This is a genomic window from Paraburkholderia eburnea (assembly GCF_002917095.1).
Taxonomy (GTDB): Bacteria; Pseudomonadota; Gammaproteobacteria; order Burkholderiales; family Burkholderiaceae; genus Paraburkholderia; species Paraburkholderia eburnea.
The window spans coordinates 1-111,026 of record NZ_PQGA01000014.1 but is presented as its reverse complement, the minus strand read 5'-3'; the positions used below and the strand labels follow the sequence as shown (position 1 = coordinate 111,026).

Here is a 111,026-nt window from a genome sequence, read left to right as displayed (position 1 = left end):
GGCAGGCGTTTTTCGTTTCAGGAGCCCAGATGATGACCGTATCGAACTCTGTTTCAACGCCATGCACGCAGGCCGGCGTCAGACCGCGCGCGTTTTCCACTCGCGCCGCATCGCTCATGCGATCGTGGCGGGCCATACTGCGCTGGGCCTCGCCCGGTTTCACGCTCATCGAACTGATGATCGTGCTCGCCATCGTCGGCGTGATTGCGGCGTATGCCATTCCCGCGTACCAGGACTATCTGGCGCGCAGCCGGGTGGGCGAGGGGCTGTCGCTGGCGTCGGCGGCGCGGCTTTCCGTCGCCGAAAACGCCGCGAGCGGCACGGCCTTCGGCGCGGGCTACACCACGCCGCCCGCCACGCGCAATGTGTCATCGGTGCAGATCGACGACGCGACCGGACAGATCACCGTGGCCTTCACCACGCGCATCGCGCCGGAAGGGAGTAACACGCTCGTGCTTGTGCCATCGGTGCCGGACAACGCCGATGCGCCCACGGCGCGCGTCGCGCTCGCGCCGGGTTCGGTGCAGGGCGGCACGCTTACCTGGGAGTGCTTCGCGGGCGGCAAGACGGCTTCGTCGCTCGGCGCGCCAGGCGCGGGACCGGCTCCGGCCGATGCGGCCACGCTCCCGGCCAATCTGGCGCCGCCGGAATGCCGCGCGTAAGGGTGTGCTGATAGAACGCCAGCGTCTCCTGGCCGGGGCGCCCGGTGCCCGCAGAGGGTTGCGCAAGCACCGCCCGCGCGGCCAGGAGCGGCTTGATAAGGTGAGCGAGGAGTGAGGGCGTGACCGGTGCGCGCGGATTTCGTCTGAAAGCCGCCGCACAGGGAGGGAAAAGTTTTGTATAGTGCGCCGGTTGCCGACGCCCCCACTACTCATGCCTTCTCCTTTTGCGCGTTACCTTACGTTCGTCCTGCTGGCTCTTGCGTTGATCCTGCCGTATGCGGTCGTCAACCATACCTATCCGATTCCGACGTTCTATGCCGAATTCACGGCGCTCGCGCTCTACCTGATGGTGGGAGCGGGCGTCTGGCTGCTGGTGCGCTCCGCGCGCCCGGCGGTGGAGTTCGCCTCGCCCGTAGTCGCGCTCGTGCCGCTCGCCTTCGGGCTGTTGCTCGTCGTGCAGACCATTGCGCTGCCGGTCGCGCAGCCATCGATGAACTGGCTCGGCGCGGGTTATCTGCTGGCCGCTTTCATGGCCGTTCATGCGGGCTACGGCATCGCGCGCGCCAGACTCGTGCGCACGGCGATGGTGTGGGGCGCGTGGGCGCTCGTGATCGGCGGCCTGTTCGCCGTGTTCTGCCAGATCGTGCAGTTGCTGCATCTCGAAGTGAAGGTCTCGCCGCTCGTCGTCGCCTATAACGTGCAGTTCGACCGCCGGCCGTTCGGCAACATGGCGCAGGCCAACCACCTCGCGACCTACATCGCGTTTGCGACCGCGGCTGCACTGTACCTCGTGCAAACGCGCCGCCTGAACCTGCTGTTGTGGGTCGTGCTGTCGGCGATCTACTCGGGTGGCCTCGCGCTGACGGTGTCGCGCGGTCCGTGGCTGCAGATGGGCGTGATCGTGGTGGCGGGCCTGTGGATGGCGCTTTCGGCGGCGCGCGGCGTGCGCGGCGAGCGCGACGTCCACGTCGGCGATGTAGCGGTGAAGGCGGGCGTGCGCGACTGGCTCGTGCCGCTCGTGCTGTTTGCGATCTTCGTCGCCGTGAACGCGTTCGTGCGCTGGGCCAACGTGCACTACCAGTTGCAGCTCGACCAGTCGGCGGCTGACCGCTTCAAGGACGCCGGCCAGATTGCGCCGCGCATCGCGCTGTGGCGCTACGGCTGGACGATGTTCAAGGAGCATCCGCTGCTGGGCGTCGGCTGGGGCGATTTCCCGATCCACCAGTTCGAACTCGCGCGCACGCTGGGCGGCGTCGAGATCGCCAACAACTCGCACGACATCTTCCTCGACCTGCTCGCCAAGACCGGCGTGGTGGGCTGCGGCATCGTCCTGCTGGGGCTGCTTGCGTGGTTCGTGCGTCAGTTGCGCGCGTCGCACACGGCCGAGCGCATTTTTGGTTTCGCGCTGATCGGCGCGCTGGCCATGCACGCGCTCGTCGAGTATCCGCAGCAGTACATGTTCTTCCTGCTGCCCGCGATGTTCGTGTTCGGCCTGCTGGAGACGAAGCCGCTGCGCTTCGTGCCGTCACGCGCGGCCTTCGCGGCTTATACGGTGATCGTGTTCGGCGGCATTGTTTCGCTGTGGCCGGTGCTGCGCGACTACAACCGGGCCGAAGTCCTCTACTATGGCTCGCACCCTGCGCAGCAATACGCCGAGGCGCCGTCGTTCCTGTTCCGTGCATGGGGCGACTACGGCATGGCGACGCTTATGCCAATGAACGCCGCGAACCTGCCGAGCAAGCTGGCGGCGCACGAGCGCGCGATAGCGCTGCTGCCGGGCGAGACGGTGCTGCGCCGCTATGCGGTGCTGCAGGCGCTGGCGGGGAATACGGATGGCGCGGCCGACACGGTCGCGCGTCTGAAGATCTTCGCGCAGGAACTGCACGACTGGCCGACGCAACTGGCGGCGCTTTACGGCCTGCTCGACGCCGAGCCGACGCTCGCGGGCTTCAAGGCCGATCTGGTGAAGCAGTACGGCAATCCGCCGGCTTCGGCCAGCGACGATGACGATGATGATGATTCGGATGATTGATTCGAGCGATTGACCTTTGCGGTCATCGTCGAGACGGGCGGCGTAGCGCGTGAGCGCACGCCGCTTTTTCATGGCCGGTCAAGACCGCTCAAGCCGCCACCCAATCCCCCGACTTCCCGCCGTGCTTCTCCAGCACGCGCACATCGGTGATGGTCATGCCGCGATCGACCGCCTTGCACATGTCGTAGACCGTCAGCAGGCCGACCTGCACGGCGGTCAGCGCTTCCATTTCCACACCCGTGCGCCCGAGCGTCTCGACCTGCGCCGAGCAATGCACGCCAGGCAGCGCCTCGTCGAGCACGAAGTCCACCTTCACGCGCGTGATGGCGAGCGGATGGCACAGCGGGATCAGGTCCGAGGTGCGCTTCGCGCCCTGGATCGCGGCGATGCGGGCGACGCCGATCACGTCGCCTTTTTTCGCGTTGCCGTCGCGGATCAGCGCGAAGGTCTCGGGCAGCATGCGGATCGTGCCGCTCGCCACGGCGATGCGTTTGGTCTCGGCTTTATCGCCGACGTCGACCATATGCGCGTCGCCTGCGGCGTCGAAATGAGTGAGTTCGGGCATGGGTTTTCTCCGCGGCTTCATGGGGGCGCTTATCTTAACAGCGCCGCGCGAGGGCGCCCGGCCGCCACGGCCGCATTCCAGGGCGCGATTGCAGGCCTGGAACTACAATCGGCCGATGGCGGCCGCCGCGCCGGCGCGTTCGCTCCGTCCACTGTCCATTCGTTTTCTGCTCGCTCCCGCGATCCGATATCGATGCTTCCGAAACGGCTGCTTGTTGCCTGGTTGTGCACCGCGCTTGCCGTTCCTCCGCAAGCCTGGGCGCAGTCACCCGGCGGCGGGACGGGGACGCCGCATGGTGCTGGGTCCACCTCTAACGCCCCCGCGCTAATCGACAGCGCACTCGACGATGCCGCCGAGCCCGTCATTCCCGCCTCGATCGCGCAGGGCGTGTTCGGCACTTATGGTGGCGCGCAAAGCCGCTTCGGCCAGTCGTGGTCGAGCGAGGCGGGCGCGACGCACGGCAACCCCAGTGTGCGCGCTCCCGCCTGGGTGCCGCAACTGCCCGATCTGGGCGATGGTTCGGGCGGCGCGCTCACGCCGCAGGCCGAGCGCCGCATCGGCGAGCGCGTGATGCGCGAGATCCGGCGCGATCCCGACTACATCGGCGACTGGCTCGTGCTCGATTATCTGAATTCGGTGGCGGCGCGCCTGTCGGCCTCGGCGGCGGCGCAGTTCATCGGCGGCTATCGGCCCGATTTCGATCTCTTCGCGATGCGCGACGGCCAGATCAATGCGTTCTCGCTGCCGGGCGGTTTCATCGGCGTGAATACCGGCTTGATCGTGACGACGCAGACCGAGTCGGAACTGGCGTCCGTGCTGGGTCACGAGATGGGGCACGTCCTGCAGCGCCATATCGCGCGCATGCTCTCGCAGAGCGAGCGCACGGGCTATACGGCGCTCGCGGGCATTTTGCTCGGCATTCTCGCGGGCGTGCTGGCGCGCAGCGGCGATCTGGGCAGCGCGATCGCGATGGGCAGCCAGGCCTACGCCGTCGATAGCCAGTTGCGCTTTTCGCGCGCCGCCGAACACGAGGCGGACCGCGTCGGCTTCCAGTTGCTCTCGGGCGCGGGTTACGACCCGTGGGGCATGGTGGCGTTCTTCGAGCGGCTCGAACGCGCGTCGATGGGCGATGCGGGCGCGCCGGCCTATGCGCGCACGCACCCGCTCACGGGCGAGCGCATCGCCGACATGCAGGACCGCGCGCGCCGCGCGCCGTACCGGCAGCCGCGCCAGGCGTCGGAATACGGCTTCGTGCGGGCGCGCGTGCGGGTGCTGCAGGATCGTACGCGCGGCGAATATATCGATGAGATCGCGCGGCTGCGTGCGGAAATCGACGACCGCATCGCGCTCAATGTGGCCGCGAACTGGTACGGCATCGCGTTCGCGCAGTTGCAACTGGAGCGTTACGACGATGCGCGGGCGTCGCTCGCGACCGCGCGCGCGGCGTTTGCGCAATTCGAGTCCGAGGATGGCAGCAGGCAGCGCAGTTCGCCGAGCCTCGACGTGCTCGCCGCCGACATCGCCCGTGCCGCCGGGCGCGGCGACGATGCCGTGCGGCTCGCGCAGGCCGCCCATGCGGCATGGCCGGCCTCCCACGCGGCCACTGACAGTCTGCTGCAGGCCTTGATCGCCGCGCGCCGTTTCAAGGAGGCGCAGACGCTCGCGCGCCGCGAGACCGAATCCGAGCCGCAGCAAGGTGCGTGGTGGCAGTACCTCGCGCAGGCGAGCGTGGGGCTGGGCGATCAGCTCACGCAGCGTCGCGCGCTCGCGGAGAAGTTCGCGATCGACGGCGCGTGGCCTTCGGCGATTCGCCAGTTGAAGGAGGCGCGCGACATGAAATCGGTCGGCTTCTACGATCTGTCGACAATCGACGCGCGCCTGCACGACTTCGAGGCGCGTTACAAGGAAGAGCGCGCGGACGAAAAGGATCGGGGTTGAGCGCGGCCTAAGGCGCGGCCTTTTCGGCCTTTTCCTGTTGTTCGGGACTCTGAATGAAGCCGAAGCGCGCGGGGACGTCGGCCCGCGCGATGGCTTGCAAAGGCAGATCGGCGCCCGCGCGCCAATGGAAAATGCCGCTCTCGCCATCGTCGTCGAGCGTGGCGTGTTCGGCGAAACCGTCGAGATCGTGGTCGTGCAGCAGCGCCACGCGCGCCGTGTCCGCATCGCTGGAATCCGCGAATAGCACGCTGCCTTGCTCGTCCACATAGACGGCCGCCGGATCGAACGCGTGGCCCGTGTGGTCGGTGAGCGTGAGCGCGCCGCCTGCCGCTTTGGGCAAACTCGCGAGCCGCACGACCCATGGCGTGTACTCCAGTTCGACATAGACGCGTTGCGGTCCGTTCTGGAAAAACCACTGGCCGCCGGCGTCGCGCTCGTAGTTGCGGTTGATGAAGGCGTTCAGCGCTTCGTGGCGAATCGGCGTGCCGGGCGTGCCTTGGGCTTGATCGGCTTCGTCACGCAGACGCCAGTGGCCGCGCGCGTCCAGGCGCAGCCAGCCGGTGCAATGGGGAACGTTGGGCCAGCGCGCGAGCGCCTGCTTGACGATGTCATCCATGAGAAGAAGGTGAGGAAGCGTACGAAGAGGCGAACGAAGAGGCGGGCAGGTGCGGCGAAAGATAGTGGATCACGCGCTGCGCGAGCCAGACGCTGCGACCCGGAAACGGTCCGGTCATGAAGCCGACGTGGCCGCCGTCCTCGGGTTGATCGAGTTCCACGGCGGCGCTCACCTCATGGCGCGCGGGCAGCACCTCGCCGGGCAGGAACGGGTCGTTGCGGGCGTTGAGCAGCAGCGTCGGCACGGCGATTTCGCCGAGCTTCGGGCGCACCGTCGCCTGCGTCCAGTAGTCGTGCGCGCTCTGAAAACCGTGCAGCGGCGCGGTCACGACGTTGTCGAACTCATACATGTTGCGCGTGGCCAGCACGGCGTCGGCGTCGAACAGGCCCGGGAACTGGTCGAGCTTTTGTAGCGCCTTGACCTTGAGCGTCTTGAGGAAGCTGCGCGTATAGATCATGCCGAAGCCGCTCGCGAGCATCCTGCCGCCCGCATGCACGTCGAGCGGCGCCGAAATCGCGGCGGCCGCCGAAACGATGCGCGCATCTTCGCGCTGCTGTGCCAGCCAATGCAGCAGCACGTTGCCGCCCAGCGAAACGCCCGCCGCGACGAGCGGTCCCGCGTGACGCGCGGCGAGGCGGCGCAGCACCCAGTCGACTTCGGCGGCATCGGCGAGATGGTAGAAGCGCGGCAGCAGGTTCATCGGCCCGCTGCAACTGCGAAAGTGCGGAATCACGGCATGCCAGCCGCGCGCGGTCGCGGCTGCGGCCAGCGCCCGGGCGTAGTGCGAGCCGGAACTGCCTTCGAGGCCGTGGAACAGCACGAAGAGCGGGGCGTTTGCCGATACCGGCGAAGTTGACGAAGTTGACGAGGCAGGGGCATCGACCCAGTCGAGTTCGATGAAGTCGCCGTCGGGCGTGTCCCAGCGCTCGCGCCGGTAGACGGGCAGCGGCAGGCGCGAGAACAGGGCGGGGATGATGGTCTGGATGTGGGCGCCCGGCAGCCAGAACGGCGCTCGGTAGGCGGAATCGGGCAGGCCGGGAAAGGGCTGGGCAGGATGTCCTGCCGCGTCGAATTTAGCTGCTTCGTCGCCTGTCGTGCTCATGGCCGTCCCCTTCTTGCTTCCGCGTAACTACCGCGTAACTGCCGCGTAACTTCTTGTTCGTGCCTTTCGGCGACACGCGGATTTGCCCGGAAGCGGCCCGCGTGCCTTGAATCAGTGCAGTGCGCCCTGGCCGTGGCGCAGCTTCGCCGAGAACTGGCTGGCCGCATCGTCGGGCATCTTGCTCGCGTGGATGTGCGCGATGCGCCATTCGCCGCGTTCGTGAACCATCACGTAGGTCGTGAAAACCATCGCCGGGATCGCGTTCGGATCGACCGGGCGGTGGGCTTCGACGATCGCATAAACCACGGTGCCGAGGCTGTCGTACACGCGAATGTCGAGCGGCTCGATCGACACCGGCGCCGCCGTGAACTGCGAGGCGAGTCCCGCGCGGATATCGGACAGGCCGTGCAGGTGCGCGCCTTCGGCGCTGATGCAGCTCACGAACTCCTCGTCGATCCACAGTCCCATCAGCGCGTCGATATTGACCTCCGCGACGGCCTGATAGTACGCGTTGAGGGTGTCCGCGGCGGCTTCGAAGATGTGGGCAAAACGTGGCATGGCTCGTTGATCTGATGCGCTTCGCGCGCGGGTTGGCGTTGGCTTCGGTTTGCGATGCCGCGTTAGACCTCGCGCTATACCTGATTACCTGATTGGGCGCGCGAGCCACGCGCGGCGTCGGTGGCGTGCCGCACATCCACGTTGCTCATGCAGCCAAAGCGTGGCCGGCGCGCAACGTGGGGTGCTTCAGCGCTGGGCGACCAGCATGCCGCGCAAATCGTCGAAAACCTGTTCTGCGCTGAGTTCGCGCAGGCAGTTCTGATGCCCGAGCGGACACTCGCGCGCAAAGCAAGGGCTACAGTCGAGATGCAGCCATTGTACCTTTGCAAGCTCAGACAAGGGCGGCGTGTGGCGCGGATCCGTCGATCCGTAAAGCGCCACCAGCGGGCGGCGCAGCGCGGCTGCCACGTGCATCAGGCCCGAGTCGTTGGTGACCACGGCGCTGGCGCGCGAGATCAGCGCGCAGGCCTCGCCGAGCGCCGTCTGGCCGCACAGATTGCGCACGTTGGGCGCCTGATCGGCGATCGCCTGGGCGAGCGGCGCGTCCTTGGGCGAGCCGAGCGCGATGATCTGCGTGTACGGGAACGACTGGCCGACCATGCGCGCGAGCGCCGCGAAATGCTCGGGCGGCCAGCGCTTGGCCGGGCCGTACTCGGCGCCGGGGCAGAACACCAGCAGCGGCACGCGCGTGTCCAGATTGAAGCGCGCCGAGACGCGCGACGCTTCGTTCGGGTCCGATTCGAGACGCGGCAGCGGCAGATCGTCGGGCACCTTGGCGCCGGGCGCCCAGGCGAGCGCGGCGTAGTGCCTGACCATCGGCGGGCGCTCGTCCTTGGGCGGATTCGCGTGGCGCACGTTGAGCAGGCCGTAGCGGCTGTCGCCCGTATAGCCGATGCGCAGCGGAACGCTCGCGAGCCATGGGATCAGCGCGGACTTGAGCGAATTCGGCAGCACATAGGCGGCGTCGTAGTGTTCGGCGCGCAGATCGGCGGCCAGTTGCCAGCGGCGCAAAAACTGCAGCTTGCCGTGGGCGAGGTCGGTGGCGTAGACGTCGCGTATCTCGGGCATGCGCTCAAGGACGGGCGCGACCCAGGTGGGCGCAATCGCGTCGATTTCGATACGCGGATGCAGTTTTACGAGCCGCGAAAGAAGCGGCTGCGCCATCAGTGCGTCACCGATCCAGTTCGGTGCAATTACCAGCGCGCGGCGCATCGGGATTCAAAGTCCGGAAAAAGGCATAGGTTTCGGGCACGGGCGGCCCATAGGGGCATGGGGCCAGCGACGGCGCGCGAAACGCGGTTGGAAAAAGACGCGCCGGAGCGCGTCGGGAGCAGCGGGGTCTGGGCGCACAGCACGGCGCGTGCCGCACAGCCCGCAGCGGCAACACCCGCGGTAACTTCGGGAAGGCCGGATTCTGGTCGTGGCCGACGCATCGAAACGCCGGCCGCTAACGACTAGAAACGCGTCAAAGCCGCCTCAGTGGCCGTGTACGACCTCGCCTTCCTTCAGCTTGTAGCGGGTGCTGCAGTACGGGCACTTCGCTTCGCCGTGCGTCACGTCGATAAAGACGCGCGGATGGTTGCTCCAGCGCGGCATCGACGGGTTCGGGCAGTACGCCGGCAGATCCTTGGCCTTCAACTCGACCAGCGGCATTTCCTTGATTTCGCTCATGGGGATGATTCTCTGTGTAGCAGTGGGGCGCAGTGTGCCTGGAGCGCGGGTCGTCAGACCTTCGCGAGCCAGTGCGCGTATTTCTCGTTTTTACCCGACACGACATCGAAGAAGGCCGATTGCAGCTTCTCCGTGATCGGGCCGCGCGAACCGGTGCCGATGGTGCGGTTGTCCAGTTCGCGGATCGGCGTGACTTCGGCGGCGGTGCCGGTGAAGAACGCTTCGTCGCAGGTGTAGACCTCGTCGCGCGTGATGCGCTTCTCGATCACGGGGATGTTCATGTCGCGCGCGAGCGTGATGACCGTGTCGCGCGTGATGCCGTCGAGGCACGATGCGAGATCCGGCGTGTAGATCTTGCCGTTGTTGACGAGGAAGAAGTTCTCGCCCGAGCCTTCCGACACGTAGCCGTCCACGTCGAGCAGCAGCGCTTCGTCGTAGCCGTCGGCGGTGGCTTCCTGGTTGGCGAGGATCGAGTTCACGTACCAGCCCGAGGCCTTGGCGCGCACCATCGACACATTCACGTGATGGCGCGTGAACGACGAGGTCTTGACGCGGATGCCCTTGGCGAGGCCGTCTTCGCCCAGATAGGCGCCCCACGGCCACGCGGCGATCGCCACGTGAATCGTGTTGCCCTTGGCCGAAACCCCGAGCTTTTCCGAGCCGACCCAGATGATCGGGCGGATGTAGCAGGATTCGAGCTTGTTCTGGCGCACGACTTCGAGCTGGGCGTCGGAGAGCGTTTTCGCGTCGAACGGCACGTCCATCTGGAAGATCTTGGCCGAATTGAGCAGACGTTTCGTGTGCTCGGCGAGGCGGAAGATGGCGGTCCCGGTGGTGGTCTTGTAGGCGCGTACGCCTTCGAAGACGCCCATGCCGTAGTGCAGCGTGTGGGTCAGCACGTGGATGTTGGCGTCGCGCCAGTCCACCAGCTTGCCGTCCATCCAGATCTTGCCGTCGCGGTCGGCCATTGACATACGATTCTCCAGGCGAGTGCAGTGAAAACGGTGATTAAACGTACAAAACGCGAACAAAACGCGAATAAAGCGCGAGCAAAAAACGGTGCAAAAAGCCGGTAGCCAGGCACGCTGCGCGCGCCGCCATGCCGACCTTCGGCAAAGAGGATCATTCTAACGTCATTTACGTGGCCTTAGCGCGCTCGCGGGCGCGCGCGGCGGGCCTCGCAGCGAGATTCCGGGCAGAGTCGCGGCCGATTGGAGGATGCCCGAGACCGATCCGGCCTCTTGCCATCCGCGGCCAATCCACGCCCAATCCACGCCCGAGCGTCAATTGTCATGCTGCGTTGCACAATCGTAAGCTTTGCACTCAGCGTTCTCCCAAATACGGGACATTCGCCGAAGCACGCCTCAGTTCATCCTGGCTATCGGCTAAAATACCGATCTCGCAATTCGATGCCGGCTCGTGCCGAGCGCCGAGCAAGCGACCCGCGCCAGCGCCTGGAGACGGCTGCTGCGTGGATCCCGCGCCGCGCCCGTCGCGCCTTCGCCGCCCTGGCTGCCTGAGGAAACGCTTCTGCGACCTCAAAGCCCGCGGACCTGCATCGTCTTGTCACCGCCTTCCCACCATCAAGATGACATGCCCATGAACAAGGTTCTGCGTCTTTCCGATCTGATCTCCGAAGGCAAGCTCAACGGCAAGCGGGTGTTCATCCGCGCCGACCTGAACGTGCCGCAGGACGACCACGGCAACATCACCGAAGACACCCGCGTGCGCGCTTCCGTGCCGGCCATCAAGGCCGCGCTGGAGGCGGGCGCGGCCGTCATGGTCACGTCCCACCTGGGCCGCCCGACCGAAGGCGAATTCAAACCCGAAGACTCGCTCGCGCCGGTGGCAAAGCGTCTGGCCGAACTGCTCGGCCGCGACGTGCCGCTGGTCGCGAACTGGGTGGAAAACGGCGTGAACGTCGAGCCGGGCAACGTCGTCCTGCTCGAAAACTGCCGCGTCAACAAGGGCGAAAAGAAGAATTCCGACGAGCTGGCGCAGAAGATGGCCCAGCTCTGCGACATCTACGTCAACGACGCATTCGGCACCGCGCATCGCGCCGAAGCCACCACCTACGGCATCGCGAAGTACGCGGGCATCGCCTGCGCGGGCCCGCTGCTGGCGGCTGAACTGGACGCGCTCGGCAAGGCGCTGGGCGCACCCAAGCGCCCGCTGGTGGCGATCGTCGCCGGTTCCAAGGTCTCGACCAAGCTCACCATCCTCAAGTCGCTGGCCGAAAAGGTCGACCAACTGATCGTCGGCGGCGGCATCGCCAACACGTTCATGCTGGCCGCGGGCCTGAAGATCGGCAAATCGCTCGCCGAAGCCGATCTCGTCGACGACGCCAAGGCGATCATCGACGCAGCGCGCGCCCGTGGCGCCTCGGTGCCGATCCCGACCGACGTGGTCACGGCCAAGGAATTCTCGCCGACGGCCAGGGCCGAAACCAAGAACGTCGCCGATGTGGCCGACGACGACATGATCCTCGACATCGGCCCGGTCACGGCCAACGCGCTCGCCGCGCAACTCGCGCAAGCCGGCACGGTCGTGTGGAACGGCCCGGTCGGCGTGTTCGAGTTCGACCAGTTCGGCAACGGCACGAAGACGCTGGCGGACGCCATCGCGAATTCGGGCGCGTTCTCGATCGCGGGCGGCGGCGACACGCTCGCGGCCATCGCGAAGTACAACATTGCTGACAAGGTGAGCTACATCTCGACCGGCGGCGGCGCTTTCCTCGAGTTCCTCGAAGGCAAGAAGCTGCCGGCAGTCGAAGTGCTCGAAACCCGGGCGGCCGGTTAAGTGGCGCCGCGCGCCCCGGCCGGGAAGGCCACCAACAAGCTTCCTCGTGCGAGCGCGCAAAAGCGCGCCGCAGCCGGGGCCGCCGCGCAACAGAAGGGGCGCGCAGCGCCCCGGCCAGCCGCTTCAGGCACGGCGCGGGCGGGCGCGACGCCCGCTGCCGTGGCAGAAGCGCTGCCAGCAGCCGACCTAACCGGATTGACGCCGTCTGGCGCCGCGACCGCTGAATCGCTCGCGACAACGGCGACGCCGCAAGCCATTGCTGAAGGGCGCACAGCCACGCCCGCAGCCGCAGCTTCGTCGGCAGAAACGAATCAAAGTAACGCCGCTCCGGTTGTCACGACCGCCGCGGCGCCGTCCAAGAAAGCGACGCCGGGTTTGACCGGTGCGCGTCACGGCCACGTTGCCTCCGCAGCGCAGCCGGCCAGCACTTCTCGCAGTAACGGTTTTCCCAGCGATCCTATCCAGACGAGGAGACTCATGCATCGCGCCACCAAGATTGTCGCCACCATCGGTCCGGCTTCCAGCACGCCGGACGTCCTGCTGAAAATGATCCGCGCAGGATTGGACGTGGTGCGCCTCAACTTCTCGCACGGCACCGCCGACGATCACCGTCAGCGTGCCGAAATTGTGCGGGAGTGCGCCCGTCAGGCCGGCCGCGAAGTCGCGATCATGGCCGATCTGCAAGGCCCGAAGATCCGCGTCGGCAAGTTCGAGAACGGCAAGACGCTGCTCGAACCGGGCCAGCCCTTCATCCTCGACGCCGAATGCGAACTCGGCAACGACGAGCGCGTCGGCCTCGACTACAAGGACCTGCCGCGCGACCTCAGGCCCGGCGACGTGCTGCTGCTCAACGACGGCCTGATCGTGCTCGACGTCTCGCGCGTGATCGGCAGCGAGATTCACACGGTCGTGAAGGTCGGCGGCGAACTGTCCAACAACAAGGGCATCAACCGCCAGGGCGGCGGCCTCACCGCGCCGGCGCTGACCGCGAAGGACATGGAGGACATCCGCACGGCCATGTCCATCGGCGTGGACTTCGTGGCCGTGTCGTTCCCGAAGAACGCCACCGACATGGAAATGGCGCGCCAGCTCGCCAACATCGCGGGCGCGCCCTACGGCATCAAGCCGAAGATGATCGCCAAGATCGAGCGCGCCGAGGCCATCCCGGCGCTGCAGGAAATTCTCGATTCGTCGGACGGCATCATGGTCGCGCGCGGCGACCTGGCCGTCGAAGTGGGCAACGCGGCGGTGCCCGCGCTGCAAAAGCGCATGATCCGCATGGCGCGCGAGTCGAACAAGCTCGTCATCACGGCCACGCAGATGATGGAGTCGATGATCCACGCGCCGGTGCCCACGCGCGCCGAAGTGTCGGACGTCGCCAACGCGGTGCTCGACGGCACCGACGCCGTGATGCTGTCGGCCGAATCGGCGGCGGGCAAGTATCCGGTGCAAACCATCGAGGCGATGGCCGCGATCTGCCTGGAAGCCGAAAAGTCGGAACAATCCGAGCTGGATAAGGACTTCCTCGACCGCACCTTCACGCGCATCGACCAGTCGATCGCCATGGGCGCGCTGTTCACGGCCTACCATCTGGGCGCCAAGGCCATCGTCGCGCTGACGGAATCGGGCTCGACCGCGCTGTGGATGTCGCGTCACTGGACCCATGTGCCGATCTTCGCGCTCACGCCGCGCGAAGCCAGCGAGCGCGCGATGTCGCTGTACCGCAATGTCACGCCGCTGCATCTGGACACCAGCAGCGACCGCGACACGGCGCTCCAGCAAGCGATCGAAGTGGTGGTGAGCAAGGGCTACGCGGCGCGCGGCGATATGGTCGTGCTGACCGTCGGCGAGCCGATGGGCCAGCCCGGCGGCACCAACACGCTGAAGATCGTGCGTGTTGGCGATGTGCTGTAACCGGGTGCGGTAACTCCGCAGTAAAACACCACGGGCGCCGACTGGTATCACATTGGTATCAGATCGGCGCCAGATCGGTGCTAGATGTCTGCATAATCGCAGTGAAATCGAGGCAAATCCCCGCAGTTCCGGCATCTGCGCAGGTCAATTCACGCGCAGGCTGTCAATCCTTTTTGCATCTTCTCGCGGAACTGACGTTCCGATACGCCAATTTCATGCCAGTTACGCGTTTCGGCGCGGGAATTGCAGTCGCTTCGCGATAAAATCACGCCATTGAGCCCGCGACGAGCACGCGGGAGGCGGCTGCCAGGCCGCCCTCGACCGGCTGCGCAAGACGGCCGGCGGCACGAAGCAATTCGTTTCAAATCAAAGGAGTAGCAACAATGCCTCTCGTTTCAATGCGTCAACTGCTCGACCACGCGGCCGAAAACGGCTACGGTCTGCCCGCGTTCAACGTGAACAACCTCGAACAGGTTCAGGCGATCATGGAAGCGGCCAGCCAGGTCGGCTCGCCCGTGATCATGCAGGCCTCGGCCGGCGCGCGTAAGTACGCGGGCGAGCCGTTCCTGCGCCACCTGATCGAAGCGGCGGTCGAGTCGTACCCGCACATTCCGGTCGTGATGCACCAGGATCACGGCCAGTCGCCGGCAGTCTGCATGGCCGCGATCCGCAGCGGTTTCACCAGCGTGATGATGGACGGCTCGCTTGAAGCCGACGGCAAGACGGTCGCATCGTACGAGTACAACGTCGACGTATCGCGCAAGGTCGTGGAAATGGCGCACTCGATCGGCGTCACGGTCGAAGCGGAACTGGGCGTGCTCGGTTCGCTGGAAACCATGAAGGGCGACAAGGAAGACGGTCACGGCGCGGAAGGCACCATGACGCGCGAACAGCTCCTGACGGACCCGGAGCAGGCCGCCGATTTCGTGAAGCTGACCCAGTGCGACGCGCTGGCGATCGCGATCGGCACTTCGCACGGCGCCTACAAGTTTTCCAAGAAGCCCACGGGCGACATCCTGTCGATCCAGCGCATCAAGGAAATCCACGCGCGCATTCCGAACACGCACCTGGTCATGCACGGTTCGTCGTCGGTGCCGCAGGAACTGCTGGCCGAAATCCGCGAATTCGGCGGCGATATGAAGGAAACGTACGGCGTGCCGGTGGAGGAGATCCAGGAAGGCATTCGTCATGGCGTGCGCAAGATCAATATCGACACCGACCTGCGTTTGGCGATCACGGGCGCGATCCGTCGCTATATGTACGAAAACCCGTCGAAGTTCGACCCGCGCGACTACCTGAAGCCCGCTCGCGAAGCCGCGAAGAAGGTTTGCGTGGACCGCTTCCTCGCGTTCGGTTGCGAAGGCCAGGCTGGCAAGATCAAGCCGGTTTCGCTCGACAAGATCGCCGAAAAGTACAAGTCGGGCGAACTCGCGCAGATCGTGCGCTAAGTTCGGTTTAAACTGGCTTGATCCGCGGGAGCATGGGAAGTTGGACGTGCGCCGCGGCGAGACAAAAACGTCGCCGTTTCCGCCAGTTTCGGGGGACGGCGATGTGCTTTTGGGCTGCTTTTGGGCCGCTTTTTGGTTTACCCTCGCAATACCTTCAGAATTCCGCCTTCGGCTTTGATCGAAGGCCGGGGTTCCGCCTTCTGTTTCGATAGTCCTCGAACTGTCTTTTTAGCGAATCACGACGATGTCTACCCTCTACGAATCCACGCTCCGCTCGCTGCCGCTTCTCGGCCGCGGCAAGGTCCGCGACAACTATGCCGTGGGCACCGACAAGCTGCTGATCGTCACGACCGACCGCCTCTCGGCGTTCGACGTGATCATGGGCGAGCCGATTCCGCGCAAGGGCGAGGTGCTCAACCAGATGGCCGATTTCTGGTTCGAAAAGCTCAAGCATGTCGTGCCGAACCACCTGACGGGCGTGGCGCCGGAAAGCGTCGTGGCCACCGACGAAGTCGAGCAGGTCAAGGGCCGCGCCGTCGTGGTGAAGCGCCTTGAGCCGATCCTCGTCGAAGCCGTGGTGCGCGGTTATCTGGCCGGCAGCGGCTGGAAGGACTATCAGGCGACGGGCGCGGTGTGCGGCGTCGAGCTGCCCGAAGGCCTGCAGAACGCGCAGAAGCTGCCCGAGCCGATCTTCACCCCCGCAGCGAAGGCCGAAATGGGCCACCACGACGAGAACATCACGTACGACGAGATGGAGCGCCGCATCGGCACCGAACTCTCGCGCACGATCAAGGAAATCTCGATCAAGCTGTACAAGGAAGCGGCCGACTACGCGGCCACGCGCGGCATCATCATCGCCGACACCAAGTTCGAATTCGGTCTGGACAACCACGGCCAGCTTTATCTGATGGACGAGGCGCTGACCGCCGACTCGTCGCGTTTCTGGCCGGCAGACCAGTACCAGGTGGGCTCGAATCCGCCGTCGTTCGACAAGCAGTTCGTGCGCGACTGGCTCGAAACCCAGGACTGGAAGAAAGAGCCGCCGGCGCCGAAGCTGCCCGACGAAGTGATCGAGAAGACCTCGGCCAAGTATCAGGAAGCGCTCGAGCGCCTGACCGGCCAGAAGCTCGCGTAAAGCGGCTTGCGTAAAGTCATTAGAGGGAAGAAGGAAGCACAATGAGCGAAGTTCAGACCGCCCAACAGCAGGCTCACCAGCACGCCGCGCCGCTCGTCGGCGTGTTGATGGGCTCCAGCTCCGACTGGGACACGATGAAGCACGCGGTCGCGATCCTGCAGGAGTTCGGCGTGGCGTACGAGGCCAAGGTCGTATCGGCGCACCGCATGCCCGACGAAATGTTCGAGTACGCGGAAAAAGCGCGCGAGCGCGGCCTGCGCGCGATCATCGCGGGCGCGGGCGGCGCGGCGCACCTGCCGGGCATGCTGGCGGCCAAGACCACGGTGCCGGTGCTCGGCGTGCCGGTCGCCAGCAAGTATCTGAAGGGCGTGGACTCGCTGCATTCGATCGTGCAGATGCCCAAGGGCGTGCCGGTCGCGACCTTCGCCATCGGCGAGGCGGGCGCGGCCAATGCGGCGCTCTTCGCCGTCTCGATCCTGAGCGTGACCGACTCCGGCTACGCGAACAAGCTCGCGGCCTTCCGCGTGCGCCAGAACGAAGCGGCGCATGCGATGGTGTTGCCGGCGCTGTAAGCGCCCCCGTCGGTGCGGGCGCCGCGCAACTGCGCGTAGCGTAATGCGCGCGCCCCGTCGACGTTAAACCCCGGTCTGGTCCGCGCGACGTACCCCCACGCGCCGCGGCCAGCCGCGACCGACCACGAAGATGACTCCTGACAATTCTCCGGTTTCACCGATCCTGCCCGGCGCCTGGCTTGGCATGGTGGGTGGCGGCCAGCTCGGCCGCATGTTCTGCTTTGCCGCTCAGGCGATGGGCTATCGCGTCGCCGTGCTCGATCCCGACGCGACCAGCCCTGCGGGCGCCGTGGCCGACCGCCACATTTGCGCCGCCTACGACGACGAAGCCGGGCTCACCGAACTCGCGCGCCTGTGCGCGGCCATCTCGACGGAATTCGAGAACGTGCCTGCCGCGAGCCTCGACGCGCTCGCCAAATCCACTTTCGTGAGTCCCGCCGGCCGATGCGTGGCCGTCGCGCAGGACCGCATCGCCGAAAAGCGCTTTATCGCGGCGGCGGGCGTGCCGGTCGCGCCGCATGTGGTGATCGAATCGTCGCAGGCGCTGGCCGCCATCGACGACAAGACGCTCGTGGAGGTGCTGCCCGGCATTCTCAAGACCGCGCGCATGGGCTACGACGGCAAAGGCCAGATCCGCGTGACCAACGCCGAAGAAGTGCGCGAGGCGCATGCGTCGCTCGGCGGCGTGCCCTGCGTGCTCGAAAAGCGCCTGCCGCTCAAGTTCGAAGTGAGCGCGCTGATCGCGCGCGGCGCGAACGGCGCGGCGGTGGTGTACCCGCTCGCGCAGAACACGCACCGCAACGGCGTGCTCTCGCACACCATCGTGCCCGCGCCCGACGCGAGCGCGGCGCTCGTGCAGCAGGCCCAGCAGGCCGCGCTGCAGATCGCCGCGAAGCTCGGCTACGTGGGCGTGCTGTGCGTGGAGTTCTTCATCCTCGAAGACGGTTCGATGGTCGCCAATGAAATGGCGCCGCGTCCGCACAACTCGGGTCATTACACGACCGATGCGTGCGCCACGAGCCAGTTCGAGCAACAGGTGCGCGCGATGACGGGCATGCCGCTGGGCGACACGCGCCAGCACTCGCCGGCCGTGATGCTCAACATCCTCGGCGACGTGTGGTTCCCGGCAGGCGCGGGCGAAGCGAAGGCCCACAAGGGCGCCGCGCCGATCACGCCGCCGTGGGATCAGGTCGCGGCGATGCCGGCTGCACGCCTGCATCTGTACGGCAAGGAAGACGCGCGCCCTGGCCGCAAGATGGGCCACGTGAACTTCACGGCGCCCACGCTCGACGAAGCGCGCACGGCCGCACGCGATTGCGCGCGCCTGCTGCACATCGTCCCGAACTGAGCCTGGATCGCACCATGTCTGATCAGCAGAGCGCGCTCGCGGGCGAACCTCCGACCGACGCCGACATCGAGCAGGCCGCCGCCTTGCTCGACGCGGGCGAACTGGTCGCGTTTCCCACCGAGACCGTCTACGGCCTCGGCGGCGATGCGGCGTCGCCCGACGCCGTCGCGCGCATCTATGCCGCCAAGGGCCGGCCGGCCAACCATCCGGTGATCGTGCATCTGCCGCCGGGTGGCGACCCGACGTACTGGGCCGCCGAATGGCCGCAAGCGGCGCAAAAACTCGTCGATGCCTTCTGGCCCGGCCCGCTCACGCTGATCGTCAAGCGCCACGCGCGTATTCCCGATGCGGTGAGCGGCGGTCAGGATTCGGTCGGCCTGCGCTGCCCGTCGCATCCGGTCGCGCAGCGGCTGCTCGCGGCGTTTTCGCAGCGGCGCGGCGGTCATGGCGGCGTCGCGGCGCCGTCGGCGAACCGCTTCGGCCATGTCAGCCCGACCACGGCGCAGCACGTTCGCGATGAGTTCGGCGCCGCCGTGCATGTGCTCGACGGCGGCGCGTGCGACGTCGGCATCGAATCGACGATTCTCGATCTCTCGCGCGGCTTCCCGGCGCTGCTGCGTCCCGGCCACGTGAGTCCGCACGACATCGCGCGCGTGCTGGGCGAGGCGCCGCGTCTGCCCGACGGCTCGGACGCCACGGCGCCGCGCGCCTCGGGCACGCTCAAGGCGCACTATGCGCCGCGCACGCCGCTCGCGCTGCTGCCGTTCGAGTCGCTGGAGCCGCTGCTTGGCGCCGCGCGCGACGCGGGGGAAACCGTCGCGCTGGTGGCGCGGGTCTCGCGCGCGCAGGCGTGGGCGAGTGCGCCGAACGTGCATTTCGTGGCCGCGCCGGAAGAGCCGCAGGTCTATGCGCGCGAGCTTTACAGCCTGCTGCGCGCGCTCGATCGCGCGAATGTTTCGCGCATCCTCATCGAGAAACTGCCCGAAACCATCGAGTGGATCGCCGTGAACGACCGGCTCGGTCGCGCGGCGGCGGCGTTCGAGCAACAGCAGGACTGACGCGCGGTTTTGCGCCGCACTTCTGACACGCGGTTCTGCCGATTCTTCGGCCTGAAATAAAAAACACCCCACGGCCGCGAGGCGCGTGGGGTGTTTTGCTTTGCGCAGGGTTATTGCGGTGCCTTGCCGATACCCGCTGCGGCCAGTTGCGTCTCGACGTACGAGGCGAACTGCGCATGCAGTTCCGTGGTCGGGTGAACCAGATCCGCGAACATGTAGGTCGTGGGCGCATTGGCGGCCACCAGCGTCTGCGGCGAGCAGAACAGCGACGATGCGAACTGCGAGCCATACACGGCTGCGGCGGCATTGATGACCGTCTGGGGGGTGCCGGACGGCAGGCCCAGCACGGACGGATTGGCCAGCGCGTAGTTGGTCGCGTTTTGCTGCATCTGCGTCAGGTTGCAGGCCGTCGCCGTGTTCGTCACGCTGAAGCCGAGGCTCGCTGCGTTCGCGATCGACTGGTCGAGCCACGAGAACGTATCGACGAGCACCACCTTCTTCGCGGCGATCGAGGTCGAGAGGCCCTGGATCAGCGTCAGGTTGTACGCCGCCGTGATGAGCGACAGCGCCTGGTCGGGCGCGCCCGTGGAACCCGGCGTGGCCTTCGCGGCTGCATCGACGGCGAGCGCGGCCGGCGTCTGGCCGATGTCGGGCACGGTCACGACGGCCACCTTCGGCGAGCCCGCGATCTGCGTGTTGACGAGGTTGGCCAGTTCGCCTGCCGCGGTGAGGATCGGCATGATCGAGGCGAAGTCGGTGCTCGCGTTGGTATCCGACTGGATCACCTGGAGCAGCAGGGCCGCCGGGAACAGCGCCTGGGCTTGTGCCGCCGTGAAGCCTTGCTGGACCAGCCCCGTCACGATGGTCTGCTGCACCGTGGTGTTGGTGGAGAGCGACGCGAAGCTGCTGGCCGCGAGCGCCGTGCCGAAGGCCGTCAGACCCGCCGCATTGTTGTCCACGAGGCCGAGGATTTCGTTCGCGCCGCCTTCGACGAGCACGAGCTGGTTCGCGTTGAAGCTGCCGTGCTGCGCCAGGTACTGCTGAAGCTGCCAGGTGACCGGCTGCTGGCTGGCCGCCGGAATCGCGGCGCTGGTGTTGCTCACGCCGCCGGTCGCGACGAGCGCGCCGCCCTGGGCGTAGTCGAGACCGCCGGTGGCCGTCAGCGGCAGGCCGAAGCCGCCTTCGAAGGCGGGGCTGAGCGTATTGCCGAAGTATTCGGAGACCTTCTGCGCCCAGACTTCGCCCGGGTTGGTCGTGAAGCGGCCGCCGCCGAAGCCCGGCGTGATCTGCTCGGAATAGGTGCCCGCGTCCGACAGGCTCGTGCCGAATGCCACCACTTGCAGTTTGGTGCCCGACGGCGGCGGGGTGCTCGCATTGTTGTCGCCGCTACCGCCGCCGCCGCATGCGGCGAGGAGCGCGAAAGCCGCGCTCGCGAGGGCGATCTGGGTGATGCGCAGCATCGTACGGTGTCTCGGTGCCTGGTGCTTCATATTCACTTCATCTCCTCTGTGTGTGGCGGGTCTTGCCACTGTTGCCACTGCCTTGTTGCCATGCCTGGCCGATGCAGACTGCTTCGCGACGCCGGCCTTGTGTCGCTGTTGTTTCGCGCCGTTGTTTCGTGTCGCTATTGTTGTTTCTATCGTTGTTTGCGTGGATCCCCGGGCTGTGGCCAACAGCCTACGCAATCTCTCAGGTCTTGCGCGACCCGAGGTCTCCCTCGGTGTTGTTTTCCGTCACCGCAGAATCGGTGGCTCGCTGCATGGCCAGCGCATCGTGGCGCGCGCACCAGTCGGGCGGCGCGAACAGTGCCGCGAGCCGCGTGCGCGAGTCGGTCATGCGCGCGCAGTCGCGCGCCATCGCGATCCATTCGTGAAAGCTCGCCTTGAGCGGGTTGTAGCTGTCTAGCGGCTTGACGATGCCGTACACCGGCGGCTCGTGCGCATCTTCCTCGACATAACTGCCGAACAGGCGATCCCAGATCGCCAGCACGCCCGCGTAGTTGCGGTCGATGTAGCGCTCGTTGCGCGCGTGGTGGACGCGATGCATCGAAGGCGTATTGATCACGTATTCGAGCCAGCCGAGCTTGCCGATTGCCTGCGTGTGCACGAAAAACTGGAAAGCGAGATTGACGAGCACGATGCCGACGATCTGCATCGGCGTAAAGCCAAGGACGGCAAGCGGAATCCAGAAGACCCACATGCCGGCGACGGGATACATGAGGCTCTGGCGAAACGCCGTGGAAAGATTCAGGCGTCCCGACGAATGATGGACGACGTGCGCGGCCCACAGCCAGCGCACGCGATGGCTCGCGCGGTGAAACACGTAGTAGAGCAGGTCCTGGGCGACGAAAAGCGTGAGCCACGCGGCCCAGCCCGGCTGCCAGTTGACGATGCGCCAGTGGTGGTAGACCCACGCATAAACGGGAATCGCGACGAGCCATGCGAGCTTGTCGGCGCCTTGATGCATGAGCGCGAGGGCGGCGTTGCAGAGCGTGTCGGGCCAGCTATAGAGCGCGGCGCCGGGACGGGTGCGGGCGAGATGCCAGACCTCCCAGCCGATGCAGGCGAGAAACACGGGCGCGAGCGCGAGCAGCAGCCATTCAGCGTCGAACTGCACGAACGTCGTCCTCCTGTCCCGTGGGCGGCGCTGGTCGGCCAGCGCGGCGGTGTTGTCTCCTGTCCGTCTGATGCGGACGCCGGCGCGCGTAGGTGTTGTATGTCGCGCTGCTCGGACTGTGCCCGTCAGGGTACACGCCTCGCGCACGTGACGCCTGGGGCTTTGCTAGAGGAAAACTTCGAAGGAGGACGTCGCGAACCGATCCGTCGCGACGGTTTTGCGCGGCATTTGAGCGCCTTGAAGACGTTTTCCAGGCGTCCTCAAAGCGTCAAAAGCCGGCGCACTGAAATACGCGGCGAGCGCGTACTCACCGGGCGCATTAGCGTAAGTGTCGATGCCTCAATGCGCGGCGTGTTTCTTCTTTTTCGCCGTCGCCTTGTATTCGACGCGTTCGACGTGCGTGGCCCGTTCCACCGGCTTCGAGGCGTGTCCCGCGCGCGACGCTTTGGTCGAGCGCTTCGGATGCGGATCGACATAGACCGGCGCTTCTTCCGGCATGCCCTGGTAGACCCATTCGAGCAGCGAGTCGTGCGCGGCGCGCGCGGCTTCGGCGTGCGGATCGTTGATGAGGCTCACGACGATCCAGCTCGTGCCGTTCTCGGCGGCCACGTAGCCCGCGATCGCGCGCACGTCGCGCAGCGTGCCGGTCTTGATGTGCGCGTTGCCGCCCACGCCCGCGTTGGTGAGACGGTTACGCATGGTGCCGTCCACGCCCACGATCGGCAGCGAATCGATGAACACCTGCGCGACCGGGCTTGCGTTGGCCGTCTGCAGCAGGTTCGCGAGCGACAGCGCGCTGATGTGTTCTTCGCGCGAGAGGCCGCAGCCGTTGTCGAGCACGAGCTCGGGCATGGCGAGGCCGTTGCGGCGCAGGAACGTGGTGACGGCCGTGGCCGCCTTCGCCGTGGTCGCGGGCGGCTTGCCCTCGACGGCGCCCAGCGTCAGGAACAGATTGCGCGCCATCACGTTGTTGCTGAACTTGTTGATGTCGTGCACGACATCGCCCAGCGGCGGACTCTGATGCACGCCCAGCAGACGCGCGCGCGGCGGCACGACGCCTTCGTGCGTGGTGCCCGCGAAGGTGCCGCCGGCCTGTTGCCAGAGCGCGAGGAAACCGTCCGCGAAGAAGGTCGAGTGATCGACGGGCGCGGCCATGTTGAGCGTGCGCTCGCCGCAGCGCATCGCGTAGTTGCCCGCGAAGCTGGCGGTCACGAGACCGTTGGCGCCCGGCGTGACCTGCGGGCTGGGCAGCATGCCGCCGCACGAGCCTGCGCGCTCATGGATCTGGTTGTCGATCTGCCATTGCGCGACGGGCGGCACGACGTCGATCGACACGCCATCGCGCGACGGCGAGAACGTGAACGACAGCGCCTTGAATGCGTACATCAGCGGATCGGGGCCGACGTTATAAGGCGCGCTTTCGTCGCCGTCGAACGAGGGCAGATCGCGCGTGGAGGGATCGAATTCGCTCTTGTCGAGCACGAGCGCGCCTTCGATGCGCGTCACGCCCGCCTGACGGATCTTCTGCACGAGGTCGATCAGCTCTTCGGGCACGAGCTTGGGGTCGCCCGTGCCCTTGATGTAGAGGTTGCCGTGCAGCGTGCCGCTCGCGTCGACTTCGCCGTCGGTATAGGCGCTCGTCTTCCAGCGATAGTCGGCGCCGAGCATCGCGAGGCCGCTCCAGGTGGTGACGAGCTTCATCGTCGAGGCAGGCATCATCGGCTGGCCCGCGTTGACGGCGAGGCTCGGCTGACGGTCGCCGACCTTCTCGATCACCACGCTCACCGCCGACAGCGGCACGTGCGCGCGCGCGAGGCCCGCCATCACGCTCGGCGGCAGGTCGGTGCTGACGTTGACGGCCGGCAGGCGCGGCGCGCCTTCGGGCTGGGCCTGGGCGGCGGGCACGCCGGCGAAGGCCGTGGCGAGCGCGGCGCAGGCGAGGGTGAGGGCGAGCGCGAGGGGACGCGGTGCGCGCGTCGGACGGAGGAAAGTGCGTAGTCGGGACAGCGAAACGGGCGGCATGAAAAGCGTTGAATTTGGGCGGCCGGAAGGCCGCGTAGCGGTCACGCAGGGGCCGCGCGGGAACCTGCATGGACCATGCAGGGCCGCGCGCGGACGCGGAAAATAGCGGTAAAAAACAGCAAAAAACTCACGGTCGCGTCGCATTCGCGATGCGTGCGCCGACGCCAACGAACACCCACGAACGAAAGGGCATGAAGGGGCGCAATCGACATCGCGGCATCGCGCGCCGCAAAAGCGCCCATTGTAAAGACCTCGCGTGGCGTGCGTGCGTCGTTGGCGAGAAATCGGCGCGATATCCGTGCGATATCGGCAAAAAGGTGGACGAAGGTTACGCCAGCACAGGTTGGCTGCAAGGTTCGCGTTTCCAGCCCGATTGCGCTTTGAAAGGGAACGCCATGGCGAGGCGCTAGAATGCAGCCATCGTCATCCACCTCATTCACCTCATCCACGAATCGCGGCGCTCCGGCGCCGCTCTGCCAGTTCACTACGATGCGAATACTGCTAGTCGAAGATGACCGCATGATCGCCGAGGGCGTGCGCAAGGCGCTGCGCGGCGAAGGCTTTGCGGTCGATTGGGTCGAGGACGGTGAAGCCGCGCTGTCTGCCGCAAGCGGCGAAAACTACGACCTCATGCTGCTCGATCTCGGGCTGCCCCGGCGCGACGGCCTCGACGTGCTGCGCACGCTGCGCGCGCGCGGCAATGCGCTGCCCGTGCTGATCCTCACCGCGCGCGACGCCATCGCGGATCGGGTGAAGGGACTCGATGCGGGCGCCGACGATTACCTCATCAAACCGTTCGATCTCGACGAACTGGGCGCACGCATGCGCGCGCTGATCCGCCGTCAATCGGGCCGCAGCGATTCCACGATCCGGCACGGCTCGATCACGCTCGATCCGGCCTCGCACCAGGTCACCCAGGACGGCGCGCCCGTGGCGCTGTCCGCGCGCGAATTCGCGCTGCTCGAAGCGTTGCTCGCGCGCCCGGGCGCCGTGCTCTCCAAGACCCAGCTCGAAGAAAAAATGTACGGCTGGGGCGAGGAGATCGGCAGCAATACCGTCGAGGTCTATATCCATGCGCTGCGCAAGAAGCTCGGCGCCGATCTGATCCGCAACGTGCGCGGCCTCGGTTACATGGTCGCGAAGGATGCTTGATGACGCAGGCGCGCTGACGGGTTCTGGATGAGTTCAATACGAAGACAACTGCTGTTCTGGCTGCTCGCGATCGTGGTCGCGGGCGTGTGCCTCGCGGGCTGGCTGATTTATCGCCAGGCGCTCGCGGAAGCCAACGAGCTGTTCGATTACCAGTTGCAGGAGATCGCCGAGGCGCTGCCCTCCGAGCCGTTCAACGAGATCCTCAGTTCGCGCGACACCGGCGACGAGGGCATCGTGCTGCAGATCTGGAATCGCAACGGTGTCCTGATGTATTACTCGCATCCGCGCGCGCCGCTCGCGCCGCGCGCGGAACTCGGCTTCTCGACCGAGAAGACCGATCGCGGCGACTGGCGCGTGTATGGGGCGATCGTCGGCGACAACGTCGTGCAGCTTGCGCAGCCGGTGTCGGTGCGTAACCGTCTGGCCGCCAATGTCGCGTTGCGCACGCTCTGGCCGTTGATCGTGCTGATGCCGTTTCTGGGGCTCGCCGTGTGGATGGTGGTGGGGCGCGGTCTCAAGCCGCTTTCGCGGGTGGCGCGCGCGCTCGATACGCGTCATCCCGAGGCGCTCGATCCGCTGCCCGAAGAGCGTTTGCCGCGCGAGGTGATGCCGCTCGTGCATGCGTTGAACGCGCTGCTCGAAAGACTCGCGCAGGCACTCGACACGCAAAAGGCCTTTGTCGCCGATGCCGCGCACGAATTGCGCACGCCGCTCGCGGCCGTGCAGATCCAGGCGCAACTGGTTGCGCGCGCAAAGGATGACGAGACGCGCCGCGAAGCGCTCGGCGATCTGCAAACGGGCGTCACGCGCGCCACGCGCCTGGCCGAACAACTGCTCGCGCTGGCCCGCTCCGAACCCGATGGCCACGCCCGCGCGCAAAGCGTCGATCTGCATGCGCTTCTCGATGATTGCGTGCTCAACTATGCGCCGCTCGCGCAGCAGCGCGGCGTGGATCTCGGCATCGAAGAAAGCGTTGCGGCCCAGGTGGACGGCGATGCCCATGCCTTGCGCGTGATGTTCAACAATCTGCTCGACAACGCGACCAAGTACACGCCCGCGGGCGGCCGTGTGGACGTGAGCCTGCTGGTGCAGGACGGACATCCGCTTGTGCGTATCGCGGATAGCGGGCCGGGCATTCCGGTGGAGGAGCGCGCGCGCGTGTTCGATCGTTTTTATCGCGTGGGCGCGGGCGTGAATCGCGCGCGTACCGATGTGGCCGGGACCGGCCTCGGACTCGCGATCGTGCGGCGCATTGCCGATCAGCATGGCGCCGCCATCACGCTCGACGATTCGCCTGCGGGTGGGTTGCAGGTGGAGGTGCGGTTTTGAAGCTTCCGTTTCGCTTTCAATCCGGCGCTTCAATATCGATGCGCCCGCATCGATCCCCGAATTGATCCCTGCCTCGCGCCGCCTCGCGCAAAGGCCCGCCACACGGGCCTTTGCGGATTAGTTCCCGAATTAAGACTCCTTTAAGTGACGCGGCTTAACCTTCGTTACGTCGTGATCGTATCCCGCGCAAGGAGTCCACTATGAATACCAAAGTCGTCACCCGTAGTGCCGTGGCCATCGCCGTTGCCGTCGCATTGTCGGCGGGTTATGTGGCCGGGCGCCGCGATGTGCCGCCGCCGCAGGTCATTACGCCGGCCCAGGCCGCGATGATGCCCGCCGAAGCCGCGGCGAAGACCGGCATTCCCGACTTCTCGGGCCTCGTGGAAACCTACGGCCCGGCGGTCGTCAACATCAGTGCCAAGCATGTGGTGAAGCAGACCGCCATGCGTGGCGGCGGCGGTAGTGGTAGCGGCGGCGGTTCGCAGCAATTGCCGATCGATCCGAGCGATCCGTTCTATCAGTTCTTCAAGCACTTCTACGGCGGTATGCCGGGCATGGGCGGCGACGGCAGCGGCGGCGCCCAGCCGGATACGCCGAGCGCGAGCCTCGGCTCGGGCTTCATCATCAGCCCCGATGGCTACATCCTCACCAACGCGCACGTCGTCGACGGCGCGAACGTCGTGACGGTCAAGCTCACCGACAAGCGCGAATTCAAGGCCAAGGTCGTCGGCGCGGACAAGCAGTCGGACGTCGCGGTGCTCAAGATCGACGCCAAGGATTTGCCGACGGTGAAGATCGGCGATCCGCGCCAGAGCAAGGTCGGGCAGTGGGTGGTGGCGATTGGCTCGCCGTACGGCTTCGACAACACCGTGACCTCGGGCATCATCAGCGCGAAGTCGCGCTCGCTGCCTGACGAGAACTACACGCCGTTCATCCAGACCGACGTGCCGGTGAATCCGGGCAACTCGGGCGGCCCGCTGTTCAATCTGCAGGGCGAAGTGATCGGCATCAACTCGATGATCTACTCGCAGACGGGCGGCTTCCAGGGGCTGTCGTTCGCGATCCCGATCACCGAGGCCATGAAGGTCAAGGACGATCTCGTCAAGACCGGCCACGTAAGCCGCGGACGCCTGGGCGTCGCGGTGCAGTCGATGAACCAGACGCTCGCGGATTCGTTCGGCATGGACAAGCCGCACGGCGCGCTCGTGAGTTCGGTGGACGCCAGCGGTCCGGCCGCCAAGGCGGGTCTGAAGCCCGGCGACGTGATCGTGGCCGTGAACGGCGAGCAGGTGGGCGATTCGTCCGATCTGCCCGCGCTGATCGCGGGCATGAAGCCGGGCACCAAGGCCGACATCCAGATCTGGCGCGACAAGGGCACCAGGGATCTGACCGCGACCATCGGTTCGCTTTCGGATAGCAAGGTGGCTTCGAACGACACGCAGCAGTCGCAGATGCAGGGTCGCCTGGGTGTCGCGGTGCGCCCGCTCACGCCGGAAGAGAAGAGCAACAGCTCGCTCGATCACGGTCTGCTCGTCGAGCAGGCGGGCGGCGCGGCGGAAAGCGCCGGCATCCAGCAGGGCGACGTGATTCTCGCCGTGAACGGCCGTCCGGTCAGCAGCGCCGACCAGCTCAAGCAGATGATCGCGCAGGCCGGCAACAGCATCGCCCTCCTGATCCAGCGCGACGACGCGCAGATCTTCGTGCCGGTCGATCTCGGCTGAACGCGCCAACTGCACTAACGGTTCGCTCCAGCGGTCTGCCGCGCTTCATCGACCGGCTTTATCGACCGGCTTTATCGACCGATTTTGTTAGACCGCTTTTCACTGCCGTCCGGGCTTCGCGCCCCGACGGCAGTTTTCTTTTGTGCCTCTGGAGCCGCTCGCCTATACCTCTAACCAGGCCACGGGCATGGGTTTTGCGCATCCCACTGGACCGGCAACCTGTAAGAGGAGCAGCCACAATGAAGATGTTTCGTAACACGCGTCCCGTCCTTTCGGCCGCCGCACTGGCGACCACCCTGGCGATCGGTGCAATCGGCTTTGCGGGCATGACCCAGCCTGCGTTCGCGCAGCAGGCCATGCCGCCCGGCGGCAATGCGGGCACCGACAACATGAACGGCACCACGGGCAATGCCACAGTCGGCGGTTCGAGCAGCGACGACAGCAGCGCCGGCAACACCAACGGCGGCGGCATGCCGCAAGTGCAGCAACAGGGCGACGTCTCGTACGTGTCGGGCGGCGTCGGCCAGGACGAGTCGAAGGCGCTGCAGGGGGCGGCGCACTCGTGGCCGCTCGCGCTGCGCTTCACCGGCCGCAAGGCCGAGTTCCTCGCCGATGTCCATGTGCAGATCACCGACGCCCACGGCGCCAGCGTCCTTGACGCGACGTCGCGCGGGCCGTACATGCTCGTGCGCGTGCGCCCGGGCCGCTACACCGTGCACGTGAGCCACGCGGGCGTCGATAAAACCAGCGCCGTGACGGTCGGTTCGAACGGCAGCGCGCGCGCGTCATTCGTCTGGTGATTCGCGCGGACAGGGGAGGGCGGCGGCACGCCACGCGTTGACGCCGCTTTTAAGCTTTTGACCGTCTGATACCGCACATTCCGCGCATTCCTTGGCGGGCGGTTTCGCGCCTGTGCCCGGCCTGCGTCGAAGTCGCGCAAGCCGGCGCAGTTTCGTCGATAATGAAGCCACGGGTCTGCCGTGGCTTTCTTGCGTCGTCGGGTTCAAGCGTGTTGCGCGCCGGGTTTCACCGCGCTGTTACGCACGCGGGCGACAATGTCCGGCCGCGCGCCCGTCAGGGAGCAGTTCACAAGCAGCACCAAACATTGGCCAGGACCGGCGCCGCGCCGGCATCCCGGCACACCAGCGGCGATGCGCCAGCCCCAATGGCTTGGGGCGGCGCACATCGATCAGGAGCGGACCATGACGGTCGAACCGGATGCCGGCCATCGCATCGACATCATCGTGAACCGCCATCGCGTGCGCGTGATCCACGGCGGTATCACGATTGCCGACACGCTCGCGGCGCTCACCGTCAGCGAAACCGGTTGCCCCGACGTTTTCTATTTCCCGCGCGCCGACGTGAACATGGCGCGCCTCGAACGCTCCGAGCGCACATCGACGTGCCCGCACAAGGGCAGCGCCGCGTATTTCCATTTGCGTACCGAAGACGGCCGTATCGAAGACGCCGCCTGGAGCTACGAAGCGCCGCACGAAACCGTGCGCGGCATCGGCGGCTATCTGGCGTTCGACGTCCAGCGCGTGGACCGCATCGACCAGACGTCCTGATTCGCCCAACTCCGACAACAATCAACAATCCGACCTTCTCGCACCGCTATCGGGGAGCCGCCATGGAACTGAACGACGCGTTGAGGATTCCGCTCGGGCCGTCTGCCGTCTGGCAGGCGCTCCAGGACGCCGCGCTCGTGCGTGCGAGCCTGGAGCACTGCGAGTCGTTCCGCAGGCTCGGTCCCGGCGAATATGCGATCACGCTCACTGTGCCGCTCGGACCGCTGCGCGCGCGTTACGAAGTGCGCGCTCACATCGAAAGCGACATCGCCGAGGTGCCGCTCAAGCCGCGCCGCGTGCTGAGCTTTCGCGCGCGCGCCGACGGCATCGGCTCGCTGCGCGGGCAGATCGACGTGGCGCTGCGGGAGGAGGAGCGGGCGGCGTCGGCGGTTGCGCCGGCCACGGCGGAGCACGGCTTGAGCACGCGCATCGACTATTCGGTGTGGGCGACGCTGACCGGGCCGCTAGGCGAGTTGCCGCCGCGCCAGATCGAACACGCGCTGCACGAACTGGCCGATGAGTTCTTTACGGAGTTCTGCGCCGTGGTGGCGGCCAAGCATGGCCAGGCGCCCAATCGCGCGCGCGGGAAGGAGCCGCGCCGTCAGCATGTGTTCCTGCGGCCGATCAATCTCGCGGCGGTCGTGCGGCGCGCGCATCTGCTGCCGCAGCAGGCGGGCGGCACGCTGTCGGGCCGCGCGGCAAGCACGCTGCGCCACGAACCCACGCCGCACGTAATGCCCGGCTGGGCCTGGGCCGCGATGATCGTCTTCGTGGCGATCCTGTTCTACGTCGCGCGCCGTTTCGCCGAAAGCTGACCCGCTTCGGCGAGTTCGCCCGGGATGCTTGTCCGGCGGTTATTCGCTTATTTGTCCGCTACCGGATCTGCCCGCAATGCGGGGCTATGGCGCAGCGCGTCGAGCATCGCCTCGACGTGACGCTGCGCGTGCTTCGCCACATCGAACTGGTCCGGCAGGATGGCCATGTCGTGCAGCGCGCCCGTGATGAACGAGTGCAGCACGCGCGCCGCGCGCGCGGCGTCGAGATCGGCGGGCAACTGGCCCTTCGACATCGCGTTGCGCAGGCCTTCCTCGATCCGCATCAGCCCTTCGCGCATGTTGGCCTGATGCCGCGCCATCACCGGCCCCATTTCCTCGACGAACTCGCACTTCAGAAACAGGATTTCGAACACGCGCCGACGCCGCGCGTCGGTGGCGGTGTCTTGCAGGCAAAGCGTGCAGAGATCCTTGATGCGCCCGAGCGGATCGGGCTCGCCCGGATCGACCGAAGCCGCCTTGAGCTCGTCGAGCGGCAGGATCACGCGATCGAACATCGCCGTGAACAGATCGCCCTTGTTCTCGAAATGCCAGTAGATCGCGCCGCGCGTGACGCCTGCGGCCTGGGCGATATCGGCGAGCGAGCTGCGCGAGACGCCCTTTTCGGAGAAGACGTGTTCAGCTGCGTCGAGAATGCGGTTGCGCGTCTCCTGCGCTTCCTCTTTCGTACGTCGGGCCATGATGAAATTAGCGCCTTTCAGGCGGATTAACGGGGTGGCCAGGCATCTGGGGGTCCGACGAGCAAAGTATTGATTTGTAATATAGATGTCACGCGCGGAATCTTCTTCAGGCGCGCCTCGGGTGGGTTGAAGCGTTCCTAAACATTCATTCGCGAATGTATCTATAATACCACCCCACCACCTGGATACCTCGAGAAGTGATGTCCGGTTAATATCCGTCACTGGCCCAGCGGTCGTAGAAACCCCAGTGCGCGACGCCCCCGCGGTGGCGCGCGAATAGAGCCCGGATGAATGTTGCTGACCGATATCGAGCCTTTGAAGTACCGGGTTATTCGTCAGGTATTGCCAGATGCTGGCGTGCGTCGTTGTCCTCGTTCTTTGAGGACGCCGCACGCTTTTAATTGTCAGATATAGACAGAGGTCGCTCCATGCGCGTCGAACGGGTTCCATTCCGCCTAATCAGCTTCGCGACGGCTGCCGTAGTGCTCGCAGCGTGCGGGCAAAAGCAGTCGGCGCCGCCGCCGCAAACTCCCGAAGTGGGTGTCGTCACCGTCCAGCCGAGCACCGTGCCGGTCGTCTCCGAACTGCCGGGCCGCACCAATGCGTTCCTCGTCGCGCAGGTGCGCGCACGGGTCGACGGTATCGTGCTGCGCCGCGAGTTCACCGAAGGCTCGGTCGTGAAGGCCGGTCAGCGCCTGTACAAGATCGATCCGGCGCCGTACATCGCCACGCTCAATAACGCCAAGGCGTCGCTGGCGAAGGCGAAGGCGAATCTCGTCACGCAGAACGCCCTCGTCGCGCGCTACAAGGTGCTCGTTTCGGCCAACGCGGTGAGCAAGCAGGACTACGACAACGCCGTGTCCGCGCAAGGTCAGGCCCAGGCCGACGTCGATGCCGGCAAGGCCTCGGTCGACACCGCCCAGATCAACCTGGGCTACACCGACGTGCTTTCGCCGATCACCGGCAAGGTCGGCATTTCGCAGGTCACGCCTGGCGCCTACGTGCAGGCGAGCGCGGCGACGCTGCTCTCGACCGTGCAGCAGATGGACCCGATGTACGTGGACCTCACGCAGTCGAGCCTCGACGGCCTGAAGCTGCGCCGCGAGATCGAAGAAGGGCGCCTGAAGACCAACGGCCCCGACGCCGCCAAGGTCTCGCTCGTGCTCGAAGACGGCCGCACCTATGCGCAGCAGGGCAAGCTCCAGTTCACCGACGTCACGGTCGATCAGACCACCGGCTCGGTGACGATCCGCGCGCTGTTCCCGAACCCGGACCGCGTGCTGCTGCCGGGCATGTTCGTGCGCGCGCGCATCGACGAAGGCACCAACGATCAGGCCTTCCTCGTGCCGCAAGTGGGCGTCCAGCACGACCAGAAGGGCCAGGCGACGGTGCTCGTGGTGAACCAGCAGAACAAGGTCGAGCTGCATCCGGTCGTCACGTCGGGCTCGCAAGGCCAGGACTGGATCGTCGAAAGCGGCCTGAGCGCGGGCGACCGCGTGATCGTGCAAGGCACCGAAAAAGTGAAGCCGGGCGCCGAGGTCAAGGCCGTGGACGCGCATCTGCCGCCGCCGCCCCCGCCGGGCGCGCCTTCGGCGGACCAGGCGACGGCTTCGGGTTACGCGAACGCAGGCGCGGCATCGGGCGCATCCGGCGCATCGCCTGCCCCCGCTGCATCCGCCCCCGCTGCCTCCGCTGCGCAATAACAGGGAGCCTGTTTCATGGCAAAGTTCTTTATCGATCGCCCGATTTTCGCGTGGGTGATCGCCATCATTCTGATGCTGGCGGGTGTGGCGTCGGTGTTCACGCTGCCGGTCGCGCAGTATCCGACCATCGCGCCGCCGTCGATCCAGATCAGCGCGACCTACCCGGGCGCGTCGGCGAAGACGGTGGAAGACACGGTCACCCAGGTGATCGAGCAGCAGATGAGCGGTCTCGACCATCTGTTGTATCTGTCGTCCACGTCCGATGACTCGGGCACGGCCACCATTACGCTGACCTTCGCCGCGGGCACCAATCCGGACATCGCGCAGGTGCAGGTGCAGAACAAGCTGCAGCTCGCCACGCCGATTCTGCCGCAGGTGGTGCAGCAGCTCGGCATCAAGGTCACGAAATCGAGCAGCAGCTTCCTGCTGGTGCTGGCGTTCGTGTCCGAAGACGGCAGCATGACCAAGTACGACCTCGCGAACTACGTGGCGTCGAACATCGAAGATCCGGTCAGCCGTATCGACGGCGTGGGTACGGTCACGCTGTTCGGCTCGCAGTACGCGATGCGCGTGTGGCTCGATCCGAACAAGCTTACCAACTACAGCCTCACGCCGAGCGACGTGACGGCCGCGATCACCGCGCAGAACGTGCAGATCGCGGGCGGTCAGCTGGGCGGCACGCCGTCGGTGGCGGGGCAGTCGTTCCAGGCGACCATCACCGAATCGACGCTGCTGCACACGCCCGAAGAGTTCGGCAACATCCTGCTGAAGGTGAATCAGGACGGCTCGCAGGTGCGTCTGAAGGACGTGGCGCGCATTGGTCTGGGCGGCGAAAACTACAACTTCGACACGAAGTACAACGGTGCGCCGACCGCCGGTCTGGGTATTCAGCTCGCGACGGGCGCCAACGCGCTGCAGACCGCGAAGCTCGTGCGCCAGAAGATCGACGATCTGTCGAAGTACTACCCGCACGGCCTCGTCGTGAAGTACCCGTATGACACGACGCCGTTCGTGCGCCTGTCGATCGAGGAAGTGATCAAGACGCTGCTGGAAGGCATCGTGCTGGTGTTCCTCGTGATGTACCTGTTCCTGCAAAACCTGCGCGCGACGTTGATTCCGACGATCGCGGTGCCGGTGGTGCTGCTGGGTACGTTCGCGATCATGGCGGCGGTGGGCTTCTCCATCAATACGCTGTCGATGTTCGGCCTCGTGCTCGCTATCGGCCTGCTGGTGGACGATGCGATCGTGGTGGTGGAAAACGTCGAGCGGGTGATGGCGGAGGAGGGCTTGCCACCGAAGGAAGCCACCCGCAAGGCAATGGGCCAGATCACCGGCGCGCTGGTGGGCGTGGCGCTCGTGCTGTCGGCCGTGTTCGTGCCGGTGGCGTTCTCGGGCGGTTCCGTGGGCGCCATCTATCGTCAGTTCTCGCTGACGATCGTGGCGGCGATGGTGCTGTCCGTGCTCGTCGCGCTGATTCTGACGCCGGCGCTGTGCGCGACCATCCTCAAGCCGATCCCGCAGGGCCACCACGAAGAGAAGAAGGGCTTCTTCGGCTGGTTCAACCGCACGTTCGACAAGAGCCGCGACAAGTATCACAGCGGCGTGCACCACGTCATCAAGCGCTCGGGCCGCTGGCTCATCATCTATCTGGCCGTGATCGTCGCGGTGGGCTTCCTGTTCGTGCGCCTGCCGAAGTCGTTCCTGCCCGATGAGGACCAGGGCACGATGTTCGTGATCGTGCAGACGCCTTCGGGCTCGACCCAGGAAACCACGGCGCGCACGCTGGCCAACATCCAGAACTATCTGCTCAACGACGAAAAATCGATCGTCGAGTCGACGTTCACGGTGAACGGCTTCAGCTTCGCGGGTCGCGGCCAGAACTCGGGTCTCGTGTTCGTGCGGATGAAGGACTACAAGGATCGTCAGCACGCGGACCAGAAGGTCCAGGCGCTGGTCGGCCGCGTGTTCGCGCACTACTCGAGCTACAAAGACGCGATGGTGATTCCGGTGAATCCGCCGTCGATTCCTGAACTCGGCACGGCATCGGGCTTCGACTTCGAACTGCAGGATCGCGGCGGTGTCGGCCACGAGAAGCTGATGGAAGCGCGCAACATGCTGCTCGGCATGGCGGCGAAGGATCCGTCGCTTGCGCTCGTGCGTCCGAACGGCCTGAACGACACGCCGCAGTACCAGATCAACATCGACCGCGAGAAGGCTGAAGCGCTCGGTGTGACGTCGGCGGCGGTGGACAACACGTTCTCGATCGGCTGGGCTTCGTCGTACGTGAACAACTTCCTCGACGTCGATGGCCGGATCAAGAAGGTGTACGTGATGTCCGACGCGCCGTTCCGGATGTCGCCGACCGATCTGGACCTCTGGTACGTGCGCAACAGCGCGGGCGGGATGGTGCCGTTCAGCTCGTTCGCAAGCGGCCAGTGGACCTACGGTTCGCCGAAGCTCGAGCGTTACAACGGCATCTCGGCGGTGGAAATCCAGGGGGCGGCCAGCACGGGCAAGTCGACCGGCCAGGCGATGACGGCGATGGAGCAGATCGCGGCGAAGCTGCCCGCGGGCATCGGCTACGAGTGGACCGGCCTGTCGTTCCAGGAACGTCAGTCGGGTTCGCAGGCGCCTATCCTGTACGGCATCTCGATCCTCGTCGTGTTCCTGTGTCTCGCGGCGCTGTATGAAAGCTGGTCGATTCCGTTCGCGGTCATCATGGTGGTGCCGCTCGGCGTGCTCGGCGCGCTGCTGGCGGTGACGCTGCGCGGTCTGGAAAACGACGTGTTCTTCCAGGTGGGGCTGTTGACCACCGTGGGTCTGTCGGCGAAGAACGCGATTCTGATCGTGGAATTCGCCCGCGACCTGCAGGCGGAAGGCACCATGGGCCCGATCGAAGCGGCGCTCGAAGCCGCCCGACTGCGTCTGCGGCCGATTCTGATGACCTCGCTCGCGTTCATTCTGGGCGTGCTGCCGCTCGCGATCAGTAACGGCGCGGGTTCGGCTTCGCAGCACGCAATCGGCACGGGCGTGATCGGCGGGATGCTGACGGCGACGTTCCTCGCGATCTTCATGATCCCGATGTTCTTCGTGGTGATCCGCGCGAAGTTCGCCGGCGAGAAGGAAGACCCGGATGTGGCGCTCCAGCACTATGAAGAGCACCACGCGCACGACCACGACGCCGACAACGGCGGCACGGGTGGCGGCAATGGTGGCGGCGCTGGCGGCAACGACGGCCCGGGCAAGGAAGGACATTGAGATGCATAAACTATCCGTAATTGCAGCGGCCGCAGCGCTCCTCGCGGGCTGCACGATGGCGCCGTGGTATCACCGCCCGGACGCGCCGGTTTCGCAGACTTTCCCGCAGGGCGGCGTCTATGCGACGCAGCCGGGCGCGAATGGTGCGAATGGCACAAACGGCGCGAGCGGTGCGGCGGCTGGCCACAGCGCCAACGGCGCGGCCGCCACCGAGATCGGCTGGCGCGACTTCTTCATCGATGCGCGTCTGCAGGAACTGGTCGCGATCGCGCTGAAGAACAACCGCGATCTGCGCGTCTCGGTGCTCAACGTCGAGGCGGCGCGCGCGCAGTATCAGATCACGCGCGCCGATCTGTTCCCGGCCATCAACGGTACGGGCACCGACACGCGCACGCGCGTGCCGACGGCCTTGCAGACCGCGCCGACCAATCCGTACAGCGTCTACAACGTGGGCGTGCAGGCGTCGTGGGAAATCGACTTCTGGGGCCGCGTGCGCAGCCTGAAGGACCAGGCGTTGGCGCAGTACCTGTCCACGGCGCAGGCGCGCAAGTCGGCGGAAATCTCGCTCGTCTCGCAGGTCGCGGACCAGTACCTGACGATGCTCTCCGACGATGACCTCCTGAAGGTCACGCAGGACACGCTCAAGACGGCGCAGGATTCGTACAACATCACGAAGGCCCAGTTCGAGACCGGCACGGGCACCGAACTCGATCTGCGTCAGGCGCAGACCGTGGTCGAGAACGCCCAGGCCAACCTGCAGGCGCAAATGCGCGCCCGTGCGCAGGCCGAGAACGCGCTCGTGCTGCTGATCGGCGAGCCGCTGCCGGCGGACCTGCCGCAAGGCCTGCCGCTCGACGGCCAGAACCTCGTCGCCGATATTCCGGAGGGCCTGCCGTCCGACCTGCTCACGCGGCGTCCGGACATCATGGAAGCCGAAGAAACGCTGCTCGCGGCGAACGCCAATATCGGCGCGGCGCGTGCGGCGTTCTTCCCGAAGATCTCGCTGACGGCGGCGTTCGGCACCGAAAGCCTGTCGCTCGGCGGCCTCTTCAAGGCCGGCACGGCGGCATGGAGTTTCGTGCCGCAGGTCACGCTGCCGATCTTCGAAGGCGGTTCGAACATCGCGAACCTGCAACTCGCGAACGTGCAGAAGCGCATTGAAATCGCCAACTACGAGAAGGCGATCCAGTCGGCATTCCGCGAAGTGGCGGACGGACTGGCGGCGCGCGGCACCTACGATCAGCAGATCGGGGCGCTCGAACGCAGCACCTTCGCGAACCAGCGTGGCCTCGACCTGTCGGAACTGCGCTACAAGAACGGCGTGGACAGCTATCTGCCGGTGCTCACCGCGCAGACCAGCCTGTACACGGCACAGCAGGCGCTCATCACGGCGCGCCTCGCGCGCCTGACCAACCTCGTCGATCTGTATCGCGCACTCGGCGGCGGCTGGATCGAGCACGCAGGCGAGACGCCGCGTCCGGCCGATGCGCCGGTCGATTACGGCGCGGCCAGCGCACCGGCGGCGGCTTCGGCGCCGGCTGCGACGGCGGGTTGATCGGTCCGTCTGCAGACCTCGAAGTAAAAACGCCACGGGTGACCGTGGCGTTTTTTTATCCGCGTGTTTTTTCCGGCCTTTCAGTGCTCACGCAGTAGCCTTTTGCCCCGCCTCGTAGGTTCGCTGCGGATAGCTGTTTTTCAGGGCGTAGCTTGGCGAATTGACGTGATGCTGAAGTTGCTGCAGCTTGTCCACCGCCTGGTGCAACAGCGGTTTGATCTGCGCCTTGCTCACGCCGTCGAAGCGCAGCGAGCGCCGGTGGATCACCTCGACGAGTTCGCCCACGGCGTTGGCCACGAAGAGCGCGCACTCCCGCTCACGTTGCGTCTGGTCGTCGGGTGTCATCACACGCACGACGGCACGCGACCCCGCGTCGATGGCCAGCTCGTGAACCGACGGATAACCCGGATCCATCAGCGCTTCTATCGCGTCGAACTTCTGTTCCGCGCACGACGCCTCCACGATCGCATGAAAGCCGATCCGCTCGCGCGTCGCGATCTCTTGCGCGTTCAATAGCGCTTTGCTGGTGGCCAGCAGCGTGACGAGCGGCACCGAAGTGTCCGTTCGCGTGCAAAATTGCCCGACGCTGCGCCCGGTACCGACCACATCGACGATGGCGCTGTGTGGCGTGATGCGCGAGCGAAACCAGCTATCCGCGCAACCGGAGGCCAGCAGGCGGCGATTGAAGTCGATGGTCTCGCTATCGAAACCCGGCATCAGCGCCCGGAACACGGCGGACAGGTGGACGCCTTCGCGCGCGGCGAACAGATAGTGGCGGATATCGTGTTCCTCTGCGTGAAGCCGCAGGAAGAGCGCGTAGAGCAGGAGCATCGCAAGGAATTCGCCGGCCACGGCATGTTCGAATGCCCCCGCGCTTGCGGGCATACAACGCAGACGCACCTCGCGCAGCGCCAGAGCGGCTTCCTTCATTCCGGCCTGCAGCAAGGTGTTTTCCCACGGCGTCACGCCGGTATCCGTCACGTGCTGCGTGCTGAGGCGAAAGCGCTGCGGCACGGCGATGTCCGCGTGCAGGTTGTCCCCGTGATGACGGCGCACGATGTAGTGCTGCAGGATCGCTGTCCAGACGGTGCCGGTACTCTTGCCCCAGTTGCCCACGACCGGCGGATAACGATTCTGCCGAAGCCCGCAAACGCGCTGGAGGATGTCGGTGATGACGTCTTCGGGCATATACATGTCCGACACGATCAGGTCGCCGCGCGCGACCTGCGAGATTTGCGCGCGCACGGGAATGAGTTGTTCGAGTTCCGTCGCGACTTCGAGAGCAAACAGTGCCGGTGCCGTCGTGCGAGCGTCGGCTCCCGTGGAGCGGCAGAACTGCCGGTAGATTTCGCGCAGATCGTAAGGCTTGCCGATGGCGTCCAGATCGCGCTGGGCCTGCAGACGTGCGGCCTTGAAGCCTGGCAGACCGGTCTTTGGCGCCATCAGGTCGAAGACGCTTTCGGGCAGGATATGAAAACGCCCCACGAGCGTATCGAAGACATCCCACGAATCAACGGTTTTCTTGAACATGCCGGCCTCTGCTGAATGATGCGCGAGCGGGGGACCGCATGATGGGATGCGTTACGGGACCGGCGCGGCGCGATTGCCTCTGATGTGGCCGCATCTTAGGCAGGCGCCTGGCTTGTCGCTATCGAATACCTTTGATTGTTTGATGCCGATGGCTGGCACCCATAAAAAAGGCGTCACGGTTTCCCGTGACGCCAAACCAGCAAAAGGCCCCGGCACGCGCCCAATGCGCGCTCGGGGCACCTCTCGCGTCGACCCGGTGTGCCCGTCGGTGCTAGCGCACCTTAGTGCGCCGCCGTGCGCGGCATTTCCTGACCGGCCTGATCGCCTGACGCATCGTGCGCATGGCGGCCGTCGAGATCGTGACCGGCGCGGCGGATGTCGCGCTCGGCGGCGCGTTCGCTCTTCACGCCGTTGAAGATGATGTTGAGGATGACCGCCGACACCGAAGCCAGCAGGATGCCGCTATGCAAGATCGGCGAAAGAGCGGGCGGCAGTTGCGAGAAGAAGTGCGGCGAAACCACCGGCACGAGGCCGAAGCCCACGCTCACCGCGACGATGAACAGGTTGTGCTGGTTCTTCACGAAATCGACCTTCGAGAGCACCTTGATGCCGTTCGCGGCCACCATGCCGAACATCACAAGCCCCGCGCCGCCGAGCACGAAGGGCGGCACCGAAGCCACCATCTGCGCCATCTTCGGAAACAGGCCGAGCAGCACGAGGATCACGCCGCCCATCGCGCAGACGTAGCGGCTCTTCACGCCCGTCACGCCGATCAGGCCGACGTTCTGCGAGAACGAAGTGTGCGGGAACGAGTTGAAAATGCCGCCGATCAGCGTGCCCAGGCCATCGACGCGCAGGCCGCGCACGAGCGTCGCCTGATCGACGGGACGCTCGACCATGTCGCCCACGGCGAGGAACATGCCGGTCGATTCGATGAAGGTCACGAACATCACGATCACCATCGTCGCGATCGGCAGGATGTGGAACTTCGGCAGGCCGAAGTGGAACGGCATGACGAAGCCGACCCACGGTGCGTGCGTGACGCCGTCGAGGCTCACGCGGCCCAGCGCCATCGCGATCGCGAAGCCCGCAACGATGCCGAGCAGCACCGAGATATTGGCCACGAAGCCACGGCCGAACTTGTTGATGAGCAGGATCAGCATCAGCACGATCAGCGAGAGGCCGAGATAGATCGGATCGCCGTAATGCGGATTGCCCACGCCGCCCGCGGCCCAGTTGATGCCCACTTCCATCAGCGACAGGCCGATCACGGCGATCACCGTGCCCACCACGACGGGCGGGAAGAAGCGCAACAGCTTGCCGATCAGCGGCGCGATCACGATGCCGATCGCGCCCGCCGCAATGGTCGAGCCGAAAATGTCGAGAATGCCGAGCTGCGGATTGGTGCCGATGGCGATCATCGGGCCGACCGAGGCGAACGTGCAGCCCATGATGACGGGCAGGCGGATGCCGAAGATCCACAGGCCGAGCGTCTGGATCAGCGTGGCGATGCCGCAGGCGAACAGGTCGGCGCTGATGAGGAAGGCGACCTGATCTTTCGGCAGGCCGATGGCGCCGCCGACGATGAGCGGCACCGCCACGGCGCCCGCGTACATCACGAGCACGTGCTGGATGCCGAGCGTGAGAAGCTGGCCGAACGGCAGGCGCTCGTCGCACGGGTGAACCTGGTCGCGGCCACGCTGTCGGGACTGGGCCTGCTCCCTTTCGATACCCTGGGGCTGCATGTCGTCTCTCTCCATCTTCGTTTGGGAATATGGCCTCCAAGGTATGCGGGACGAAAATAAGCAACAAGACCACTGGGGACTATTCCGTGCTTTCCGGGGGCGATATGCGCGCGGCCGGTTTGACGCGCTTTATCGGGGCCGTACCAACTATTGGGATGGGCGCGCGGCGATGCTGCGGCGCGTCGCGGCGGAGTGCGCCCGGCGCTGTCAGACGGCGTTAAGGCCGCTTTTCAGGCGCTGGAAAGGATTGCGGGGCTTTTGGGGGAGGGCGCACGCGACGATGTCCGCGTGACGCCAGGCGTCTCGCCGATGCTGGACGAAGGGGCGGCGAGGCGCAGCGCACATGGTCGCGTTCTTATGATGTCTATTTCGCGTGGCGCATATGAGCCATTTTGCATCGCTCGCCAAGTCCACGGGTTAACCCGCGAACAGGCTGTGAACGCGTGCGAACTGGGTCGAATCCGCATCGATTCACCCGCTGTGCCATTCGCTTGCGCGGATGGCTCGCGACGGACAAACGGTATCGCTATCATGGCTGCTTTGGCCGTCGCGATCCAGTCTTCGACACCCCGCGCGCGGTCTCAATCCTCTCTCCACCATCTAGCATGAACGCATCGCAGACGCGCTTTCTCGGCATCGATCTTGGCACCGGTTCGCTCAAAGTGGCGCTCGTCGACGAGTGGGGCGTCGAGCGCGCCGTCGCCAGCGTCGCCTATACGCTCGATACGCCGCAGCCCGGCTGGGCCGAAATCGATGTCGAGCGCTGGTGGCGCGCGCTCGTCGAAGCCTGTGCGCGGCTGCCCGGGAGCGAGCGCGCGGCGGTGCGCGGCATCGGCTTCTCCGGGCAGATGCACGGCGTCGTGCTCACCGATGCGGCGGGCCGCGCGTTGCGTCCCGCGATGCTGTGGCCCGACACGCGCGCGCGCGGCTTGCTCGATGCCTGGGCCGAGGACACCGAAGGCGCGGCGTCGAATCCCGTTGCGCCCGGCATGGCGGGGCCGCTGCTGCGCTGGCTGCTGCAACACGAACCCGCGATAGCCGATGCCGCGCGCTGGGCGCTGCAACCGAAGGACTGGCTGCGCGTGCGGCTCGCGGGGGCGGCGCGGGAGGCGTTTGTCGCGGACCCGTCCGATGCCTGCGCGACGGCGCTGGCGGCGCCCGATGGCGCGTGGGATCTCGCCTTGATCGAGCGGCTGGGATTGCCCGCGCGCTGGTTCGCGCCGCTCGCGCCATCGGGCGCGGCCAGCGGCACGCTTGACGCCGATGCCGCGCAGGCGCTCGGCGTGCCCGCAGGCGTCGTGCTCGCGACGGGCGCGGGCGATACGCCGTGTGCGGCGCTCGGCAGCGGTCTGCGCGAAGACGGCGACGCCTTGCTCACCACCGGCACGGGCGGCCAGATTCTCGTCACCGCGCGCACGGCGCCGCCCGCGCCGTCTGTGTGGCAGGGCCTGCATCGCTATCGCTCGGCGAGCGGCGGCTGGTATGCGATGGCCGCGATGCAGAACGTGGGCGTCGCGCTCGAAGCGGCGCGCGGATGGCTCGCCTACGATTGGGCGCAAGCGTATGAAGACGCGTTCGCCGCGCCTTCGTCGCCCACGCTCGCCTTCCTGCCGTATCTGAGCGGCGAGCGCTCGCCGTGGCTCGACCCGGCGGCGCGCGGCGGCTGGCTCGGCGCGGGTATCGGCGACACGCGCGGCGTGCTGATGCGCGCCGCCTTCGAAGGCGTGGCCTTTGCGTTGCGCGCGGGCCTCGAAGCCTTGCGTGAGGCGAAGGCCGGCGGCACGTCCGATGCGGCTATCGCGACGCTCAAGCTCGCGGGCGGCGGCTCGGTCGATCCGCGCTGGCGGCAACTGCTCGCCGACGTGCTTGGCGCACAGCTCGACGCCATCGATTGTCCGAACGCCGCCACGCGCGGCGCGGCGCTGCTGGGCGGCGTGGCGAGCGGACATTGGCGCATGGACGAACTCGCGGCGCTCGCGCCCGCGTCCACGCGTGTGGCGCAGCCGCGCGAGGACGCCGCGCTCGCACAACGCTACGCGCGCTTCATCGATCTTTATGGCCGCGTGCGGACGTGGTTTCCCGCCGCGTGAGCACCATCGATCAACACACTGAACACGAAGAAAACGGTATCAACGGAGAAACCATGCTGATCCTGATTGAAGAACACGCCTGCTACGACGGCGTGCAGCGCATCTACAAGCACGATTCGGAAACGATCGGCCTGCCGATGCGTTTTTCGGTCTATCTGCCGCCGCAGGCGCGCACGCAGAAGGTGCCGGGGCTGTTCTATCTCGCGGGCCTGACCTGCACGGAAGAGACCTTTCCGATCAAGGCGGGCGCGCAGCGCTTCGCCGCGCAGCACGGCATTGCGCTGATCGCGCCGGACACCAGCCCGCGCGGCGCGAACGTGCCGGGCGAAGCCGACGCCTGGGATTTCGGCGTGGGCGCGGGTTTCTACCTCGACGCCACGCGCGAGCCGTGGTCGAAGCACTGGCGCATGGGCAGCTACGTGCGCGACGAACTGCGCGAAGCGGTGACTGCGAATCTGCCCATCGACGGCGAACGCCTGGGCATTTTCGGTCACTCGATGGGCGGGCATGGCGCGCTCACGCTCGCGCTGCGCAATCCGCAGATCTATCGATCTGTCTCGGCGTTCGCGCCGATCGCCGCGCCCACGCGCTGCCCGTGGGGCGAGAAGGCGTTCTCGGGCTATCTGGGCGACGACCGTGAGGCGTGGAAGCAATACGACGCCAGCGAACTCGTCGGTCATGCGGCGCGCAAGTTCGAGGAAGGCATCCTCGTCGATCAGGGTCTGGCCGATAACTTCCTCGCGAACCAGCTCAACCCGGACGTGTTCGAAGCCGCCTGCGCGGCGGCGGGCCAGCCGCTCACGCTGCGCCGTCACGAGGGCTACGATCACGGCTATTTCTTCATCCAGAGCTTCATCGAGGATCATCTGGCGCATCACGCGCGCGTGCTGCTGAAGTAAGCACCCGACCCCGTGTGAAACTTTGATATCTGGTCAACCTGGTACTATCATCTGGTCAGGTTGATCTTTTTCTGGAGTACACGGCCATGCCCGCATCCCTCATCGATCCGAAAGCCAGCAAGGAAACCGCCGAGCGACGCATGGTCGATTTCCAGGCGGCCGTGAAGGCGATCGCCGCGCGCGTGGGCGCCACCGACGTCAACGCCGCCGGCACGCCCATCTCGGCCTTCAAGACGAATTATTCGAGCGTGCTCAAGCGCGTGAAGTCGGGTTCGGTCGAGATCGTCAATCAGGGCCCGGAGCCGTTCATCATCCTCGGGTTGGAGCAGGCCGTCGCGCTCATGTCCAACACGGTCAGCGACCGCACCGTGGCGGAAGTGTTCGCCGGACTGCCATCGGTGAGCGCTACCGGCAAGCTGCCGCGCGACGTGTCCATCGACGCCGAGGATCACTACCGCGTGCCGCGCTAAAACTCACTGGAACAACATAGGCCGTTCATGCCGAGATTCCTGTTGGGCACCAATACGCTCATCGACATGTGCATCGAAGACACCGCCTCGCGTAAATGGATCGAAGGCGGCGTGAAGGCGCGCGACATCAATCTGAGCGTCATCAGCGTGGCGGCCGCGCGCCAGGTGATCGCCCAGCACAAGACTAGCGAGCCGCGCCGCGCGGCGTTCAGAAAGACGCTCGAAGCGCGTCTCGCGGCGCTCGTGGACGACGGCTCAGTGCTGCTGCCGTTCGCCGAAAACGAGGCCGCCGAGTGGGAGCAGTGGCGCGGTCATCATCCGCTCGAAATCGAGAAGAGCGGGCAGCGCCATGCGGTCGGCCAGGACACGCGGATGGTGATCGCCACGGCGGTCGCCAACGGCTGCACGCTGGTCGAGCCGGAGGAGACGTATCACCGCGAGCTGCGCAAGCTCCAGGTGGAAGTCGTGTCCCTGCTCGAGGCTTGAGCCCTTGGACGACCAGTTCCGGGTGCCCGACGGCCGGCTTACCCCGGCGCCCGCCTGCACGCGTGTGCTGAGCCTGTCGGGCGGCGGTTATCGCGGCCTCTACACGGCGCGGCTGCTCGCGCGCATCGAGGAAAGCGAGCGCTTTGGCAATGAGGGAGCGCCGATTGGTGAGCGTTTCGATCTGATCGCGGGGACTTCCGTGGGCGGCATTCTTGCGGCGGGTCTTGCCGCGGGCGTGAGCGCGCGCGAACTCCACGCGATGCTCGCGCAGTGGGGGCCGACGATTTTTCCGAAGCTCTTCGGCAGCGCCTTGCGCAAGCTCTTCAGCGAGAAGGTCTATTCAGCCGAACCGCTCGAACTGGCCATCGTCGCCTGTCTCGATGGCTGGGCGGGCAAGCGTCTGAGCGAGATCGACAAGCCGCTCATGCTCACGACCGTGAGCTGGTCGCTGGGCGAGTTGCGCCTGTTGCGCAGCCGTGGGCTGGCGGGCGATGACGCCGATACCTGCACGCTGCTCGAAGCGGCGCGCGCAAGCTCGGCCGCGCCCGCGCATTTCCCGGCGATGCTGCTCGACGGCGACTGGCATGTGGACGGCGGACTCGCGGCGAATTGCCCCGATGCGCACGCGTTGAACCAGGCGCAGCGGCGCGGCGTGCCGGTGCGCATGTTGAGCGTCGGCACCACGGGCGTGCGCCATCGCAGCGTGCCCAGCCGTCTGCCGCTGCGCGGCTTCGCCTGGGCGCAGCCCGCGCTCGCGCTGAGCATGGAGGCGCAGGAGCGCATGGCGCAGGCCACTTGCGCGCGCGAATTGCGCGAGCGCTATCTGCATCTGAACAGCGATGCGGGCGCGGATCAGGACGTGCTGCGCGGTCTCGACATCGCCACGCCCGACGCCACGGCGGCGCTCACGCGGCTGGCGGATCAGCGCTTCGAGGATCTGCTCGCGAATGCCGATGAGTCGCGCCGCCTGCGTCTCATCATGAGCGACGGTTGACGCGTCTCGACGGGCATCGGCAACGCCGAATGCAAAAACGGCGTTGCGCCTTTCGGTGCAACGCCGTTTTTTTCGGAGCCGTTTGAATCTGAATCGTGGCGGATTGGCTCAACGCCGCCCGATCAGGCTCGCGCCATAGACCAGCGCGGCGAGGGCGGTGATCCAGAAGCTCGTGGGCCAGTCGGTGTAGTAGGCGAGCGCAACGCCGATCCACGCCTGCGCCAGCGCGAGCAGCGCCGCGAGCACGAGCCCGGCGGACAGGCGCGTCGTGAGGTTCTGCGCGGCGGCGGCGGGGCCGACCATCAGCGTGAACACCAGCAAAACGCCGACGATCTGCGTGCAGGCCGCCACGGCGAGCGCCGCGATGGCCAGGAACAGCACCGAGACGAGGCGCAGCGATACGCCCTTGGCTTCGGCCAGTTCCGGCTGCAGCGAAGCGAACAGCAGCGGGCGCATGATCGCCGCGAGCGCCGCGAGGCTGGCCACGGCGAGCGCCGCGAGCGCGCCGAGCGTGTCGCGGTTCACGCCCAGCACGTTGCCGAACAGCAGCGACGTGACCTGGGTGGCGTAGGCGGTGAAGAAGTGCAGAAACAGCAGGCCGAAGCCGAGCGCGAGCGAAAGAATCACGCCGATGGCCACATCGCGGCCCGCGAGTTTTTCGCCGAGCGCGCCCATCGACACGCCCGCCGCGAGCGTGAAGCCCACCATGCCCCACATCGGCGAGACGCCCAGCAGCACGGCGCCCGTCGCGCCCGTGAAGCCCACGTGCGAGAGCGCGTGACCCGCGAAGGTCTGTCCGCGCATCACCAGAAAGTAGCCGACGATGCCCGCGAGCACCGCGACGATGCCCGACGCCGCGAAGGCGTTCACCATGAAATCGTAGTCAAGCATCGTGCGAATGGCCGTGGGCGTTGTTGTTGTGATCGGGCGAATGCGCGTGGCTGTGGGCATGGCCGTGATCGTGGTCGTGCTCATGTTCGTGGTCGTGCTTTTCGACCTCGACATCGCCCGACATCACGAAAATGCGCCCCTTCATGCGCATCACCTCGATGGGCGAGCCATAGAGGCGCGAGAGCACCGGCGCGGTGATGACCTCGTCGACGCTGCCGAGCGCCGCCACGCCATTGCCCAGATACAGCACGCGGTCGAGCGCGTTGAGCAGCGGATTGAGTTCGTGCGCCGAGAACAGCACCGCAATGCCGAGTTCGCGCTGCACGCGCCGCACGAGTTCGACCACGCCGCGCTGATGATGCGGGTCGAGGCTGATGAGCGGCTCGTCGAGCAGCAGCAGCTTGGGGTCGCCCAGCAGGCATTGCGCGAGCAAGAGGCGCTGGCGCTCGCCGCCGGAGAGTTCGGACAGCGGACGATCGGCCAGCTTCGTCGCGCCCACGAGATCGAGCACGCGCTCGACGTCGGCGCGCGTGGCGGCGTCGGCGCGCGGCAGCCCCCAGCGGTGGCCGTCGGCGGCCATCGCCACGAAGTCGCGCCCGCGGATGCGGCGGCTCGCGAGCGCCGTGCGCGTCTGCGGCATGTAGCCGATCTTCGGATTGCCGCGCGCCACCGGCTCGCCGAGCACGCGGATCGCGCCGTGCGAGGCGGGGACGAGGCCGAGGATCGAGCGCATCAGCGTGGTCTTGCCCGCGCCGTTCGGCCCGAGCACGCCGATGAACTCGCCCTGGTTCACCGCGAAATTGGCGTCGCGCAGGATCGTGCGATCGCCAAGCGAGAGCGTCACGCCCGCGAGCGTGAGCACCGGCTGCGGGGCGCGGTGGTTCGACTGCTGAGACGACTGGTGAGAAGCGGGCGCGGCTTCTGTCATTGCTTCTGTTCCCTGCTGACTGCGTGTTGTTTGATGCTTATTTAGTGGCGAGCGCGCGGCTCAATGAATCGAGCTGCGCAAGCATCCACTGCTGGAAGTTCACGCCCGCGGGCTGCGTCTCGGTCACGCTGACCGTCGGCACTTTCGCCTGCTTCGCGAGGCCGAGCATGCGGCGCGTGAGCGCCTCGGTCGCCTGGCTGTTATAGATCAGCACGCGCACGCGGCGCTCGCGCAGATCGCGCTCGAAAGCGGCGATATCGGAGGCGCTGGCTTCGGTGTCGTTCATCGTCGCCAACTGGAAGCGCAGGTTGCGCATGTCGAGGCCGATGGCATCCGACATATAGCCGAACACCGGCTCCGTCGCCGTCACCGGCTGGCCTTTGTACTGCGCGCGCAGCGCGGCGACCTTCGCGTCGATCGGCTTGAGCGAGCCGAGAAACGTTGCAAGGTTCGCATCGTACACGCTCTTGTGCGCCGGGTCTGCCGCGTCGAGCGCCGCGCCCACCGCGCGCGCGACGGCGGGCATTGTCTGCGGGTCGTACCAGAGGTGCGGATTGTCGCCCGGCTTCTTGCCGACGAGGTCCGCCGCGACGATGATCGCGCGCGGGTTGCCCTCATTGCTCTGGCCGGCGGTCGCGCCCAGCAGCTTCGTCATCCACGGATCGTAGTCCGCGCCGTTGTACACCACGACGCGCGCATGCTGGAGCGCGCGCGCGGTCTTCGGGCTGGCTTCGAAGAGGTGCGGGTCCTGGTCGGGATTGCTCAGGATGCTCGTCACGTTCACATTGGCGCCGCCGATCTGCTTGACCACGTCGCCGTAGAAGTTTTCGGCGGCCACGACCGTGATTGCCGTGTCGGCGGCGCGCGCGGTTGCCGGTCCGAACAGCGCGCCAAGGGCGGCCGCGGCAGCAAGCGCCGAAATGGCCGAACGGACCGAACGGACGATGGGCGTGCGCAGCGTCGCGCGGGTGAATGCGAGCATGGTTCTATCCTTGACGAAAAGCGAGGCGTGAGAACGGGTTCCGGATGACAGTCTGTAAGCCGCCGGACCGCCCGGAGAAGGCAAAAATCCGTGAAGGCGAGATGATATAACGTAACGCGAAAGATGGCGAGCCAGCCGGACGGCACAACGGTTACGGCATATTGAATGGCCCCTCGGCGGGCGCGGGAAGTGCTCGCCCTCGGGCGCTGGACGGGCGGCTTGCGCGCCGCACCATCGAAATCCGCCGCGATGGCGTTTGTCCGCCTTGACATGTGTGCGTGCGTATCCGATCATTCGACCACCAAGAGAGCAAATGCTCATGCGGTGAGCGAGTGTTCAGGCCGCAAGCCTGGCTTCGAAACAGAAGTGGCTCATCGGCGTGGACGATATTGGAGACAACCCTGTGGCACATTCCGCATACCCGGCGGCAGGACGTTTGCAGGACAAGGTGGCCGTGCTGACCGGTGCGGCAAGCGGTATCGGCGAGGCGGTCGCGCGCCGCTATCTGGACGAGGGCGCGCGCTGCGTGATCGTCGACGTGAAGCCGGCCGAGTCCATCGCGCCCGCGCTCAGCGAGGCTTTTCCCGAGCGCGTGCTGGCGTTGAGCGCCGACGTCACGCGCCGCGAGGACATCGATCGCATCGTGAGCGCGGCGGTTGGCCGTTTCGGCCGCATCGACATACTCTTCAACAACGCGGCGCTGTTCGACATGCGCCCGCTGCTCGACGAATCCTGGGATATCTACGATCGCCTCTTCTCGGTCAACGTGAAGGGCATGTTCTTCCTGATGCAGGCCGTCGCGCGTCGCATGGTCGAGCAGGGCCACGGCGGCAAGATCATCAATATGTCCTCGCAGGCGGGACGGCGCGGCGAGGCACTCGTTTCGCACTACTGTGCAACCAAGGCGGCGGTGCTGAGCTACACGCAGTCGGCGGCGCTCGCGCTCGCGCCGCACAGGATCAACGTGAACGGCATCGCGCCGGGCGTGGTGGACACGCCGATGTGGGAGCAGGTGGACGCGCTGTTCGCGCGCTACGAGCACCGTCCGCTCGGCGAAAAGAAGCGGCTGGTCGGCGAGGAAGTGCCGCTCGGGCGCATGGGCCTGCCCGAGGACCTCACGGGCGCGGCGCTCTTTCTCGCCTCCGCCGACGCCGATTACATCACCGCACAGACGCTCAACGTGGACGGCGGCAACTGGATGAGCTGACGAATTCAACCCAGGCAGCACGACATAACGTAACAACAAAGGAGACAACGTCATGAAACCCGTATTGAAGACCGTGCTGCGTACCGTCAGCGCGGGCGCGCTGATCGCCGCGGCCGGTGCCGCGCAAGCGCAGACCGTCACCGTCGCCATGTTGAACAACCCGGACATGATCGAGCTGAAGAAGCTCTCGCCGGCTTTCGAGAAGGCCAATCCGGGCATCAAGCTGAACTGGGTGATTCTCGAAGAAAACGTGCTGCGCCAGCGTGCCACGACCGACATCACGACCAATAGCGGCCAGTTCGACGTGATGATGATCGGCACCTATGAAGCGCCGCAGTGGGGCAAGCGCGGCTGGCTCGCGCCGATGACGGGCCTGCCCGCCGACTACGATCTCAACGACGTCGTGAAGACGGCGCGCGACGGTCTCTCGTATAACGGCACGCTCTATGCGCTGCCGTTCTACGTCGAAAGCTCGATGACGTACTACCGCAAGGACCTGTTCGCGGCCAAGGGCCTGAAGATGCCCGACCAGCCGACCTACGACCAGATCCGGGACTTCGCCGACAAGCTCACCGACAAATCGGCGGGCACCTACGGCATCTGTCTGCGCGGCAAGGCCGGCTGGGGCGAGAACATGGCCTATGTGACGACGGTGGTGAACACCTTCGGCGGGCGCTGGTTCGACGAGAAGTGGCACGCCCAGCTCACGACGCCGGAATGGAAGAAGGCGGTGAATTTCTACGTCGACATGCTGAAGAAAGATGGCCCTCCGGGAGCCAGCTCGAACGGCTTCAACGAAAACCTCACGCTGATGTCCTCGGGCAAGTGCGCGATGTGGATCGACGCGACGGTAGCCGCCGGCATTCTCTACAACAAGTCGCAGTCGCAGGTGGCCGACAAGATCGGCTTCGCCGCGGCGCCGACCGCCGTGACGCCGAACGGTGCGCATTGGCTGTGGTCCTGGGCGCTGGCGATTCCAAAGTCGTCGAAGTCGCAGGACGCCGCCAAGAAGTTCATCGAATGGTCGACCTCGAAGCAGTACATCGAACTGGTTGCGAAGGACGAAGGCTGGGCGTCGGTGCCGTCGGGCACGCGCGTATCGACCTATCAGCGCCCCGAGTACAAGCAGGCCGCGCCGTTCTCGGACTTCGTGCTCAAGGCGATCCAGACCGCCGATCCGAATCACCCGACTGCCAGGCCGGTGCCGTACACGGGTGTGCAGTTCGTCGGGATTCCTGAATTCCAGTCGTTCGGCACGGTCGTGGGCCAGAGCATCGCCGGTGCGGTGGCAGGCCAGATGAGCGTCGATCAGGCGCTCGCGGCAGGCAACGCCGCCGCCGATCGCGCAGTCGCCCAGGCCGGTTACCAGAAATAAGCCGTCACTCAGCCTCAAAGCCGCACACGCACGCACATGCACGCGTCCGCGCTGGCCGCGTGCGTGTCCGGTGAAGCAAGATGCGGCGCCGTGCCCCCCGCACGGCGCGCAATAGAGAAGGGTGGTCCTCATGCGTCATCTCCATCTCCCCATGCCCCTATTCAATCGAACCCGAGCGCCCAAACCGAATACGCAGCAGGTGCAGCAGCGCCGCTCGGCGTCGCGCTGGCTCGTCTCGCCCTCGGTCGCCGTCCTGCTGCTGTGGATGACGATTCCGCTCGCGATGACGATCTGGTATTCGTTCACGCGCTATAACCTGCTCAACCCCGATCTCAAGGGCTTCGCGGGTCTCGACAACTACAAGTATCTCGCGACCGATCCCTCGTTCCTGCCGTCGATCGCGCACACCATCGAACTGATCGTCGCCGTGCTCCTGATCACCGTGATCGGCGGCGTGCTGATGGCGGTGCTGTTCGACCGCAAGTTCGTCGGCCAGGGTATCGCGCGCCTCTTTGCGATCGCGCCGTTCTTCGTGATGCCGACGGTTTCCGCGCTGATCTGGAAGAACATGATCCTGCATCCGGTGTATGGCCTCGTCGCCATCGCGATGCGCTCGATGGGCATGACGCCGATCGACTGGTTCGCCGAATACCCGCTGTTCGCGGTCATCCTGATCGTGTCGTGGCAATGGCTGCCGTTTGCGTTCCTGATTCTCTTCACGGCGATCCAGTCGCTCGACCAGGAGCAGAAGGAAGCCGCGAAGATCGACGGCGCGGGCGCCATTGCGCTGTTCTTCTACATCACGCTGCCGCACCTGCGCCGCGCGATTGCCGTCGTCGTGATGATGGAGTCGATCTTCCTGCTGTCGATCTTCGCCGAAATCTACACGACCACGGGCGGCGGTCCCGGCAACGCGACCACCAACCTCACTTACCTGATCTACTCGATGGGCCTGCAACAGTTCGACGTGGGCATCGCATCGGCGGGCGGCATTCTGGCTGTCGTGCTGGCGAACATCGTGTCGTTCTTCCTCGTGCGCATGCTCGCGCGCAACCTCAAAGGGGAGTACGAAAAATGAGCCAAGTCACTGCTACACACGTGCCCGACTCGCCGCACGCGGTCAAGCGCTCCTCGCCGATCCAGTTCATCGGCCGCGTGGTGCCGGGGCTGCTGGCGTGGGTCATCGCGATCGCGCTGTTCTTTCCGATCTTCTGGATGACGATCACGGCGTTCAAGACCGAGCAGCAGGCCTACGTGCCGACGATCTTCTTCATGCCGACGCTCGACAGCTTCCGCGAGGTGTTCGCACGCAGCAACTACTTCGCGTTCGCGTGGAATTCGGTGCTGATCTCGGCGGGCGTGACGATCGTGTGCCTGATCCTGGCCGTCCCGGCGGCCTATGCGATGGCGTTCTTCCCGAACCATCGCACGCAGAAGATCCTGCTGTGGATGCTGTCCACCAAGATGATGCCGTCCGTGGGCGTGCTGGTGCCGATCTATCTGCTGTGGAAGAACACCGGTCTGCTGGATACGGTGAGCGGACTGGTCATCGTCTACACGCTCATCAATCTGCCGATTGCGGTCTGGATGGCGTACACCTACTTCAACGAGATTCCGCGCGATATTCTCGAAGCCGGGCGCATGGACGGCGCGGCCACGTGGCAGGAGATCGTCTATCTGCTCATGCCGATGGCCGTTCCTGGGCTTGCGTCCACCGCGCTCCTCCTGATCATTCTTTCGTGGAACGAAGCATTCTGGAGCATCAACCTGTCGAGTTCGAACGCGGCGCCGCTCACGGTGTTCATCGCCTCGTATTCGAGTCCTGAGGGGCTGTTCTGGGCCAAGCTGTCGGCGGCTTCGCTGCTGGCGGTCGCGCCCGTGCTGATCGTCGGCTGGCTGTCGCAGAAGCAGCTTGTGCGCGGCCTTACTTTCGGAGCGGTCAAGTAATGACGAACGCGACGAATGCGACGAATGTTGCAATCCAGGCGCTGATCTGCGATTGCGACGGCGTACTGATCGACAGCGAAGCGGTGGCGGCGAGCGTGCTGGTGCGCGAGCTGGAAGCGCGCTGGCCTGGCGCCCTGGTCGCGCCGGTGTTGATGCCGCTGCTTGGCCAGCGCATCGAGCGCGTGCTGAGCGGTACGAGCGAGGCGCTGGGGCGGCGTCTGAGCGAAGCCGATGTCGCCGCGATCCGCGCGGTGGCCGAACGCGAAGCCGCGCAGGCGCCGCTGTTCCCAGGCGTGGCCGGGGCGCTCGAAGCGATCACGCTCACCAAGGCTTGCGCGAGCAACAGCTATACGTCCGTGGTGCGTCAGGTGCTGGAGCGTACCGGCCTCACGCGCTTTTTCGGCGATCGCATTTATTGCGCCGACGCGGTCGCCAACCCCAAGCCCGCGCCCGATGTCTATCTGGCCGCCGCGCAAGGTCTGGGTGTCGCGCCGCAGGCGTGCATCGTGGTGGAGGACAGCGTCACGGGTGTCACCGCCGCGCGCGCGGCGGGCATGAGGGTACTCGGTTTCGTGGGCGGCGCGCATGTGGGCGGCGACGCTCATGCACACGAACTGCGCGAAGTGGGCGCACAGGCCGTCTTCGACGATATGCGCATGCTGCCGGCTCTGGTGGCGGACTGGATGCAGAACGCGGAGGCGCGCGCGCAGTGACGCGCGGCGCACCGTAGAAACGAACGTGCTGAAAATCGCGGTGCATCGGGAAAGACGCACCGCAACGAATGGAGACACACATCATGGCAAGCGTGATCCTGAGAAACGTGCTCAAGCGCTACGACGACAACGAAGTCCTGCGCGACGTGAACCTCGATATCGCCGACGGCGAATTCGTCGTGTTCGTCGGCCCGAGCGGCTGCGGTAAAACCACGCTCATGCGGATGATCGCGGGTCTGGAAGACATCAGCGGCGGCGATCTGACGATCGACGGCACGCGCATGAACGACGTGTCGCCCGCCAAACGCGGCATCGCGATGGTGTTCCAGTCCTACGCGCTCTATCCGCATATGACGCTGTACGACAACATGGCGTTCGGCCTCAAGCTCGCGGGCGCGAAGAAGCCCGAGATCGACGCGGCCGTGAAGAACGCCGCGAAGATCCTGCACATCGACCATCTGCTTGACCGCAAGCCCAAGCAACTGTCGGGCGGCCAGCGTCAGCGCGTGGCGATCGGGCGCGCGATCACGCGCAAGCCCAAGGTGTTCCTGTTCGACGAGCCGCTGTCGAACCTCGACGCCGCGCTGCGCGTGAAGATGCGTCTGGAATTCGCGCGCCTGCACGACGAACTCAAGACCACGATGATCTACGTGACCCACGATCAGGTCGAGGCGATGACGCTCGCGGACAAGATCGTGGTGCTCTCGGCGGGCAATGTCGAACAGGTCGGCAGTCCGAACCGTCTCTATCACTCGCCGGCGAACCGCTTCGTGGCGGGCTTCATCGGCTCGCCGAAGATGAACTTCTTCGACGGCCAGATCCAGCAGGTCGATAGCGACGGCATCGTGGTGCGCTACGCGACCGGCGAAACGCAGAAGGTGTCGGTCGAGCCGCGCGGCGCGCGCGAAGGCGACACGGTCACGGTGGGCATTCGCCCCGAGCATCTGCATGTGGATGCGGGCGAATACGGCGTGAGCGCGAAGGCGATGACGGTGGAGTCGCTCGGTGACGCGGCCTATCTGTACGCCGAATCGTCGGTTGCGCCCGATGGCCTGATCGCGCGTATTCCGCCGCTGGAAAAGCACGAGCGCGGCGAAGTCATGAAGCTTGGCGCGACACCGGATCACTGCCACCTGTTCGACGCGCAAGGGTTGGCGTTCGAGCGGCGTTTCGCGCAGGAAATGGCGGCGTGATTTTGCAGCGTTGTTGATTGCCCCAACGAGGGACGCCCGCTTTCGAGCGGGCTTTTTTATTTCGAGCGGGGTTTTTTAATCAGTGCGAGCGTCAGCCCGCTTCACCCAGCGCCGCGCGCGCACACGCCTCGTCGGTCACGAGACCCGACAGCCAGCCGCCCTTGAGCGCCGCGATCAGCGCTTCGCGCTTGCGCGCACCGCCTGCGAAGCCGATGGTCGGCCGCTTCGGCGGCGAGTCCAGATGCAGGCTCGTCACGCGCCGCCCCGTGGGCGAATCGACGCGGCGGCCATTGGCATCGATCGGCAGCCCCAGCATTTCGGCGATGGCGCCCAGGCGCATCAACTCGTGCACCTCGTCCGTGGTCAGGAAGCCGTCCTCGTGCAGCGGGCAATGCTCGCCGATATTGCCGATCCCCACGAACGCCACATCGGCCTCGCCCGAGAGCGACTCGACGATGCGGTAGAGGCGGTGATTGCACCATTGCGCGCGCTCGGCCTCGTTATCGGCGATCAGCGGCGCGGGCAGCAGGAAGTGCTTGCCGCCGGTTTTCTCGGAGATATGCAGCGCCACGTCGTAGCGGTTCGAGGATCCGTCCTGCGCGATCGCCCCGACCATCGACACGAGCCGGTGCTGCGGCCGCTCGATCTGCGCGATCTGATCGACGGCGGCCTTGAGCGTGCGCCCGCTGCTCACCGCGACCACCATCGGCCGCTCCTCGTTCAGATAGCGTTCCATCACCTGCGCGCCCGCCACGGCGAGCTTGCGGTCGATCGCTTCCTGGGTGTCGCCGTCGACGGGCACCACCTCGCACATCGCCAGGCCGTAGCGCTTCGAGAGCCGGTCCGCGAGCGCGAGGCAGTCGGCCAGCCGGTGATCGACGCGCACGCGGATCAGGTTCTTCTCGACGGCGAACGCCACGAGGCGCTGCGCGACCGGGCGCGAGACCTGGAGCTTTTCGGCGATCTCGTTCTGGGTATTGCCGGCCACGTAATAGAGCCACGCGGCGCGGGTGGCGAGATCGAGTTTTTCGGTGGACTTGGGCACGGTGGGGTCGGCGCGAGCGTGGTTGGATGGCGGGCGAAGTGTACTGGATCGGCGTCGTCCTTACGCCAGCCTTTCGCGTGCGGGGTCGAACAGCGGCCGTACGTGCCGGTAGAGCGCGCGATACGACTCCAGCCGTTCGCTCAGCGCCGCGTGGCGCGCGGCATCGGGTGTGTATTCGGCGGTGACGGTCGCTTTGGCGAGCACGGCGTTGAAGTCGCCGCCCGCCGCCAGCCAGCCCAGGCGCGCCGCGCCGAGCGCCGCGCCCGTTTCGCCGCCGCCGTGCTGGCGCGTGGGCGTGTCGAACGCGTCGGCCACGAGCTGCGCCCAGTACGCGCTGCGCGCGCCGCCGCCGAGCATCGAGAGCGGGCCGACTTCGGTGCCTGCGGCGCGCAGGGCGTCGAGGCCGTCGGTGAGCGCGAGCGTCACGCCTTCGAGCACCGCGTAGCCCAGCAGCGCGCGATCGGTCGCGTGCGTCATGCCGAAGAACACGCCCTGCGCATAGGGGTCGTTGTGCGGCGTGCGCTCGCCCGAGAGATACGGCAGAAAGAGCGGCGCCTGGCCAAGCGTGCGGGCGTCGAGACGTTCGACTTCGGCGAGCAGGGTGGGTTCGTCGGTGCCGGTGAGCTTGCAGACCCAGCGCAGGCAACTGGCCGCCGAAAGCACCACGCTCATCTGGTGCCAGCGATCGGGAATCGCATGGCAGAACGCGTGCACGGCCGAGGCCGGATTGGGCGCGAAGCGGTCGCCGATCACGCACAGCACGCCCGAGGTGCCGAGCGAGACGAAGCCGTCGCCTGGCTGCACCGCGCCGATGCCGATCGCGCTGGTGGCGTTGTCGCCGCCGCCGGCCGCGACGACCACGTTCTCACGCAGGCCGAATTCGCGCGCGACGGCGGGCAGCAGCGTGCCGGACGGCGCGCTGCCTTCGGCGAGCGCCGGCATCTGCGCACGCGTCATGTTGCAGGCGTCGAGCAGCGCATCCGACCAGTCGCGTTTGGCCACGTCGAGCCAGAGCGTGCCCGCCGCGTCCGACGGATCGGAAACCTTGCCGCCCGTGAGCTTCAGGCGCAGCCAGTCCTTCGGCAGCAGTACGCAGGCGGTCTGGCGGAACAGTTCGGGCTCGTGGCGCGCGACCCACAGCAGCTTGGGCGCGGTAAAGCCCGGCATCGCCAGATTGCCCGCGACACGATGCAGTTGCGGTGCGCGCGCGGTCAGTTCCGCGCATTCGTCCACCGCGCGCATGTCGTTCCAGAGGATCGCCGGGCGCAGGACGGTGTCGTTCCTGTCGAGCAGCACCGCGCCGTGCATCTGCCCCGAGAGGCCGATGCCGCGTACTTCGGCGAATTCGTGCGGATGCTTCGCGCGCAGCGCGGCGAGCGCCTGGCGCGTGCCGTCCCACCAGTCGGCGGGATTCTGTTCGGCCCAGCGCGGCTGGGGGCGCGAGACCGTGAACGGCGAGCCCGCGGTGCCGATCACGCGGCCGTCGGGCGCGAGCAGCAGAACTTTCACTTCGGAGGTGCCGAGGTCGATGCCGAGATACATGGGCGCGCACACAGTTCGTGTAGGTGGAGGCGCTACTTTAGCCGCGCGCACACGGAGGCGCCATGCGCGCCGACCCGAGGGCGCGGCGCGCGTCCGGTTGCGTGGAAAGGAGCGTGTTCGTCAAACGCTGGCGCCACGCCGGGCGAGCCAGGCGTCGCCCCGTTCGAGCGCATCGCGCAGCGCGGCAACGAGCGGCGCGCTGCCGGCGAGGCTGCCCCACAGCAGTTTGTCGGCGCAGAACGCTTCGAGCGGATCTGCGGACTCGAACATCTTCGCCACCGACGGGCCGTCCATCACGCCGTCCTGATACTGATACGGCAACGTGCCCGCGTTCCAGCGCTGCAGGAAACGCAGGAACAGCGCGGGCAGGATCGCGGTGGCGGTCGGCGTGGCGCCGGCTGCGATGCGTTGCGCGATGGTCGGCGCGATAAAGCCGGGGATCTTCGAAAAGCCGTCGGCGGCCACGCGCTGATTGGTGTCCTGGATATACGGATTGCTGAAGCGTTCGAGCACCACGTCGCGATACTTCGCGAGATCGAGCGGGCTGGGCGTGAGGCAGGGGATCACGTCCTCGGTCACGTAGGCGCGCGCGAAAGCCTGGATATCGGCGTCGTTCGTGCCTTCGTGGATGTAGTCGAGGCCGACCAGCGTGCCCGCCCACGCGATGCAGCTATGCGTGGCGTTGAGGATGCGGATCTTCGCTTCCTCGTAGGGCATCACCGACTCCACCATTTCCGCGCCCGCGCGCTCCCAGGCGGGCCGCCCCGCGCAGAAGTGATCTTCGATCACCCACTGGATGAAGGCTTCGCCCATCACGGGGCAGGCATCGTCGATGCCGGTCGCGGCCTTCACGCGCTCGCGCACGTCGGGCGTGGGGCGCGGCGTGATGCGATCGACCATCGAATCGGGACAGGCGGTGTTGGCGTCGAACCACTCGCGCAGCGCGAGCGCGCCGCGCAGGCTCAGGAATTCGCGCATGCCCGCGTGAAAGCGCTTGCCGTTGCTGCGCAGGTTGTCGCAGGTCTGCAGCGTGACGGGGTGCCCCCCGCGCGCCATGCGCGCTTCGAGGATCGCGGCGAGCGCGCCGTAGATGGTGGAGCGCGCACCGTTCAGATCGGCGGCCAGATCGGGGTTCGCGGTGTCGAGGCGGTCGTGTTCGTCGAGGTAATAGCCGCCTTCGGTGACCGTGAAGGCGATAATCTTGCAGGCCGGATCGGCACCGGCATCGATCAGGCTCGCGAGATCCGCCGACCACGGCAGCACGCGCGTGATCGAATGGATCTGCTCGTAGTGACGCTCGCCCTGCGGCGTGACGGTTTCGAGCGTATAGACGCCTTTTTGCGCGGCGAGGGCATCCATCACGGGGTTCATATCGGCGCGGATATTGCCCACGGTGAGCGACCACGGCGGCTCGCCGGCCCCGCGCGTGAGATTCACGCGATGCAGATACCACGCCTGATGCGCCCGGTGGAACGACCCGGCGCCGATGTGCAGGATCACGTTCGCGTCGCTGCGTGCGCTGTCCATAGTTGTCTCCTGTTTTTTCGCCCTGATTGTGGCCTGTCGGCGGTGCGCGCATTCCGCGCAGCGCCGTTTGGCGCCGCGCCTTGTGGCGTGCGTATCGCTTTCAGTGTGAGCATTTGCTCTATAGATGAACGAATGATCGTATCCGGTCGAGCGAAAGTCAAGCCAGGGACAACGGGATTTGGGTGATGCGATGCGGGGTGTTGGAGGCTAAAAGGGCGCGACCGCGCGCGTCGACGGGCGACGCGGCGCGGTTGTGGCGCACAAAACCTGGAGGAGAAGACGTGGACATGCACGGCGAGCAATGCGCCGCGCTTGAGATTTCAGAGCGAGGTTTCCGCAACGGCGGCAATCGCCGCCACCGCCTGCGCCGTCACATCCGCCGCGCAGCAATCGACGACGATGCGCTCGGGCATCGCCCGCAGCCAGGTGAGCTGGCGTTTGCACAGTTGGCGCGTGGCGAACACGCCCTTGTCGCGCATGGTCGCGTAGTCGATCAGGCCGTCGAGGTATTCCCACGCCTGGCGATAGCCCACGCAGCGCATCGACGGCAGATCGGCGTCGAGATCGCCGCGCTCGCGCAACGCCTTCACCTCGTCGAGCAACCCGTTCGCAAGCATCGCGTCGAAGCGCTGTTCGATGCGCTTGTGCAGCACGCCGCGATCCGACGGTTCGAGTGCGATCGGCACGAAGCGGTAGCGCGCCGCCTCGTCGCCCGTGGCGGCCTGACGCGGCGCGGCCAGCAGCGCCGACATCGGCTGCCCGGTCAGCAGGAAGATTTCGAGCGCGCGCTGGATGCGCTGCGAGTCGTTCGGCGCGAGGCGCGCGGCCGTGGGCGGATCGACTTCGGCCAGACGCGCGTGCAGCGCGGGCCAGCCGTCGCGGGCGGCGTCGGCGTCGAGCTGCGCGCGCACGGCGGCATCGGCGGTCGGCAGGTCGTTCAGGCCTTGCGTGAGCGCCTTGTAGTAGAGCATCGTGCCGCCCACCAGCAAGGGCAGGTTGCCGCGCGCGACGATCTCGCCCGTCACGCGCAGCGCGTCGGCGCGGAAGTTGGCGGCGGAGTAGGCATCGGCGGGATCGACGATATCGATCAGATGATGCACGGCCGCCGCGCGTTCCCGCGCATCGGGCTTGGCCGTGCCGATATCCATGCCGCGATAGACCAGCGCCGAATCGACGCTGACGATTTCGACTTCGCGCCCGCGCGCTTTCGACTGCGCGGCAAATTCGAGCGCGGCGGCGGTCTTGCCCGAAGCGGTCGGGCCGAGCAGGCACGCGACCGGCAGTACGTGATCCGTCATGCTCATTGACCGCGCATGAAAAGACGGTCGAGATCGGCGAGCGTGAGCTGATACCACGTGGGCCGCCCGTGATTGCACTGGTCGGCGCGCTCGGTGGCTTCCATCTGGCGCAGCAGCGCGTTCATTTCGTCGAGCGTGAGACGCCGGTTCGCGCGCACCGCATGGTGGCAGGCGAGCGTGCCGAGCATCTCGTGCTGACGCTCGGTCAGCACGCGCGAGCCGCCGTAGGCGTGCAGATCCGTGAGCACGGCGCGCGCGAGCGCCTGGAGATCGGCGTCCTTGAGCAGCGCGGGCACGGCGCGGATCGCAATCGAAGTGGGCGAGAGCACCGCCAGATCGAAGCCCAGCGCTTCGAGCGTGGCCTGTTCTTCTTCGACGGTGCCGGTTTCGATGGGGTCCGCCGTCATCGAGATCGGGATCAGCAGCGGCTGCACCGCGAGCGAGCGTTCGGCGAGCGCATGTTTGAACTGCTCGTAGAGGATGCGTTCGTGCGCGGCGTGCATATCGACGATCACGAGGCCGCGCGCGTTCTGCGCGAGCACGTAGATGCCGTGCACCTGGCCGAGCGCGAAGCCGAGCGGATGATCGTCGCGCGCGTCGAACACCGCGTCCGTGGCGCTCGCGGGGGTGTCGAACAGCGCGCCGCCTTCGGCGGCCTGCGGCACGGTTGCGCCATCGGCCGTGCCCGCGCCGACGTCCTTGCGGCCGAACAGCGCGTCATAGAGCGCGAGCGGCTGCGCGACGGGCAGCGAGCCTTGCTGCATACGCGACTGGCGCAGCCAGGTGTTGCCGCTGGACGAGCCGCCCGCGCCACCTGAGCCACCTGAGCCAAAGCCGGACGTACGCGCGCCCGATCCGCCCGAGGGGAAACCTGATCCAGCCGAGCCGCCGAAGCTGCTCGCGACGCTCGCGGTACCGAACTTGCCCGAAGCCGCGTTGTATCCCGAAGGCGTGCCTGCCGGATTGGTCGCGCTTGAAGACAAGCCGACCGATCCGCCCAGCACGCCCGCGCCCGGCGCGGGACGCGCCTCGATCATCGCGGAGTGACCGCCCGAGGTGGTCTCCGGCGACGCGCCCGCGTGCCGCGCGAGCGCGCGCTGCACGGCATGGAACACGAACTGGTGAATCGAGCGGGAATCGCGAAAGCGCACCTCGATCTTCGACGGATGCACGTTCACATCGACGGCCTCGGGCGGCAGGTCGAGGAACAGCACGTAGGACGGGTAACGGTCGCCATGCAGCACGTCTTCGTAGGCGGCGCGCACGGCATGCGTGAGCAGCTTGTCGCGCACGAAGCGGCCATTGACGAAGAAGTACTGCTGATCGGCGCGATTGCGGCTCGCCGTGGGCAGGCCGGCACAGCCATAGACGGCGAGCGGCCCGGCGCGCTCGTCGAGCGGCAAATGGGCGGTGGCGAACACCTCGCCGAGAATCTTCGAGACACGCGCGGACGGATCGCTCGCGTTCCAGTGCTCGACCGCGCGGCCGTTGTGCAGCACCGAGATCGTCACGTCGGGGCGCGCGAGCGCGCTGCGGCGGATCATCTCCAGGCAGTGACCGAGTTCGGTCTGCTCGCTCTTGAGGAACTTGCGGCGCGCGGGCGTGTTGAAGTACAGCTCGCGCACTTCGATCGTGGTGCCCTGGCCGCCCGCGGCGGGCGAGAGCGCGCCCGTGTGCGCGTCGATCTTGACCGCATGGGCGGCGCTGGCGGGGCGGCTCGTGATCGACATCTCGGCGACCGAGGCGATCGAGGCGAGCGCTTCGCCGCGAAACCCGAGCGTCGCGACGCTTTCGAGTTCGGCGAGCGAGCGGATCTTGCTGGTGGCGTGGCGCATCAGCGCGAGCGGCAGTTCGCCTTCGGGAATGCCGCAGCCGTCATCGGTGATCGAGATGCGCTTCACACCGCCTTCGTCCAGCAGGATGCGCAGCGTGCTCGCGCCTGCGTCGAGTGCGTTTTCGAGCAGTTCCTTCACCACCGAGGCGGGACGCTCGACCACTTCGCCCGCGGCGATCTGGCTGATGAGCTGATCGGGCAGCGCCTGGATCGCGCGCGCGGGCCGCGCGGCGCGGACCTCGTGCGGCGCGGCTTCCGTAATGGAGTCGGTGGCGGAGTCGATGGCAGACCCGGCGCTCGCAGGCGAGGCCGCGTCGGGCGCGGCAGCGCCGCTGGGATCAGGATTCGCAGACATGCGCGCAATTATAGCGAGTCGGGCCGGCGGCCTTGCGGCCCTGGTTTTGGCCGCGCTTGGGTTGCAGGATGGTCACGGGTTGTCCACGTTTGGCGCGCTTTGGCCGTGCATTGCACGCATTTTTGCGGTTTTTCGTGGGAATTTTTCGTGACGCCGGGGCACTTTCTGTATCATGGCGCGGTCAATTTTGCTTCTCGCGCAACACCGGTTTCGCTCGCCCTTGTCCGCACTTATCAGCACCTACCCGCACGACAAGGGCCGTCGGGGCCACGACCAATAAGGGACACTTTTGGATACGCTGCTGCAGTTCGTCAACCTTGTCTTGCACATCGACAAGTTTCTCGGAGTCTTCATCCACCAGTACGGTGCCTGGGTCTATGCGGTGCTGTTCCTGATCGTGTTCTGCGAGACTGGCCTCGTGGTGCTGCCGTTCCTGCCGGGCGACTCGCTGCTCTTCATCGGCGGCGCGTTCGCGGCCACGCACGAGATGAATCTCGGCGCGCTGCTCACGCTGCTGATCGTCGCGGCGGTCGCGGGCAATACGCTCAACTATCTGATCGGCCGGGCCATCGGGCCGAAGGTGTTCAATACGCGCATCCCCGGGCTGGAGCGCTTCCTCGACCGCGCCGCGCTGCAAAAGACCCACGACTTCTACGAGCGCCATGGCGGCAAGACCATCGTGCTCGCGCGTTTCATTCCGGTCGTGCGGACTTTCGCGCCGTTTGTCGCGGGCGTTTCGCAAATGAGCATGCAGCGCTTTCAGCTCTTCAACATCGCGGGCGCGCTGCTCTGGGTGCTGTTGCTTGTGCTGCTCGGGTTTTTCTTCGGCAATATTCCGTTCATCCGCCAATACCTGAACATCATCGTGCTGGTGGGGATTGGTGCGGCGATCGTGCCGGTGGTGCTCGGCGGTCTCTGGAAGATGGTGCGCAAGAACAGCGGCGGCAATGCCGTGCGCGGGCCTAATGGTCATTGAGGGCAACTGAGGGCAACCGAGGGCAATTGATTAGCCAGATCCGCGCTTCATGAAAAAACGGCATCGCCCGCCAGGACGATGCCGTTTTTCTTTGCGCGGCCAGCGCGGCTACGTGCCGACGCGCCGGATCAGCGAAGGCGTTTCCGGCGTCGGATAACCCGCCTCCCGGAAGGTCTCGACGATTGCGCGGTTGGTGTCGAAATACACCTGCCAGTAAGTGTCGTTGGCCGTATAAGGCCGCACGGCCAGCAATGGGCCTTCAGGCGTGAACGAGAGAATCTCGACATCCGGCGCGGGGTCCGAGGCGACGTTCGGAATTTTCACGAGCGCCGCGCGCAGGCGGTTGGCGGCATCGACGGGATCGACGCCATTGGCGATCTTCGCGGTCAGCTCGACGCGGCGCACGGGCGTGGCGCTGTAGTTCGAGATCGTGTCCGAAAAGATCTTGTTGTTGCCGATGATGTTCACGACGTTGTCGGGCGAGATGATGGTCGTGCCGAAGATGCCCAACTCCTTGACCGTGCCCGTCACGCCGCCCGCCGTCACGAAGTCGCCGACCTTGAACGGGCGCAGCACCTGCATGAACACGCCCGCCGCGAAGTGCGCGAGCAGGCCGCCCCATGCCGTGCCGATGGCCAGACCCAGCCCCGCGAGCAGCGCGGCGAACGAGGTCGTCTGCACGCCGAACACCTGCAGGATCGCCAGCACCAGGATCAGATTCAGCACGGCGGCGAGGATCGAGCTGAGGTAATGCGCGAGCGTGGCATCGACGCGTTCGTTGCGCCCGAGAAACTTGCGCAGGAAACCGGCGATGAGGTTGATCGCCCAGCGGCCGATGATCCACAGGACGATGGCCGCCACGACCTTGGTCCCGAAGTCGATGCCCCGGGTCATGATGAATACGCGGATGGTTTCGAGATCCAAGATGCCCTCGCTTGTTTCGGTAGTTTCGGTGGTTTCGGTGATTGAGCCGGAAAGACGCGTTGAACCGCAGGTAACTGCATGTTGAAGCGACTGAAACGACGACTGTGCAACCGTGGAGCGAGGCAAGGGAATTCCGGCGGGCAGGGTGCGCGGCTCGTATTCGCATCGCCTGTGCCTTTATAGGCGAAGCGGCGATCGCGTGCATCCTGCGTGCCCAGGCGCTTGAGGGTTGATCCCAGGCAAGGCGCGGGCCGCGTTGCGGCCTTGGGTCTTCAGCTGATGCGCATCGAATACGCAATCGGCGTTATCGTTGCGGGTTGCCTTGCGCACCGACTTTCAGCGCATCGAGCGATCAGTACACCTACAAGGAGGCTTCATGAACCTGTCGAATTCCGATCTGCACCTCATCACCGTCGATCTCGAAGCGCTGCGGCCGACGCAGCTCACGGTCGGCTATCGCGAGGTGGAGATCAAGCGCACGCACTGGAAAACGCTCGACAAGAAAGGCCGCGCCGCGGCAATCGAGAATCACTGGTTTCCGGCCGTGCTCGGTCCGAAGGGGCGCTACTACGTGGTCGATCATCATCACCTTGGTCTGGCGTGGCTGCACGAAGGCGTGCCGAGCGTGCGCGTCACCGTCATCAAGGATCTCTCGTGGCTGGAGCCGACGATCTTCTGGCGCATGATGGAGCACAACCAGTGGGTGCATCCGTTCAATGCGGCGGGCGAGCGCCGCGACTATGACGCGTTGCCCAAGCAGCTTTCCGGTCTCGCCGACGATCCGTATCGCAGTCTCGCGGGCGAGTTGCGCGTGGCGGGGGGCTATGCGAAGGACACGACGCCGTTCAGCGAATTCCTCTGGGCCGATTATCTGCGCCAGAAGGTGGCCGCGGCGCGCGTGTCGAATGACTTCGACAAGGCGCTTGCCGATGCGCTCGCTCACGCACACGACGCCGACGCGCGCTATCTGCCTGGCTGGTCGGGCGTGGTGCCGCAGGCGGCGGTGGCAAATGGCTCGGGTGGAGCGGTGGCCCAGGCCGCCGCGGCCTCGGACGCCGGGCGCAAGGAAAAGAGCAAGGAAAGTAGCAAGGCCAAGAAGAAGTAACAGCAAGCGCTCACATCGGCAGCCTGGACTTGCTGTACGGCGACGTTTCGATCACGAGCGCGCCGTCCTGGCGTGGCTCGCGCGCGTTGCGCTGTGCGGCGGCACGCGCTGCGCGCCGCGCGAAAGCCAGCGCGACGGCTACTGCCAGCGCATAGGCGAGCGCCCGCGCGCAGAACGCGCTGACCGGGTGATAGCGCTGCCACGGCCCCGTGGCGTCGGCGAATACGAGGAACGTGAGCGCGGCGTCGAACACGAACGCAATGGCGATCATGCCGATGAAAACACGCTCGCCATGGACCCTCAGGTCCGGGCGCATCGCGCGGATGAACCAGCACACCAGTTGCACGGCGGCAAGCAAGGCGAGATTCGAGAGCAGGCAGCAGACGAAGTTGTACATAAGACGGCTCGATATCGGGCTGCGTCCCGGGCGGGAGGCCGGGCGCGGCGCGATCATGGCACGCCAGTGCATCTCGAAAAATCACCGGGAAGCGCATTGGCATGCCCATCGTCGCGTCTTGAAACGGCAGCGCACCGTGCGGCGCGGCTGTGGCGGCTTTGTGAAGCTTTGTCAGGCGCGGGCGCGGGGTGGTAAGCGCACAACGTCGCGAAGGCTCAGCGCGCGTCGGGCAGAGGCGCGTCGGGCGGCGTCCCGCTCGTGAGGAAGTGGCAGAGCCACTGACAGGCGGGGCCGGTGGCGGCGTCGGTGCGATGGATCAGCGAGATGTTGTAGCTCACCGACCCTCGATCGGCGAGCACGATGCGCGCGAGCCGTCCGCTTTCGAGATCGGCTTCGACGAGATGGCGCGGCATCGACCCCCAGCCGAGTCCCGCGAGCAGCAGCCGGTGCTTGGCGCCCAGATCGCCGAGCTTCCACGCCCGGTTGCTATACACGCCGAAACTTTGCCCGTAGGTCAAACGGCTGCGGTCGGTCAGCACGAGCTGGGTGTGCTCGCGCGCGTCCGAGATGCGCACGGGCTGCGGCATCTGCGCGAGCGGATGGCCGGGCGCGGCCACCAGCACGAGCTCGACGGTGCCGATCGACTGTGCCTCGATCACATGCGGCCAGTTCTGGTTCGGCCCGCTCAGGCCGATGGCGCAGTCGCCGTCCAGCACCAGCTTGAGCACGCCGCCCAGCGCCTCCATGGTGAGATTGAGCGCCACGGTAGGAAACGCCAGCGCGAACGCCTGCAATGCCTCCACGAGGCGCTGCGACGGAAACATGACATCGACGGCGACTGAAACCTCGCCTTCCAGCCCGCGCTGCAGGCCCGCCGCCTTGGCGTTAAGCTGGCCCATCAGCAGATCGAGCCGGCGCGCATCGGCGAGAATCGCCCTGCCGGCGGCGGTCAGCTCGGGCTTGCGCTTGCCGCGCTCGAACAGCGACACGCCCAGCAGCGACTCCAGATTGGCGATCGTATAGCTCACCACCGACTGCGCACGGTCGAGCTGGCGCGCCGCCGCCGAGAAACTGCCGGTTTCGGCCACGGCGATCAGTGCACGCAGTTGTTCGAGGCTGGGCGAGCGGTCCATGATCGACCTATCGAAAAAATGGATGATAACGATCCATTCTAGACGATTGTTTGTATAGCTAACGTCGGGTTAAAGTGCGCGTTCCCTATCGAGGATGTCAATGCCGATGAATCTTTCCGTCAAGCCCGCCGGCCGCTATAGCGGCGTCGCCATGTTGCTGCACTGGCTGATCGCCGCGCTGATCGTGTGGGGCTTCGCGCTCGGCTGGGTCATGACCGACATTCCCGGTTTCACGCCCACCAAGCTGCGCTACTTCTCGTGGCACAAGTGGATTGGCGTGACGGTGCTCGCGCTCGTGCTGGTGCGTATTCTGTGGCGCGCGACCCACGCCGCGCCCGCGCTGCCGCGCACGATGCATGGCTGGGAGAAGGGCGCCGCGCATCTGGGGCACTTCGCGCTGTATCTGCTGATGGTGGCGATTCCCGTGAGCGGCTATCTCTACAGCTCGGCGGCGGGTATTCAGGTGGTGTATCTCGGCATCTGGCCGCTGCCCACGCTGATCGGCCCCGACACGGCGCTCAAGGGCGTGCTGCGCACCGTGCACGTGACGCTCGACTATGCGCTGCTCGCCGTGGTGGTGCTGCACGTGGCCGCCGTCGTCAAGCATCAATGGCTCGATCGCCAGAATATCCTTGCGCGCATGCTGCCGTTCGGCTCGCCGCGCGATTGACCCCGAGTCCAACTTTTTCACCGCTCAACGCGAACCGAAAGAACATGATCCAACGTCTCGCCTCCAAAGTCTCCGTCGTCGCGCTCGGCGCGGCGCTTGCCGCCGGCGCGGCCTTCACGGCTTCCTTCGCGCTGAACGCGGAGGCGGCCGACGCCGCGAAGAGCAGCGTCTCCGCCGTCTTCAAGCAGATGAACGTGCCGGTCGAAGGCAAGTTCAACCACTTCAGCGCCGACGTGCATTTCGATCCGGCCAACGCCGCCGCGTCGAGCGCGAAGCTCGACGTCGATGTCGCGAGCTTCGATCTCGGCTCGCCCGACTACAACAAGGAAGTCGCCGGCGACGAATGGTTCGACGCCGGTAAATTCCCGCACGCGACCTTCGTGTCCACGCAGATCAAGCCGGGCGCGAACGGCGCCTACAGCGTGGCGGGCAAGCTCACGATCAAGGGCAAGACGACCGATGTTGTCGTGCCCGTGCAGTACCACAAGGACGGCGCAAACCAGGTGTTCGACGGTGCGCTGCCCATCAAGCGCCTGGCCTACAACATCGGCACGGGCGAGTGGAAGGACACCTCCGTCGTCGCCGACGACGTGCAGATCAAGTTTCACATCGTGGCCGGTGCGCACTGACGCGTGTTGGCCCTGCGTTTTCCCCTCCGTTCATCCTTTCGTTTCTTCCGTAACAGGACCCACGCTTTCATGAAAACCACGATTTTCGCCGCCGCCGCGCTGGCCGCCGCCCTTGCTACGCCGGCATTCGCCGCCGCCACGACCTACAACCTCGACCCGACGCACACGTACCCGAGTTTCGAGACCGACCACTTCGGCGGCGTCTCGGTTTGGCGCGGCAAGTTCACGAAGAGCTCGGGCACCGTCGTGCTCGACACCGCCGCGAAGACCGGCACGGTCGACGTGACCATCGACGCATCGTCGATCGACACGGGCAACAAGGCGCTCGACAAGCACGTCAGCTCGGCGGAAATGCTCGACGCGGCCAAGTACCCGACGGCGGTCTACAAGGGCACCTCGATCAAGTTCGACGGCGACAAGCCCGTCGAAGTGATCGGCACGTTCACGCTGCACGGCGTGACGAAGCCGCTGAACCTGAAGATCGACTCGTTCAAGTGCTTCCAGAACCCGATGCTCAAGCGCGAAGTGTGCGGCGCCGATGCGACCGCCCAGTTCGACCGCTCGGACTTCGGCGTGAACTATGGCCAGGCTTATGGCTTCAAGATGCTGACGACGCTGCAGATCCAGGTCGAAGGCGTCAAGGCGGACTAAGCGCACAATCAGCGCGCAATCAGCGCCGCATTTCGTTGCGGCAAAAAGCCCGTGCGTGAAAGCGCACGGGCTTTTTGCTTTTTCGGGGCGTGAAAACGCGCAGTACAACCAGGCAATGTGCGCGCACGTTGATAGCGCGCCAGCGCGCTTTTGCGGTCCTGCTGGATCAGTGAATCGGCGAGCTTTCGTGCATCGTGCGCGGCGAAAGCGCCACGTCGACCACATGCGTGCGCCAGATGCCGCACGTTGCTTTCACTGGCACCCAGGCGTACTTGCCGCGCACTTTCGCGAAGGCGCGCAGATGGATGAGCGTGTCGATGGACGACACCCGTGGCGCCGCATCTGATGACGCCGATACCGGCGCGATCGCGCTGGCGGGCACAGGGCTTTCGACGTTCGCGGTGAGTGCGCGACGGTCGGGCACGAGCAGCGAATCGTAGCGTTGCGCCTTGTGCACCCATTCGTCGAGCGCGGCGACGCAGTTCACGACGGCGTCGGGCACGCGGATGCGGCGCAGATACTCGTAATCTTCGGGAGGAGCCTGAACCTGCGCCTGAACGCGCAGACTGACCCAGAGCAGCGCGACGAGAGCGCAGGCGAGAGTCGGGAACTTCATGATGACGTGGCCTGTGCAGCGGGTGAGGAGAACAGCGGGGAGGGCGCGAGTATACACGTTGGCGCTGCCGAGGCCGTGCCGGCTTTGCTCGTTCCATCGCCCCACGCCTGGCAGCGGAGAAAAACGGCTGCAGAAAGCAAAAAGCCCGGTCGCAATGACCGGGCTTTTTACCTGAAGCTTTGGTAGGCCGTACGGGATTCGAACCTGTGACCAACGGATTAAAAGTCCGCTGCTCTACCAGCTGAGCTAACGACCCAAAAGAGAAGCGGGAGTATAGCGAGATACCCGGAGGCTGTCAACTAACCCGCGCGCCAAAAATAGAAAAAGCCCGGAAACACGTCAAACCAGCCGACGCTTTCCGGGCCCTTCGAACTTCATTGCAGGCGACAGGCAAGCGGTAACAAGCCTATCGCCGGCAGCGCGTTACTTCAGCTGCGAGAGCTTGCTTTGCGCCGCCTGCGCCACATCCGAACTGCCGTACTGCGCAACGATCTGCTCGAGCGTGCGTTTGGCCGCAGCCTTTTGCCCCTGCTCGATCTGATTGTTCGCAATCGCCATCAGCGCCTCAGGCGCGCGCGGATGCTGCGGATACTTGCTGACTACGTTCTGCCAGGTCGCGGTCGACCCCTTGTAGTCCTTCAGTGCGTAGAGTGCGTTGCCGAGCCAGTACTGCGCGGTCGGCTGATACGGGCTCTGCGGATACTTCGAGATGAAGCTGCGGAACGACGCGGCGGCCTGCTTGAAGTCGCCGTTACGAAACTGCGTGGAGGCAGAGTTGAACGCATCCATCTCACCCGGCTGAACCGTGCCCTGCACGCCGTCCACGGTTTCCTGCTGCGGCTCGAACTTCTTGAGACGCGTATCGAGGTCCGTGTAGTAGTCCTTCTGCTGCTTCGCAAGTGTCGTCAGCTCATTGCCGAGGTCCTCGTTCTGTCCGCGCAACGTCGCGACCTGCTGGTTGAGCTGGTCGATACGGTTGGACTGATCGAGGATCGTGCGCTGCGCGGCCGACAACTGGCTGTTCAGATTGTCCGTCTTCGCACGCAGGTCGAGAATCGCCTGGCGCGCCTGATCGTCATCGAAGAGACCCGCGTGGGCCGGCATCGCCGAAAAGGCGACGCCGGCCACGCAGGCGGCTGCGGCAAAGCGCAGCGGGGAGAAACGGTGCGACATACGCCCCTTCATCCAATGCTCAAATTACTGTTGGTACACGAGGTCAGCACGGCGGTTCTGTGCCCACGATGCTTCGTCGTGGCCGGTCGCCAGCGGCTTTTCCTTGCCGAGGCTGACGGCTTCCATCTGCGAATCCGGCACGCCCATCAGCGACAGGGCCTTACGGACGGCTTCAGCACGCTTCTGGCCCAGTGCCAGGTTGTACTCGCTCGTGCCGCGCTCGTCGGTGTTGCCCTGGATCAGGACGTGACGTTCCGGATGCGTCTTCAGGTACTGTGCATGTGCCTGGATCACGCTCTGGTAGTCATCCTTGACTGCGTAGCTGTCGAAGTCGAAGTACACGCTGCGCTTGGCGAGCGGGCTGTTCGGATCGTTCAGCGGATCGACGTTGACCTGTGCGACTGCGTTCGGGTTCGGCTGCGTGCTCATCGAGCCGGCGTTCGCGTTTTCATCGGCTTTCGGAGCCGACTTGCACGCTGCCAGCGCACCGATCATCAAGACGGCCAGGCCCAGGCGGACTTTGTTTGACATCATTGTTGCTCTCCTGAAGTGTTATTGCATAAAAGGACCCCAGGACGGCTCGCGTACGCTGCCGCCCTGAACGGACAGGATTTGCCGCGTACGACCGTCGGTCGAAACAGCAGCCAGCACGCCACGGCCGTTCACCTGTGTGGCGTAAAGAATGTACTGACCGTTCGCCGCGAAGCTGGGCGATTCGTCATGTGTCGTGTCGGTCAGGGCGGTCGCTACGCCGGACTGCAGATCCTGAATGTACAGCTTAAATCCGCCACCCGTGCGCGAAATGTACGCCAGTTGTTTGCCGTCCGGGCTGACCCGCGGACTCGTGTTATAGCCGCCGGTAAACGTCACGCGTTGCGCCGAACCGGCGTTTTCGCCCTGTGCTGACATCCTGTAAATCTGCGGCTGGCCACCGCGATCGCTCGTGAAGTAAATCGAGCGTCCGTCAGGAGAGTAGGTGGGTTCCGTGTCGATCGTCGTGCCTTGCGTCAGGCGGCGCAGACCCGAGCCGTCGGCATTGACGGCGAAGATCTGCGTATTGCCCGTGCGCGAGAGGGCGACGGCCAGCGTGCGCCCGTCCGGCGACCAGGCCGGCGCCGAGTTGTTGCCCTTCTGATCCGAGATGATGACGCGCCGCCCCGTGGGCAGGTCATGCACGTAGACGATGGGCTTCTTCTTTTCGAAAGAAACGTAGGCGACCTTGGTGCCGTCGGGCGACCAGGCCGGCGAGATGATCGGCTCGGGGCTCGACAGCGCGATGTGCGCGTCCTGGCCGTCGGAGTCCGAAATCTGCAACTGATAGCGGCCGCCCGTCTTGATGACGTACGACAGACGCGTGGCGAATACGCCGCGGTCGCCCATCAGCTTCGCGTAGATGTAGTCCGCGACCTTGTGCGCGCTCATGCGCAGGCCGGCGGGCGGGCTTTGCAGCACGAGGCCGCCGAGGCTTTCGCCCTTCACGGTGTCGTAGAGCTTGAAGCGCACTTCGTACTGGCCGTTCGGCAGCTTGTTTACGCTGCCCGCCACGAACGCGTTGGCGCCCTTGGCCTTCCAGCCGCCGAGGTCGACCGAATCGTTTTCCGAGACCGGCGTGCTGCCCGCGTCGACGTTCGTGAACTTGCCGCTGCGTGCGAGGTCGGCGCGCACGATGGCGGCCACCTGCTGCGGTGAGTTGGCCTCGCCGGCGAAGGTCGCCGTGGCGATCGGGAACTGGGTGGAGCCCACGCCGGTGACGAGGACGTTGAGTTGTGCGTTCGCGGCGCCGCCGACTGCGATCAGGCAGGACGCGACGAGGGTACGCAGGCCAAGCTTCGTCATCAAACTCATGCTGTGCTGTTTCCTGAAAAAGCGATATTTGTCACATCGCGGGACAGCAGACAGACCCGAAACGCATCGATTCGTTCCTTGCCTGCTGTCGCGCGCCAGCTTTCCTGTGCTCTGACTTGCGCCGTCAACCTGCCGGGCGCAAGGTAATCTTGAAGCTCGACGGCGTCTTGCCGTCGGTGTCCTGCGGCATCGGGTCCGAGCGCTGGACCGCACGCAACGCGGCGTCGTCCCAAGACGAATTCCCGCTGCTACGCGTGATCGTTGCCGAAAGCAGCGTGCCGCTCGGCGCGCAGTGCACCGAGACCACCGTTTCCAGGCCCGCTGTGTCGCCGGCCCAGACGATGTTCGGACGCACGCGCCGCTGCACCTTCTCCGCATAACCCGCCGAAGCCGCGTTGCCGCCGGAACCGCTGCCGGTGCCGCTCTTCGCCAGACCGTTGCCGCTGGAGCCTTCGCCGCCGCCCATCGCACCTTGCATCTGCGCGATGCGCGCGCGCCGTTCGGCGTCCATCTTCTTCGCCTGGGCGTCGGCCTGCGCCTTGGCCTTGGCGGCCTTGTCGGCGTCGGCCTTCTTCTGGGCGTCGAGCTTCGCCTGCTTCTGCTGCTGTTGTTCTTCCTGCTGCTTCTTGAGCGCGTCTTGCTGCTGCTGTTGCTGCTTGAGCTTTTCGGCGGCCTGTTGTTGCTCTTGCTGCTGTTGCTTGAGCTTCGCCTGCTTTTGCTGCGCAGCCAGTTGCGCGGCCTGTTGGGCAGCGAGTTGCTGCTGACGCTTCGCTTCGGCTTCCTGCTGCTGCTTCACACGCTGCTGTTCGGCCAGTTGCGCCTCGCGTGCCGCTTCCTGCTGCTTACGCTTTTGCTGCTGCAACGCGATGTCGGCGTCTTCCGTTTGCGGCGGCGGCGGGGCAGGCTGTACCGGTACGGGCGGCGGCAAGGGCCTGGGCGCGGGCGTGGACAGGTCCGGGACCTCGGTCCACAGTTCCGCCTCCTCGCCCGCCGGCGTGCTGTTTTGCCAGTGGATACCGTGATAGAGGAAGAAGCCGAGCAGCACGTGCATGACCACGGCGAGCGCTATAGCACGTCCCGTGCCGCGCTCGCGCGGTGGCTGCAACGGATACGATTCGTTCTTCCGGATCATTGCGATTTGACGAGCAGTCCGACACGTTTGACGCCGCGCGCCTTCAGATCGGACATCACGTTCATCACCGTCTCGTACTTGACGGCCTTGTCGGCGGCGATCACGACCGGCTGGTCGGGATGGCTCTGCTCACGATCGGCGACAAAACTATTGAGATCGGCGCGCGACATGGTTTCCTGCTGCGTGGCGCCCGAGTCATCCTTGTAGCGTACGCTCAGATTGCCGTCGGGGCGAATGTTCACCACCACGGGCGGTACCTGTTGCTGCTGCGACGCGCCGCCGACGGTCGGCAGATTGACGATGGACGGCGCCACGAGCGGCGCGGTCACCATAAAGATCACGAGCAGCACCAGCATCACGTCGATGTACGGCACGACATTGATGTCGGCCATTGCACGGCGCGAGCGGCTGCCTCGCATGCTCGAACGCATTGAGCCTGCCATCTTCGACTCCTTTGAAGATTAGTGGGCCTGACGCTGCAGGATGTTCGAAAACTCTTCGATGAAGGTTTCGAAGCGGATCGCCAGACGGTCGATGTCGTGCGCGTAGCTGTTGTAGGCGACGACGGCCGGGATCGCGGCGAACAGACCGATCGCGGTAGCCGTCAGCGCTTCGGCGATGCCGGGCGCGACGTTCGCGAGCGTGGCCTGCTGCACGTTGGCGAGACCGCGGAACGCGTTCATGATCCCCCAGACCGTGCCGAACAGACCAATGTACGGGCTGACCGAGCCGACCGAGGCGAGGAATGAGAGATTCGCTTCGAGCGCATCCATCTCGCGCTGGAACGCTGCGCGCATCGCGCGGCGTGCGCCGTCGAGCACGAGGCTCGGGTCGTTCAGGCGTTTCTCTTTGGCCTTGAGGAATTCGCGCATGCCCGACTCGAAGATACGCTCGAGCGCGCCGATCGTGTGACGGTTGTTGGCCGCGCTTTGATACAGCGCCTGCAGGTCGCCGCCCGACCAGAAGTCGCGCTCGAAGCGCTCGGTTTGCCTGCGCGCGCGGCGGATGGCAAACCACTTGCGGAAGATGAAAGTCCAGGAAATCAGGGAAAGCAACAGGAGCAGTCCCATCACCGCCTGTGCCAGTATGCTCGCATTAAGAACGAGAGAAATGATCGACAGATCTTGTGTAGTGTTCATAGAGGTTCGGTGTAACGTCCCGGGAGGGGCGAGCGGCTGCAAGACAATGCGAAGCTTCCCGAAGGCAAACAGCAAGGCTGCAGCCGAACCCAGCTTGGTCCTGCAATGACCGACGCGAGTTCACTGGCGTCGTATCAACGGCAATAGTTAAGTTGTCGTTGACACAGCGGGTAAGACTTTCTTCATGCCACGTTCCAAAGCATCGAAAACGGGGCCTGGAATAGCGGCCGGGCGCATCGCGGCGCCGTCGACGCAGGCGACACGGATTTTGCCCGTCGCCAGCAGCGTTTCGCCGCGCCACGCCTCCTGCATGAAGTCCACAGAAGCGCGGCCGAGTTTGTCGAGGCGGCTCACGACTGTTACGACATCGTCCAGACGCGCGGGCGCCCGGTAGTCGAGCGCCGTGCTGCGCACGACGAAGAGCGTGCCGGATTCCTCGGCGAGCCTGCGCTGATCGACGCCGCACGCGCGCAGCCATTCGGTGCGCGCGCGCTCGAAGAACTTCAGGTAGTTCGCGTAGAACACGATGCCGCCGGCGTCGGTGTCTTCGTAGTAGACGCGGACCGGCCATGTAAAACCTTCCGCGGCCTGCGATGGAGCCGCATCCGGCTTGCTGGTGGATCTTTCCATGCCGCGCATTCTACCGGAACGAGCCTGCGTTACGCCGTTCGGACGACTGAGCTAAGAAAGTGTTCTGAAAGCTTTCAGCCGCGGTGGATGTTGAGGCCTGCAAAGCTCTGCGCGACGGGCATCAGTTCGATCGTATTGATGTTGACGTGCGCGGGACGCGTGGCGATCCAGTAGATCGAATCGGCGATGTCCTCGGCCGTGAGCGGTTCGACGTCCTTGTAGACATTGGCCGCCTTGGAGTCGTCGCCCCGGTAGCGCACGTTCGAGAATTCGGTGCCGCCGCACAGGCCCGGTTCGATGTCCGTCACGCGCAGCGCCGTACCCGCAAGGTCGGCGCGCAGGTTCAGGCTGAACTGACGCACGAACGCCTTGGTCGCGCCGTAGACGTTGCCGCCGGCGTAAGGCCAGCGGCCCGCGACCGAACCCAGATTGAAAATGTGGCCGCGGTTGCGCTCGACCATGCCGGGCAGGAAAGCGTGGGTGACCTGCACCAGACCCGTGCAGTTGGTGTCGATCATGGTTTCCCACTCGTCGAGATCGGCCTTCTGGGCCGGTTCGACGCCGAGCGCGAGCCCCGCGTTGTTGACGAGGACGTCGATATTGGCGAAATCGGCGGGGAGGGCGGCCGGTGCGGCTTCGACGGCGGCGCGGTCGCGCACGTCCAGCTCGAACGGCAGCAGCGCGTCACCCAGTTCCGCGGCGAGGGCGTCGAGGCGGTCCTTGCGGCGCGCGGTGGCGACGACGCGGTGGCCGCCCTTGACGAAGGCTCGGGCGATGGCGGCGCCAAATCCTGCTGATGCGCCGGTGACGAAGACAATCATGGTGGCTCCCTGGTCGGTAGAAGGCGAGGAAAGGGGAAAGCCTACTTCCAATGCCGCGCTGCGGCAAGGAAGCGGCAACACCCGCGCAAGCCGCGCCAGTCGTGCCTCACGGGGCGCGAAGGCGGTCCGGTTGCCTAATATGGGCGCATCCAATACACTAACGCGCTCAATCCCTGCGTGACTGGCGATAGGGTTCCCGAAGGGGCGGCGTTGCGACTGCGCGTGTGATCGCGGTTGTAACAATTGCCCGTCAAGCTGCGCAAAGCGCGGCGCGATCAGGAACTCAAGGTGGAACGACCCACCGTGAAGCGCGGGGTGCCGTTTTGCCGTTCGCCTGGGCAGCCGAGATCCGCGCGCTTTCAATAGCGCTGCACGGGCTGTCCTGCCTCGCGTGTGCGGCACCTTTTTCCGCCACGCCAAGGCTGGCCTCTTCGCCAGCAGCGCCGCGTACCCGCTACGCGTTCCGCGCGAGACCCGGTCAACCTGAACACACTTAACGGAACCCGTATGTTTGACAGAGCCGAAAGCACCATCGCCAAAGTCGATCCCGAACTCTTCGCCGCGATCGAACTTGAGAACCGCCGTCAGGAAGATCACATCGAACTGATCGCGTCGGAAAACTACACCTCGCCCGCCGTCATGGCCGCGCAGGGCTCGCAGCTCACCAACAAATACGCCGAAGGCTATCCCGGCAAGCGTTACTACGGCGGCTGCGAAAACGTCGATGTCGTCGAGCAGCTCGCGATCGACCGTGTGAAGGCGCTGTTCGGCGCCGAAGCCGCCAACGTGCAGCCGAACTCGGGTTCGCAGGCCAACCAGGGCGTGTTCTTCGCCGTGCTCAAGCCGGGCGACACCATCATGGGCATGAGCCTCGCCGAAGGCGGTCACCTCACGCACGGCATGGCGCTGAACATGAGCGGCAAGTGGTTCAACGTCGTCAGCTACGGCCTGGACGCGAACGAAGACATCGATTACGAAGCGCTGGAGCAGCGCGCTCACGAAACCAAGCCGAAGCTCATCATCGCGGGCGCGTCGGCGTTCGCGCTGCGCATCGACTTCGAACGCATCGCCAAGGTCGCCAAGGCCGTGGGCGCGTACTTCATGGTCGACATGGCGCACTACGCGGGCCTGATCGCCGCGGGCGTCTACCCGAACCCGGTGCCGCACGCCGACTTCGTCACCACGACCACGCACAAGAGCCTGCGCGGCCCGCGCGGCGGCGTGATCCTGATGAAGGCCGAGCACGAAAAGGCCATCAATTCGGCGATCTTCCCCGGTATCCAGGGCGGCCCGCTGATGCACGTGATCGCCGGCAAGGCGGTGGCGTTCAAGGAAGCCGCGACGCCGGAATTCAAGACCTATCAGCAGCAAGTGGTCGAGAACGCCCGCGTGCTGGCCGAAACGCTGGTCAAGCGCGGTCTGCGCATCGTCTCGGGCCGCACGGAAAGCCACGTGATGCTGGTCGACCTGCGCGCGAAGAACATCACGGGCAAGGCAGCGGAAGCCGTGCTGGGCGCCGCTCACATCACGGTCAACAAGAACGCGATCCCGAACGATCCGGAAAAGCCGTTCGTGACCTCGGGCATCCGCCTGGGTTCGCCGGCGATGACCACGCGCGGTTTCGGCGTGAAGGAAGCCGAGCAAGTGGGCAACCTCATCGCCGACGTGCTGGAGAACCCGGAAGACGCAGCGACGATCGAGCGCGTGCGCGCACAGGTCTCGGAGCTGACCAGGCGTTTCCCGGTCTACGGTTAAGACAGGCGCCGAGCCAGTATGCGCTGCCCCTTCTGCCGGCATGAAGACACGCAAGTGGTGGACTCGCGCGTGTCCGAGGACGGCGCCGCGATCCGGCGCCGCCGTCGCTGCCCGGCCTGCGACAAGCGTTTCACGACGTACGAGCGGGTCGAGCTGGCGATGCCGGCCATCGTCAAGAAGGATGGCAGCCGCACGGAATTCGACCGCCGCAAGATCATGGCGAGCATGCAACTGGCGCTGCGCAAGCGGCCCGTTGCTGCCGACGCGATCGACGCGGCGGTTGCCCGCATCGAGTATCAATTGCTCGGTAGCGGCGAGCGCGAAGTGCGCAGCGAGCGTCTTGGCGAGCTTGTGATGGGCGAGCTGCGCGAGCTCGATAAAGTGGCCTTCGTGCGTTTTGCGTCCGTGTACCGGCGCTTCGAGGACGTCTCCGAATTCGAGGACGTGATCGAGGAATTCCGCCGTGCGAGCGGCGCGGCCACGCCGCCCAAGAAGCGCTGAACGACGGCGCCGCGCTTGCACGCGTGTTTGCAGGCGCATTTCTTCCTTCCGCATTTCCCTTCTCCTTGCCGTTGCTCGTGACCCTCGCATTCTCGCGAGCGGATCGCGTGCGCGATAGCTAGCCGTTCGGCTAATTGTTCCGTTTCGCGTTGATCGATAAATTGATCGCAATCCCTCAACGATAAGGATTGCAGATGAAACAGCGCGGCTTCACCCTGCTGGAGACGATGGCCGTGATTGTCCTGATCGCGATCTGCGCGAGTGCGAGTGCGCCCGCGTTTGTCGCGTGGCGCGTGCGCGATCAGGTCGATGCGCGCGCGAATGCGCTGCTGGGCACGCTGTCTTACGCGCGCAGCGAAGCGATCCGGCGCAAGGCGCGCGTGTCCGTGTGCCGGATCGACACGACGCGCCAGTGCCTCCCGGCGGGCAAGCGTTGTCCGTCAGGTTTGGCCGACTGGTCGTGCGGCTGGGCGGTGATGGCCGAGCGTGCGGGCGCGTCGGTGCTGTTGCGCATGCAACCGTCGCTCGACGAGATCGGCGTGGCGTCCACGCTCACGACGCTGACTTTCACGCCGCCCGCGGGACAGACGATCGGCAGTCTGCGCAATTTCGAGATCGCGCCGCGTGTTTCGTCGACCTCCACGCGCGGTGCTGCCTGGCGGCGTTGCATACGTGTCGCGGCGGGTGGCCGCGCGCGCATCAGCGACGGAGCGTGTGGAGCTGCGTCATGAGCCGGCGTGCGCAGGATGGTTCGGCGCTGCTTGAAGTCTCGCTGGCGATGGCGTTGATGGCGGCGTGCGGTTTGGGCCTGCTGAGCGCGCAGCTTGGTCTCGCGCGACATGCTTCGGCCAGCGCGATGCTTGCGCGTGCTGCGTTTGCCGTCGATGCGGTGGGCGAAGCGGCGCTTGCAAGCGGCGCGGCTGCGCGCGATCAATGGCGTGCGCGCGCTGCCACGCTTGTGCCGAACGGGCAGGTGAGTGTCTCAGGCTCGCAGATTGCACTTTCATGGGCCGCGCCGCGCGATGAAGCTGCGCCGGAGGCCGGCTGCACTGACGCAATAGCAACAGAAGAAGGCCGGGTATGCGTTGCGCTCGCGTTTGCGCCATGAGGCGCCTCTTGCCGCGTGGGCATGGGCGCGGGGGAGCGGGGCACACGCTGCTGGAATTCACGATCGCGCTCGCGCTTGGGCTGATTGTGATCGTCGGCGCTGTCGCAGCTTATCGTTCGCAGCGCCAGGCATTTGCGTATGCGACCGACGCCGCGCGAATCCACGAGGCGGGCGTGAACGCCCTGACGCTCATCGGCGAACAGATCCAGATGGCCGGCTTCGTATCCGCCGACGATACCGCCGCGCTTTCAGGGCCGCCGATTTTCGGCTGTACGGCGGGGCGTCCCACGGGCGCCATCGCGAACCTGAGCTGCGAGACCTTGTCGGGCCGCTCGGACGGCATCGCGGTGCGCTATCGCGGCGACGCCGAATCGACATGGCTCGCGGCCAATGGGGAGGTCACCGATTGCCTTGGGCAAGCGGTCGGTGCGTCGCCGGGCGAGGTGCTCAACCGCTTTCACGCCAAAACCAGTACGTCGACCGGCGAGCCCGAGCTTTATTGCGAGGGCACCGGCAAGATCGGCACGGCGCAGCCGCTCGTGGAAGGCGTCGAGCGCTTGCGGTTGCGCTACTGGATCACCGGCGCGGCGCAGGCCGTGGACGCCGCCACGATGTCGCGTGAGAGCTGGGACGGGGTTGTCGCCGTCGATCTCTGCGTGCTCGTGCGTGGCGCGGCCCTCGGGCGTCGCGTGCGCTACGTCGATTGCGACGGCGCATCGCTTGCGGCCAGCGACGGACGCGCTCGCCAGGCGTTCTGGCGGCATGTGGTGCTGCGCAACGTGCTGTGGGCGCAATCATGAGACTCGCGAGAAAGCCCGAGCGCGGCGTCGCGTTGCCGGTCGTGTTGCTGATCGCCTCGATGATGCTGGTGACGTCGGCGGCATGGTTTGAAGCGGCACTTTTCGAAGGGCGCAATGCTGCCGCCGTCCTCGATCAACTGCAGTCCTTTCACGCCGCCGATGGGGCTTTGATGCTTTGCTCGCGTGCGTTGATCGACGGCGCGGCCTCGGTGTCGCCGGCACAGGCCGGCGAGCCGCAGCAATGGCGGCGTCAGGACAGCTTCGAGGCATTCGCGACAACGCCAGCGTCCGCGTGGCCCGGTTCGGTACGCGCACCGCAATGTCTCGTGGAAGCCTGGCGTATCGAAACGCGGCCCGCCGCGCGCGCCTGGCTCATCACGGCGCGAGGCTTCGGCGCGACGCAAGACGCGCAAAGCTGGCTGCAAATGCAGATCGTGCTCGACGGCGCGCATGTCGAGCGTCATTGGCGGCGCGTCGTCGCGCGGCCCTTTTGAGGAGCGGGAGAGAGCAAGCGATGCGACGCGTTGCCCATGGCTTTACGTTACTGGAGATGATGATCGCGCTGGCCGTCGCCGCTATTGTCGCGGCATTCGCGCTGCCGGGTTGGCATAGCCAGATTGCCCGCGGCCATCGCATCGATGCCGTCGCGGCGCTCTATCGCGCGGCGCAGTATGTCGATGCGCAAGGGGCTGCGGCTGCGTCGCTGCCGGCGGGCATCGACCAGGCGCCGCCGTCCGGCAACGCGGTTTATCGGTTGAAGCTGAGGGCAGCGGATGAAGCGAATGGCGGCTATGCGATCGTGGCGTCGCCCACGCAGTCAGGGCCGATGCGCGACGACCCGTGCGGCGCATTCGTGCTCGATGCGAATGGCGTGCGCAGCAACGAAGAAGCATCGGGCATGAGCCCCGCCACGCGCGACTGCTGGAAAGACCATGGATGAGCACGCGCTCGGGCCGGCAGCCCAGGCATCGGCTCAACCCGTGAGATCGTCCTCTTCGGACGCGGCGCGGCGGGCGGTGCCAGCATCGCGCTGACGGCGCATCTGCTGCCACACGCGCCAGGCTTCATACGCGGTAAAGGCGAGGCCGCCCCACTTGACGACGGGCTTCGCTGCCGAGGCGATGCCGTCGCGCAGCGGCTTTGCCACCACGAGCGAGATGAGCGAGCTCAAGAGCGGGTATTGCTTGAGCAGATTGCCGAAGCCGCCGCCCAGCGCACCCATGGCGCCCGTCGAACCCGACGCGCTCGCGGCTGCGCGGCCAAAGCCCGGCACGAGAAAGCGCAGCCAGCTGAAGTGCGTGACGGACTCGCGCAATTCGATGATCGAGACGGCCATTTCGGCGCGTTCGACGCTCGCGCGCACGAGCAGCAGTTCCTTGCGCAGTGCGCGCATCTGCGGCGTCGAGAGATCGCGGCTGTGCGGGCGCGTGGGGCGGAAAGCTTGATCCGGTCGAAGTTGGCTCATGGGGCTCAGGGCGTCGATGCTAGGGTTTGCGAAGGATTTCGCGGTCTTTCTCGAATTCTTCGAGCGTCGCCTGGAAGACCAGCGGCGCATTGCGCAGTCCCTGGCGCGCCTTGAGTGCGCAGACGAGGGCGGCGAGCGCGTAGACGAGCGTGATCCCGGCAAGCGCCTGCCAGCGCCAGGTGTCCCAGAACGCGATCGCGATGAGCGCGGTCAGCGCGATCAACGCCATGGTCGCCAGCATCATCGCCGCGAGTCCGAGAAAGAGCACGCCCAGCAGGCGTTCCTTTTCTTCGGCCAGTTCGATGCCGATCAGTTCGAGCCGCGTCTGGATGATCGAGAACGCGGAGCCGAGGAGACGGCGCAACGGCCCATGTTCGTGCTGCGAGCGGGTGTCTGTCGTCATGGCGAGTGAAAGTTGCGCCAACGCATGCGTGTTGGCGGGCGCGCCCAAGCTGCGCGAAAAAGCGCCCAGAAAAGACAGGCCGGTGTGGCGCACCGGCCTGCTGGTTGAGCGCCGGGCCGAAGCGGTTCGCGCCGATGCTCGTCGGCTTGCCATGGCACAGGCGCGAACGGCCCGCCAGGCGGCGCGGCGGCCGTCTGACGGAAGGCTTCGGCGCTTACTTGCGGTTGATCAGCAAGCCCACGAGCACGCCGACGCCGGCAGCGATGCCGATCGATGTCCACGGATGTTCGTGTACGTAGTCATCGGTCGCACGCGCAGCCTTCTTGCCCTTCTCGACGACGACGACCTGAACGTCCGCCGCCTTTTCCTTCGCCTGCTTCAGGCGCGAGAGGGCCGTTTCGCGTAGCTCCGAAGCCCGTTCGCCCGTGGCGCTCGCCGCTTGCTTGAGCAGGTCCTCTGCATCCGCGAGGACGGTTTTGATATCCGACATCAGCCTCTCCTTATTGACTTCTGACATTGACTGGCTCCCATCGTGTCACATTACGCGTGAATCGTAACAAAGATACGGGCGCTGGCAAGCGTGGCGCGCCGCCCACGCTGTCCGTTCGTCGATAAACCGACGCACGATTCGTTCCTGCAAGTGCGATTTTCGCTGTTGAATCAAGGATGGCGCGTAGGCACTGCGCTTGCGGTACCGCTTCCAGTCTGCGCGACGAAAAGCGCCAGGCAAAGACAGGGAGATGATCTGGCACGTAAAGTTTTCGCGCCGGATTTCAAAATTACAAAAACTCATACCAGTGTGAACCGATGTTCGTTCGCGGGGCATGAGCCTGCCCTGTATGCTTCATTGTCGTGAATGTCCACCGGCGCATCGCTCGCTTCGCGCCAGCATGGCAACGCATCGCGTCACATTGGATCAACGGGCGGGCCGACCCAGGTGCCGCCCACTTCGTTCAAAGGAACCCGCACCATGAGTCTTCGTCTTGGCGATATCGCACCCGACTTCGAGCAGGATTCGAGCATTGGCCGCATCAAGTTTCATGAGTGGCTCGGCAATAGCTGGGGCGTGCTGTTCTCGCATCCGGCCGACTTCACGCCGGTCTGCACGACCGAACTTGGCCTGACCGCCAGGCTCAAGGACGAGTTCGAGAAGCGCAATGTGAAGACCATCGCGCTGTCGGTGGATAACGCCGAGTCGCACAACGAATGGATCAAGGACATCAACGAAACCCAGGCCGCGAGCGTGGGCTTCCCGATCCTCGCGGACGGCGATCGCAAGGTGTCGACGCTGTACGACATGATCCATCCGAATGCGAACGAGACGCTGACGGTGCGCTCGCTGTTCGTGATCGATCCGAACCGGAAGGTACGCCTCATCATCACATACCCGGCAAGCACGGGCCGCAATTTCGACGAGATCCTGCGCGTGATCGATTCGCTGCAATTGACCGACCATTACCAGGTCGCGACGCCGGGCAACTGGAAGCAGGGTGACGACGTGGTGATCGTGCCGTCGCTCAAGGACGAAGAAGTCATCAAGCAGAAGTTCCCGAAGGGCTACAAGGCGCTGCGTCCGTATCTGCGTCTCACGCCGCAGCCGAACAAGTAAGCACCCACCGCGTTCGCCAAAAGCAAAAGCGCCGCACGTGAGATCGTGCGGCGCTTTTTTTAAACTGAAGCGAAGAGAGCGCTTAGAAGAACGCCTGGATGCCCGTCTGCGCGCGGCCGAGGATCAGCGCGTGGATGTCGTGCGTGCCCTCGTAGGTGTTCACCACTTCGAGGTTCACGAGGTGGCGCGCCACGCCGAATTCGTCCGAGATGCCGTTGCCGCCCAGCATGTCGCGCGCGAGGCGCGCAATGTCCAGCGACTTGCCGCACGAGTTGCGCTTCATGATCGACGTGATCTCGACGGCGGCCGTGCCTTCATCCTTCATGCGGCCCAGACGCAGGCAGCCTTGCAGGCCGAGCGTGATTTCCGTCTGCATGTCGGCGAGCTTCTTCTGGATCAACTGGTTGGCGGCGAGCGGGCGGCCAAACTGCTTGCGGTCGAGCACGTACTGACGCGCCGTGTGCCAGCACGATTCCGCCGCGCCCAGCGCCCCCCAGGCGATGCCGTAGCGCGCCGAATTCAGACACGTAAACGGTCCGCGCAAACCCTTCACGCCCGGCATGAGGTTTTCTTCGGGCACGAACACTTCGTCTAGCACGATCTCGCCCGTGATCGAGGCGCGCAGCCCGACCTTGCCGTGGATCGCCGGCGCCGACAGACCCTTCCAGCCTTTCTCCAGAATGAAGCCGCGGATGTCGTCCTTGCCGTCTTCTTCGAGCTTGGCCCAGACGACGAACACGTCGGCGATCGGCGAGTTGGTGATCCACATCTTCGCGCCCGAGAGCGAATAGCCGCCGTTCACTTTTTTCGCGCGCGTGACCATGCTGCCCGGATCGGAGCCGTGGTTCGGCTCGGTCAGGCCGAAGCAGCCGATCCACTCGCCGCTCGCGAGCTTCGGCAGATACTTCTCCTTCTGCGCGTCCGAGCCGAATTCGAAGATCGGCACCATGACGAGCGACGACTGCACCGACATCATCGAGCGATAGCCCGAATCCACGCGTTCGACTTCGCGCGCGATCAGGCCGTAGGCGACGTAGTTGAGACCCGGGCCGCCGTACTGCTCGGGAATCGTCGGGCCGAGCAGGCCGAGTTCGCCCATCTCGCGGAAGATCGAGGCGTCGGTTTTCTCGTGGCGGAACGCTTCGACCACGCGCGGCAACAGCTTGTCCTGCGCATAGGCGGCGGCGGCGTCGCGCACCATGCGCTCGTCTTCGGTGAGCTGCTGGTCGAGCAGCAGCGGGTCTTCCCAATGGAACTGGGCGTGTGCGGCCATGGTGTCTCTCCTGAGTCTCGTAACCGGATTAGGGCGATTTGCGCTTGACTTTGGTTCCGCTAGGCGGAACAATGTTTTGCAAATTGACCTTAGTGTATCACCAGCCCGCTCATGTCTGCATCCGAAATGAATTCGTCCCCCGCCTCTTCTTCGTTCGCGTCGGCGCTGGCCTCCGGGCCGATCGACGAGCGCAAATTCGTCGTGGCGCTTGCGCGCGGGCTGGAATTGCTGCGCGCCTTCCGCCCCGGCGAGACGCTGCTCGGCAACCGCGATTTCGTCGAGCGCACCGGCCTGCCGAAGGCGACCGTGAACCGGCTGGCGTACACGCTTACCGTGCTCGGCTACCTGCGCTTCGACGAATCGCTCGGCAAATACGCGCTCGACGCCGGCGTGCTGTCGCTGGGTTTCGCGCTGCTCTCGGGCACCGACACGCTTGAGCTTGCGCGTCCGCACCTGCGCGCCTTTGCGCGCGAGGTGGGCGCGGCCGTGTCGCTGGGCTGCCGCGACGGTCTGGACGTGACCTATCTGGAGACGATCCGCAGCGAAACGGCGCTCACGCTGGGCCTCGCATCGGGTTCGCGGCTGTCGATGCTGACGAGTTCGATGGGGCGCGCGTATCTGGCGGTGCAGCCGCTCGACGTGCGCGCGGCGCTGTTTGCGGAGCTGGAAAAGGCGGCGGGCGAGGACGGCCCGGCCCAGGTCGCGGCGGCAAAGCGCGAGATCGAGAACTTTGCGCGGGAGGGCGCGTGTTTTTCGTTTCGCGACTGGCACGAGGACGTCAACGCCGTGGCCGTGCCGTTTCGCGAGCCGCGCGAGCGGCGCTGGCTGGTGCTCAGTTGCAGCGGGCCGGCGTCGTCGATGGGGCCGGATGTGTTCCGTGAGCGGGTCGCGCCGCTCTTGAAGTCGTTGGCGCGGCGGCTGGGCGAGACGGTTTGAAGCCCCGCTGGATCAGCTGCCGATAAAGAAAAAGCCGGGAGACGTTCCCGGCTTTCTCTTTTCGCGAAGCGATGCGGCTGGCTCAGTGATTGAGCTTGCCCAGCAGCAGGAATTCCATCAGCGCCTTCTGGACGTGCAGACGGTTTTCCGCCTCGTCCCAGACCACGCTCTGCGGGCCGTCGATCACCTCGGCGCTTACTTCCTCGCCGCGGTGCGCGGGCAGGCAGTGCATGAAGAGGGCGTCGGCGTTGGCGCGCGCCATCATCTCGGCGTCCACGCACCAGTCGGCGAAGGCCTGCTTGCGCGCTTCGTTTTCGGCTTCGAAGCCCATGCTGGTCCACACATCGGTGGTCACGAGATCGGCGCCCGCGCAGGCTTCGTTCGGATCGTCGAACACGGCGATGAACGGTTCGCTTCCCTTGGCGACCAGCGCCGGGTCGAGCTGATAGCCCGGCGGCGTGGAGATGCGCAGCTTGAAGTCGAGGATCTGCGCCGCTTCGATCCACGTGTAGAGCATGTTGTTGGCGTCGCCGACCCACGCCACGGTCTTGCCGCGGATCGGGCCGCGATGCTCGTAGAACGTGAAGATGTCAGCCAGCACCTGGCAGGGGTGGTACTCGTTGGTGAGGCCATTGATGACCGGCACGCGCGAGCTTTCCGCAAAGCGCTTGATGATATCCTGGCCGAACGTGCGGATCATGATGATGTCGACCATGCGCGAGATGACCTGCGCGGAGTCCTCGATCGGCTCGCCGCGGCCAAGCTGCGTGTCGCGCGTGTTCATGAACACTGCATGGCCGCCGAGCTGGAAGATGCCCGCTTCGAAAGAAAGGCGCGTGCGCGTCGAATTCTTCTCGAAGATCATCGCGAGCGTGCGGTCGTGCAGCGGATGGTAGGTCTCGTAGTTCTTGAATTTGCGCTTCAGGATGCGCGCGCGCTCCAGCACATAATCATATTCTTCAAGAGAGAAATCCGAGAACTGCAGGTAATGGCGTATGGTGCGGGAGGTCATGAAGCGAAAATGGCGCCCGATCCGGCCTTCGAACTGCAGGAGAGGGCCGGCGGCGCCGCTGCGGTTGGTGGTAAGTCAAAGCAGCATAAAGGATTTTGCGGAATTTGACGAGTTGGCCGAAAGATCGCGCGGACAGGATCGCGGGATCGCGCGTCGATGTCGTCAACGTTGTGCGAGGGGCTAAAACTGGCTCCGGCCCGGCCGTCAAGTGTCTTGTGTGCGGTGCGTCAAAAGGTGCGCTGCGCTATAATCCGCTAGATTTCTCAGGCACGACTGCAGGCTCGCAGAGCCAGACGCCGCGCAAGACGCGAGGCCCGCGGGAGCGGCCTGTGCGCTGGCCGGCAGGGTGCCGCGACCGCAATGCCGGGCGTCCTGAACGCGGTGCATTCGCCGTTGCGCCAAGGCGATCCGATGCCGGTTGGAGTGCGCGGACGACGTGATCCTGCCCTTGTTCGTTGCGCCGAGAATCGAGCCCAAAGCTGAGCCAAAAGCGCAGCCGCGCCAAAAGCCGAGCCGCGCGCCGCGACGTCACACAGGTACTCCTACATGGCCGAAGAAGCCCCAACCGAATACTTCATTCAAGGCATCACCAGCAAAGGGAAGAAGTTTCGTCCGAGCGACTGGTCGGAGCGTCTGGCGGGTGTGATGTCGAGCTTCGGGCCGATGGGGTCGGCGAACGCACGCGGGCCGAACGCCCATCTGCGCTATTCCCTCTATGTGCGCCCGACGATGATCGGCGACCTCAAGGTGGTGGTGCTCGATTCGCGCCTGAAGGACATCGAGCCGATGGCGTTCAATTTCGTGCTGAACTTCGCGAAGGACAACGATCTCGTCGTGACCGAGGCCTGCGAACTGCCGCACGATCACGCGACCCAGCAGGGCGGGGCGCGATAACCCAGGGTGCTTTCGCCGCCCGCGTAAGGGAAAGAGAACAACCCGCTCAAGCGGGTTTTTTTTACGTCTGCACTCGCGCCGGAGCACAACGCTCGCGGGCACAAAAAAACCCGCCGAAGCGGGTTTTTCGTACAGCGTCAGGTCGAACCTGAATCGCTTAGGCCATTGCCTTGACAGCAGCAGCCAGGCGGCTCTTATGACGAGCGGCCTTGTTCTTGTGGACGATCTTCTTGTCCGAGATGATGTCCAGCGTCTTTGCCGAAGCCTTCAGGATTTCAGCAGCAGCGGCCTTGTCGCCAGCGTCGATAGCCTTGCGCACAGCCTTGATAGCCGTACGGAACTTCGAGCGCAGTGCCGAGTTGTGCGAGTTTGCCTTGGTGGCTTGACGTGCACGCTTGCGTGCTTGTGCGGAATTTGCCATTACATGTCCTTGAGTTTTCAGGGCGCGTACTTGCCGACACCCCTTGCCTGGATTCGCGCTTCGGGCCATACCCCAAAGCACAAAACGGTATTTGCCGGGTTTGCGACGTTTTTGCCTGACATCGCTTGCCGGCCACGTCCCTTGTGCCAAAGCGCCAGCGAGCCGTTGACGGACCGCCGCACACTTCCTTTCCGGAACGCGTACTTGCCTTTTTCTTGCTTTTCCAGATCCGAATCAGACCGGGAATCGACGATTATAGCAACGAAATCATGGACGTGGCAATCGCGCCCGTCCAGGCGACGGCAAAGGGTGAGGGGCAGAACGTCTTTTGCGCGATGCGGTCACAATGCTCGCGCACCGCAACGGCAAGCATTGCAAACCGTGCGTTGTTTCGAATCGTTACGCTTGCTGCCACGCCGCACATCGGCGATCGGCCAGATGGCACCCGTATAATAAGCGCCCCATGAATCTATTCCGAGCCCTGCTGACGGTCAGCGGCTTCACGCTGCTGTCGCGCGTGACCGGACTGGCCCGCGAGACGCTGATTGCCCGAGCATTCGGCGCGAGTCAGTACACCGACGCCTTTTATGTCGCGTTCCGCATTCCCAACCTGCTGCGCCGCATTTCGGCCGAAGGCGCGTTTTCGCAGGCCTTCGTGCCGATCCTCGCGGAGTTCAAGAACCAGCAGGGCCATGACCCCACGCGCGCGCTCGTCGATGCCACCTCGACCGTGCTCGCCTGGGTGCTCGCCTTTCTGTCGGTGCTGGGCATCGTCGGCGCATCGTTTGTGGTGACTGTGGTCGCGTCGGGCCTCAAGAGCGACGGGCAGGCTTATCAGCTTGCCGTCACGATGACGCGCATCATGTTCCCGTACATCGTGTTCATTTCGCTGACGTCGCTCGCGTCCGGCGTGCTCAACACGTACAAGCAGTTCTCGCTGCCCGCGTTCGCGCCGGTGCTGCTCAACGTCTCGTTCATCGTGGCGGCGGTGGCCTTCGCACCGCGCATGCATCAGCCCGTCTACGCGCTCGCGTGGGCCGTGATCGTCGGCGGCGTGCTGCAGTTCCTCGTGCAGTTGCCGGGGCTCAAGCGCATCGACATGATGCCGCGCATCCACCTGAATCCGCTCAAGGCGCTCGCGCATCGCGGCGTCAAGCGCGTGCTCGCGAAAATGGTGCCCGCGATGTTCGCGGTGTCGGTCGCGCAGATCAGCCTGATCATCAATACGAACATTGCCTCGCGTCTCGGGCCGGGCGCCGTCTCGTGGATCAACTACGCCGACCGCCTGATGGAGTTCCCGACGGCGCTGCTGGGCGTGGCGCTCGGCACGATCCTGCTGCCGTCGCTGTCGAAAGCACACGTCGATGCCGATCCGCACGAGTATTCGGCGCTGCTCGACTGGGGCTTGCGCGTGACCTTCCTGCTGGCCGCACCGTCCGCCGTCGCGCTGTTCTTTTTCGCCGAGCCGCTGACGGCGACGCTGTTCCACTACGGCAAATTCGACGCGAATTCGGTCATCATGACGGGCCGCGCACTCGCGGCGTACGGCGTGGGCCTGGTCGGCCTCATCCTCATCAAGATCCTCGCGCCCGGTTTCTACGCGCGCCAGGACATCAAGACGCCCGTGAAGATCGGCGTGGGCGTGCTGGTCGCCACGCAGATCAGCAATTACATTTTCGTGCCGATCTTTTCGCACGCGGGCCTCACGCTTTCCGTGGGTCTTGGCGCCTGCATGAACGCGCTGCTGCTTTTCATCGGGCTGCGGCGGCGCGGCATCTATATGCCGTCTGCGGGCTGGTCAACGTTCTTCGTGCAACTGATCGGGGCATGCCTCGTGCTGGCCGGAGCCATGCACTGGTGCTCGATCAGCTATGACTGGATTGGCCTGCGCCACGAGCCGCTCGCGCGCATCCTGCTGCTCGGCTCCTGTCTCGTGCTGTTCGCGACGCTATATTTCGGTATGCTTTGGCTGATGGGCTTCAAATACGGCTACTTCAAGAGGCGCACGAAGTGACGACGATGAACTCGCGGGTGCTCGACTATTTCAGCGCGCTCGTCGCGGAAGACGAAAGCCTGCCGCTCACCGAAGCGGCGCTGTCGATCGCGCAGGATGCCTATCCCGACCTCGATCTGCAAGGCACGCTCGCCGAAATCGACGAGCTTGCGCTGCGTGTGAGCCGGCGTCTGCCCGAAGGCGCCGACGTGCGCCAGCAGATCGCATTTCTGAACCGTGTGTTCTTTCGCGAGATGGGCTTCGCGGCCAATCTCAACGACTACTTCGATCCCGACAACAGCCATCTGCATGTCGTGCTGCGCCGCCGGCGCGGCATTCATGTGTCGCTTGCCGTGCTGTATCTGGAGATCGCGAGCCAGTTGGGCCTGCCGGTGCAGGGCGTGGCGTTTCCCGGGCACTTCCTGCTGCGCGTTTCGTTGCCCGACGGCGACGCGATGCTCGACCCGACCACGGGCCGCGCGCTCACCGAATCCGACATGGTCGAAATGCTCGAACCGTACGTGGCGAATGCAGGCGATTCCGTCGCCCGCGCGCTGCGCATGCTGCTCGAACCGGCCACGCGGCGCGAAATCGTCGCGCGGATGCTGCGCAATCTGAAATCGGTGTATCTGCAGACGGAACGCTGGGAACGCCTGCTGGGCATTCAGCGGCGCCTCGTGATCCTGCTGCCGGACAACGTCGAGGAAGTGCGCGACCGCGGCTTCGCCTACGCGCGGCTCGATTACGTGCGGCCCGCGCTGGAGGATCTGGAGGCCTATCTCGACGAGCGCCCGGATGCCGACGACGCCACCGTCGTCGAAACGCAGTTGCAGGAGCTGCGCCAGCGTATGCTCGACAACGACTGAAGCACCACGTTCAAACGCTCCAGCAAAAAAGAAAGCCCGCATCGCTGCGGGCTTTTTGCATCGTGGAGCGCGCCTTACTTCGGCTGCATGCGGATCGCGCCGTCGAGGCGGATCACCTCGCCGTTGAGCATCGGGTTCTCGAAGATCTGCTTGACGAGCATCGCGTATTCGTCGGGCTTGCCCAGCCGCGAGGGGAACGGCACCATCGCGCCGAGCGCGTCCTGCACTTCCTGGGGCATGCCCAGCAGCATCGGTGTTTCGAAGATGCCGGGGGCGATCGTCATCACGCGGATGCCGCTGCGCGACAGATCGCGCGCGATCGGCAGCGTCATGGCGACAACGCCGCCCTTGGACGCCGCGTAGGCCGCCTGACCGATCTGGCCGTCATAAGCCGCCACCGACGCCGTATTGACGATCACGCCGCGCTCGCCGCCTTCGACGGGCGCGGTCTGCGCGATCGCGGCGGCCGCGAGGCGAATCATGTTGAAGGTGCCGATCAGATTGACCGAGATGGTCTTGCTGAACGTGTCGAGCGGATGCGGGCCGTCCTTTCCGACGGTCTTCACGGCGGGCGCGATGCCCGCGCAGTTCACGAGGCCGCGCAGCGTGCCCAGCGCCGTGGCGGCGGCCACGGCTTGCGCGCCGTCTTCCTCGCTGGCGACGTTGCATTTCACGAACACGCCGCCCAGTTCCTGGGCGAGCGCGTGGCCGGCTTGCTCGTTGAGGTCGGCGAGTACGACCTTGCCGCCTTCGGCTGCGATCAGGCGTGCCGAAGCGGCACCGAGGCCCGAAGCGCCGCCGGTGATCAGGAATACGTTGTCGCGGATTTGCATCTGTCTTCCTCCTTGCTGCTCGATGGGATTGTCGATGTGATTGTTATGCGCAGGCGAATCGCGGCCAGCCCCGACTCAAGGCGACCCAATCATCGGCGAAACAAAGCAGAGGAGTGGACGTGCAGAGGCCGGCCAAAAAGATGAAGCGGGGAGGCCGGCGGTGTCGCCGGGCCTCGCCCGGCTTGGCCGGCTGGAGACGTCTTGCAGTCTTACTTGAGGGCGTCGAACGCGCGGTTGCGGATTTCGTCCACGCTGCCCAGACCCGAGATCGCGCGATACTGCGGCGCCTGCAGGCCGTTTTCTTCGCCACGCTTCGCCCACTCGCTGTAGTAGCTGATGAGCGGCTTGGTTTGCGCGACGTACACGTCCAGACGCTTGCGCACGGTCTCTTCCTTGTCGTCGTCGCGTTGCACGAGCGGCTCGCCCGTCACGTCGTCCTTCATGTCCTCTTTAGGAGGATTGAACTTGACGTGGTAGGTGCGGCCCGATGCCGGGTGCATGCGGCGGCCGCTCATACGCGTGATGATCTCGTCGAACGGCACGTCGATCTCCAGCACGTAGTCGATGGCCACGCCTGCCTGCTTCATCGCTTCTGCCTGCGGCAGCGTGCGCGGAAAGCCGTCGAACAGATAACCGTTCTTGCAGTCGTCTTCCTTCAGACGTTCCTTCACCAGGTTGATGATGAGTTCGTCGGTCACGAGCTCGCCCGCGTCCATGAAGCGCTTCGCCTCGAGACCGAGCGGCGTGCCCGCCTTGACCGCCGCGCGCAGCATGTCGCCGGTCGAGATTTGCGGAATGCCGAACTTCTCCTTGATGAAGTTTGCCTGGGTTCCCTTGCCCGCGCCGGGCGCGCCCAACAGGATCAAACGCATTTCAACTTTCTCCGATCTGTGTGAATTCTTGCGGCGCGGCGGCTGCCCTCAATCAGGTTCAGGGCGGCATCTACGGCGTCGTGCGTCTCCTACCCGTTTGCTCGCGCCCGTCACGCCTCGCGGATCATCGTCCCGGAGGCCGGCAGCGCTACACCAGAGCCGTACATGCAAAGCGCCGGAGTGAAATCCGGCGCGGCGCGGGTAGCAGATAGCCATGGAAGGCTGCGAGCGAAACCGGGCCACGGTGGGCGAACCTCAAGGGGAAACCTCGGGGCAAACCCGCACGCACAAAGGCTTGGACGGCTCGCGCAAACAATTGATTATGCCATGGGTTTTTCGGCCCACCAGCGCTATTAAGGTCGGAATAACGCCTGTACACGGGCGAGGTCGGCGGGCGTGTCCACGCCGGGCGCCGGCGCCTCGTCGGTCACAAGGACCGCGATGCGCTCGCCATGCCACATCGCGCGCAGTTGCTCCAGCGCTTCGACCTGCTCGATTGGCGACTGCGCGAGGGTGGGATAGGCGCGCAGGAATTTGGCCCGGTAGGCATACAGGCCGATATGCCGATAAACCGTCGCGGGGGCAGGCGGGGCGGGCATCGCGGCCAGATCGAGGCGCCCCGGCGACCAGTGCGGCTGCCACGCGTCGCGCGCCCAGGGAATGGGCGCGCGCGAGAAGTACAGCGCCACGCCGCGCGCATCGAGCACGACCTTCACGACGTTCGGGCTGAAGATTTCGTCCGGGGCCGTGATGGGGTGGGCGGCGGTGGCGATCGCGCACTCGGGATGGGCGGCCAGGTGCGACGCCACGTCGCAGATCAAAGCCGGGTCGATCAGCGGTTCATCGCCCTGAACATTGACCACGATCAAATCATCGTGCCAGCCGAAATGCTCGGCGACTTCCGCGAGACGATCCGTGCCCGAGGGATGATCGGCGCGCGTCAGGACGGCTTCGAAGCCATGCTCGCGCGCGGCGTCGAGCACGCTCTGGGCGTCGGAGGCCACCAGCACCTGCTGGGCGCCCGAGTCGCGGGCGCGCTCGGCCACACGCACGACCATCGGCTTGCCGCCGATATCGGCGAGCGGCTTGTTCGGCAGCCGGGTGGACGCAAGACGCGCCGGCACGATGGCGATAAAGGGTTGCACGGGAGCGGTCATGGCCAGGGTTCGGGCGAGGTGGGACGGATCAGCGGATCGGCGGATCAGGTCTATCAGGCCGCGCCGGGGCCGTTCGGGTCGACAGGCGTGCCTTCGACGGTCTGACGGGCTTCGTCGACGAGCATGACGGGGATGCCGTCGCGGATCGGATAGGCGAGCTTGTCGGCGCTGCAGATCAGTTCCTGCGCGGCGCGATCGTAGCTGAGCGGACCCTTGCAGATCGGGCAGACCAAAATTTCAAGCAGACGGGCGTCCACGGAGTTTCTCCACAACCAGGGTGATAAGGCGATGATCGAGCGCGGCTTCCACAGGGACAACCCAGATGCGCGCGTCGTTCCAGGCCCCCAATTTTACTGCATCCTTTTCGGTGACCAGGATGGCGTCGGCAGCGATCTCGCTGAACGGGTTCGACGTGTAGTCGTAGTGATCGGGCAGCGGCAGCGTCTGCGGCGCGAGACCGGCCGCGCGCAGCGTCGCGAAAAAGCGCTCCGGCGAGCCGATGCCGGCCGCCGCGACGAGCCGCTGCGGCGCGTCGGGCGTGCCGCCAAACTGCGCGAGCGGGCGGCGCAGCGACGGATTCGCCAGATGCCAGGCATGGCCCGGCTCCAGCTTGAGCGCGAAGGTGTTGGGCCAGTCGGGCAGCGCGCGCTCGAACGGATTGTTGATGAGGGTGGCGTCGCGGCGCCGCGAGAGCGGCTCGCGCAGCGGCCCGGCGGGCAGCAGGAAACCGTTGCCGCCCAGGCGATGGTCGAACACCACCAGCTCGAAGTCGCGCTGGAGCCGATAGTGCTGCAGCCCGTCGTCGCTGACGATCACGTCCACATCGCAATGAGCCGCGCACAGCGCCTGCGCCGCCGCAACGCGGTCGGGCGAGACCCATACCGGCACGCCGGTGCGCCGCGCGATCAGCAGCGGTTCGTCGCCGCAGGCGCGCGCGGGCGTGGACGCGGTCACGGGCGTGGGGCGCTCCACTTTTGCGCCGTAACCGCGCGACACCACGCCGGGCGAGTAGCCGGCGGCGCGCAGCGCCTCGACGAGCGCGATCACCGTGGGCGTTTTGCCGGTGCCACCGACCGTCACGTTGCCGACCACCACGACCGGCACGCCCACGCGCACCGACTTGAGCCAGCCGGCGGCGAAGGCCGCGCGGCGCGCGCCGCTTACGGCGGCGAATATCGCGGCAAGCGGCGTGAGCGCCCACGCGAGCGGGCCGCGCTGCTGCCAGGCGCGCGCAAACGTGCTTTCGGCGCGCGCCTTGAAATCGGCGAGGGGGCCGCTCATCGGCATGCGCCGCGCATGAAATTCGCGCTCGGCGCGGGCATCGGGCGGTGGGACGGGATGGGCATCGGAGCGGTTCTCCAGTTCGATAGGGGCGCACGGCGCGCACCAGGGCCGTGTGCCATGCGGGCCGGCGTGAACCCGGCACTCTAGCGCGGCTGGGCGAAAGGCGGCAAGCGGCGTGGCTGGGCGCAGGCGCGGATGTCTGCCGCGATGACGCTTTCCCGCAAAAATCGACGCCTGTGGACAACTTTGTGGAGAAGTCGCTCCTGGACGGGCGCAAAGGCCCGTTCGTGCGCCATTCCATCGGTGTAAGGTACCTTCGATAGAATAAAAATTCGATTTAAATCAATGAGATAAATCGGATTTTAGCGCTTGCGCAGGATCTCCCTCAAATATGACAGTTCATGCCGCCAATGTGGAAACTTCACCGCGCCAATCCGCTGGGAGCGTTTCCTGCTGGACTCGGGCACCCTGAACGGTCTATCGTCTGGGCGGGCCGCCTCGCGCCCGCCGCTTATCCACACCCTCTGCCATGTTCTCCGATCGCCTTTCTTCCGCGCCTGGCGGCGACGTCGTCGTTCCGGTTTCCGCGCTCAACCGCGCCATCGGCGCCATGCTCGAACGCAGCTTTCCGCTCGCCTGGATTTCCGGCGAGGTGTCGAATTTCACGCGCGCCGCGAGCGGCCATTGGTACTTTTCGATCAAGGACGCGCAGGCGCAGATCCGCTGCGTGATGTTCCGCGGCCGCGCCCAGTACGCCGAATTCACGCCGCGCGAGGGCGACCGCATCGAAGTGCGCGCGCTCGTGACGATGTACGAGCCGCGCGGCGAACTGCAACTCAACGTCGAGGCGGTGCGCCGCACGGGCCAGGGGCGTCTCTACGAAGCGTTCCTGCGCCTGAAGGCCCAGCTCGAATCCGAAGGGCTGTTCGACGAGGCGCGCAAGCGCGAACTGCCCACGCATCCGCGTGCGATCGGCGTGATTACGTCGATGCAGGCCGCCGCGCTGCGCGACGTGCTCACGACGCTGTGCCGCCGCGCGCCGCACGTGCCGGTGATCGTCTATCCGGCCCCGGTGCAGGGCGCGGGCTCGGCGGAAAAACTCACGGCGATGCTCGATGCCGCCAACGCGCGCAATGAAGTCGACGTGATCGTGCTGTGCCGGGGCGGCGGCTCGATCGAGGATCTCTGGTCGTTCAACGACGAGACGCTCGCGCGAGCGATTGCGGCGAGCGCGATTCCCGTGGTCAGCGGCGTGGGCCACGAAACCGATTTCACCATCGCCGATTTTGCCGCCGATGTGCGCGCGCCCACGCCCACGGGCGCTGCCGAGCTGGTGAGCCCGCAGCGCGTGCTGTTGCTGCGCGAGCTGGATCAGCGCCACGCCGCGCTGGCACGCGGTTTCGGCCGTTTGATGGAGCGGCGCGCGCAGCAGCTGGACTGGCTTGCGCGGCGTCTGGTGTCGCCGGGCGAGCGCCTTGTGCAGCAGCGTTCGCATTTGCGTCAACTGGCGATCCGGCTGGCGTCGGCGGGTTCGCGCTCGACCGCGCAGGCGCGTGCGAGCTTCAACGTGGTGCAGATGCGCTGGCAGCGCACGCGTCCGGACGCGGCCGCGCAGCGCGTCCAGGTCGAGGCGCTGGGCCGGCGTCTCGACGCTGCTTTTTCGCGCGAACGCGAACGCGCTGGCGCTCGCGTGTCGGAACTCTCGGCGCGGCTCGAAGTGCTCAGTCCGCAGCGCACCCTGGAGCGCGGCTACGCGGCGCTGCTCGACGCGCAGAGCGGCGCGGCCGTGCGCGCGCCCGGCGCGCTCAAGCCGGGCAAGCGCCTCACCGTTCATCTCGCGCAGGGCAGCGCCGATGTCGCGCTCGCCGATGTGCAGCCGCGCCTTTCCGACGGTTTCTGACGCGGCGTCCAACGGCGATTGCAACACTTTCGTCATCCTGGCAAGCGCAGCAGGCGCGCCGCGTGCGCAGGGTGCTGATGCACAGACGGCGTTTGCGCTGTCCGGACAGCACCTTGCGCGATTCGGACAGCACGAATGCCGCCCGCGCGCCGATGGTCGCCTGAAGCCCGCGATTGACGCTGAAAACAGGCGCGAAAGCCTTGTCCAGCCGATGTTCGGCATAATGTCCGCGCGTTTGCGGGGTTATTCCAACTCGCCTACAATCGAGTGCTCCATGCCGGTCAATACGTAGAATTTCACGTAGAACTTCACGCAGAACTCCCCATAACACGACGAAGGAACCGCATCATGTCATTTACGCTCCCGCCGCTGCCGTTCGCGAAGAACGCCCTCGCTCCGAACATGTCGGAAGAGACGCTCGAGTTCCACTACGGCAAGCACCACCAGGCTTACGTCACGAACCTGAACAACCTGATCCCGGGCACCGAGTTCGAAAAGCTCTCGCTCGAAGAAATCGTCAAGAAGTCCTCGGGTGGCGTGTTCAACAACGCAGCCCAGATCTGGAATCACACGTTCTTCTGGAACAGCCTTTCCCCGCAAGGCGGCGGCGCACCGACGGGCGCGCTGGGCGACGCGATCAACGCGAAGTGGGGTTCCTACGACGCATTCAAGGAAGCCTTCACGAAGGCTGCGGTCGGCAACTTCGGTTCGGGCTGGACGTGGCTCGTGAAGAAGGCTGACGGCTCGCTCGACATCGTGTCGACCAGCAACGCCGCTACGCCGCTCACGACCGACGCAACCGCGCTGATCACGATCGACGTGTGGGAACACGCTTACTACATCGACTACCGCAACGCCCGTCCGAAGTTCGTCGAAGCGTTCTGGAACATCGTGAACTGGGACTTCGCCGCGAAGAACTTCGCTTAAGCGCAGCCGGTTCGCGCGCCGCGCGCATGACGTTGCGCGGCACCATGCAAAAAGCCCTCGATTCGCATCGAGGGCTTTTTTGTTTGCTACCGGCGTTCGAGCGTGCGCTTCGGGCGTACGACTACGCCAGCGCGGCGATCGTTTGCGCAGTCGAGCGCACGTGGCCCATGTGACGGAACAGCTTTTCGAACGTGAAGCGATGCATCTCGTCGTTGAGCGCAGAGGTGGCGTCTTCGACGAACACGAGCTTGAAGCCGAAGTCGAAGGCCGCGCGCGCGGTGGATTCGACGCCGAAGTTCGTGGCGATGCCGCCCAGCACGATCGTGTCGATGCCGCGGCGGCGCAGCTGTTGTTCGAGATTGGTGCCGTAGAACGCGCCCCATTGGCGCTTGGCCACGATCACGTCGCCGTCCTGCGCGCCGATTTCGGGCACGAGTTCGGAGGCGATGGCGGGCGCGGGCGGCGCATCGGGCGCGCGCGTCGGAGCGTCGGCTGGCAGCGCGAGGATTTCGTTGATCAGCACGTGCACCCAGACGACCGTGCCGCCTTTGGCGCGCAGCGCATCGGCCAGCGCCTTGCCGTTTTCGACCACTTGCGCGCCGCTATGAGGCGCGATGGGACGGCTCACGATACCGTGTTGCAGGTCGATCATCACGAGCGCGGTCTTGCGCGGGTCGAGCGAGAGGGAAGAGAGAGCTTGCGTCATGGTGCACCATTATGTGAGGATAGCCTCACATATAATACATGAAGATGAGGGAGGACTCAGATATGGCGGCCACACCGCTGCGGCCCGGCGCCGTACCCAGGGAGGCGGGGCGGCGCGTGCCGCGCCAGGAGCGCGCTGCGCGCACCGTCGAGGCGCTGCTGGAAGCGGCGGCGCAAGACTTCGCCGAGCGCGGGTTCGAGGGCGCGACGATGACGCAGATCGCGCAGCAGGCGGGCGTGTCGATTGGCGCGGCATACCAGTATTTCCGCAACAAGGACGAGCTTGCCCTGGCGCTGCGCCAGCAGTACGGCAACGACATGGATGCGCGCTGGAGCGCCTTCATCGAGGCTCAAGCGCACGCGCCCGCACTGCCGCCCGCCCAGCTTGCAGAGCGCCTGTTCGACATGATGGTCGATCTGATGGACTCGTACCCGGCCTATCTGCCGCTGCTGTCGGTGTCGCTCGGCTTTCGCCGCGACGACGCCGCGCGCAACAAGCTGCGCCAGCGCTTCTCGACGCTGTTCCGCCGCTATAACGAGGCGCTGTCCGCCGACGAGGCCTACCGCATCGCCGAGGTGATGCTGCAGGTCGTCAAGAGTCTCAACCCGCTTTATGCGGCCGCCAGGCCCAGGGAGCGCAAGCTGCTGGTCGCCGAATACAAGGGCGTGCTGGCGGCGTGGCTGGCGGTCCGGCTCGTCTGAAATACCTGCTTAGCGCGGCGCCTGCTCGTCGCGCGTATGCAGCACGCGGTCGATCAGGCCGTATTCCGCCGCCGCATCGGACGACATGAAGTGATCGCGATCGGTGTCGCGCACGATCTGTTCGAGGTCGCGGCCCGTGTGCGCGGCAAGCATCGCGTTCAGCCGTTCGCGCTGATACAGCACCTCGCGCGCCTGCACCTCGACATCGGACGCCGTGCCCTGGCTGCCGCCCGAAGGCTGATGGATCATGATGCGTGCGTTCGGCAGTGCGAAGCGTTTTCCGCGCGTACCGGCGGCCAGCAGAAACGAGCCCATGCTGGCCGCGAATCCCGTGCATAGCGTCGAGACATCGGGCTTCACGAACTGCATGGTGTCGTGGATCGCCATGCCGTCGTAGACCGAGCCGCCCGGCGAATTGATGTAGAGGCTGATGTCTTTTTCCGGATTCTCGGCTTCGAGAAACAGCAGTTGCGCGACCACGACGCTCGCCGTCTGCTCCGTCACCGGGCCGACCAGGAACACGATGCGCTCGCGCAGCAGGCGCGAGTAGATGTCGTAGGCGCGCTCGCCGCGCCCCGATGTCTCGATGACCGTCGGCACGAGGTTGAGCGCGCGCGGCGCGATTGCTGCATGATGCTGGACGTTGGCGTGCATTTGAGGCCTCTCGCGGCAGTGGAGTGGGAAAGTGGCGGCGCGGCATGTCTGCGTCACTGCTTTCAAGACGCCTGGCGCGTCCCGCGCGTGACGGAAATTTTTTTGCACGCGGCTGTCACATCGGCGGCGTGCCGGACGTCATGAGGGAAAGGACGGCGTGGGCCGTCCGCGAAACAGGGCGCGCCTGGGTGCGTCCGAAGAAGGAGCGACGCGAATGACGGTGATCGATCAAATCCGCGACGAAGCGAATGCGTCGCAGGCGTGCGCGTGGGACGAGCCGCGCCGCGCGGCGACCTTCGGCAAGGAGCGCGCGCGCCTGCTGGCGCTGGCCGCGCGCGTGCTAGGCAGCCGCGCCGAGGCCGAAGACGTGGTGCAGGACGCCTGGTTCCGCTGGCGCGACGCCGATGCGGCGGCGGTGCGCACGCCCCAGGCGTGGCTCGCCACGGTGACGGTGCGTCTCGCGATTGACCGGCTGCGCAAGCTGCGCCGAGACAGCGCGATGGAGGAAGGCCTGGCGGGCGATATGTCGTGGATCGACGGCGGTGCACCATCGGCCGAGGAAACGGGTTTGCGCGTCGCGCATCTTTCGGAGGCGCTGCTGATGTTGCTGGATCGGCTTGGGCCGCTGGAGCAAGCGGTGTTCGTGCTGCGCGAAGCGTTCGAGTGCGACTACGCCGAGATCGCCGCGCTCACCGGCTGCACGCTCGCGCATTGCCGCCAGATCGTGCATCGCTCGCGCCTGCGGCTGTCGCGCGAAACTTCACCTCAGGTCGCACCCGCCGATGCCGCGCAGCACGCGCGCACGGTCGAGCGCCTGCGCGAAGTGCTGCACGCGCAGGACCGGATTGGCTTGATGGATCTGCTGGGCGTGACCGCGACCGCGCTGGCGAGCGCCTCTGCGTCGAGCCTGCCGCGCGCCGCGCTGCGCGTTGAAATGCTCGCGCTCGACGGCGAGCCGGGCGTCGCGCTGGTCGGGGAGGATGGCGAGCTGGCCGCCTGGCTGCACGTGCGCCAGTCCGACGATGGACAGCGCTCGATGCCCGTGGTCCGCATGGCCGCAGCGGGCGCCGTGCAAGACGCCAATCGCGTTTTCGGCGGGGCGGCGGTGCGTGCGCTGCTCGCGCAATATTCGGCGCACGACACGACGCACGCAGGCGTGGCCGGTGTGTCGATGTCGTTCGACCCTGCGCTAGCGGTCCTCGCCTAACCGCGTTGCGCGGCTTCCCAGTTGATATCGACGCACAGCACCTGGAGGCCGTGTGCCGTCTGCGCGGCGATCGACGCCGTCACGCACAGGTGCGCCTCGTTGATCGAGAGATAAGGCGGCGTGAACTGTACGCTGCCCGGCGACTTCATCGCGCCGATGAAGTACGGGCGGCGCTCCCAGCTTGCGCCCTCGGAATGCAGCAGCGGCCTGAAGCGCTTGGCGCGCTGCGACGTGCGCCCGTCCGGCAACACGTTGTCGCCGATCTGGCGGCCCGAGGCGTCCAGCAGGAAGCTGCGCGCCGTTTCGGCCAGGCCCAGCAGCGGCAGGGTGGCGTCGCTCATGCTCGCGCCGGCGGCCAGTTGCGCCGCCGCCGCTTCGAGCGCGCTCACATACGGCGCGAGGCGCGCACGCTGGGCCCGCTCTCTCTCGCTCACGCGCTCACGCAAACGCGCCGACAGATCGTCCATCAGGCGCGCGGCAACGGCGGGCGGCACCGGCTGCACGTCGGGGCCGGCGAAGTGCGAGCCCTGCACGAAATCGGCGCCGCTTTCCAGCGCGATCAGCGCGTCGCGCTCGGTCGACAGACCGCCGACCAGCACCAGCTGGCCGGATTCGTGCAGCATCGACACCAGACCCGGCAGCACACGCTCGATATGCGCGTGGCGGCTCGCCTGCGCGAGCAGGCTGCGGTCGAGCGTGACGATGTCGGGGCGTAGCTGCCACACGCGGTCGATGTTCGAATGCTTCGCGCCGAAACCGTCCAGCGCGATCACGAACCCGGCCTTGCGCAGCAAGTCGATGATCTCGGCAAAACGGGAATTCTCGCCGCCCGCCTGCTCGGAGACTTCCAGCACGACGCGCTGCGGCGGCAGGCCGAGCGCCTTGATGCCGGCGAGCAGGGCGTCGCCGTAGCTCGTGTCCATCAACGCGGCGGGATGCAGGCTCAGGAACAGCCATTCGTCATGCGAATCGAAGGCGTTGAAATTGCCCAGATGCAGCGATTCGGCCAGACGCCCGAGTTCGAGCAGGTCGCCGCGCCGCGCCGCCTGGGTGAAGACGTCCTGCGACGGCACCTGCTGGCCCTGTTCGTCGTGCGCGCGCAGCGACGCGTGATAGCCGATCGCGCGGCGGTGGGCGACCGAAAACACCGGCTGGAACACGCTGAAAACGGTGTATCCGCCGTAGAGTACGGTGCGCCGGGCGCCTTCCTCGCCCGCGATGGGGCGCGACTGGTAGCCGGGGGGATCGAGGTCGATCATGCTGTTCATAGGCCTGAATGGCGCGCGCTGTGGGGGCGCGGGAGCGCTCCTGGACGGGCGGTCCCACGCGGTGCGCGCGTTCCTCGAGTTTACATTACTGGATAGCCGTGCAAAAAGTATGCGCGCTCAGACACAAGGCGGATCGGATGATCCGCCTTGGATAAACGGGATTGGCGGGTTTTTTGAGGGGGCGAGTCGTGCTTCGCGGCGGCTCGTCAGGCACTCGCGCGGCGCGCCGCGCGCACCGTGGCGGTGCAAAGGCTTCAGGTGCGCTCGGACGGGTCGGTTTTCTTCGCCGCACGCCGCACGTCGTCGGAGAGCTGGGCGAAGATCCACGACGAGGCCGCCGTGATGATGCCCACGCACACAAAGGTCGCGTGGAACGCCGGGATCACGTTCGAGGCCGTCATATGGCCGATCAGCCCGGTGAAGGCCGTGAGCATCGCGCCCGCCACCGTCACGCCGAGACTCATCGAGAGCATCTGCACGAGCGAGAACAGGCTGTTGCCGCTGCTCGCGCCGCCCATGCCGAGGTCCTTGAGCGTGAGCGTGTTCATCGCCGTGAACTGCATCGAGTTGACGCCGCCGAACACGGCCAGCTGGACGATGCGCAGCCACAGCGGCTCGCCCGGCGTGGACAGCGCGAAGCTCGCCATCATCAGGCCGACCAGCACGGTGTTGACGACCAGCACGCGGCGGTAGCCCACGCGCGTGATCAGATGGGTGACGAGGCGCTTGGAGCCCATGCCGGCGGCCGCCACCGGCAGCATCATGAGGCCCGCCTCGAACGGCGTGTAGCCGAGCGCCACCTGCAGCAGCAGCGGAATCAGATACGGCATCGCGCCGCTGCCGATGCGAGCGAACAGATTGCCGAGCAGCCCCACGCTGAAGGTGTGGATCTTGAAGAGTTCGAGCGAGAAGATCGGCGTCGGCGAGCGCTGCGCGTGCAGGCCGTAGGCCACGAAGGCGGCGAGCGAGACCACCAGCAGCACCAGCACGACCGCCTGCGGAATGCCCAGTTCGGAGTGGCCGTCGAGCGCGAACGAGATCGTCACCATGCCGGTCACGAGCAGCAGGTAGCCGGGCAGGTCGAATTTCGCCGTATTGGGATTGCGGCTGTCGGGCATGAAGATGAAGGTGAAGAGGCAGCCCGCCACGCCCACCGGCACGTTGATGAGAAAGATCCAGTGCCACGAGGCGATCTGCACGAGCCAGCCGCCCAGCGTCGGGCCGATGAGCGGGCCGATCAGGCCCGGGATCGCCACGAAGGAGAGCGCGGGCAGATAGCGCTCGGCCGGGAAGGTGCGCAGCACGGCGAGGCGCCCGACCGGCAGCAGCATCGCGCCGCCCACGCCCTGCGCGACGCGCGAGAGCACCAGTTGATCCAGCGTACGGGCGCTCGCGCACAGCAGCGAGCCGACCGTGAAGACGAAGATCGCGCCCATGAACACGCGGCGCGTGCCGAGCTTGTCGGCGAGCCAGCCCGACACGGGAATCATGACCGCCATCGTCAGCGAGTAGGCGATCACGACTGATTGCATGCGCAACGGCAATTCGCCGAGACTCGTCGCCATCGCGGGCAGCGCCGTGTTGACGATGGTCGAGTCGAGCGTCTGCATGAAGAAGCCCGTGGCGACGAGCCACAGCATCACCGAGAGCGATCTGGGCGAGGGCGTGGGGTTGGACGAAGCGCGGGACATGGTGCTGGGTTCGGACATGGGAGCGGGCGCGGCGAGCAGGGCGGACAGCCGCCATTGTAGGGAAGCCGGCGCGCTCGCGCGCTCAGGAGGCTGGCGCGGCATCAGCCCTGCAGGCGTGCTGCCGCCGCGAAGAACGCCTGCGCGCGCGGGTCCAGCGCGAACGCCGCGTTGATGCGCAACCACGGGCTGGGCTCGCCGTGCGGGCGGAAGTGGCTGCCCGGCGACGCGCTCACGCCCAGCGGCTCGCCGCAGGCGACGAGCCGCGTCGAATCGTCGATATGCGGCACGCGCGCCCAGACGAACTTGCCGCCCGTCTGCTGATGGGCGCGGCCGCCGCCCGCCAATCCGGAGCCGGAGACGCCGGCTGGTCCGCCAAACAGCTCCCAGCCGTGCTCCTCCAGCGTGCGCGTGGCGCTGCCTAGCGCCTCGGCGATACGCCTGCGCAGCCGTTCCAGATACTTGCGATAGGCGCCGCGTTCGAGCAGCGTCGCCGCCACGGCCTGCGTGAAGCGCGAGCCGCTGATGGTGGTCAGCGCCTTGATCGCGGCGAGGTCGCGCACGATGGCGGGACTCGCGACCACATAGCCCACGCGCAGCGACGACGACAGCGTCTTCGACAGCCCGCTCACATAAACCACATGCTCGAACTGGTCGAGCGCGGCCAGGCGGTCGGTGGGATCGGTCTGGAAATCGGCGTAGATATCGTCCTCGACGATGGTGAAACCGTGCTCGCGCGCGAGCTGCAGCAGCCGGAACGCCACGGGCGGCGAAATCGTCGTGCCGGTCGGGTTATGGAACACCGTGTTGACGAAGAACGCGCGCGGACGATGCTGCGCGAGCAGCGCGTGCAGGTGTTCGATGTCGGGGCCGCTCGCGGTGCGTCTCACGCCGACGAGGCGCAGGCCGTGCAGCTTCAGGAGTCCGTAGAGGTTGTAATAGCCCGGGTCTTCGACGAACACGGTGTCGCCCGGTTTGAGCATGTAGCGGATCAGCAGGTCGAGCCCTTCGCTCGCGCCTTCGGTCACTAGGATCTGCGACGCCTCGGCGGCGATGCCCAGCGGCGCGAGGCGATTGCGCAGATGCTCGCGCAGCAAGGGTTCGCCGAGCGGCGAGCCGTAGTCGACGAGACTCGACGGGTCGGTGCGCGAGACATGCCGGATCGCCTGGCCGATGGCGTCGACGTCGCGCCACGCCTGCGGAACCGAGCCGCTGTCCAGTTGCAGCGTTTCGCCGGGGCGGTTCAGGTGCGCGAGCAGGTGGCCCGATTCGTCGGCGGCATTCGAGACGTCGCAGGTGCCCATGCCCGCCATGCCCGCGCGCGCGTATTCGCTCACGTAGAAGCCCGAACCCTGGCGCGAGTCGAGCCAGCCGAGCGAGACCAGCCGGTCGTAGGCCTCGATCACGGGAAAGCGGCTGATGCGGTAGTCGGCGGCGAGCTGGCGGATCGACGGCAGACGCGCGCCCGGATGGGCCGAGCGCGAGCGGATCCAGGTCTGCACGCCAGCGACGATCTGTTCGGTGAGCGGGACGCTGCTGGCGCGGTCGAGGTCGAGTTTCATGCGGATCTTGCGCGATGGCGGGTGAGGGCGGGTGGGGATATCGATCGAAAGTGTCCGGTTTTTTGACTGCACAGTTCCGGGTTAACTGTTCGGAACTGTGCATGGGGCCGGCTGACACCGACGGCAATAATGCTCCCATCCGGAACACGCTTCAAGGCGCTTTTTGCGTGGCGCATGGCGCCACAAGCCGCCCGCGAAGCGACATGGCAAGGAGCCAGGCAATGCGCGAAATCCGAATTTTCGAACTGGAACACGGCGAGCCTGCCGAGACGTGGCGGCTTGCCGAGGCGCTGCAACTGCACGTGAGCGAAGGCGAACTCTGGCTCACGATCGGCGGCGACGCGGGCGACTACTGGCTGCGCGCGGGCGAGTCGATGGAACTGGCGGCGGGCGCGCGCGTTTGCCTGAGCGCGGGGCGTGAAGGCGCGCGCTTCGTGCTCGCGCTTGGTGGCGCGTCGGCGCACGCGGCAACCGGTTTGCATCGCCAGCGCGTCGGCACGGGCCTGGTGGGCTGGGTCGCGCAGGCGCTGCGCCTGGGCACGGCGCGCTCTGGGCGCACCGCATGGAACACCCGCGCGGCGGGTTGATTATCTCCATCAAGATTGATCGCGCCGGGGCGGTGCCCGTAACCTGACTGGACTACACCCAAGCCCACAGGACGCTGCCATGACGCCCCGCGACGCACTCGAACACCTCTGGATGCTGGCCCATCCGCAAGATGGCCGCAATGCCACCGACGCGCTCGATCTGATCGACGTGCCCGGCGACGATCCCGGTTTGCCTTCGGTGTTTCGCGTCGGCACGCTGGCGGCGGCATCGATCGGTGCGGCGGGGCTGGCGGCCGCGCGTCTGCATGCGCTGCGCGGCGGCCCCGATCAGCGAGTCTCGATCGATGTGCGCCGCGCGCTGGCGGCGTTTCGCAGCGAGCGCTATCTGAGCGTCGATGGCGGCGCGCCGTTCGAATTGCGCCATCCGGTGACGGGTTACTTCGAGACGCGCGATGGCCGCTGGATTCAGCTACACGCGAACTTCGCGCATCATCTGCAGGGCATCCTGCGCGTGCTCGGCTGCGGCGAAAGCCGCGACGACGTCGCGCGCGCGATCCGCTCGAACTGGGACGGCGCGGCGCTCGATGCGGCGCTGGCCGAAGCCGGCCTGTGCGCCGCGCTGGTGCGCACGCCGCGCGAATGGGCCGCGCACGAACAGGCCCGCGCGGTGGCGAGCCTGCCGCTCTTCGAAATCGAACGTATCGGCGGTATCGGCGACGCCGACGCGCCCGCGCCACGGCCAGGCGAGCGCCCGCTCGAAGGCGTGCGCGTGGTCGATCTCACGCGCATCATCGCGGGGCCGGTGGCGGGGCGCACGCTCGCGCATCACGGCGCCGACGTGCTGCTCATCAACGGTCCGCATCTGCCGAATATCGCGCCGCTCGTGATCGACAACGGGCGCGGCAAGCGCTCGGCGACGCTCGATCTGCGCGAGGCGGCGGCCCGCGAGCAACTGCACGCGCTGATCCGCCACGCCGATGTTTTCCTGCAAGGCTATCGTCCTGGCGCGCTCGCGGCGCTCGGTTTCGCGCCCGAGGCGCTGGCGCGCGAGCGGCCCGGCATCGTTTGCGTGTCGATCTGCGCGTATTCGCATCGCGGGCCGTGGCACGAGCGGCGCGGCTTCGACAGCCTCGTGCAATCGGCGAGCGGCATCGTCTGGAGCGAGAGCACGGCGGCGGGCGCGATGCCGCGTTTCGACGCGCCGCGCCCGCTGCCTTGCCAGGCGCTCGATCACGCGACGGGCTATATCGCGGCGTTCGCGACGATGGTTGCGCTCGCGCGGCGCGCGCAGGAGGGCGGTAGCTGGCATGTGCGCGTTTCGCTCGCGCAGACGGGCCGCTGGTTGCAGACGATGGGCATGATCGAAGACGGGCAGCAGGCGCGCGAGGTGAGCGCGCAGGACGTGGCCGATTGTTTCGAGGAGACGGTCACGCCGTTTGGCCGCGTGCGTGCCGTGGCGCCCGCCGAGCAGCTCGAACGCACGCCCGCGTTCTATGCGCGTCCATGCGTGCCGATCGGCGCCGATCTGCCGCAGTGGGGCGCCTGACGCGTGCCTGTTTGCCCTTACTTGCGCAGTTCCGCGACGAAGTCGTAGTAGTCGTTGCGGCAGTACGTATCGGTCAGCTCGATCGCGCGCTGATCGGCGGTATAGCCCACGCGCGTGATGAGCAGCAGCGCCTCGTTGGGCGCGATGCTCATCTGCTGCGCGATCTCGTCGCTCGCGTTCACCGCGCGGAAGTGTTGCAACGCGCGCACGATCGACAGACCGCGCTGCTCCAGAAAGCTGTAAAGCGAATCGCCGATGGCGTTCGGGTCGGGGATCAGCGCGGCGGGGAAGGTCGAATTCTCGACCGCCATGACGATGCCGTCGGCCAGACGCAGGCGTTTCAGGCGCGTGACGGCGGCGGCGGGCGAGAGGCCCAGCTGGATCACCTCGTCGCGGCTCGCGGGCTGGATCTCGCGCGAGAGCCAGCGCGAGGCGGGCGTGAAGCCGCGCTGGCGCAACATCTCCGAAAAGCTCGTGAGGCGCGAGAGCGGATCTTCGTAGCGCGGCGTGATGAAACTGCCCGCGCCCTGGGTGCGGCGAATCAGACCCTGCTCGACCAAAAGCGCGATGGCCTTGCGCGCGGTGATGCGCGAGACGCCGAGCGCGTCGGCGAGCACGCGCTCGGAGGGCAGCGCCTCGCCGGCGGCCCAGCGGTTCTCGTGGATCGCATCGCTGAGCTTGCGCGCGAGCTGCAGATAAAGCGGCGTGTCGTTGTCAGGGTCCGGGCGCAGGCCGTGCCAACGGTCTTCCGTGGGTTCGTTCATGGGAGGCGGGCGGGGAAGGCGAACGGCAATTTTATGACATCGGTGCCGTTGCGCGGAAATGACCGGCTTATCGTTGCGCGCATGAAGCGGGTTGAGCCGAGGCGCTACACTGGGCCTTCGCCGCGAATGGGGCTCGGACTCCGACCCGCTGCGAGTACAGGCGCGGTTTTGCATCGCGGTCTTGCATCGCAGTTTGCACGAAAAGGACGACAACATGACGACCGATATCGCCAGCATCGCGTTGCCCGGCGGCGAGCGCATCGCGAAGCTCGGGCAGGGCACGTGGGAAATGGGCGAGCGCCACGCCTCGACGCAGCGCCGCGCCGACGAAATCGCCGCGCTGCGCGAAGGCGTGGCGCTCGGCATGACGCTCATCGATACCGCCGAAATGTACGGCGACGGCGCGACCGAATCGCTCGTGGGCGAAGCGCTCGACGGGCTGCGCGAGGACGTGTTTCTCGTCAGCAAGGTCTATCCGCACAACGCGAGCCGGCGCGGCGTGGAGCGCGCCTGCGAGGCGAGCCTCAAGCGCCTCGGCACCGACCGGCTCGATCTGTATCTGCTGCACTGGCGCGGCGGCGTGCCGCTCGAAGAGACTGTCGCGGGCTTCGAGGCGCTGGTGCGCGCGGGCAAGATCCGCTACTGGGGTGTCAGCAACTTCGACACCGAAGACATGGAAGAACTCTTCGCGATTCCCGGCGGCGAGGCCTGCGCGATGAACCAGGTGCTCTACAACGTGGCGCGGCGCGGGCCCGAATTCGATCTGTTGCCGTGGAGTGCGCAACAGGGTGTGCCGGTCATGGCGTATAGCCCCGTCGATCATGCGCGCTTGCCAAGGCGCTCGCCGCTCGACGATATCGCGGCGTCGCACGGGGTATCGGTGTATCAGGTTGCGCTTGCGTGGGTGTTGCGCGAGCCGGGTGTGTGCGCCATTCCAAAGGCCGGGCGTATCGAGCATGTGCGCGATAACCGGGCGGCGCTCGATCTCGTGCTGAGCGCGCAGGATCATGCGGCGCTCGACGCTTACTTCAAGCCGCCGCGCGCCAAACGTGCGCTGGAGATGCTGTAGGGGAGAGGCGTCGCGCGCAGAAGGGAGGCGAGGGGAGCGGTGCGCGCGACGTCATCGTATCGATCAGGGTCAAGCCTGCCGGGATGCAAGCAGACAGAGCCGCTTGCCGGACTCCGGCCTCCGGCGGCGGTTTCCGGCCGGGGGACCGGAAAACCGCCGCCGTTGCTGCCTGGAGTGGCGTGACCGGCCGTCACGCCAATTCGGGGTGGCAGCGACGGCGCATGTGCACCGCCGTGCGAGTTCAATGACCGCCGCCATTGCCGCCACCGTGGCCGCCGCCGCTCCCGCCGCCCGGGCCGCCCGACGAACCACCCTTGCCGAATCCACCGCCGAAGCCGCCTCCGAAGCCGCCGCCCTTGCCGCCGAAGCCGCCGCTGCCGAAGCCGCCTCCGAAACCTCCGCTACCAAAGCCGCCACCCTTGCCGCCGCTGCTACCCGCGCCGCTGTTGCCGCCGCTGCCGCAGCCGCAGCCGCTCGATCCGCCGCTGCTGCCACCACCGCCACCGCCACCGCCGCCGCCACCACCACCGCCACCACCACCACCACCACCCCCCCCG

At 66.1% G+C, this 111,026-nt stretch carries 105 protein-coding genes, 1 tRNA gene, 1 pseudogene and 1 riboswitch; of the genes and pseudogenes, 55 read left to right on the top strand and 52 right to left on the bottom strand.

The window, feature by feature from the left end; translation table 11 throughout:
- The first annotated feature begins 116 nt into the window (after positions 1 to 116).
- Positions 117 to 662, top strand: a complete 546-nt coding sequence (locus tag B0G62_RS22205; RefSeq protein ID WP_208624241.1) for a pilin — start codon at positions 117 to 119, stop codon at positions 660 to 662.
- Positions 663 to 873: 211 nt separating this feature from the next.
- Positions 874 to 2,694: a PglL family O-oligosaccharyltransferase gene (locus B0G62_RS22200; RefSeq protein WP_103706365.1), complete on the top strand. Its 1,821-nt coding sequence runs from the start codon at positions 874 to 876 to the stop codon at positions 2,692 to 2,694.
- Positions 2,695 to 2,782: 88 nt separating this feature from the next.
- Here the strand turns inward: B0G62_RS22200 and moaC are convergent, their stop codons facing one another.
- A complete protein-coding gene (moaC, locus tag B0G62_RS22195; protein ID WP_103706364.1) occupies positions 2,783 to 3,259 on the bottom strand; it encodes a cyclic pyranopterin monophosphate synthase MoaC in 477 nt (158 codons plus the stop codon).
- Positions 3,260 to 3,451: 192 nt separating this feature from the next.
- On the opposite strand from moaC, the gene B0G62_RS22190 reads away from it, so the two are divergent.
- Positions 3,452 to 5,197, top strand: a complete 1,746-nt coding sequence (locus B0G62_RS22190; protein WP_103706363.1) for a M48 family metalloprotease — start codon at positions 3,452 to 3,454, stop codon at positions 5,195 to 5,197.
- A 7-nt stretch (positions 5,198 to 5,204) separates the two neighbouring features.
- On the opposite strand, the gene B0G62_RS22185 is transcribed toward B0G62_RS22190, so the two are convergent.
- The 6 genes from B0G62_RS22185 to B0G62_RS22160 form a co-directional block, all read right to left on the bottom strand.
- Positions 5,205 to 5,813: a DUF2946 family protein gene (locus B0G62_RS22185; protein ID WP_103706362.1), complete on the bottom strand. Its 609-nt coding sequence runs from the start codon at positions 5,811 to 5,813 to the stop codon at positions 5,205 to 5,207.
- Positions 5,806 to 6,915 (bottom strand): hydrolase, encoded by a 1,110-nt coding sequence (locus B0G62_RS22180; protein WP_103706361.1) that lies wholly within the window; start codon positions 6,913 to 6,915, stop codon positions 5,806 to 5,808. The genes B0G62_RS22185 and B0G62_RS22180 overlap by 8 nt, the downstream gene beginning before the upstream one ends.
- Positions 6,916 to 7,026: 111 nt before the next feature.
- Entirely contained in the window at positions 7,027 to 7,473 is a 447-nt protein-coding gene (locus B0G62_RS22175) for a nuclear transport factor 2 family protein (protein WP_103706360.1), read from the bottom strand.
- 186 nt (positions 7,474 to 7,659) lie between these two features.
- Positions 7,660 to 8,685, bottom strand: coding sequence for a lipopolysaccharide heptosyltransferase II (gene waaF, locus B0G62_RS22170; protein ID WP_103706359.1), 1,026 nt, complete (start codon positions 8,683 to 8,685; stop codon positions 7,660 to 7,662).
- A gap of 264 nt (positions 8,686 to 8,949) precedes the next feature.
- On the bottom strand, positions 8,950 to 9,144 hold the full coding sequence (locus B0G62_RS22165; protein WP_027817860.1) for a zinc-finger domain-containing protein: 195 nt from the start codon (positions 9,142 to 9,144) through the stop codon (positions 8,950 to 8,952).
- 53 nt (positions 9,145 to 9,197) lie between these two features.
- Complete coding sequence (locus B0G62_RS22160) at positions 9,198 to 10,118, bottom strand: branched-chain amino acid transaminase (RefSeq protein ID WP_103706358.1); 921 nt, start codon at positions 10,116 to 10,118, stop codon at positions 9,198 to 9,200.
- Positions 10,119 to 10,743: 625 nt separating this feature from the next.
- On the opposite strand from B0G62_RS22160, the gene B0G62_RS22155 reads away from it, so the two are divergent.
- From B0G62_RS22155 to B0G62_RS22125, 7 genes are all read left to right on the top strand, one after another.
- Entirely contained in the window at positions 10,744 to 11,943 is a 1,200-nt protein-coding gene (locus tag B0G62_RS22155; protein WP_103706357.1) for a phosphoglycerate kinase, read from the top strand.
- A 477-nt stretch (positions 11,944 to 12,420) separates the two neighbouring features.
- Entirely contained in the window at positions 12,421 to 13,857 is a 1,437-nt protein-coding gene (gene pyk / locus B0G62_RS22150; RefSeq protein ID WP_103706356.1) for a pyruvate kinase, read from the top strand.
- A 383-nt stretch (positions 13,858 to 14,240) separates the two neighbouring features.
- Entirely contained in the window at positions 14,241 to 15,305 is a 1,065-nt protein-coding gene (fba, locus tag B0G62_RS22145; RefSeq protein WP_103706355.1) for a class II fructose-bisphosphate aldolase, read from the top strand.
- 244 nt (positions 15,306 to 15,549) lie between these two features.
- Positions 15,550 to 16,440 carry a phosphoribosylaminoimidazolesuccinocarboxamide synthase gene (locus B0G62_RS22140; RefSeq protein WP_103706354.1) on the top strand — a complete coding sequence of 297 codons (891 nt, stop codon included), beginning with the start codon at positions 15,550 to 15,552 and terminating at the stop codon, positions 16,438 to 16,440.
- Between the two features lie 41 nt (positions 16,441 to 16,481).
- Positions 16,482 to 17,012 carry a 5-(carboxyamino)imidazole ribonucleotide mutase gene (purE, locus tag B0G62_RS22135; RefSeq protein WP_103706353.1) on the top strand — a complete coding sequence of 177 codons (531 nt, stop codon included), beginning with the start codon at positions 16,482 to 16,484 and terminating at the stop codon, positions 17,010 to 17,012.
- A gap of 130 nt (positions 17,013 to 17,142) precedes the next feature.
- On the top strand, positions 17,143 to 18,360 hold the full coding sequence (locus tag B0G62_RS22130; RefSeq protein WP_103706352.1) for a 5-(carboxyamino)imidazole ribonucleotide synthase: 1,218 nt from the start codon (positions 17,143 to 17,145) through the stop codon (positions 18,358 to 18,360).
- A gap of 14 nt (positions 18,361 to 18,374) precedes the next feature.
- Positions 18,375 to 19,418: an L-threonylcarbamoyladenylate synthase gene (locus B0G62_RS22125; RefSeq protein ID WP_103706351.1), complete on the top strand. Its 1,044-nt coding sequence runs from the start codon at positions 18,375 to 18,377 to the stop codon at positions 19,416 to 19,418.
- Between the two features lie 110 nt (positions 19,419 to 19,528).
- Here B0G62_RS22125 and B0G62_RS22120 read toward each other — a convergent pair whose 3' ends face one another.
- The 4 genes from B0G62_RS22120 to B0G62_RS31405 all read right to left on the bottom strand — a co-directional run bounded on the left by B0G62_RS22120 (position 19,529) and on the right by B0G62_RS31405 (position 24,505).
- Positions 19,529 to 20,908, bottom strand: a complete 1,380-nt coding sequence (locus tag B0G62_RS22120) for an SGNH/GDSL hydrolase family protein (protein ID WP_103706350.1) — start codon at positions 20,906 to 20,908, stop codon at positions 19,529 to 19,531.
- A 199-nt stretch (positions 20,909 to 21,107) separates the two neighbouring features.
- A complete protein-coding gene (locus B0G62_RS22115) occupies positions 21,108 to 22,034 on the bottom strand; it encodes a sterol desaturase family protein (RefSeq protein WP_103706349.1) in 927 nt (308 codons plus the stop codon).
- Positions 22,035 to 22,373: 339 nt separating this feature from the next.
- Positions 22,374 to 24,056 (bottom strand): D-alanyl-D-alanine carboxypeptidase/D-alanyl-D-alanine endopeptidase, encoded by a 1,683-nt coding sequence (gene dacB / locus B0G62_RS22110; RefSeq protein ID WP_103706348.1) that lies wholly within the window; start codon positions 24,054 to 24,056, stop codon positions 22,374 to 22,376.
- Between the two features lie 41 nt (positions 24,057 to 24,097).
- Positions 24,098 to 24,505, bottom strand: a complete 408-nt coding sequence (locus tag B0G62_RS31405; protein ID WP_146055340.1) for a hypothetical protein — start codon at positions 24,503 to 24,505, stop codon at positions 24,098 to 24,100.
- Positions 24,506 to 24,545: 40 nt separating this feature from the next.
- Between B0G62_RS31405 and B0G62_RS22100 the strand changes: the two genes are divergently transcribed.
- The 6 genes from B0G62_RS22100 (at position 24,546) to B0G62_RS22075 (ending at position 30,641) form a co-directional block, all read left to right on the top strand.
- On the top strand, positions 24,546 to 25,208 hold the full coding sequence (locus B0G62_RS22100; protein WP_103706346.1) for a response regulator: 663 nt from the start codon (positions 24,546 to 24,548) through the stop codon (positions 25,206 to 25,208).
- A gap of 27 nt (positions 25,209 to 25,235) precedes the next feature.
- Positions 25,236 to 26,537, top strand: coding sequence for an ATP-binding protein (locus B0G62_RS22095; RefSeq protein ID WP_103706345.1), 1,302 nt, complete (start codon positions 25,236 to 25,238; stop codon positions 26,535 to 26,537).
- Between the two features lie 200 nt (positions 26,538 to 26,737).
- A complete protein-coding gene (locus tag B0G62_RS22090; RefSeq protein ID WP_103706344.1) occupies positions 26,738 to 28,258 on the top strand; it encodes a DegQ family serine endoprotease in 1,521 nt (506 codons plus the stop codon).
- A 239-nt stretch (positions 28,259 to 28,497) separates the two neighbouring features.
- Positions 28,498 to 29,058: a carboxypeptidase-like regulatory domain-containing protein gene (locus B0G62_RS22085; protein WP_103706343.1), complete on the top strand. Its 561-nt coding sequence runs from the start codon at positions 28,498 to 28,500 to the stop codon at positions 29,056 to 29,058.
- A 402-nt stretch (positions 29,059 to 29,460) separates the two neighbouring features.
- On the top strand, positions 29,461 to 29,826 hold the full coding sequence (locus B0G62_RS22080) for a DUF427 domain-containing protein (RefSeq protein ID WP_103706342.1): 366 nt from the start codon (positions 29,461 to 29,463) through the stop codon (positions 29,824 to 29,826).
- 62 nt (positions 29,827 to 29,888) lie between these two features.
- Positions 29,889 to 30,641, top strand: coding sequence for an SRPBCC family protein (locus tag B0G62_RS22075; RefSeq protein WP_103706341.1), 753 nt, complete (start codon positions 29,889 to 29,891; stop codon positions 30,639 to 30,641).
- A gap of 47 nt (positions 30,642 to 30,688) precedes the next feature.
- On the opposite strand, the gene B0G62_RS22070 is transcribed toward B0G62_RS22075, so the two are convergent.
- On the bottom strand, positions 30,689 to 31,339 hold the full coding sequence (locus B0G62_RS22070; RefSeq protein WP_103706340.1) for a TetR family transcriptional regulator: 651 nt from the start codon (positions 31,337 to 31,339) through the stop codon (positions 30,689 to 30,691).
- 428 nt (positions 31,340 to 31,767) lie between these two features.
- On the opposite strand from B0G62_RS22070, the gene B0G62_RS22065 reads away from it, so the two are divergent.
- The 3 genes from B0G62_RS22065 to B0G62_RS22055 are packed head-to-tail and all read left to right on the top strand — an operon-like array spanning position 31,768 to position 37,855.
- Entirely contained in the window at positions 31,768 to 33,042 is a 1,275-nt protein-coding gene (locus B0G62_RS22065; protein WP_103706339.1) for an efflux RND transporter periplasmic adaptor subunit, read from the top strand.
- A gap of 15 nt (positions 33,043 to 33,057) precedes the next feature.
- Positions 33,058 to 36,300, top strand: a complete 3,243-nt coding sequence (locus tag B0G62_RS22060) for an efflux RND transporter permease subunit (RefSeq protein WP_103706338.1) — start codon at positions 33,058 to 33,060, stop codon at positions 36,298 to 36,300.
- 1 nt (position 36,301) lies between these two features.
- Positions 36,302 to 37,855 carry an efflux transporter outer membrane subunit gene (locus B0G62_RS22055; protein WP_103706337.1) on the top strand — a complete coding sequence of 518 codons (1,554 nt, stop codon included), beginning with the start codon at positions 36,302 to 36,304 and terminating at the stop codon, positions 37,853 to 37,855.
- Between the two features lie 87 nt (positions 37,856 to 37,942).
- Here B0G62_RS22055 and B0G62_RS22050 read toward each other — a convergent pair whose 3' ends face one another.
- Both B0G62_RS22050 and B0G62_RS22045 read right to left on the bottom strand, forming a co-directional pair.
- Positions 37,943 to 39,385 (bottom strand): hypothetical protein, encoded by a 1,443-nt coding sequence (locus tag B0G62_RS22050; RefSeq protein WP_103706336.1) that lies wholly within the window; start codon positions 39,383 to 39,385, stop codon positions 37,943 to 37,945.
- Between the two features lie 281 nt (positions 39,386 to 39,666).
- Positions 39,667 to 41,130 carry a nucleobase:cation symporter-2 family protein gene (locus tag B0G62_RS22045; RefSeq protein ID WP_103706335.1) on the bottom strand — a complete coding sequence of 488 codons (1,464 nt, stop codon included), beginning with the start codon at positions 41,128 to 41,130 and terminating at the stop codon, positions 39,667 to 39,669.
- 605 nt (positions 41,131 to 41,735) lie between these two features.
- On the opposite strand from B0G62_RS22045, the gene B0G62_RS22040 reads away from it, so the two are divergent.
- The 5 genes from B0G62_RS22040 to B0G62_RS22020 all read left to right on the top strand — a co-directional run bounded on the left by B0G62_RS22040 (position 41,736) and on the right by B0G62_RS22020 (position 46,069).
- A complete protein-coding gene (locus B0G62_RS22040) occupies positions 41,736 to 43,220 on the top strand; it encodes a xylulokinase (RefSeq protein ID WP_103706334.1) in 1,485 nt (494 codons plus the stop codon).
- Positions 43,221 to 43,273: 53 nt separating this feature from the next.
- Positions 43,274 to 44,119, top strand: a complete 846-nt coding sequence (gene fghA, locus B0G62_RS22035; protein WP_103706412.1) for an S-formylglutathione hydrolase — start codon at positions 43,274 to 43,276, stop codon at positions 44,117 to 44,119.
- Between the two features lie 86 nt (positions 44,120 to 44,205).
- Entirely contained in the window at positions 44,206 to 44,589 is a 384-nt protein-coding gene (locus tag B0G62_RS22030; protein ID WP_103706333.1) for a hypothetical protein, read from the top strand.
- Between the two features lie 27 nt (positions 44,590 to 44,616).
- On the top strand, positions 44,617 to 45,075 hold the full coding sequence (locus tag B0G62_RS22025; RefSeq protein WP_103706332.1) for a PIN domain-containing protein: 459 nt from the start codon (positions 44,617 to 44,619) through the stop codon (positions 45,073 to 45,075).
- A gap of 4 nt (positions 45,076 to 45,079) precedes the next feature.
- Positions 45,080 to 46,069 carry a patatin-like phospholipase family protein gene (locus B0G62_RS22020; protein ID WP_103706331.1) on the top strand — a complete coding sequence of 330 codons (990 nt, stop codon included), beginning with the start codon at positions 45,080 to 45,082 and terminating at the stop codon, positions 46,067 to 46,069.
- Between the two features lie 108 nt (positions 46,070 to 46,177).
- Here B0G62_RS22020 and B0G62_RS22015 read toward each other — a convergent pair whose 3' ends face one another.
- From B0G62_RS22015 to B0G62_RS22005, 3 genes are read right to left on the bottom strand one after another with little or no spacing between them, the layout of a single operon-like run.
- Positions 46,178 to 46,960 carry a metal ABC transporter permease gene (locus B0G62_RS22015; protein ID WP_103706330.1) on the bottom strand — a complete coding sequence of 261 codons (783 nt, stop codon included), beginning with the start codon at positions 46,958 to 46,960 and terminating at the stop codon, positions 46,178 to 46,180.
- The gene (locus B0G62_RS22010; protein ID WP_103706329.1) at positions 46,953 to 47,888 is read right to left on the bottom strand and encodes an ABC transporter ATP-binding protein; all 936 of its coding nucleotides are present in this window, start codon (positions 47,886 to 47,888) and stop codon (positions 46,953 to 46,955) included. Before B0G62_RS22010 ends, B0G62_RS22015 begins: the two co-directional genes overlap by 8 nt.
- A 37-nt stretch (positions 47,889 to 47,925) precedes the next feature.
- Positions 47,926 to 48,870 carry a metal ABC transporter solute-binding protein gene (locus tag B0G62_RS22005; protein WP_103706328.1) on the bottom strand — a complete coding sequence of 315 codons (945 nt, stop codon included), beginning with the start codon at positions 48,868 to 48,870 and terminating at the stop codon, positions 47,926 to 47,928.
- A 403-nt stretch (positions 48,871 to 49,273) separates the two neighbouring features.
- On the opposite strand from B0G62_RS22005, the gene B0G62_RS22000 reads away from it, so the two are divergent.
- The 6 genes from B0G62_RS22000 (at position 49,274) to B0G62_RS21975 (ending at position 55,305) form a co-directional block, all read left to right on the top strand.
- Positions 49,274 to 50,077: an L-iditol 2-dehydrogenase gene (locus B0G62_RS22000; protein ID WP_244193332.1), complete on the top strand. Its 804-nt coding sequence runs from the start codon at positions 49,274 to 49,276 to the stop codon at positions 50,075 to 50,077.
- A 52-nt stretch (positions 50,078 to 50,129) separates the two neighbouring features.
- Positions 50,130 to 51,452: an ABC transporter substrate-binding protein gene (locus tag B0G62_RS21995; protein ID WP_103706326.1), complete on the top strand. Its 1,323-nt coding sequence runs from the start codon at positions 50,130 to 50,132 to the stop codon at positions 51,450 to 51,452.
- Between the two features lie 130 nt (positions 51,453 to 51,582).
- Positions 51,583 to 52,530: a carbohydrate ABC transporter permease gene (locus tag B0G62_RS21990; protein ID WP_103706325.1), complete on the top strand. Its 948-nt coding sequence runs from the start codon at positions 51,583 to 51,585 to the stop codon at positions 52,528 to 52,530.
- On the top strand, positions 52,527 to 53,399 hold the full coding sequence (locus B0G62_RS21985) for a carbohydrate ABC transporter permease (protein ID WP_103706324.1): 873 nt from the start codon (positions 52,527 to 52,529) through the stop codon (positions 53,397 to 53,399). The genes B0G62_RS21990 and B0G62_RS21985 overlap by 4 nt, the downstream gene beginning before the upstream one ends.
- A complete protein-coding gene (locus B0G62_RS21980) occupies positions 53,399 to 54,112 on the top strand; it encodes an HAD family hydrolase (RefSeq protein ID WP_103706323.1) in 714 nt (237 codons plus the stop codon). Before B0G62_RS21985 ends, B0G62_RS21980 begins: the two co-directional genes overlap by 1 nt.
- A gap of 83 nt (positions 54,113 to 54,195) precedes the next feature.
- Positions 54,196 to 55,305, top strand: coding sequence for an ABC transporter ATP-binding protein (locus B0G62_RS21975; RefSeq protein WP_103706322.1), 1,110 nt, complete (start codon positions 54,196 to 54,198; stop codon positions 55,303 to 55,305).
- A 91-nt stretch (positions 55,306 to 55,396) separates the two neighbouring features.
- Here the strand turns inward: B0G62_RS21975 and B0G62_RS21970 are convergent, their stop codons facing one another.
- The 5 genes from B0G62_RS21970 to mutL all read right to left on the bottom strand — a co-directional run bounded on the left by B0G62_RS21970 (position 55,397) and on the right by mutL (position 62,906).
- Positions 55,397 to 56,350: a sugar-binding transcriptional regulator gene (locus B0G62_RS21970; RefSeq protein WP_103706321.1), complete on the bottom strand. Its 954-nt coding sequence runs from the start codon at positions 56,348 to 56,350 to the stop codon at positions 55,397 to 55,399.
- A 60-nt stretch (positions 56,351 to 56,410) separates the two neighbouring features.
- Positions 56,411 to 57,892, bottom strand: a complete 1,482-nt coding sequence (gene xylB, locus B0G62_RS21965; RefSeq protein ID WP_103706320.1) for a xylulokinase — start codon at positions 57,890 to 57,892, stop codon at positions 56,411 to 56,413.
- Positions 57,893 to 58,012: 120 nt separating this feature from the next.
- Positions 58,013 to 59,419, bottom strand: coding sequence for a D-arabinitol 4-dehydrogenase (gene dalD, locus B0G62_RS21960; RefSeq protein WP_103706319.1), 1,407 nt, complete (start codon positions 59,417 to 59,419; stop codon positions 58,013 to 58,015).
- A gap of 320 nt (positions 59,420 to 59,739) precedes the next feature.
- Positions 59,740 to 60,717 carry a tRNA (adenosine(37)-N6)-dimethylallyltransferase MiaA gene (gene miaA, locus B0G62_RS21955; RefSeq protein WP_103706318.1) on the bottom strand — a complete coding sequence of 326 codons (978 nt, stop codon included), beginning with the start codon at positions 60,715 to 60,717 and terminating at the stop codon, positions 59,740 to 59,742.
- Between the two features lie 2 nt (positions 60,718 to 60,719).
- Positions 60,720 to 62,906 carry a DNA mismatch repair endonuclease MutL gene (gene mutL / locus B0G62_RS21950; RefSeq protein ID WP_103706317.1) on the bottom strand — a complete coding sequence of 729 codons (2,187 nt, stop codon included), beginning with the start codon at positions 62,904 to 62,906 and terminating at the stop codon, positions 60,720 to 60,722.
- Positions 62,907 to 63,195: 289 nt separating this feature from the next.
- Between mutL and B0G62_RS21945 the strand changes: the two genes are divergently transcribed.
- Positions 63,196 to 63,882, top strand: coding sequence for a DedA family protein (locus B0G62_RS21945; RefSeq protein WP_103706316.1), 687 nt, complete (start codon positions 63,196 to 63,198; stop codon positions 63,880 to 63,882).
- Between the two features lie 108 nt (positions 63,883 to 63,990).
- Here the strand turns inward: B0G62_RS21945 and B0G62_RS21940 are convergent, their stop codons facing one another.
- A complete protein-coding gene (locus tag B0G62_RS21940; protein WP_103706315.1) occupies positions 63,991 to 64,806 on the bottom strand; it encodes a mechanosensitive ion channel family protein in 816 nt (271 codons plus the stop codon).
- A 376-nt stretch (positions 64,807 to 65,182) separates the two neighbouring features.
- Here B0G62_RS21940 and B0G62_RS21935 point away from each other — a divergent pair.
- Positions 65,183 to 65,797, top strand: a pseudogene (locus B0G62_RS21935) (ParB-like protein); the annotation flags it as partial.
- 124 nt (positions 65,798 to 65,921) lie between these two features.
- Here B0G62_RS21935 and B0G62_RS21930 read toward each other — a convergent pair.
- Positions 65,922 to 66,308 carry a hypothetical protein gene (locus B0G62_RS21930; protein ID WP_103706313.1) on the bottom strand — a complete coding sequence of 129 codons (387 nt, stop codon included), beginning with the start codon at positions 66,306 to 66,308 and terminating at the stop codon, positions 65,922 to 65,924.
- Between the two features lie 215 nt (positions 66,309 to 66,523).
- Positions 66,524 to 67,441 carry a LysR family transcriptional regulator gene (locus B0G62_RS21925; RefSeq protein WP_103706312.1) on the bottom strand — a complete coding sequence of 306 codons (918 nt, stop codon included), beginning with the start codon at positions 67,439 to 67,441 and terminating at the stop codon, positions 66,524 to 66,526.
- 106 nt (positions 67,442 to 67,547) lie between these two features.
- Between B0G62_RS21925 and B0G62_RS21920 the strand changes: the two genes are divergently transcribed.
- The 3 genes from B0G62_RS21920 (at position 67,548) to B0G62_RS21910 (ending at position 69,391) form a co-directional block, all read left to right on the top strand.
- On the top strand, positions 67,548 to 68,111 hold the full coding sequence (locus B0G62_RS21920; protein ID WP_103706411.1) for a cytochrome b: 564 nt from the start codon (positions 67,548 to 67,550) through the stop codon (positions 68,109 to 68,111).
- 44 nt (positions 68,112 to 68,155) lie between these two features.
- Positions 68,156 to 68,740 carry a YceI family protein gene (locus tag B0G62_RS21915; RefSeq protein ID WP_103706311.1) on the top strand — a complete coding sequence of 195 codons (585 nt, stop codon included), beginning with the start codon at positions 68,156 to 68,158 and terminating at the stop codon, positions 68,738 to 68,740.
- A gap of 69 nt (positions 68,741 to 68,809) precedes the next feature.
- Entirely contained in the window at positions 68,810 to 69,391 is a 582-nt protein-coding gene (locus B0G62_RS21910) for a YceI family protein (RefSeq protein WP_103706310.1), read from the top strand.
- Between the two features lie 166 nt (positions 69,392 to 69,557).
- Here B0G62_RS21910 and B0G62_RS21905 read toward each other — a convergent pair whose 3' ends face one another.
- From B0G62_RS21905 to ydfG, 10 genes are all read right to left on the bottom strand, one after another.
- A complete protein-coding gene (locus B0G62_RS21905) occupies positions 69,558 to 70,007 on the bottom strand; it encodes a BspC domain-containing protein (RefSeq protein ID WP_103706309.1) in 450 nt (149 codons plus the stop codon).
- A gap of 180 nt (positions 70,008 to 70,187) precedes the next feature.
- Positions 70,188 to 70,263: transfer RNA gene (locus B0G62_RS21900), tRNA-Lys, on the bottom strand.
- 167 nt (positions 70,264 to 70,430) lie between these two features.
- Positions 70,431 to 71,180, bottom strand: a complete 750-nt coding sequence (ybgF, locus tag B0G62_RS21895; RefSeq protein WP_103706308.1) for a tol-pal system protein YbgF — start codon at positions 71,178 to 71,180, stop codon at positions 70,431 to 70,433.
- A 24-nt stretch (positions 71,181 to 71,204) separates the two neighbouring features.
- Positions 71,205 to 71,714, bottom strand: coding sequence for a peptidoglycan-associated lipoprotein Pal (gene pal, locus B0G62_RS21890; protein ID WP_103706307.1), 510 nt, complete (start codon positions 71,712 to 71,714; stop codon positions 71,205 to 71,207).
- Between the two features lie 18 nt (positions 71,715 to 71,732).
- Positions 71,733 to 73,025 carry a Tol-Pal system beta propeller repeat protein TolB gene (gene tolB / locus B0G62_RS21885; protein WP_103706306.1) on the bottom strand — a complete coding sequence of 431 codons (1,293 nt, stop codon included), beginning with the start codon at positions 73,023 to 73,025 and terminating at the stop codon, positions 71,733 to 71,735.
- 124 nt (positions 73,026 to 73,149) lie between these two features.
- A complete protein-coding gene (tolA, locus tag B0G62_RS21880) occupies positions 73,150 to 74,157 on the bottom strand; it encodes a cell envelope integrity protein TolA (protein WP_103706305.1) in 1,008 nt (335 codons plus the stop codon).
- Positions 74,154 to 74,600 carry a protein TolR gene (gene tolR, locus B0G62_RS21875; RefSeq protein WP_103706304.1) on the bottom strand — a complete coding sequence of 149 codons (447 nt, stop codon included), beginning with the start codon at positions 74,598 to 74,600 and terminating at the stop codon, positions 74,154 to 74,156. The genes tolA and tolR overlap by 4 nt, the downstream gene beginning before the upstream one ends.
- Before the next feature lie 18 nt (positions 74,601 to 74,618).
- Positions 74,619 to 75,296: a protein TolQ gene (gene tolQ, locus B0G62_RS21870; protein WP_027817805.1), complete on the bottom strand. Its 678-nt coding sequence runs from the start codon at positions 75,294 to 75,296 to the stop codon at positions 74,619 to 74,621.
- 147 nt (positions 75,297 to 75,443) lie between these two features.
- Entirely contained in the window at positions 75,444 to 75,935 is a 492-nt protein-coding gene (gene ybgC, locus B0G62_RS21865) for a tol-pal system-associated acyl-CoA thioesterase (protein WP_103706303.1), read from the bottom strand.
- Between the two features lie 65 nt (positions 75,936 to 76,000).
- Entirely contained in the window at positions 76,001 to 76,747 is a 747-nt protein-coding gene (gene ydfG, locus B0G62_RS21860; RefSeq protein ID WP_103706302.1) for a bifunctional NADP-dependent 3-hydroxy acid dehydrogenase/3-hydroxypropionate dehydrogenase YdfG, read from the bottom strand.
- A gap of 167 nt (positions 76,748 to 76,914) precedes the next feature.
- A riboswitch (ZMP/ZTP riboswitch) is annotated at positions 76,915 to 77,094 on the top strand.
- A gap of 160 nt (positions 77,095 to 77,254) precedes the next feature.
- Here ydfG and glyA point away from each other — a divergent pair.
- From glyA to B0G62_RS21825, 7 genes are all read left to right on the top strand, one after another.
- On the top strand, positions 77,255 to 78,502 hold the full coding sequence (glyA, locus tag B0G62_RS21855) for a serine hydroxymethyltransferase (protein WP_103706301.1): 1,248 nt from the start codon (positions 77,255 to 77,257) through the stop codon (positions 78,500 to 78,502).
- Between the two features lie 18 nt (positions 78,503 to 78,520).
- Positions 78,521 to 79,003, top strand: a complete 483-nt coding sequence (nrdR, locus tag B0G62_RS21850; RefSeq protein ID WP_028220157.1) for a transcriptional regulator NrdR — start codon at positions 78,521 to 78,523, stop codon at positions 79,001 to 79,003.
- Between the two features lie 194 nt (positions 79,004 to 79,197).
- Positions 79,198 to 79,734, top strand: coding sequence for a GspH/FimT family pseudopilin (locus tag B0G62_RS21845; protein WP_103706300.1), 537 nt, complete (start codon positions 79,198 to 79,200; stop codon positions 79,732 to 79,734).
- Entirely contained in the window at positions 79,731 to 80,111 is a 381-nt protein-coding gene (locus B0G62_RS21840) for a hypothetical protein (protein ID WP_103706299.1), read from the top strand. Before B0G62_RS21845 ends, B0G62_RS21840 begins: the two co-directional genes overlap by 4 nt.
- Positions 80,108 to 80,911: a PilW family protein gene (locus B0G62_RS21835; RefSeq protein WP_103706298.1), complete on the top strand. Its 804-nt coding sequence runs from the start codon at positions 80,108 to 80,110 to the stop codon at positions 80,909 to 80,911. Before B0G62_RS21840 ends, B0G62_RS21835 begins: the two co-directional genes overlap by 4 nt.
- Positions 80,908 to 81,405 (top strand): pilus assembly PilX family protein, encoded by a 498-nt coding sequence (locus B0G62_RS21830; RefSeq protein WP_103706410.1) that lies wholly within the window; start codon positions 80,908 to 80,910, stop codon positions 81,403 to 81,405. Before B0G62_RS21835 ends, B0G62_RS21830 begins: the two co-directional genes overlap by 4 nt.
- A gap of 20 nt (positions 81,406 to 81,425) precedes the next feature.
- A complete protein-coding gene (locus B0G62_RS21825) occupies positions 81,426 to 81,851 on the top strand; it encodes a type IV pilin protein (protein WP_103706297.1) in 426 nt (141 codons plus the stop codon).
- A gap of 33 nt (positions 81,852 to 81,884) precedes the next feature.
- Here the strand turns inward: B0G62_RS21825 and B0G62_RS21820 are convergent, their stop codons facing one another.
- From B0G62_RS21820 to B0G62_RS21810, 3 genes are all read right to left on the bottom strand, one after another.
- Complete coding sequence (locus tag B0G62_RS21820) at positions 81,885 to 82,376, bottom strand: DUF3318 domain-containing protein (protein WP_103706296.1); 492 nt, start codon at positions 82,374 to 82,376, stop codon at positions 81,885 to 81,887.
- Between the two features lie 19 nt (positions 82,377 to 82,395).
- Positions 82,396 to 82,779: a phage holin family protein gene (locus B0G62_RS21815; protein ID WP_103706409.1), complete on the bottom strand. Its 384-nt coding sequence runs from the start codon at positions 82,777 to 82,779 to the stop codon at positions 82,396 to 82,398.
- 214 nt (positions 82,780 to 82,993) lie between these two features.
- Positions 82,994 to 83,296: an ElaB/YgaM/YqjD family protein gene (locus B0G62_RS21810; protein WP_027817793.1), complete on the bottom strand. Its 303-nt coding sequence runs from the start codon at positions 83,294 to 83,296 to the stop codon at positions 82,994 to 82,996.
- 453 nt (positions 83,297 to 83,749) lie between these two features.
- Between B0G62_RS21810 and B0G62_RS21805 the strand changes: the two genes are divergently transcribed.
- On the top strand, positions 83,750 to 84,388 hold the full coding sequence (locus B0G62_RS21805) for a peroxiredoxin (RefSeq protein ID WP_103706408.1): 639 nt from the start codon (positions 83,750 to 83,752) through the stop codon (positions 84,386 to 84,388).
- A gap of 82 nt (positions 84,389 to 84,470) precedes the next feature.
- On the opposite strand, the gene B0G62_RS21800 is transcribed toward B0G62_RS21805, so the two are convergent.
- Positions 84,471 to 85,661, bottom strand: coding sequence for an acyl-CoA dehydrogenase (locus B0G62_RS21800; RefSeq protein WP_103706295.1), 1,191 nt, complete (start codon positions 85,659 to 85,661; stop codon positions 84,471 to 84,473).
- Positions 85,662 to 85,787: 126 nt separating this feature from the next.
- Here B0G62_RS21800 and B0G62_RS21795 point away from each other — a divergent pair, with 126 nt between their 5' ends.
- Positions 85,788 to 86,597 (top strand): IclR family transcriptional regulator, encoded by an 810-nt coding sequence (locus tag B0G62_RS21795; protein WP_181315590.1) that lies wholly within the window; start codon positions 85,788 to 85,790, stop codon positions 86,595 to 86,597.
- 82 nt (positions 86,598 to 86,679) lie between these two features.
- Here B0G62_RS21795 and argF read toward each other — a convergent pair whose 3' ends face one another.
- Entirely contained in the window at positions 86,680 to 87,609 is a 930-nt protein-coding gene (gene argF / locus B0G62_RS21790; protein WP_103706293.1) for an ornithine carbamoyltransferase, read from the bottom strand.
- A gap of 546 nt (positions 87,610 to 88,155) precedes the next feature.
- Between argF and B0G62_RS21785 the strand changes: the two genes are divergently transcribed.
- Positions 88,156 to 88,503 carry a DUF3579 domain-containing protein gene (locus B0G62_RS21785; RefSeq protein WP_103706292.1) on the top strand — a complete coding sequence of 116 codons (348 nt, stop codon included), beginning with the start codon at positions 88,156 to 88,158 and terminating at the stop codon, positions 88,501 to 88,503.
- Between the two features lie 157 nt (positions 88,504 to 88,660).
- On the opposite strand, the gene rpsT is transcribed toward B0G62_RS21785, so the two are convergent.
- Positions 88,661 to 88,924, bottom strand: coding sequence for a 30S ribosomal protein S20 (rpsT, locus tag B0G62_RS21780; protein ID WP_103706291.1), 264 nt, complete (start codon positions 88,922 to 88,924; stop codon positions 88,661 to 88,663).
- 463 nt (positions 88,925 to 89,387) lie between these two features.
- On the opposite strand from rpsT, the gene murJ reads away from it, so the two are divergent.
- Positions 89,388 to 90,938 carry a murein biosynthesis integral membrane protein MurJ gene (murJ, locus tag B0G62_RS21775; protein ID WP_103706290.1) on the top strand — a complete coding sequence of 517 codons (1,551 nt, stop codon included), beginning with the start codon at positions 89,388 to 89,390 and terminating at the stop codon, positions 90,936 to 90,938.
- A 5-nt stretch (positions 90,939 to 90,943) separates the two neighbouring features.
- Positions 90,944 to 91,783 carry a SirB1 family protein gene (locus tag B0G62_RS21770; RefSeq protein ID WP_103706289.1) on the top strand — a complete coding sequence of 280 codons (840 nt, stop codon included), beginning with the start codon at positions 90,944 to 90,946 and terminating at the stop codon, positions 91,781 to 91,783.
- 74 nt (positions 91,784 to 91,857) lie between these two features.
- Here B0G62_RS21770 and B0G62_RS21765 read toward each other — a convergent pair whose 3' ends face one another.
- The 5 genes from B0G62_RS21765 to lpxK all read right to left on the bottom strand — a co-directional run bounded on the left by B0G62_RS21765 (position 91,858) and on the right by lpxK (position 95,926).
- The gene (locus B0G62_RS21765) at positions 91,858 to 92,616 is read right to left on the bottom strand and encodes a 3-hydroxyacyl-CoA dehydrogenase (RefSeq protein ID WP_103706288.1); all 759 of its coding nucleotides are present in this window, start codon (positions 92,614 to 92,616) and stop codon (positions 91,858 to 91,860) included.
- 209 nt (positions 92,617 to 92,825) lie between these two features.
- Positions 92,826 to 93,488: an adenylate kinase gene (gene adk, locus B0G62_RS21760; RefSeq protein ID WP_103706287.1), complete on the bottom strand. Its 663-nt coding sequence runs from the start codon at positions 93,486 to 93,488 to the stop codon at positions 92,826 to 92,828.
- Positions 93,489 to 93,841: 353 nt separating this feature from the next.
- Positions 93,842 to 94,645 carry a 3-deoxy-manno-octulosonate cytidylyltransferase gene (kdsB, locus tag B0G62_RS21755; protein ID WP_103706286.1) on the bottom strand — a complete coding sequence of 268 codons (804 nt, stop codon included), beginning with the start codon at positions 94,643 to 94,645 and terminating at the stop codon, positions 93,842 to 93,844.
- 53 nt (positions 94,646 to 94,698) lie between these two features.
- Complete coding sequence (locus B0G62_RS21750; protein ID WP_103706285.1) at positions 94,699 to 94,902, bottom strand: Trm112 family protein; 204 nt, start codon at positions 94,900 to 94,902, stop codon at positions 94,699 to 94,701.
- Positions 94,883 to 95,926, bottom strand: coding sequence for a tetraacyldisaccharide 4'-kinase (lpxK, locus tag B0G62_RS21745; RefSeq protein ID WP_103706407.1), 1,044 nt, complete (start codon positions 95,924 to 95,926; stop codon positions 94,883 to 94,885). The genes B0G62_RS21750 and lpxK overlap by 20 nt, the downstream gene beginning before the upstream one ends.
- 532 nt (positions 95,927 to 96,458) lie before the next feature.
- On the opposite strand from lpxK, the gene xseA reads away from it, so the two are divergent.
- Positions 96,459 to 97,829, top strand: a complete 1,371-nt coding sequence (gene xseA, locus B0G62_RS21740; RefSeq protein WP_103706284.1) for an exodeoxyribonuclease VII large subunit — start codon at positions 96,459 to 96,461, stop codon at positions 97,827 to 97,829.
- 348 nt (positions 97,830 to 98,177) lie between these two features.
- Positions 98,178 to 98,756, top strand: coding sequence for a superoxide dismutase [Fe] (sodB, locus tag B0G62_RS21730; protein WP_103706282.1), 579 nt, complete (start codon positions 98,178 to 98,180; stop codon positions 98,754 to 98,756).
- 121 nt (positions 98,757 to 98,877) lie between these two features.
- Here the strand turns inward: sodB and B0G62_RS21725 are convergent, their stop codons facing one another.
- Positions 98,878 to 99,462 (bottom strand): isochorismatase family protein, encoded by a 585-nt coding sequence (locus tag B0G62_RS21725; protein ID WP_103706281.1) that lies wholly within the window; start codon positions 99,460 to 99,462, stop codon positions 98,878 to 98,880.
- A 62-nt stretch (positions 99,463 to 99,524) separates the two neighbouring features.
- On the opposite strand from B0G62_RS21725, the gene B0G62_RS21720 reads away from it, so the two are divergent.
- Positions 99,525 to 100,163 (top strand): TetR/AcrR family transcriptional regulator, encoded by a 639-nt coding sequence (locus B0G62_RS21720; RefSeq protein WP_103706280.1) that lies wholly within the window; start codon positions 99,525 to 99,527, stop codon positions 100,161 to 100,163.
- A 9-nt stretch (positions 100,164 to 100,172) separates the two neighbouring features.
- On the opposite strand, the gene clpP is transcribed toward B0G62_RS21720, so the two are convergent.
- Positions 100,173 to 100,817, bottom strand: coding sequence for an ATP-dependent Clp endopeptidase proteolytic subunit ClpP (clpP, locus tag B0G62_RS21715; RefSeq protein ID WP_103706279.1), 645 nt, complete (start codon positions 100,815 to 100,817; stop codon positions 100,173 to 100,175).
- 214 nt (positions 100,818 to 101,031) lie between these two features.
- Between clpP and B0G62_RS21710 the strand changes: the two genes are divergently transcribed.
- Complete coding sequence (locus B0G62_RS21710) at positions 101,032 to 102,024, top strand: sigma-70 family RNA polymerase sigma factor (protein WP_103706278.1); 993 nt, start codon at positions 101,032 to 101,034, stop codon at positions 102,022 to 102,024.
- On the opposite strand, the gene B0G62_RS21705 is transcribed toward B0G62_RS21710, so the two are convergent.
- From B0G62_RS21705 to B0G62_RS21695, 3 genes are all read right to left on the bottom strand, one after another.
- The gene (locus B0G62_RS21705) at positions 102,021 to 103,292 is read right to left on the bottom strand and encodes an EAL domain-containing protein (protein WP_103706277.1); all 1,272 of its coding nucleotides are present in this window, start codon (positions 103,290 to 103,292) and stop codon (positions 102,021 to 102,023) included. The two genes, B0G62_RS21710 and B0G62_RS21705, sit on opposite strands and share 4 nt — an antisense overlap.
- A gap of 254 nt (positions 103,293 to 103,546) precedes the next feature.
- Positions 103,547 to 104,983, bottom strand: coding sequence for a multidrug transporter subunit MdtD (mdtD, locus tag B0G62_RS21700; protein ID WP_103706406.1), 1,437 nt, complete (start codon positions 104,981 to 104,983; stop codon positions 103,547 to 103,549).
- Between the two features lie 101 nt (positions 104,984 to 105,084).
- On the bottom strand, positions 105,085 to 106,548 hold the full coding sequence (locus B0G62_RS21695) for an aminotransferase-like domain-containing protein (protein ID WP_103706405.1): 1,464 nt from the start codon (positions 106,546 to 106,548) through the stop codon (positions 105,085 to 105,087).
- Positions 106,549 to 106,763: 215 nt separating this feature from the next.
- Between B0G62_RS21695 and B0G62_RS21690 the strand changes: the two genes are divergently transcribed.
- Together B0G62_RS21690 and B0G62_RS21685 are read left to right on the top strand one after the other, a co-directional pair.
- A complete protein-coding gene (locus tag B0G62_RS21690; protein WP_103706276.1) occupies positions 106,764 to 107,129 on the top strand; it encodes a DUF2917 domain-containing protein in 366 nt (121 codons plus the stop codon).
- Positions 107,130 to 107,208: 79 nt separating this feature from the next.
- Positions 107,209 to 108,636, top strand: a complete 1,428-nt coding sequence (locus tag B0G62_RS21685) for a CoA transferase (protein WP_103706275.1) — start codon at positions 107,209 to 107,211, stop codon at positions 108,634 to 108,636.
- Positions 108,637 to 108,653: 17 nt separating this feature from the next.
- Here B0G62_RS21685 and B0G62_RS21680 read toward each other — a convergent pair whose 3' ends face one another.
- Complete coding sequence (locus B0G62_RS21680; protein WP_103706274.1) at positions 108,654 to 109,400, bottom strand: GntR family transcriptional regulator; 747 nt, start codon at positions 109,398 to 109,400, stop codon at positions 108,654 to 108,656.
- Positions 109,401 to 109,614: 214 nt separating this feature from the next.
- On the opposite strand from B0G62_RS21680, the gene B0G62_RS21675 reads away from it, so the two are divergent.
- Positions 109,615 to 110,469: an aldo/keto reductase gene (locus B0G62_RS21675; RefSeq protein ID WP_103706404.1), complete on the top strand. Its 855-nt coding sequence runs from the start codon at positions 109,615 to 109,617 to the stop codon at positions 110,467 to 110,469.
- A 244-nt stretch (positions 110,470 to 110,713) separates the two neighbouring features.
- Positions 110,714 to 111,026 (top strand): hypothetical protein (locus tag B0G62_RS31755; RefSeq protein WP_208624240.1); only part of this gene is annotated, 313 nt, incomplete at its 3' end.

Bases quoted from the DNA above. Each gene is read 5' to 3' on its own strand.
- B0G62_RS22095 (WP_103706345.1), top strand. From the start codon at position 25,236: ATGAGTTCAATACGAAGACAACTGCTGTTCTGGCTGCTCGCGATCGTG.
- B0G62_RS22015 (WP_103706330.1), bottom strand. From the start codon at position 46,960: ATGCTTGACTACGATTTCATGGTGAACGCCTTCGCGGCGTCGGGCATC.
- B0G62_RS21725 (WP_103706281.1), bottom strand. From the start codon at position 99,462: ATGACGCAAGCTCTCTCTTCCCTCTCGCTCGACCCGCGCAAGACCGCG.
- B0G62_RS21770 (WP_103706289.1), top strand. From the start codon at position 90,944: ATGAACTCGCGGGTGCTCGACTATTTCAGCGCGCTCGTCGCGGAAGAC.
- B0G62_RS22040 (WP_103706334.1), top strand. From the start codon at position 41,736: ATGAACGCATCGCAGACGCGCTTTCTCGGCATCGATCTTGGCACCGGT.
- B0G62_RS21680 (WP_103706274.1), bottom strand. From the start codon at position 109,400: ATGAACGAACCCACGGAAGACCGTTGGCACGGCCTGCGCCCGGACCCT.
- clpP (WP_103706279.1), bottom strand. From the start codon at position 100,817: ATGCACGCCAACGTCCAGCATCATGCAGCAATCGCGCCGCGCGCGCTC.
- B0G62_RS21995 (WP_103706326.1), top strand. From the start codon at position 50,130: ATGAAACCCGTATTGAAGACCGTGCTGCGTACCGTCAGCGCGGGCGCG.
- ydfG (WP_103706302.1), bottom strand. From the start codon at position 76,747: ATGATTGTCTTCGTCACCGGCGCATCAGCAGGATTTGGCGCCGCCATC.
- B0G62_RS22180 (WP_103706361.1), bottom strand. From the start codon at position 6,915: ATGAGCACGACAGGCGACGAAGCAGCTAAATTCGACGCGGCAGGACAT.
- B0G62_RS22065 (WP_103706339.1), top strand. From the start codon at position 31,768: ATGCGCGTCGAACGGGTTCCATTCCGCCTAATCAGCTTCGCGACGGCT.
- B0G62_RS22045 (WP_103706335.1), bottom strand. From the start codon at position 41,130: ATGCAGCCCCAGGGTATCGAAAGGGAGCAGGCCCAGTCCCGACAGCGT.
- murJ (WP_103706290.1), top strand. From the start codon at position 89,388: ATGAATCTATTCCGAGCCCTGCTGACGGTCAGCGGCTTCACGCTGCTG.
- B0G62_RS21975 (WP_103706322.1), top strand. From the start codon at position 54,196: ATGGCAAGCGTGATCCTGAGAAACGTGCTCAAGCGCTACGACGACAAC.
- B0G62_RS22080 (WP_103706342.1), top strand. From the start codon at position 29,461: ATGACGGTCGAACCGGATGCCGGCCATCGCATCGACATCATCGTGAAC.
- dalD (WP_103706319.1), bottom strand. From the start codon at position 59,419: ATGGACAGCGCACGCAGCGACGCGAACGTGATCCTGCACATCGGCGCC.
- B0G62_RS21685 (WP_103706275.1), top strand. From the start codon at position 107,209: ATGACGCCCCGCGACGCACTCGAACACCTCTGGATGCTGGCCCATCCG.
- B0G62_RS21720 (WP_103706280.1), top strand. From the start codon at position 99,525: ATGGCGGCCACACCGCTGCGGCCCGGCGCCGTACCCAGGGAGGCGGGG.
- xseA (WP_103706284.1), top strand. From the start codon at position 96,459: ATGTTCTCCGATCGCCTTTCTTCCGCGCCTGGCGGCGACGTCGTCGTT.
- B0G62_RS22155 (WP_103706357.1), top strand. From the start codon at position 10,744: ATGAACAAGGTTCTGCGTCTTTCCGATCTGATCTCCGAAGGCAAGCTC.
- B0G62_RS21835 (WP_103706298.1), top strand. From the start codon at position 80,108: ATGAGGCGCCTCTTGCCGCGTGGGCATGGGCGCGGGGGAGCGGGGCAC.
- fba (WP_103706355.1), top strand. From the start codon at position 14,241: ATGCCTCTCGTTTCAATGCGTCAACTGCTCGACCACGCGGCCGAAAAC.
- B0G62_RS22055 (WP_103706337.1), top strand. From the start codon at position 36,302: ATGCATAAACTATCCGTAATTGCAGCGGCCGCAGCGCTCCTCGCGGGC.
- dacB (WP_103706348.1), bottom strand. From the start codon at position 24,056: ATGCCGCCCGTTTCGCTGTCCCGACTACGCACTTTCCTCCGTCCGACG.
- B0G62_RS21795 (WP_181315590.1), top strand. From the start codon at position 85,788: ATGAATTCGTCCCCCGCCTCTTCTTCGTTCGCGTCGGCGCTGGCCTCC.
- B0G62_RS21910 (WP_103706310.1), top strand. From the start codon at position 68,810: ATGAAAACCACGATTTTCGCCGCCGCCGCGCTGGCCGCCGCCCTTGCT.
- B0G62_RS21915 (WP_103706311.1), top strand. From the start codon at position 68,156: ATGATCCAACGTCTCGCCTCCAAAGTCTCCGTCGTCGCGCTCGGCGCG.
- B0G62_RS21810 (WP_027817793.1), bottom strand. From the start codon at position 83,296: ATGTCAGAAGTCAATAAGGAGAGGCTGATGTCGGATATCAAAACCGTC.
- B0G62_RS22100 (WP_103706346.1), top strand. From the start codon at position 24,546: ATGCGAATACTGCTAGTCGAAGATGACCGCATGATCGCCGAGGGCGTG.
- B0G62_RS21830 (WP_103706410.1), top strand. From the start codon at position 80,908: ATGAGACTCGCGAGAAAGCCCGAGCGCGGCGTCGCGTTGCCGGTCGTG.
- mutL (WP_103706317.1), bottom strand. From the start codon at position 62,906: ATGTCTGCGAATCCTGATCCCAGCGGCGCTGCCGCGCCCGACGCGGCC.
- purE (WP_103706353.1), top strand. From the start codon at position 16,482: ATGAGCGAAGTTCAGACCGCCCAACAGCAGGCTCACCAGCACGCCGCG.
- B0G62_RS22125 (WP_103706351.1), top strand. From the start codon at position 18,375: ATGTCTGATCAGCAGAGCGCGCTCGCGGGCGAACCTCCGACCGACGCC.
- waaF (WP_103706359.1), bottom strand. From the start codon at position 8,685: ATGCGCCGCGCGCTGGTAATTGCACCGAACTGGATCGGTGACGCACTG.
- B0G62_RS22165 (WP_027817860.1), bottom strand. From the start codon at position 9,144: ATGAGCGAAATCAAGGAAATGCCGCTGGTCGAGTTGAAGGCCAAGGAT.
- B0G62_RS21785 (WP_103706292.1), top strand. From the start codon at position 88,156: ATGGCCGAAGAAGCCCCAACCGAATACTTCATTCAAGGCATCACCAGC.
- moaC (WP_103706364.1), bottom strand. From the start codon at position 3,259: ATGCCCGAACTCACTCATTTCGACGCCGCAGGCGACGCGCATATGGTC.
- B0G62_RS21815 (WP_103706409.1), bottom strand. From the start codon at position 82,779: ATGACGACAGACACCCGCTCGCAGCACGAACATGGGCCGTTGCGCCGT.
- B0G62_RS22005 (WP_103706328.1), bottom strand. From the start codon at position 48,870: ATGCTCGCATTCACCCGCGCGACGCTGCGCACGCCCATCGTCCGTTCG.
- B0G62_RS21845 (WP_103706300.1), top strand. From the start codon at position 79,198: ATGAAACAGCGCGGCTTCACCCTGCTGGAGACGATGGCCGTGATTGTC.
- B0G62_RS22060 (WP_103706338.1), top strand. From the start codon at position 33,058: ATGGCAAAGTTCTTTATCGATCGCCCGATTTTCGCGTGGGTGATCGCC.
- argF (WP_103706293.1), bottom strand. From the start codon at position 87,609: ATGACCTCCCGCACCATACGCCATTACCTGCAGTTCTCGGATTTCTCT.
- nrdR (WP_028220157.1), top strand. From the start codon at position 78,521: ATGCGCTGCCCCTTCTGCCGGCATGAAGACACGCAAGTGGTGGACTCG.
- fghA (WP_103706412.1), top strand. From the start codon at position 43,274: ATGCTGATCCTGATTGAAGAACACGCCTGCTACGACGGCGTGCAGCGC.
- B0G62_RS21930 (WP_103706313.1), bottom strand. From the start codon at position 66,308: ATGTACAACTTCGTCTGCTGCCTGCTCTCGAATCTCGCCTTGCTTGCC.
- B0G62_RS21825 (WP_103706297.1), top strand. From the start codon at position 81,426: ATGCGACGCGTTGCCCATGGCTTTACGTTACTGGAGATGATGATCGCG.
- B0G62_RS21980 (WP_103706323.1), top strand. From the start codon at position 53,399: ATGACGAACGCGACGAATGCGACGAATGTTGCAATCCAGGCGCTGATC.
- mdtD (WP_103706406.1), bottom strand. From the start codon at position 104,983: ATGTCCCGCGCTTCGTCCAACCCCACGCCCTCGCCCAGATCGCTCTCG.
- B0G62_RS22190 (WP_103706363.1), top strand. From the start codon at position 3,452: ATGCTTCCGAAACGGCTGCTTGTTGCCTGGTTGTGCACCGCGCTTGCC.
- adk (WP_103706287.1), bottom strand. From the start codon at position 93,488: ATGCGTTTGATCCTGTTGGGCGCGCCCGGCGCGGGCAAGGGAACCCAG.
- pyk (WP_103706356.1), top strand. From the start codon at position 12,421: ATGCATCGCGCCACCAAGATTGTCGCCACCATCGGTCCGGCTTCCAGC.
- pal (WP_103706307.1), bottom strand. From the start codon at position 71,714: ATGATGTCAAACAAAGTCCGCCTGGGCCTGGCCGTCTTGATGATCGGT.
- B0G62_RS22075 (WP_103706341.1), top strand. From the start codon at position 29,889: ATGGAACTGAACGACGCGTTGAGGATTCCGCTCGGGCCGTCTGCCGTC.
- B0G62_RS21985 (WP_103706324.1), top strand. From the start codon at position 52,527: ATGAGCCAAGTCACTGCTACACACGTGCCCGACTCGCCGCACGCGGTC.
- B0G62_RS21820 (WP_103706296.1), bottom strand. From the start codon at position 82,376: ATGAGCCAACTTCGACCGGATCAAGCTTTCCGCCCCACGCGCCCGCAC.
- glyA (WP_103706301.1), top strand. From the start codon at position 77,255: ATGTTTGACAGAGCCGAAAGCACCATCGCCAAAGTCGATCCCGAACTC.
- B0G62_RS21705 (WP_103706277.1), bottom strand. From the start codon at position 103,292: ATGAACAGCATGATCGACCTCGATCCCCCCGGCTACCAGTCGCGCCCC.
- B0G62_RS21765 (WP_103706288.1), bottom strand. From the start codon at position 92,616: ATGCAAATCCGCGACAACGTATTCCTGATCACCGGCGGCGCTTCGGGC.
- ybgF (WP_103706308.1), bottom strand. From the start codon at position 71,180: ATGTCGCACCGTTTCTCCCCGCTGCGCTTTGCCGCAGCCGCCTGCGTG.
- B0G62_RS21710 (WP_103706278.1), top strand. From the start codon at position 101,032: ATGACGGTGATCGATCAAATCCGCGACGAAGCGAATGCGTCGCAGGCG.
- tolB (WP_103706306.1), bottom strand. From the start codon at position 73,025: ATGAGTTTGATGACGAAGCTTGGCCTGCGTACCCTCGTCGCGTCCTGC.
- rpsT (WP_103706291.1), bottom strand. From the start codon at position 88,924: ATGGCAAATTCCGCACAAGCACGCAAGCGTGCACGTCAAGCCACCAAG.
- tolQ (WP_027817805.1), bottom strand. From the start codon at position 75,296: ATGAACACTACACAAGATCTGTCGATCATTTCTCTCGTTCTTAATGCG.
- B0G62_RS22205 (WP_208624241.1), top strand. From the start codon at position 117: ATGCGATCGTGGCGGGCCATACTGCGCTGGGCCTCGCCCGGTTTCACG.
- B0G62_RS22090 (WP_103706344.1), top strand. From the start codon at position 26,738: ATGAATACCAAAGTCGTCACCCGTAGTGCCGTGGCCATCGCCGTTGCC.
- B0G62_RS21805 (WP_103706408.1), top strand. From the start codon at position 83,750: ATGAGTCTTCGTCTTGGCGATATCGCACCCGACTTCGAGCAGGATTCG.
- B0G62_RS22070 (WP_103706340.1), bottom strand. From the start codon at position 31,339: ATGGCCCGACGTACGAAAGAGGAAGCGCAGGAGACGCGCAACCGCATT.
- B0G62_RS22025 (WP_103706332.1), top strand. From the start codon at position 44,617: ATGCCGAGATTCCTGTTGGGCACCAATACGCTCATCGACATGTGCATC.
- B0G62_RS21800 (WP_103706295.1), bottom strand. From the start codon at position 85,661: ATGGCCGCACACGCCCAGTTCCATTGGGAAGACCCGCTGCTGCTCGAC.
- miaA (WP_103706318.1), bottom strand. From the start codon at position 60,717: ATGACGGATCACGTACTGCCGGTCGCGTGCCTGCTCGGCCCGACCGCT.
- tolA (WP_103706305.1), bottom strand. From the start codon at position 74,157: ATGATCCGGAAGAACGAATCGTATCCGTTGCAGCCACCGCGCGAGCGC.
- tolR (WP_103706304.1), bottom strand. From the start codon at position 74,600: ATGGCAGGCTCAATGCGTTCGAGCATGCGAGGCAGCCGCTCGCGCCGT.
- B0G62_RS22120 (WP_103706350.1), bottom strand. From the start codon at position 20,908: ATGAAGCACCAGGCACCGAGACACCGTACGATGCTGCGCATCACCCAG.
- kdsB (WP_103706286.1), bottom strand. From the start codon at position 94,645: ATGACCGCTCCCGTGCAACCCTTTATCGCCATCGTGCCGGCGCGTCTT.
- B0G62_RS22140 (WP_103706354.1), top strand. From the start codon at position 15,550: ATGTCTACCCTCTACGAATCCACGCTCCGCTCGCTGCCGCTTCTCGGC.
- lpxK (WP_103706407.1), bottom strand. From the start codon at position 95,926: ATGAGCGGCCCCCTCGCCGATTTCAAGGCGCGCGCCGAAAGCACGTTT.
- B0G62_RS21925 (WP_103706312.1), bottom strand. From the start codon at position 67,441: ATGGACCGCTCGCCCAGCCTCGAACAACTGCGTGCACTGATCGCCGTG.
- xylB (WP_103706320.1), bottom strand. From the start codon at position 57,892: ATGTATCTCGGCATCGACCTCGGCACCTCCGAAGTGAAAGTTCTGCTG.
- B0G62_RS22175 (WP_103706360.1), bottom strand. From the start codon at position 7,473: ATGCCACGTTTTGCCCACATCTTCGAAGCCGCCGCGGACACCCTCAAC.
- B0G62_RS21990 (WP_103706325.1), top strand. From the start codon at position 51,583: ATGCGTCATCTCCATCTCCCCATGCCCCTATTCAATCGAACCCGAGCG.
- B0G62_RS22130 (WP_103706352.1), top strand. From the start codon at position 17,143: ATGACTCCTGACAATTCTCCGGTTTCACCGATCCTGCCCGGCGCCTGG.
- B0G62_RS21675 (WP_103706404.1), top strand. From the start codon at position 109,615: ATGACGACCGATATCGCCAGCATCGCGTTGCCCGGCGGCGAGCGCATC.
- B0G62_RS21905 (WP_103706309.1), bottom strand. From the start codon at position 70,007: ATGAAGTTCCCGACTCTCGCCTGCGCTCTCGTCGCGCTGCTCTGGGTC.
- B0G62_RS21920 (WP_103706411.1), top strand. From the start codon at position 67,548: ATGAATCTTTCCGTCAAGCCCGCCGGCCGCTATAGCGGCGTCGCCATG.
- B0G62_RS22160 (WP_103706358.1), bottom strand. From the start codon at position 10,118: ATGTCAATGGCCGACCGCGACGGCAAGATCTGGATGGACGGCAAGCTG.
- B0G62_RS22010 (WP_103706329.1), bottom strand. From the start codon at position 47,888: ATGACAGAAGCCGCGCCCGCTTCTCACCAGTCGTCTCAGCAGTCGAAC.
- ybgC (WP_103706303.1), bottom strand. From the start codon at position 75,935: ATGCGCGGCATGGAAAGATCCACCAGCAAGCCGGATGCGGCTCCATCG.
- B0G62_RS21840 (WP_103706299.1), top strand. From the start codon at position 79,731: ATGAGCCGGCGTGCGCAGGATGGTTCGGCGCTGCTTGAAGTCTCGCTG.
- B0G62_RS22200 (WP_103706365.1), top strand. From the start codon at position 874: ATGCCTTCTCCTTTTGCGCGTTACCTTACGTTCGTCCTGCTGGCTCTT.
- B0G62_RS22085 (WP_103706343.1), top strand. From the start codon at position 28,498: ATGAAGATGTTTCGTAACACGCGTCCCGTCCTTTCGGCCGCCGCACTG.
- B0G62_RS22050 (WP_103706336.1), bottom strand. From the start codon at position 39,385: ATGTTCAAGAAAACCGTTGATTCGTGGGATGTCTTCGATACGCTCGTG.
- B0G62_RS22030 (WP_103706333.1), top strand. From the start codon at position 44,206: ATGCCCGCATCCCTCATCGATCCGAAAGCCAGCAAGGAAACCGCCGAG.
- B0G62_RS22185 (WP_103706362.1), bottom strand. From the start codon at position 5,813: ATGGATGACATCGTCAAGCAGGCGCTCGCGCGCTGGCCCAACGTTCCC.
- sodB (WP_103706282.1), top strand. From the start codon at position 98,178: ATGTCATTTACGCTCCCGCCGCTGCCGTTCGCGAAGAACGCCCTCGCT.
- B0G62_RS21690 (WP_103706276.1), top strand. From the start codon at position 106,764: ATGCGCGAAATCCGAATTTTCGAACTGGAACACGGCGAGCCTGCCGAG.